This is a genomic window from Arthrobacter humicola (assembly GCF_039531445.1).
In the GTDB taxonomy this organism is placed as follows: domain Bacteria; phylum Actinomycetota; class Actinomycetes; order Actinomycetales; family Micrococcaceae; genus Arthrobacter; species Arthrobacter humicola.
Window position 1 is genome coordinate 419592 of sequence record NZ_BAAAQB010000041.1, and the last position, 115343, is coordinate 534934.

General features: G+C 66.4%; 96 protein-coding genes and 1 pseudogene (2 of these 97 cut by a window edge). 47 read left to right on the top strand and 50 right to left on the bottom strand.

The features are described 5' to 3' along the window. The 3 genes from hrpB to ABD243_RS18555 all read right to left on the bottom strand — a co-directional run. On the bottom strand, positions 1 to 865 hold the 5' end (the start) of the coding sequence (gene hrpB / locus ABD243_RS18545) for an ATP-dependent helicase HrpB (protein WP_425547246.1). Its footprint begins 1811 nt before the window's first position; the window shows 865 of its 2676 coding nt (coding positions 1-865); it begins with the start codon at positions 863 to 865; its stop codon lies beyond the left edge, outside the window. Positions 866 to 949: 84 nt separating this feature from the next. Continuing rightward, the gene (locus tag ABD243_RS18550; RefSeq protein ID WP_344367821.1) at positions 950 to 1675 is read right to left on the bottom strand and encodes an anti-sigma factor family protein; all 726 of its coding nucleotides are present in this window, start codon (positions 1673 to 1675) and stop codon (positions 950 to 952) included. Beyond that, entirely contained in the window at positions 1672 to 2178 is a 507-nt protein-coding gene (locus ABD243_RS18555) for a sigma-70 family RNA polymerase sigma factor (RefSeq protein WP_344367822.1), read from the bottom strand. Before ABD243_RS18555 ends, ABD243_RS18550 begins: the two co-directional genes overlap by 4 nt. A 778-nt stretch (positions 2179 to 2956) precedes the next feature. Between ABD243_RS18555 and ABD243_RS18560 the strand changes: the two genes are divergently transcribed. Beyond that, positions 2957 to 3394: a hypothetical protein gene (locus ABD243_RS18560; RefSeq protein ID WP_344367824.1), complete on the top strand. Its 438-nt coding sequence runs from the start codon at positions 2957 to 2959 to the stop codon at positions 3392 to 3394. Positions 3395 to 3523: 129 nt separating this feature from the next. After that, positions 3524 to 3790: a hypothetical protein gene (locus ABD243_RS18565; RefSeq protein WP_344367826.1), complete on the top strand. Its 267-nt coding sequence runs from the start codon at positions 3524 to 3526 to the stop codon at positions 3788 to 3790. A 59-nt stretch (positions 3791 to 3849) separates the two neighbouring features. Here the strand turns inward: ABD243_RS18565 and ABD243_RS18570 are convergent, their stop codons facing one another. Then, the gene (locus ABD243_RS18570) at positions 3850 to 4182 is read right to left on the bottom strand and encodes a YegP family protein (RefSeq protein WP_091248071.1); all 333 of its coding nucleotides are present in this window, start codon (positions 4180 to 4182) and stop codon (positions 3850 to 3852) included. A 747-nt stretch (positions 4183 to 4929) separates the two neighbouring features. On the opposite strand from ABD243_RS18570, the gene ABD243_RS18575 reads away from it, so the two are divergent. Beyond that, positions 4930 to 5997: a quercetin 2,3-dioxygenase gene (locus ABD243_RS18575; RefSeq protein WP_344367827.1), complete on the top strand. Its 1068-nt coding sequence runs from the start codon at positions 4930 to 4932 to the stop codon at positions 5995 to 5997. Between the two features lie 159 nt (positions 5998 to 6156). Here ABD243_RS18575 and ABD243_RS18580 read toward each other — a convergent pair whose 3' ends face one another. The 13 genes from ABD243_RS18580 to ABD243_RS18640 form a co-directional block, all read right to left on the bottom strand. After that, positions 6157 to 7434 carry a DUF3500 domain-containing protein gene (locus ABD243_RS18580; protein ID WP_344367828.1) on the bottom strand — a complete coding sequence of 426 codons (1278 nt, stop codon included), beginning with the start codon at positions 7432 to 7434 and terminating at the stop codon, positions 6157 to 6159. After that, positions 7412 to 9160, bottom strand: a complete 1749-nt coding sequence (locus tag ABD243_RS18585; RefSeq protein ID WP_344367829.1) for an FAD-dependent monooxygenase — start codon at positions 9158 to 9160, stop codon at positions 7412 to 7414. The genes ABD243_RS18580 and ABD243_RS18585 overlap by 23 nt, the downstream gene beginning before the upstream one ends. Next, positions 9160 to 10026 (bottom strand): fumarylacetoacetate hydrolase family protein, encoded by an 867-nt coding sequence (locus ABD243_RS18590; RefSeq protein ID WP_344367830.1) that lies wholly within the window; start codon positions 10024 to 10026, stop codon positions 9160 to 9162. Before ABD243_RS18590 ends, ABD243_RS18585 begins: the two co-directional genes overlap by 1 nt. A 131-nt stretch (positions 10027 to 10157) precedes the next feature. Beyond that, positions 10158 to 11024, bottom strand: a complete 867-nt coding sequence (locus tag ABD243_RS18595; RefSeq protein WP_344367831.1) for an alpha/beta hydrolase fold domain-containing protein — start codon at positions 11022 to 11024, stop codon at positions 10158 to 10160. Positions 11025 to 11121: 97 nt separating this feature from the next. Beyond that, positions 11122 to 12099 carry an alpha/beta hydrolase fold domain-containing protein gene (locus ABD243_RS18600; RefSeq protein WP_344367832.1) on the bottom strand — a complete coding sequence of 326 codons (978 nt, stop codon included), beginning with the start codon at positions 12097 to 12099 and terminating at the stop codon, positions 11122 to 11124. Continuing rightward, positions 12096 to 13928 (bottom strand): glycoside hydrolase family 3 protein, encoded by a 1833-nt coding sequence (locus ABD243_RS18605; RefSeq protein ID WP_344367833.1) that lies wholly within the window; start codon positions 13926 to 13928, stop codon positions 12096 to 12098. The genes ABD243_RS18600 and ABD243_RS18605 overlap by 4 nt, the downstream gene beginning before the upstream one ends. After that, complete coding sequence (locus ABD243_RS18610) at positions 13925 to 14956, bottom strand: alpha/beta hydrolase fold domain-containing protein (RefSeq protein WP_344367834.1); 1032 nt, start codon at positions 14954 to 14956, stop codon at positions 13925 to 13927. The genes ABD243_RS18605 and ABD243_RS18610 overlap by 4 nt, the downstream gene beginning before the upstream one ends. 51 nt (positions 14957 to 15007) lie before the next feature. Beyond that, on the bottom strand, positions 15008 to 17572 hold the full coding sequence (locus ABD243_RS18615; protein ID WP_344367835.1) for a beta-glucosidase family protein: 2565 nt from the start codon (positions 17570 to 17572) through the stop codon (positions 15008 to 15010). A gap of 94 nt (positions 17573 to 17666) precedes the next feature. After that, on the bottom strand, positions 17667 to 19964 hold the full coding sequence (locus tag ABD243_RS18620; protein WP_344367836.1) for an alpha-L-rhamnosidase: 2298 nt from the start codon (positions 19962 to 19964) through the stop codon (positions 17667 to 17669). Positions 19965 to 20049: 85 nt separating this feature from the next. Continuing rightward, entirely contained in the window at positions 20050 to 21057 is a 1008-nt protein-coding gene (locus tag ABD243_RS18625; protein WP_344367837.1) for an oligopeptide/dipeptide ABC transporter ATP-binding protein, read from the bottom strand. Next, complete coding sequence (locus tag ABD243_RS18630) at positions 21054 to 23195, bottom strand: dipeptide/oligopeptide/nickel ABC transporter permease/ATP-binding protein (protein WP_344367838.1); 2142 nt, start codon at positions 23193 to 23195, stop codon at positions 21054 to 21056. The genes ABD243_RS18625 and ABD243_RS18630 overlap by 4 nt, the downstream gene beginning before the upstream one ends. Then, positions 23192 to 24145 (bottom strand): ABC transporter permease, encoded by a 954-nt coding sequence (locus ABD243_RS18635; protein ID WP_344367839.1) that lies wholly within the window; start codon positions 24143 to 24145, stop codon positions 23192 to 23194. The genes ABD243_RS18630 and ABD243_RS18635 overlap by 4 nt, the downstream gene beginning before the upstream one ends. A gap of 61 nt (positions 24146 to 24206) precedes the next feature. Beyond that, positions 24207 to 25760: an ABC transporter substrate-binding protein gene (locus ABD243_RS18640; protein WP_344367840.1), complete on the bottom strand. Its 1554-nt coding sequence runs from the start codon at positions 25758 to 25760 to the stop codon at positions 24207 to 24209. Between the two features lie 250 nt (positions 25761 to 26010). Here ABD243_RS18640 and ABD243_RS18645 point away from each other — a divergent pair, with 250 nt between their 5' ends. Both ABD243_RS18645 and ABD243_RS18650 read left to right on the top strand, forming a co-directional pair. Beyond that, complete coding sequence (locus ABD243_RS18645) at positions 26011 to 26856, top strand: IclR family transcriptional regulator (protein WP_344367842.1); 846 nt, start codon at positions 26011 to 26013, stop codon at positions 26854 to 26856. Between the two features lie 95 nt (positions 26857 to 26951). Beyond that, on the top strand, positions 26952 to 28607 hold the full coding sequence (locus ABD243_RS18650) for a glycoside hydrolase family 43 protein (RefSeq protein ID WP_344367843.1): 1656 nt from the start codon (positions 26952 to 26954) through the stop codon (positions 28605 to 28607). A gap of 106 nt (positions 28608 to 28713) precedes the next feature. Here ABD243_RS18650 and ABD243_RS18655 read toward each other — a convergent pair whose 3' ends face one another. Both ABD243_RS18655 and ABD243_RS18660 read right to left on the bottom strand, forming a co-directional pair. Further along, positions 28714 to 29178 (bottom strand): universal stress protein, encoded by a 465-nt coding sequence (locus ABD243_RS18655; RefSeq protein ID WP_344367844.1) that lies wholly within the window; start codon positions 29176 to 29178, stop codon positions 28714 to 28716. A 281-nt stretch (positions 29179 to 29459) separates the two neighbouring features. Then, positions 29460 to 32096, bottom strand: coding sequence for a helix-turn-helix transcriptional regulator (locus ABD243_RS18660; RefSeq protein ID WP_344368090.1), 2637 nt, complete (start codon positions 32094 to 32096; stop codon positions 29460 to 29462). A gap of 153 nt (positions 32097 to 32249) precedes the next feature. Here ABD243_RS18660 and ABD243_RS18665 point away from each other — a divergent pair, with 153 nt between their 5' ends. Next, positions 32250 to 32810, top strand: a complete 561-nt coding sequence (locus tag ABD243_RS18665; protein ID WP_344367845.1) for a potassium channel family protein — start codon at positions 32250 to 32252, stop codon at positions 32808 to 32810. Positions 32811 to 33137: 327 nt separating this feature from the next. Beyond that, positions 33138 to 34691 (top strand): hypothetical protein, encoded by a 1554-nt coding sequence (locus tag ABD243_RS18670; RefSeq protein ID WP_344367846.1) that lies wholly within the window; start codon positions 33138 to 33140, stop codon positions 34689 to 34691. 100 nt (positions 34692 to 34791) lie between these two features. Here the strand turns inward: ABD243_RS18670 and ABD243_RS18675 are convergent, their stop codons facing one another. After that, complete coding sequence (locus ABD243_RS18675; protein WP_344367847.1) at positions 34792 to 35622, bottom strand: class II glutamine amidotransferase; 831 nt, start codon at positions 35620 to 35622, stop codon at positions 34792 to 34794. A 295-nt stretch (positions 35623 to 35917) separates the two neighbouring features. On the opposite strand from ABD243_RS18675, the gene ABD243_RS18680 reads away from it, so the two are divergent. From ABD243_RS18680 to ABD243_RS18695, 4 genes are all read left to right on the top strand, one after another. Next, entirely contained in the window at positions 35918 to 36349 is a 432-nt protein-coding gene (locus ABD243_RS18680; RefSeq protein ID WP_344367848.1) for a hypothetical protein, read from the top strand. 95 nt (positions 36350 to 36444) lie between these two features. Beyond that, entirely contained in the window at positions 36445 to 36831 is a 387-nt protein-coding gene (locus tag ABD243_RS18685) for an SHOCT domain-containing protein (RefSeq protein ID WP_116765836.1), read from the top strand. A gap of 105 nt (positions 36832 to 36936) precedes the next feature. Beyond that, positions 36937 to 38091, top strand: coding sequence for an AI-2E family transporter (locus ABD243_RS18690; RefSeq protein ID WP_116765837.1), 1155 nt, complete (start codon positions 36937 to 36939; stop codon positions 38089 to 38091). A gap of 39 nt (positions 38092 to 38130) precedes the next feature. Next, a complete protein-coding gene (locus ABD243_RS18695) occupies positions 38131 to 38796 on the top strand; it encodes a GAP family protein (protein WP_344367849.1) in 666 nt (221 codons plus the stop codon). A gap of 21 nt (positions 38797 to 38817) precedes the next feature. Here ABD243_RS18695 and ABD243_RS18700 read toward each other — a convergent pair whose 3' ends face one another. Continuing rightward, positions 38818 to 40413, bottom strand: a complete 1596-nt coding sequence (locus ABD243_RS18700; RefSeq protein ID WP_344367850.1) for an MFS transporter — start codon at positions 40411 to 40413, stop codon at positions 38818 to 38820. 386 nt (positions 40414 to 40799) lie between these two features. On the opposite strand from ABD243_RS18700, the gene ABD243_RS18705 reads away from it, so the two are divergent. Together ABD243_RS18705 and ABD243_RS18710 are read left to right on the top strand one after the other, a co-directional pair. Continuing rightward, on the top strand, positions 40800 to 41453 hold the full coding sequence (locus ABD243_RS18705; RefSeq protein WP_344367851.1) for a LysE family translocator: 654 nt from the start codon (positions 40800 to 40802) through the stop codon (positions 41451 to 41453). A 161-nt stretch (positions 41454 to 41614) separates the two neighbouring features. Continuing rightward, entirely contained in the window at positions 41615 to 43483 is a 1869-nt protein-coding gene (locus tag ABD243_RS18710) for an alkyl/aryl-sulfatase (RefSeq protein ID WP_344367852.1), read from the top strand. A 24-nt stretch (positions 43484 to 43507) separates the two neighbouring features. Here the strand turns inward: ABD243_RS18710 and ABD243_RS18715 are convergent, their stop codons facing one another. The 6 genes from ABD243_RS18715 to ribA all read right to left on the bottom strand — a co-directional run bounded on the left by ABD243_RS18715 (position 43508) and on the right by ribA (position 50842). Continuing rightward, positions 43508 to 44155 (bottom strand): PRC-barrel domain-containing protein, encoded by a 648-nt coding sequence (locus tag ABD243_RS18715; RefSeq protein WP_344367854.1) that lies wholly within the window; start codon positions 44153 to 44155, stop codon positions 43508 to 43510. Between the two features lie 132 nt (positions 44156 to 44287). Then, entirely contained in the window at positions 44288 to 45487 is a 1200-nt protein-coding gene (locus tag ABD243_RS18720; protein ID WP_344367855.1) for an SLC13 family permease, read from the bottom strand. 136 nt (positions 45488 to 45623) lie between these two features. Continuing rightward, positions 45624 to 46766, bottom strand: a complete 1143-nt coding sequence (locus tag ABD243_RS18725) for a DUF998 domain-containing protein (RefSeq protein WP_344367856.1) — start codon at positions 46764 to 46766, stop codon at positions 45624 to 45626. A gap of 234 nt (positions 46767 to 47000) precedes the next feature. Then, positions 47001 to 47858 (bottom strand): SDR family oxidoreductase, encoded by an 858-nt coding sequence (locus tag ABD243_RS18730; protein ID WP_116765846.1) that lies wholly within the window; start codon positions 47856 to 47858, stop codon positions 47001 to 47003. A 192-nt stretch (positions 47859 to 48050) separates the two neighbouring features. Next, positions 48051 to 48848 carry a dioxygenase family protein gene (locus tag ABD243_RS18735; RefSeq protein WP_344367857.1) on the bottom strand — a complete coding sequence of 266 codons (798 nt, stop codon included), beginning with the start codon at positions 48846 to 48848 and terminating at the stop codon, positions 48051 to 48053. 86 nt (positions 48849 to 48934) lie between these two features. Continuing rightward, entirely contained in the window at positions 48935 to 50842 is a 1908-nt protein-coding gene (gene ribA / locus ABD243_RS18740) for a GTP cyclohydrolase II RibA (protein ID WP_344367858.1), read from the bottom strand. Between the two features lie 229 nt (positions 50843 to 51071). Between ribA and ABD243_RS18745 the strand changes: the two genes are divergently transcribed. After that, entirely contained in the window at positions 51072 to 51410 is a 339-nt protein-coding gene (locus ABD243_RS18745; protein ID WP_344367859.1) for a YnfA family protein, read from the top strand. 30 nt (positions 51411 to 51440) lie between these two features. On the opposite strand, the gene ABD243_RS18750 is transcribed toward ABD243_RS18745, so the two are convergent. Further along, positions 51441 to 52856: an aminotransferase-like domain-containing protein gene (locus ABD243_RS18750; protein WP_344367860.1), complete on the bottom strand. Its 1416-nt coding sequence runs from the start codon at positions 52854 to 52856 to the stop codon at positions 51441 to 51443. Here ABD243_RS18750 and ABD243_RS18755 point away from each other — a divergent pair. Both ABD243_RS18755 and ABD243_RS18760 read left to right on the top strand, forming a co-directional pair. Next, positions 52855 to 53868 (top strand): DMT family transporter, encoded by a 1014-nt coding sequence (locus ABD243_RS18755; protein ID WP_344367861.1) that lies wholly within the window; start codon positions 52855 to 52857, stop codon positions 53866 to 53868. The genes ABD243_RS18750 and ABD243_RS18755 overlap by 2 nt on opposite strands. A 97-nt stretch (positions 53869 to 53965) precedes the next feature. Then, the gene (locus ABD243_RS18760; RefSeq protein WP_344367862.1) at positions 53966 to 54631 is read left to right on the top strand and encodes an FMN-binding negative transcriptional regulator; all 666 of its coding nucleotides are present in this window, start codon (positions 53966 to 53968) and stop codon (positions 54629 to 54631) included. 39 nt (positions 54632 to 54670) lie between these two features. Here the strand turns inward: ABD243_RS18760 and ABD243_RS18765 are convergent, their stop codons facing one another. Then, positions 54671 to 55042, bottom strand: a complete 372-nt coding sequence (locus ABD243_RS18765; protein WP_133247480.1) for a VOC family protein — start codon at positions 55040 to 55042, stop codon at positions 54671 to 54673. Between the two features lie 572 nt (positions 55043 to 55614). Between ABD243_RS18765 and ABD243_RS18770 the strand changes: the two genes are divergently transcribed. Beyond that, positions 55615 to 55899 (top strand): hypothetical protein, encoded by a 285-nt coding sequence (locus ABD243_RS18770; RefSeq protein WP_237563300.1) that lies wholly within the window; start codon positions 55615 to 55617, stop codon positions 55897 to 55899. A gap of 28 nt (positions 55900 to 55927) precedes the next feature. On the opposite strand, the gene ABD243_RS18775 is transcribed toward ABD243_RS18770, so the two are convergent. The 6 genes from ABD243_RS18775 to ABD243_RS18800 form a co-directional block, all read right to left on the bottom strand. Continuing rightward, positions 55928 to 56593: a GAP family protein gene (locus tag ABD243_RS18775; protein ID WP_344367864.1), complete on the bottom strand. Its 666-nt coding sequence runs from the start codon at positions 56591 to 56593 to the stop codon at positions 55928 to 55930. Positions 56594 to 56642: 49 nt separating this feature from the next. Further along, positions 56643 to 58199 (bottom strand): leucyl aminopeptidase, encoded by a 1557-nt coding sequence (locus ABD243_RS18780; protein WP_344367866.1) that lies wholly within the window; start codon positions 58197 to 58199, stop codon positions 56643 to 56645. A gap of 2 nt (positions 58200 to 58201) precedes the next feature. Beyond that, entirely contained in the window at positions 58202 to 59890 is a 1689-nt protein-coding gene (locus tag ABD243_RS18785) for an MFS transporter (protein ID WP_344367868.1), read from the bottom strand. A gap of 121 nt (positions 59891 to 60011) precedes the next feature. After that, positions 60012 to 61814, bottom strand: a complete 1803-nt coding sequence (locus ABD243_RS18790) for an SLC13 family permease (RefSeq protein ID WP_344367869.1) — start codon at positions 61812 to 61814, stop codon at positions 60012 to 60014. A 145-nt stretch (positions 61815 to 61959) separates the two neighbouring features. Further along, positions 61960 to 63162: an alanine racemase gene (locus ABD243_RS18795; RefSeq protein ID WP_344367871.1), complete on the bottom strand. Its 1203-nt coding sequence runs from the start codon at positions 63160 to 63162 to the stop codon at positions 61960 to 61962. A gap of 123 nt (positions 63163 to 63285) precedes the next feature. Next, positions 63286 to 64152 (bottom strand): MIP/aquaporin family protein, encoded by an 867-nt coding sequence (locus ABD243_RS18800; protein WP_344367872.1) that lies wholly within the window; start codon positions 64150 to 64152, stop codon positions 63286 to 63288. Between the two features lie 324 nt (positions 64153 to 64476). On the opposite strand from ABD243_RS18800, the gene ABD243_RS18805 reads away from it, so the two are divergent. Further along, complete coding sequence (locus tag ABD243_RS18805; RefSeq protein ID WP_344367873.1) at positions 64477 to 65247, top strand: potassium channel family protein; 771 nt, start codon at positions 64477 to 64479, stop codon at positions 65245 to 65247. Positions 65248 to 65337: 90 nt separating this feature from the next. Here the strand turns inward: ABD243_RS18805 and ABD243_RS18810 are convergent, their stop codons facing one another. After that, complete coding sequence (locus ABD243_RS18810; RefSeq protein WP_344367875.1) at positions 65338 to 66867, bottom strand: PucR family transcriptional regulator; 1530 nt, start codon at positions 66865 to 66867, stop codon at positions 65338 to 65340. A 206-nt stretch (positions 66868 to 67073) separates the two neighbouring features. Between ABD243_RS18810 and speB the strand changes: the two genes are divergently transcribed. From speB to ABD243_RS18830, 4 genes are all read left to right on the top strand, one after another. Continuing rightward, positions 67074 to 68078: an agmatinase gene (speB, locus tag ABD243_RS18815; RefSeq protein WP_344367876.1), complete on the top strand. Its 1005-nt coding sequence runs from the start codon at positions 67074 to 67076 to the stop codon at positions 68076 to 68078. 180 nt (positions 68079 to 68258) lie between these two features. Next, complete coding sequence (locus ABD243_RS18820) at positions 68259 to 69731, top strand: purine-cytosine permease family protein (RefSeq protein WP_344367877.1); 1473 nt, start codon at positions 68259 to 68261, stop codon at positions 69729 to 69731. 81 nt (positions 69732 to 69812) lie between these two features. Beyond that, positions 69813 to 71315 (top strand): aldehyde dehydrogenase family protein, encoded by a 1503-nt coding sequence (locus ABD243_RS18825; RefSeq protein ID WP_344367878.1) that lies wholly within the window; start codon positions 69813 to 69815, stop codon positions 71313 to 71315. Positions 71316 to 71343: 28 nt separating this feature from the next. Then, entirely contained in the window at positions 71344 to 72639 is a 1296-nt protein-coding gene (locus ABD243_RS18830; RefSeq protein ID WP_344367879.1) for a D-arabinono-1,4-lactone oxidase, read from the top strand. Positions 72640 to 72726: 87 nt separating this feature from the next. Here ABD243_RS18830 and ABD243_RS18835 read toward each other — a convergent pair whose 3' ends face one another. Next, entirely contained in the window at positions 72727 to 73983 is a 1257-nt protein-coding gene (locus tag ABD243_RS18835) for an FAD-dependent oxidoreductase (RefSeq protein ID WP_344367880.1), read from the bottom strand. Next, positions 73976 to 75328, bottom strand: a complete 1353-nt coding sequence (locus tag ABD243_RS18840; RefSeq protein ID WP_344367881.1) for an MFS transporter — start codon at positions 75326 to 75328, stop codon at positions 73976 to 73978. Before ABD243_RS18840 ends, ABD243_RS18835 begins: the two co-directional genes overlap by 8 nt. A gap of 48 nt (positions 75329 to 75376) precedes the next feature. Here ABD243_RS18840 and ABD243_RS18845 point away from each other — a divergent pair, with 48 nt between their 5' ends. The 4 genes from ABD243_RS18845 to ABD243_RS18860 all read left to right on the top strand — a co-directional run bounded on the left by ABD243_RS18845 (position 75377) and on the right by ABD243_RS18860 (position 79087). Then, complete coding sequence (locus tag ABD243_RS18845; protein ID WP_344367883.1) at positions 75377 to 76198, top strand: IclR family transcriptional regulator; 822 nt, start codon at positions 75377 to 75379, stop codon at positions 76196 to 76198. Positions 76199 to 76362: 164 nt separating this feature from the next. Beyond that, positions 76363 to 77505, top strand: coding sequence for a cupin domain-containing protein (locus tag ABD243_RS18850; protein ID WP_344367884.1), 1143 nt, complete (start codon positions 76363 to 76365; stop codon positions 77503 to 77505). Further along, positions 77505 to 78329: a fumarylacetoacetate hydrolase family protein gene (locus ABD243_RS18855; RefSeq protein WP_344367886.1), complete on the top strand. Its 825-nt coding sequence runs from the start codon at positions 77505 to 77507 to the stop codon at positions 78327 to 78329. Before ABD243_RS18850 ends, ABD243_RS18855 begins: the two co-directional genes overlap by 1 nt. After that, positions 78329 to 79087: a maleylpyruvate isomerase family mycothiol-dependent enzyme gene (locus ABD243_RS18860; RefSeq protein ID WP_344367887.1), complete on the top strand. Its 759-nt coding sequence runs from the start codon at positions 78329 to 78331 to the stop codon at positions 79085 to 79087. Before ABD243_RS18855 ends, ABD243_RS18860 begins: the two co-directional genes overlap by 1 nt. Before the next feature lie 242 nt (positions 79088 to 79329). Here the strand turns inward: ABD243_RS18860 and ABD243_RS18865 are convergent, their stop codons facing one another. The 3 genes from ABD243_RS18865 to ABD243_RS18875 all read right to left on the bottom strand — a co-directional run bounded on the left by ABD243_RS18865 (position 79330) and on the right by ABD243_RS18875 (position 81471). Beyond that, the gene (locus tag ABD243_RS18865; protein ID WP_344367888.1) at positions 79330 to 79944 is read right to left on the bottom strand and encodes a TetR/AcrR family transcriptional regulator; all 615 of its coding nucleotides are present in this window, start codon (positions 79942 to 79944) and stop codon (positions 79330 to 79332) included. Positions 79945 to 80107: 163 nt separating this feature from the next. Next, positions 80108 to 80302 (bottom strand): ferredoxin, encoded by a 195-nt coding sequence (locus ABD243_RS18870; RefSeq protein WP_116765869.1) that lies wholly within the window; start codon positions 80300 to 80302, stop codon positions 80108 to 80110. Continuing rightward, positions 80299 to 81471, bottom strand: coding sequence for a cytochrome P450 (locus ABD243_RS18875; protein WP_344367889.1), 1173 nt, complete (start codon positions 81469 to 81471; stop codon positions 80299 to 80301). The genes ABD243_RS18870 and ABD243_RS18875 overlap by 4 nt, the downstream gene beginning before the upstream one ends. A 338-nt stretch (positions 81472 to 81809) precedes the next feature. Here ABD243_RS18875 and ABD243_RS18880 point away from each other — a divergent pair, with 338 nt between their 5' ends. From ABD243_RS18880 to ABD243_RS18905, 6 genes are all read left to right on the top strand, one after another. Continuing rightward, a complete protein-coding gene (locus ABD243_RS18880; RefSeq protein ID WP_344367890.1) occupies positions 81810 to 82823 on the top strand; it encodes a phosphotriesterase family protein in 1014 nt (337 codons plus the stop codon). A 49-nt stretch (positions 82824 to 82872) separates the two neighbouring features. Continuing rightward, on the top strand, positions 82873 to 83826 hold the full coding sequence (locus ABD243_RS18885) for a phosphotriesterase family protein (RefSeq protein ID WP_344367891.1): 954 nt from the start codon (positions 82873 to 82875) through the stop codon (positions 83824 to 83826). Positions 83827 to 83905: 79 nt separating this feature from the next. Then, positions 83906 to 85018, top strand: a complete 1113-nt coding sequence (locus ABD243_RS18890) for an FAD-dependent oxidoreductase (protein WP_344367892.1) — start codon at positions 83906 to 83908, stop codon at positions 85016 to 85018. Between the two features lie 4 nt (positions 85019 to 85022). Further along, positions 85023 to 85955, top strand: a complete 933-nt coding sequence (locus tag ABD243_RS18895; RefSeq protein WP_344367893.1) for an alpha/beta hydrolase — start codon at positions 85023 to 85025, stop codon at positions 85953 to 85955. An 8-nt stretch (positions 85956 to 85963) separates the two neighbouring features. Beyond that, the gene (locus ABD243_RS18900) at positions 85964 to 86920 is read left to right on the top strand and encodes an MBL fold metallo-hydrolase (protein WP_344367895.1); all 957 of its coding nucleotides are present in this window, start codon (positions 85964 to 85966) and stop codon (positions 86918 to 86920) included. Further along, positions 86913 to 88652, top strand: a complete 1740-nt coding sequence (locus tag ABD243_RS18905; protein ID WP_344367896.1) for a CocE/NonD family hydrolase — start codon at positions 86913 to 86915, stop codon at positions 88650 to 88652. The genes ABD243_RS18900 and ABD243_RS18905 overlap by 8 nt, the downstream gene beginning before the upstream one ends. 27 nt (positions 88653 to 88679) lie before the next feature. On the opposite strand, the gene ABD243_RS18910 is transcribed toward ABD243_RS18905, so the two are convergent. Beyond that, on the bottom strand, positions 88680 to 89267 hold the full coding sequence (locus tag ABD243_RS18910) for a TetR/AcrR family transcriptional regulator (RefSeq protein WP_116765877.1): 588 nt from the start codon (positions 89265 to 89267) through the stop codon (positions 88680 to 88682). A gap of 267 nt (positions 89268 to 89534) precedes the next feature. On the opposite strand from ABD243_RS18910, the gene ABD243_RS18915 reads away from it, so the two are divergent. From ABD243_RS18915 to ABD243_RS18945, 7 genes are all read left to right on the top strand, one after another. Then, on the top strand, positions 89535 to 91205 hold the full coding sequence (locus ABD243_RS18915; protein ID WP_344367898.1) for an MFS transporter: 1671 nt from the start codon (positions 89535 to 89537) through the stop codon (positions 91203 to 91205). 163 nt (positions 91206 to 91368) lie between these two features. Continuing rightward, the gene (locus tag ABD243_RS18920; protein ID WP_344367899.1) at positions 91369 to 92088 is read left to right on the top strand and encodes a TetR/AcrR family transcriptional regulator; all 720 of its coding nucleotides are present in this window, start codon (positions 91369 to 91371) and stop codon (positions 92086 to 92088) included. Between the two features lie 128 nt (positions 92089 to 92216). Further along, positions 92217 to 93473, top strand: coding sequence for an acyl-CoA dehydrogenase family protein (locus ABD243_RS18925; RefSeq protein ID WP_344367900.1), 1257 nt, complete (start codon positions 92217 to 92219; stop codon positions 93471 to 93473). A 75-nt stretch (positions 93474 to 93548) separates the two neighbouring features. Continuing rightward, positions 93549 to 94745 (top strand): acetyl-CoA C-acetyltransferase, encoded by a 1197-nt coding sequence (locus ABD243_RS18930; protein ID WP_344367901.1) that lies wholly within the window; start codon positions 93549 to 93551, stop codon positions 94743 to 94745. Continuing rightward, complete coding sequence (locus tag ABD243_RS18935) at positions 94742 to 96331, top strand: long-chain-fatty-acid--CoA ligase (protein WP_344367902.1); 1590 nt, start codon at positions 94742 to 94744, stop codon at positions 96329 to 96331. The genes ABD243_RS18930 and ABD243_RS18935 overlap by 4 nt, the downstream gene beginning before the upstream one ends. An 84-nt stretch (positions 96332 to 96415) precedes the next feature. Further along, positions 96416 to 97354, top strand: a complete 939-nt coding sequence (locus tag ABD243_RS18940) for an alpha/beta hydrolase (protein WP_344367903.1) — start codon at positions 96416 to 96418, stop codon at positions 97352 to 97354. A gap of 9 nt (positions 97355 to 97363) precedes the next feature. Beyond that, complete coding sequence (locus ABD243_RS18945) at positions 97364 to 97549, top strand: DUF7800 domain-containing protein (RefSeq protein ID WP_344367904.1); 186 nt, start codon at positions 97364 to 97366, stop codon at positions 97547 to 97549. A 379-nt stretch (positions 97550 to 97928) separates the two neighbouring features. On the opposite strand, the gene ABD243_RS18950 is transcribed toward ABD243_RS18945, so the two are convergent. Further along, positions 97929 to 99203, bottom strand: a complete 1275-nt coding sequence (locus ABD243_RS18950; protein ID WP_344368091.1) for an MFS transporter — start codon at positions 99201 to 99203, stop codon at positions 97929 to 97931. A 110-nt stretch (positions 99204 to 99313) separates the two neighbouring features. On the opposite strand from ABD243_RS18950, the pseudogene ABD243_RS18955 reads away from it, so the two are divergent. After that, positions 99314 to 99400 (top strand): annotated as a pseudogene (locus ABD243_RS18955) (TetR family transcriptional regulator); the annotation flags it as partial. 21 nt (positions 99401 to 99421) lie between these two features. Next, a complete protein-coding gene (locus tag ABD243_RS18960; protein ID WP_344368092.1) occupies positions 99422 to 99820 on the top strand; it encodes a TetR-like C-terminal domain-containing protein in 399 nt (132 codons plus the stop codon). Positions 99821 to 100159: 339 nt separating this feature from the next. Here the strand turns inward: ABD243_RS18960 and ABD243_RS18965 are convergent, their stop codons facing one another. From ABD243_RS18965 to ABD243_RS18975, 3 genes are all read right to left on the bottom strand, one after another. Continuing rightward, entirely contained in the window at positions 100160 to 102094 is a 1935-nt protein-coding gene (locus ABD243_RS18965; RefSeq protein ID WP_344367906.1) for a primary-amine oxidase, read from the bottom strand. Then, positions 102087 to 103325, bottom strand: a complete 1239-nt coding sequence (locus ABD243_RS18970; protein ID WP_344367908.1) for a saccharopine dehydrogenase family protein — start codon at positions 103323 to 103325, stop codon at positions 102087 to 102089. The genes ABD243_RS18965 and ABD243_RS18970 overlap by 8 nt, the downstream gene beginning before the upstream one ends. A gap of 183 nt (positions 103326 to 103508) precedes the next feature. Then, positions 103509 to 105083 carry an APC family permease gene (locus ABD243_RS18975; protein ID WP_344367909.1) on the bottom strand — a complete coding sequence of 525 codons (1575 nt, stop codon included), beginning with the start codon at positions 105081 to 105083 and terminating at the stop codon, positions 103509 to 103511. 405 nt (positions 105084 to 105488) lie between these two features. On the opposite strand from ABD243_RS18975, the gene ABD243_RS18980 reads away from it, so the two are divergent. Together ABD243_RS18980 and ABD243_RS18985 are read left to right on the top strand one after the other, a co-directional pair. After that, positions 105489 to 106130: an NADPH-dependent F420 reductase gene (locus ABD243_RS18980; protein WP_344367911.1), complete on the top strand. Its 642-nt coding sequence runs from the start codon at positions 105489 to 105491 to the stop codon at positions 106128 to 106130. Positions 106131 to 106370: 240 nt separating this feature from the next. Further along, positions 106371 to 107063 carry a hypothetical protein gene (locus ABD243_RS18985; protein WP_344367912.1) on the top strand — a complete coding sequence of 231 codons (693 nt, stop codon included), beginning with the start codon at positions 106371 to 106373 and terminating at the stop codon, positions 107061 to 107063. Positions 107064 to 107142: 79 nt separating this feature from the next. Here ABD243_RS18985 and ABD243_RS18990 read toward each other — a convergent pair whose 3' ends face one another. Continuing rightward, positions 107143 to 107607 carry a phage tail protein gene (locus tag ABD243_RS18990; RefSeq protein WP_344367914.1) on the bottom strand — a complete coding sequence of 155 codons (465 nt, stop codon included), beginning with the start codon at positions 107605 to 107607 and terminating at the stop codon, positions 107143 to 107145. Positions 107608 to 107756: 149 nt separating this feature from the next. Between ABD243_RS18990 and ABD243_RS18995 the strand changes: the two genes are divergently transcribed. The 4 genes from ABD243_RS18995 to ABD243_RS19010 all read left to right on the top strand — a co-directional run bounded on the left by ABD243_RS18995 (position 107757) and on the right by ABD243_RS19010 (position 111777). Next, the gene (locus ABD243_RS18995) at positions 107757 to 108542 is read left to right on the top strand and encodes an isocitrate lyase/PEP mutase family protein (protein WP_344367915.1); all 786 of its coding nucleotides are present in this window, start codon (positions 107757 to 107759) and stop codon (positions 108540 to 108542) included. Positions 108543 to 108817: 275 nt separating this feature from the next. After that, a complete protein-coding gene (locus ABD243_RS19000; protein WP_344367916.1) occupies positions 108818 to 109360 on the top strand; it encodes a PadR family transcriptional regulator in 543 nt (180 codons plus the stop codon). A 5-nt stretch (positions 109361 to 109365) separates the two neighbouring features. After that, a complete protein-coding gene (locus tag ABD243_RS19005) occupies positions 109366 to 111078 on the top strand; it encodes an ABC1 kinase family protein (RefSeq protein ID WP_344367917.1) in 1713 nt (570 codons plus the stop codon). Between the two features lie 114 nt (positions 111079 to 111192). Then, positions 111193 to 111777 (top strand): HhH-GPD-type base excision DNA repair protein, encoded by a 585-nt coding sequence (locus ABD243_RS19010; RefSeq protein WP_344367918.1) that lies wholly within the window; start codon positions 111193 to 111195, stop codon positions 111775 to 111777. A 293-nt stretch (positions 111778 to 112070) separates the two neighbouring features. Here ABD243_RS19010 and gad read toward each other — a convergent pair whose 3' ends face one another. The 3 genes in view from gad to ABD243_RS19025 are tightly spaced (at most 31 nt apart) and all read right to left on the bottom strand, a layout consistent with a single transcriptional unit that may run on beyond the window. Beyond that, entirely contained in the window at positions 112071 to 113450 is a 1380-nt protein-coding gene (gad, locus tag ABD243_RS19015; protein ID WP_344367920.1) for a glutamate decarboxylase, read from the bottom strand. Between the two features lie 31 nt (positions 113451 to 113481). Next, positions 113482 to 114183, bottom strand: coding sequence for a hypothetical protein (locus ABD243_RS19020; RefSeq protein ID WP_344367921.1), 702 nt, complete (start codon positions 114181 to 114183; stop codon positions 113482 to 113484). Further along, positions 114176 to 115343 carry the 3' portion of a chloride channel protein gene (locus ABD243_RS19025; RefSeq protein WP_344367922.1) on the bottom strand. Its footprint extends 209 nt past the window's final position, so 1168 of the gene's 1377 nt are visible here — the last part of the coding sequence; its start codon lies beyond the right edge, outside the window; the stop codon is at positions 114176 to 114178. Before ABD243_RS19025 ends, ABD243_RS19020 begins: the two co-directional genes overlap by 8 nt.

Genomic DNA, 115343 nt, shown 5'->3' on the forward strand with positions numbered 1-115343 from the left:
AGGAGACCTCCCACGCTCCCGGGACGAACACCAAGGCATCAATGTCCCGTCCGGCAGCCAGCGCCGCGGCGTGCCCCGCCGCTGCCGTGTCGGCCACATGGTCCAGGAAAGCCCGGGTCACGCCCCGCTCGTCCAGCCGCGGCGCCGCCGCCGGGGCCCATTGGACGTCGAGGGGGAACAACGCGGAGGGGCAGTCCACCACGGGCGCCGGACCGCCGTCGTCGTTTCCCGTCGCGGCGTCACCGATCAGTTCCGCGAAACGGGGCGCGTCAAGGGTCGCCGACATGGCGACGAGCGTGAGGTCGCCGCGCAGCTGGCGGACTTCAGCGAGCATGCCGACGAGGAGGTCGGTCTCGAGCCCGCGTTCGTGGACCTCGTCGAGGATCACGGCATCGATGCCCTCAAGTCCGGCGTCAGCGAGGAGCCGGCGCAGCAGAATGCCCGGGGTGACGAACTCGATGACCGTGCCGGGACCGGTCTGGCGTTCGCCGCGGACGGTGTAACCCACACGGTCACCGAGCCGGGTGCCGTCGAGGGAGGCCAGGCGCCGTGCGGCCGAACGGACGGCGACGCGGCGCGGCTGGGTGACGACAATCCTCGGACGCCCGCCCCGGCCTCTTTTCCCGTCGGCCGCGATGTTGGCGAGCAGCGGCGGAACGAGCGTCGTCTTGCCCGTGCCTGGAGGGGCCTGCACAACGGCGGAGGCCCCGGCACCCCCGCCTTGGAGCGCCGAAGCGAGATCCCCCAGCGATTCGGCAAAGGTCAGTCCCGCCCCGATGAAGCCGAGGTCAAAGAGGCCGGTGGAGCGGGCCGGGTCCAGTGGCGGGGTCGCGGAAGTCACTCCTCCATTCTCGCCGCTATTCATCCCCGCCCGCGCCGGTTGATCCTCTCGCCGCCTGCATGCGCGTGCGGGAGTCCTTTCCGTCACCCGGCCGGGCCTGCCCCGAAGTCACAAGCTCGCGCTGAGGAGTGTCAGCCCGCTGGAGACGGCGCGGATTTCGACGCGGCGGATGTCGGCGACCCGGACAGCGGTGGTAGCCGTCGGCGTGGCCGGTGTCCCTGGCGTTGCCGTCCAGGTGGCCACCTGCGTGATAACACCCCTGGCGTCGACAACCACCAATCCGTACTCCTCCCGGGCGCGGGGACCGCCGGGTGCCGCTTGCGAGGCGACGTCCGCCGGGGAAGGCGTGTACGTGCACTCCCAGTCGATCCGCGTTCCCCACGGCTGTCCGGTGAGGGTTCCCTTCGCAACCAGCGTGCTCTCGGCTACGGGGGTGAAGTTGAGGGCTGTTGCCGATGCCGCCTGCGTCTGCACTGCCGGCGGCGCCGGGGCGGTGACCGCAACTGTGACCGCCCCCGACGCGGCAGCCGCGCCCAGCACTAGTCCGGCAACGGCAAGTCGCGCGCGCCGGCGCCCTTGCTGCGTCCTTTTCGCCAGCGCGGGGAGGAACCTCTGAGCCGGCTTTTCGCTGTCAGTCTGCCCGAGGGCTTGTGCCTCTTCGGGTGACAGAGCAGCCAGAAGCGACGGCAGTCCGGCGAGTTCGGCCACGGCGGCCCGGCATCCCGCGCAACCGGACAGGTGTTCCTCGAACTCATGACGCTCCGAGGGCACCAAGGATCCCAGCACATACGCGGCATCCCAGCTGCGGTACTCATCAATGCCACTGTGGTTCATCGAGTCACGCCTCCCTCCTGCAGCGCCAGCCGCAACGCCTTTAATGCGTAATGCAACCGCGACTTCACGGTTCCCTCCGCCAGTTGGAGGCTTTGCGCGATTTCGGCTGTTGTCTCGCGTCGATAGTAGGAGTGGATGATGACGGCCCGGTGCTCGGGGGACAGTCCGGCCAGGGCATCCGCCACGAGCCACCCATCCAGGATCCTGTCGACCTTGTCCGCTTCTGGAATGTCCGGAAGCTGGTCGGTTCGGGTTTCGTGGCGTCTGCGGGCGCTGCGCCGGTCATCGATGACAAGATTTCGGGCGACCGTGTAGAGCCACGCCCGCACCGCCGCCTCCGGGCGTTGCAGGATCGCCGGGTGTTGCCAGGCGCGGATCAGCGTCTCCTGCACGACGTCGTCGGCCAGCGTGCTGTCGCTGGTCATTCGCATGACGAATCGCCACAGCGCCGGGCCGTACGCCTCGTGCAGCGTACGCAGCAACTCGGCCTCCTGATCGGACATTTCGGCCTCCTGGCATGTACTACGACGCCGGCGCGCTAACGGTTCACCGGCCCCGATTTTGCCTGAAAATCCGGGCCGCGTTGAACCCCCGGGCTGCCGGGCCCGTTCTAGGGACAGCCCGGCTGAACACGGCCGGCCTTCCCCCAGGAGTGCACCATGAAGTTTTCCCGCCCGGCGTATGCCGCCGCCGCGCTGGGCTTGACCCTGTTGCTCGGCGCCTGCTTCGCCGGACACACGGCATCGCCGGCACCCGCCCCCGCCCCCGCCCCCGCTCCCGCCACGGTCACGGTCACACCAGTGCCTGCGACCGGGAGCGCATCACCACTGCCCAGGGACCCTGCAAGCCTTGATCCCGCTCCACCTCCGGCCGTTGCACCGGCCGCTCCGGCCCCGGTGGTCCCGCCGCCGGCTCCAGTACTCCCTCCACCGGCCCCGGCGGTCCGGCCGCCCGCACCGGCGCCGCGACGCGTCGTTCCGCCAGCTGCCCCGGCCCCGCCGCCCATGGTTCCGCCGCCCGCCCGGACACCCGGCGGGAACGACCATGATGCCGATAACAACGGAGGACCGGACGACGGTGACGGCAATCGGTAGCACCAATGATCCGCTTCGCCCGCGCCCAAGGACGCGGTTCCTTGCCGGGCTGCTGGGGGCGACGGCGGTGATGGTCGCCAGCGGTTGCAGTTCCGCGCCTGGCAACGGGATGCCGGCTGCATCTCCGTCCGGCACAACGCCGTTCGCCTGGTTCCGCGCCGGACCGGCACCGGAAGGGTGGCAGTCCATGGAACTCCCGGACGCAACCGCAGTCCTGTCCATCCCGCCCGATGCAACACCGACGGCGGGCGACCCCGGCAGCGTATCGGCAACGGTCACCGGGACTAACGGCGAGCTCAGGATCTATCTCAACGCCACGCCGCAACAGGGCGACGAGTCACAGTCCAACTGGCCCGATTTTCGCCTCGCCCATCTCACAGGCGAGAACGCCGCATCCGCAGACCGGGTATCGTACCGTTCCGGAATGCCGTTCCGGGGCGGCCTCGGGTCATGCGTCGAGGACACGTACGTCACACGCGTTGGTGCGCATAGGTACCGGGAAATAGCCTGCCTTGTTGCAGGATCCCGGGGCAGCAGTGTTGTGGTGGCTGCCGCACCTGCTGCTTCCTGGGACCTCTACCGCCCCGTGCTGGAGCAGGCTGTGAACGCCTATGTCTCCGAGTAGGCACGCGTCCGCCTGGGTGCGGCCCCTCTCACCGGATGGCCCCCTCAACGGACGATGGGGGCACTTGGTTGGATTAGGCAGCACGAACACGCGAGACTGGAACATCTCGAACGCGAAAGTGGGCACCACATGATCAATCTCAAGCAGGACGCTGAGGGCTTCATCCGCATGAACCGGCATTTCCCCGAAACGGCGCTCATCAGCATCACGTTCAATAACGGCTCAGAGCAGGTGTACTCCGGGCGCCGACTCAACGGCATCTATGACGAAGCCCTGGCCGCCTACCGCGCACAGAACCACCTGGACGCCAAGGGATACTCCCGCGCACCGAAGAAGACGGTGCACCCCGCGAACAAGATCGAGTTTGTTCCGGTCCATGCCGGAATGGCCCCGTAGCGGCAGACTCCCGCGTGCGGGCAGTCCCCCGGGGGCCCCGACTGCTCCGGCTGCCCGCGTCAGACGACGCCGATCGCGCCCCCGTGCGCCGGCCGTCGAAGGGCTCTGGCGCGGATACGGAGGTCGTTGTCGTGCACCCGCCGGTCCACACCCGGCACCGTGGTGGAGGCCGGCCTGGGCCGCGGTGCTGCCGGAACGTCGGGCGCGCCGGACGGGCACAAGTCACTGATCAGCCCCATGCCGGCGTACTCCCGCACTGCGGTGATGCCGGCGACGGCGGCGGGTTTGTCCACAAAGGCCGTGGAGACCGCAAGCACTGCGCCGTCCGGGCCTCTGAGCCGGAACCTGAAGCAGGCATCGACGTCAACAAATAGTTCAAATGTGCCTGCCATGATGATCCTCCCGATTGGCGGGCTCCCCTTCCGGACATCGTTGCCACAGAGCGGATGGGAAAGCTTCGCTGCTGCCCGCTGGTTTGGTCCTGATGGCTGAACAGGTAACGTCAGCCCGTTTTAAAAGTCTCGCTGCAGCCTTGGAACGCTCACAAGGTCGGGTACGTAAATCCTAGGTAAATAGGAGTCAACCGCGCCGCGCGGCCTCCGGCGCAGGGCCGGCGGAATGCCTCTAGAGTGGCGGCCAATGGTCACGGCAGTAGGCCACACGGGTGGCCACCGCCGACGCTGGCGGGATCACCCGGTCCCAGGACGGGACGACGTCGTCATTCCCTCCTGACGGCTCCGTTGCCGCTGCGCGGCTCGCGTCGCCGGAAAACCCGGCCATGGCTAGATCGTTGGACAACGTACCCCCCGGTTTCTTGGCTGGAGGCGCACCGGCTCGCATTACGGACCGCCATGCGCCTCACGTCACCCTATCGGCGGGGACAGACGCCGAAACAGGGACTTATGACCGTATCGGGGAACGCAATCGACGCCTAGGCCACAGGACCGGACAGCTTGAGCCGGACACAAAACCGCCTCAAATCCGGCGTCGAATCATCCCAAGTCCCTCCCCGGAGGTCCGGCCGTGCGGCCGACGACAATGGAAGTGTTTCATCCATTGGAATTGGATGTCGTTCCATCAGGGAATCCGAGGCAGTGTTGTGGACAGACCGCGGTCCACTGACAGGAAAGAAGGAAGCGATGTCCCTCAGCGTTGAGGAAATGAACAAGCAACTCCCGGCGGCCAATGTGCTGCCAGGGGAAGCCGTGCCGTATTACATGGCCTCGGGCGAGGGCGCGCGCTATGAGATCAACGGCCAGCTCGTCACAGTCATCGCCCGCGCGGCGGACACCGGCGGGATCTTCAGCGCCGCCTACATTTCCGGTGGCATGGGCGCCGAATCGCCCTTTGTGAGCCACTCGGTGGAGCACAAGACGCTGTATGTCTTTGACGGAATCCTGCACGTCTGGCTGCCCGGCGAAAGCCGCATCCTGACGCCCGGGGACTCCGTGGTGATCCCGCCGGGAACGCCGCACGCGTACCGGATGGCCAGCCACTACACCCGGTTCCTGAACTGGATGACCCCCGGCGGTGCAGAGGCATACTACGAACGCGTCGGCACGCCCATTGATTCGCACGTCCCGCCGGTCACGGCCGGCCGCAGGCTCAGCCTGCGCGAGTGTGCCGAGGTGGGCGCCGAATTCGGCATCACGTTCCCCGACGTCGAGCGGGTGGCACCGTCCTTCAGGCAGGACGCCGGACTCCCGGCCGCCCAGAGCCCCTACTTCCTCAGCGCCGGAGAAGGCGAGCGCATGGTGAGTTACCAGACCATGTTCACGTACCTGTCCCGGCCGGCGAATACAGGATCGAACTATTTTGCCGTCCACACCAAGGGCGCCAAGTCTCCGTATATTCCGCTGCATTTCCACGAACAGCACACGGAAAACTTCCTCTGCACCGAGGGCCGGATGTGGATCTACGCCAACGGTCGCGAGGTCCTGCTCACCAAGGGCGATTTCCTCCACGCTCCGGCGGGAACCATCCACTCCTTCGCGTTCGATTCCCACAACACCCAGATGGTCGGGTTCCTCACCCCGTCGGTCTTCAACGGCTTCTTCGAGTACTTCAACAAGCCCACCGAGGACTACATGTACACCGAGGGCGGCGAACCCTACATGGACATGGAGGGCTTCGGACGGGCCCAGGCCGAGATGGACCTGACCGTGGTGGGTCCCCCGCCCCAGCGCCGCGCAGCGCTGGATATCTGACCGCCGGAGATCACAACGTACGACGGCGGCGGCCTGCGGTTCACGCTGCGGACCGGAGACAGCTATGGCCCGGACTTCCTGAGGAAGTCCGGGCCATCGGCGTTCCCGCCCTCACGATAGTTTCCGATATCGCATGCTGGGGTTCGGGCGGGGGACAGATCAGCGAGCGCGCTGATGCTCCGGCACAGCCGCCCGGTCCGCGACCCGGAGCGCCTGGCGGACCAATGCGCGTCCGTAGTCGTTGCCGTTCGGCGTCCGCATGACGGTGTGCATGTGGAACGGAGCCGGGGTGTCGTTGCTGAGGAAGACTCCTGCGTGGTGGTCCAGTTCCATGATCAGCACGGGGCTTTGCAGCCGGAAGTAGAAGGCGTCCTCCGATTCCCAGCCACCGATCCAGCAGAACCATGTCTCGTCCCAGTGGGCCGCGATCTCCCGCCGGCGGGCCATCCGCGGCCCATCCGGGAGGAGCGCGATGAAGTCTTCCACGAGCTCGTCCAGGATCGTGCGGGCCGCGGCCGGCATCGCGCTGACCGGGATGCCCTCGTAGGGGATCACGCGGTTGTCCTGGAAGCACCCGGCCAGGTGCCGTTCGTCCCCGGGGTGCAGGCGGCCCTCGGGCATGGCCGGGTCCTGCATGTCGGCGAAGACCGTGGCTTTGTCCCGTAGGGGCCCGGGCAGGGACGCCATGAGCCGCCGCGCCAGGGCGATCCGCTCCTTGAAGACCTTCACGCCCTGGTGCGGGCCGGCGTCGATGCTGTCCGGTTCCGCGCCAAGGAACACTGGCGAGACCACGAGCTGGGTCCCTGCCACAAGAACGTTGAGCGCCACGTGGTGGCCGAAGAGCTGCCAGCCCCACGGCGCCGTCTCGGACGGTTCCCCGTACAGGGCGAAGTTGTAGCTGTACTCGTTCATGAGCGCCGGCAGCTCCACGAGCTCGCCGAGGAACCCGTTGATCCGCATGAGGTTCCGCACGAGCTCAAGCCCTGCCGGGCTGAGGCTCGCTTGCAGGACCGCCAGGATCAGCCCACGCACGTCCGGGTCCAGCTCGTCCAGCCGCAGTCCCGTGTCGTGCTGCATGAATTCCGGGTTGGCCCAGCTTTGCCATTCGTGGGCGTCCACGCCATAACAAAGCTGACCGGTCTGGTCCGGCGTGAGGATCTCCAGCAGCTTCCTCGCCGCCGCCACCATCGCGGCCACGGGCGCTTCCTCCCCCGCCGGCGCGGGCTTGAGCGGGTACAGCCCGGGACGGACGACGCCGTCGCTGGTCACCCCCTTAAACGGCTGCGGATAGAGGATCTCCCAGCCCCGGATCATGGGCCCGGCGAAGGAGTCGGTCTTCGCCGCCTCGGCATAGCCGCGGGCATCAAGGCCCCGGATCTGCGCCACCCGCGGGTGGTCGGGCGGGTAGAGATAGTCACGGAAGGACGGCTCGGACACGCGAACTCCTGTCTGGGTCTTGGGAAGGTGTTGCCAGCGGCCAGCCCGCGGCCACGCCAATGGCTGCGGCGGCCCCTGCCGGGTCGGTCCCCCGCCAGGCGATGTGCTGGTCCGGCCGGACCAGCACCGCGTCGGCCTGCCAGTGCGTGGACATGGCGGTCCCGAGCTGGTCGGGGCCGACGGCGACGACGGCCAGCGGAATGCCGCGCACCGCGGCGGCAGCCGGGACTGCTGCGTAGGCCTGCCCGGCCGTGCGGCCGCCCAGGCTTTCGCGGTCCACGAGGAGGGTGAAGCCCGGATCCAGCAGGTCATACAGCGATGTCGTCGCATCGAGCCAGGCATGCGGGAGCAGCGCTCCCGGACTCGCGGAGGGGACATAGGCGACGGGGTCCTCGGCCGGGACCGGCAGGCCGTCCGGAACCACCAACGGCGAGGAGCCGTAGCCGTAGCCGAGCACGAGTCCGAGCGAGTCGAACTCACTTTGCTTGACGGCCAGTGCGTCCCTGGCCACCTGCCGGGCCGCTGCACCGTCCGCACCGTCCAGGCCCAGGGCCGGGTCCGCGAAGTGGTACGCGAGCGCCTGCCCGTTGGCCGCGGCGTCCCGGATGGTCCGGGCCGCCACGGGACGCCGTTCCAGCTCGTAGCTGCCCGGCAGGGCGGGGCCGGCCCAACCGTCGAGGACGGCGGCGATCTTCCAGGCCAGGTTGGCGGCGTCGCCGATGCACGTGTTGAAGCCGTGGCCGCCCCACGGCGGGTTCAGGTGCGCCGCATCGCCGACCAGGAACACGCCGTCGTGCCCGTACCCCGGGGCGAGCAGCATGCGCGCGGTCCACGGATCGGTGGCGATGATCTCGACGTCGACGTCGGTTCCCACGAGGGAGCGGACCAGGCTTCCGGCGTCGGGGGATGCGCTGCCGTCAACGCCCTGGATGATCGCCCACCAGGTGCTCCCGAGGTCTAATCGTCCCACCATGCCCGACACGTCCGGGCCCAGGACCCAGTACTGGACCGCCGGATCGAGCGCGATCGCGGCGGCGAGGTTCTCGGAGCGGAATAGGACACTGATGTTGGAGAGCTCGGCGGAGCCGCCGTCCAGGCGGATGTTCAGGCGCCGGCGCACGGTGGAGGAACCGCCGTCTGCCGCGGCGACGAAGCTGCAGTCGATGGCCCTGCGCCGCCCCGTCGCGTCGGACACCGCCACGCGCGAGCCGAAGCGCCGCGGACCGAAATTCCGGGTTCCGTTGCCCTGGTTGATGTCGAGGTCCTCAACGCTCAGGCCGGTCAGCAGCGTGATGAGCGGGGATTCGGCGACCGCTTCCCGGAGCACGGCTTCCATCACGGGCTGCGGGACCTGCTGACCGCATTCCGGCTGGGGGCCGTAGCGGCCGGGGGCCAGCTGGAACGCCTGGCGGAACCGGGTAATTTCGTGACCGGTGAGGGCCGAGCAGAAGATGACGTCCTGGGCGTACCCGACGGGCAGCGGGGCGGCATTGCGGAGTTTGTCTGCCAGCCCGAGCCGGCGCAGGTGGGTCATGGTCCGTGCGTTGGTGGTCTTGGCCCGCGGCCTGTCGGGGTCGATGCCGATCCGCGGCTCGATCACGACACTCGCGATGCCACGGTGCGCCAGGTCCAAGGCGAGGAACAGCCCGCTGGGTCCCCCGCCGGCGATCAGCACAGGCGTCTGCTCCGGCAGGTCAGCCAGGGCCGCGTTGTCTACGGCGGTCATCAGGCCCGTGCCCGCAGTGAGGGGCCGCCCACGGGCGTAGTCAGCGTTCCCAGCGTGTCGATCTCGACCTCAACGGTGTCGCCGGGCTGCAGGAGCCACGGCGGGGTGCGTACGTAGCCCACGCCCTCCGGGGTCCCGGTGGCGATGACGTCTCCGGGATGCAGGGTGAACGTCTGGCTGATCAGCGCGATGATGGCCGGCACGGAAAAGATCATGTCCCGGGTGTTGCCGTTTTGGACTTCTGCGCCGTTCACCCGGGTCCGGACCTGGAGGCCCTCGCGGAGGTCTCCGGCCTCGTCATGGCTGACCAGCGGGCCGAGGGGCCCGCTGAAGTCGCCGTTCTTGCCCAGAGTCCACTGCGAAGTGAGCTTCTGGGCCCGGCGCGCGGTGAGGTCGTTGAACGTGGAGTAGCCGAAGACGGCCTCCGCGGCGGTGGCCTCGTCGGCGGATTCCACGCGCTGGCCGATGTAGGCGGCAACTTCGCCTTCCCAGTCCAGTCCGGCTTCGCCCGAGGGGACGGGGACCGGTACGTTTCCAACCGAAAGAGACGCCGTCCAGCGCCCGAACAGCGTGGGGTAGGGAGGAAGTTCCTGGTCTTTGTAGCTGCCTTCCGCGGCGTGGGCCTTGTAGTTCAGGCCGACACAGATCACCCTGGCTGAAGCCGGCACCAGCGGGACCTCGGTGACGCTGCCGCGCTCAAGCGAGCTGCCGGACCCCAGCGCGCCAGCAGCTAAGGAGAGCGCTTTTTCCTGCCAGCCGGCGGCATCCGCCCAGAAGTCCTGAACGGTAGCCAGCGGAAAGACCCGCGAATCCGCCAGGGCAGCGACCCATGCCGCGCCGTCGTGGGTTATGCCTATGTACTGCATGTGGAGGGCCTTTCGGGTTCCGCCCGGACGGGCGCGGTGATGGAAATGGTGATCTGTAAAAATCGGCACGGCAAAGCTGCGCGGGGTGCGGGCCGAAGCCTGCACAGCGCGGCGACGCGGGAACGGTGGTGTCAGGGAACGTGCGACTGGCGGAGGAAGAAGTCCACCGTGGCGTCCATGGCTTTCTCCGCGGCCGCCTGGCTGTGATCGGGCAGGATCCACATGTGGTCCGAGTCCTCGATCAGGAGGAGTTCGACGTCGGCGCCGGCGGCTTCCAGCGCCGCCGCGAGGGATGTGGACTGGGCCGCGGGCACGAAGCGGTCCGCGGTCCCGTGGACCAGGAGGAACGGCGGCGCCGCCGGTGACACGTAGATCACGGGGCTGGCGGCCGCGGCTTTGCCGGGAGCCTCGGCCAGGACCGCACCGATGAGCAGTTCCTCGCGGGACCCGGGGTCGTCGGCGCGGGCGACGGCGTTGGGCAGGCATTGTTCGCCCATCCGGGGCAGGTCCGCGGGAGCGTACCAGGCGGCCACGGCTGCGACCTCGCCGGGAGTGTCGCCGTCGGCGCCTGCTGGGGCGTCTCCGGGTGCGAGTCCCACGAGGCTGGCCAGATGTCCGCCCGCGGAGTCGCCCCATGCGTAGATCCGGTCCGGATCCACGCTGTAGTCCTGCGCATGGTCCCGGAGCCAGTGCACGGCGGCCTTTGCGTCTTCCAGCTGCGCCGGGAACTGTGCGGTCGTGCTGAGCCGGTAGTCGGCCGAGACCACGACGAACCCCGCGTCCGTGAGCCGCCGGAACGGGCTGAAGCCGAAGCCGTCCAGCACCGGGCCGAGCGAGGACCGCTCCCCCGCCCGCCAGCCGCCGCCGTGGAAGTGCACGATGGCCGGGAAGCCTTTCCCGGTGTGTTCTGCGGAGGGCAGATAGACGTCCAGCAGCAAAGGTGCGGAGGCTTCGGGGCAGGCGAACTCGATCCCCTTCAGGACCTGTTCTGCTGTCATCTTCGGCTCCTTCTGCTGCTTGCCGGCGTTTCTCGATGTTCCGGCGTCTTCATCAAGGGTGTCTGATGCCCGTCTGCCCCGGCACCAGGCATTTCAATCATTGGAACGGCTTTGCCTGTATGAGTGCCGTCGCCAGGAACGCGAGGCCGTCCTGCACGATCCGGAGCCCCGCGGAGTGGTTCAGGTACCCATGGATGGCTCCTGCCTCGAGGCGGAAATCGACGTCGGTTCCGGCCTGCCGGAGACCGGCCGCGAACGCTTCGGCCGAGTAGCGCAGGTCGTCGTATTCGCAGGCGATGATCGCCGCGGGTGGCAACCCGGAGGGGTCCGCGTTCCCGGGCATGGCATAGGACGACGCCATAGCGACGGGTCCGCCGATGTAGTTCTCCACCAACGCGCGGCAGTCATCCGGCGTGAACCGCAGGAGCCGCGGGAGCCCCTCGAGCACGTCCGCGGTGCCGTCGGCTCCGGCCATGCCACCGGGCGCGGGCAGTTCGGCGTGCAGGAACGGGTACGCGAGGAGCAGCCGGGCCGGCAGCGGCAGTCCGGCGTCTTTGAGGTAGAGCGCGGCGCCCACGGCGAGGTTGCCGCCGGCACTGGCGCCGCCCAGGCACACCCGGCCGGCGTCCGCGCCGAGCTCCGCGGCGTGCTCCACGGTCCAGAGCCAGGCGGTGAGGACGTCCTCGTGCGGTACGGGGAAGTGCACGCCGTCGCGGGCAAGCCGGTAGTCCACCGAGATCACCGCACCGCCGCTCCGGGCGGCGACTTCCCTGGCCAGCTGGTCGGCTTCGCGCATGTCGAGCCCGCCGCCGGCAAATCCGCCGCCGTGCATCCAGACGAGTGCTGGAGCGTCGGCATGGCCAGGGGCACCACCGTAGATCCTGAGCGGGACGGGCCCGTTTGGTCCGCGGGCCTCAACTTCCCGGACGCGGACGTCGGGCGCCTCATAGGGCAGGCTGCCGGCGCTGAAAGCCTCGAGCCGGTCCTGGCCGCCGGGTTGGGCCAGGAGCTCGGAGAACGACCCCGCGCCGGCCAGGTGATGGAGCGCGCCGGCGAGGTCCGGATCCAGGGTCATGGCCGGCGCCCCGCCATAGGCTCAGCGCCGGGCAGCGGAACCCGCGCGCCGGCGGCGTCTCCGAAGGCGGCGTCTCCCGCGGCCGGCAGGGACAGTCCGTGGCCGTAGCGGAAGACGGGGTCTTCGGTATCGAACGGCATGTCCTCCCGCGAGGCCTCCACGGCAGCCATGGACCGCGGGAGGTCAAAGGGCAGCCGGCCCTCCGGCACGGCACGCCCGGTGATGATGTCCGCGAGTGCGTCGGCGTCGGATCCGTAGTTGGCCAGCAGGGCCGCGGCGTGTTCGGCGAGTTCGGGCAGGACGGCGGGCCGTTCGAGGTTGATGTCGATCACCGTGGGTACGGCCTGGCAGATGGCGGTGACACGCTCGATCTCCTCCGGCGCGAAGGCCAGGTTGCCGCAGTGGAAGAAGGATTCGAAGCCCTCGCCACGCACTTCGAACGGGGTGCGCAGCCGGAGAATCGCGAGGTCCGCGGCCTCCGGCGTCGGGACGGCGATGAAGCCCGGCCCCAGGTCCCCGGCCGTGAGGCCTTCGAGGTAGACCCTCGCCCCTTCGGTCAGCGGCAGGGTCGGGACGCCGTCGACGTCCTTGTTGGTGAGGAGTGTGTAGGACCGGCGCTGCATGGCCCGCCCGGCCGCCCGGAATTGCGGGGTTCCCACCGAGGTGTCGGCGGCGGCCGCGTCCACCAGGGGATTCTCGAACAGCCCCAGGAGGAATTTCTCCTCCAGCAGCTTGCGGACGGAGACGTCCAGCCGGTGCTCGCTGAGCTTCCCTGCCCGGACAGCGCCGGTCATGAGTTCAACGCAGCTTTCGCCGCCGATCTGGTCCACACCGGCGTCCAGCGCCTTAAGCAGCCGCTCCTCGGGGGTCAAATGTTCCACGCCCCATGCCCGGGCCGGGAAGACCCTGCCGAAAATATCCCCGTCGGTGAGGATGCCCCAGTCCGAGCACACGATGCCGCCGAAGCCGAGCTCTTCCCGCAGGAGTTCCGTGAGGATGCGCTTGTTGAAGGCGAAGCCCACTTCCTCGTATTCGGTCCCGACCGGCATGCCGTAGTAGGGCATGACCTGGCGCGTGCCGGCGTCGACGGCTGCCCGGAAGGGCAGCAGGTGGTAGTCGAAATTGCCGCCGGGATAGACCTGTTCGCGGCCGTAGCTGAAGTGCGGGTCCTCCCCGTTGAGCTGGGGGCCGCCCCCGGGGAAGTGCTTGGTCATGGTGGACACGGACTCCGTCCCGAACGTCTCGCCTTGGAAGCCGCGGACGTAGGCGCCCACCAGGTCCGCGGCGAGCTCGGCGCTCTCGCCGAACGTGGCGGCACCGCGGGACCAGCGCGGTTCGGTGAAGACGTCAACCTGGGGGTGCAGCGCGGCCCGGATGCCCACCGCGCGGTACTCCTGCCGGGCGACATCGGCAAACTCCTCCACGGCGTCGGGGTCCCCGACGGCAGCGAAGCCGAGCGCTTCGGGCCACTGGGAGAACGGGCCGGCCAGGGCCCCGGTGCCCGGGTTGTCCGTGTAGGCGTGGCGCGGGTCGGTGGAGAGTGTGACCGGGATGCCCCAGCCGGTTTCCGCGGCGATCCGTTGGATGCTGTTGTGCCATTCGGCGAGTTCCCGGGCCTGGGTAGCGGCGCCAATGATGTTGAAGTGGTTGATCCGGCGCTCGCGGATCAACTCCTCGGCCGGGCCTGTGCCGAGCGCGAACGGGAGCGCGCCGTGGAACATCAGGCCCGCCTTGTCCTCGAGCGAGAGCCGGGACAGGAGGTCCTGGACGCGTTGCCCGACGGGCAGGGCGGCGTCCTGGTAGGGGTAGCGGGTGGTGGCGGGGGTCATGGCTGGCTCAATTCGTTGGAGAGGAAAGTGACGGCGGCGTCCAGGATGCTGTCGATCCGGTCTTCCGCGCCGAAGAAGCAGTGGTCTGCGCCGTCGACGACGACGACCTCGTTGCGGATGCCCGCGGCGTCAAGCGCCTGCGAGAGGATCATGCTCTGGGACAAGGGCACGAGAGCGTCGCTGTCGCCGTGGATCAGCAGGAACGGCGGCGCGTCTGCGCTGACGTGGCCCAGCGGGCTGGCGGCCTCCAGCAGCTCCGGGTCGCCGGAGCCGCCAACGAGCATGGGTCCCGGTTCCAGGCTCATCCCGGCCGGTACGGCGGCAACCATGGGGCCGGCAAGGAGGCCGTCCGGGAGCTGCATCGGGGGCATGAGGGGCAGCGAAGATACCCCATAGAAGTCCACGACGGCGGAGACCGCGCTGGAGGGCCCCTGCGCCCCGATCCCGCCTTCGAGGTCTTCCCGGCCGGCGGTCAGGCCCAGCAGTGCCGCCAGGTGGCCGCCCGCCGATTCGCCCCAGGCGCCGATCCGGTCCGGATCGATCCCCAACTCCCGGGCGTGTGCGCGGAGGTAGCGCACCGCCGCTTTCAGGTCATGCAACTGGGCCGGGAAGGCTGCTTCGAGGGCCAACCGGTAGTCGACGGTCGCACAGGCGATCCCTGCCGCGTTGAGCCGGGAGAAGACCGAATTCACGGGGAACGTGGGCGGCAGCTCACGCCGGTCGCCCAGCTGGAAGGCGCCCCCGTGAACCCAGAGCACCAGTGGCACCGGACTCTTAGCCTTGCCGCCGTGCCCGCCGGTCCGCGGAAGCCAGATGTCCATGGCCAGCGGACGGAACCCGATAGTCCTGACGTAGCTGACTTCCCGGTGCACGTCGGAGATCGCGGACACTTGGACGGCCGTGCCCGGGCCATCGAAGGCAGGGAAGGCGGGACCCGCGGCTCCGGCCAGGGGTGCCGCTCCGGCCGGGGGTGCCGGAGCGTCGGGGCTTCCTGCCATTTCGCTTGCTACGGTTTCAGTAGTGGTCATGCTGCGCTCCTGATGAGGTCGGGGTGGTTCACGGCTGCAAACCGTGTTCAGTTATGGGCGGGGACGGTCACTGGCGGGAACGGGCGCTGCCGGGCTAGTGGATGCTGCGAGGGTGACGGACACGGCGAGGGGTCCGGACAGCGCGGCCGGCGCGGCCCCGGCGTGTTCGGCCGGCGCGATCCTGAAGGTGGTCGCCTCGTCGCACCAGCCGCGTCCGGCGTTCCAGTGCTGGAAGGTCCGCCGGGGCAGCGTCACCGTGATCTCCCGGCGTTCCCCGGCCGGGATGGGGGCCGTCGCGAAGCCGGCCAGCCAGAAGTCAGGGCGTTCCACGGCCGATTCCGGGGCGTCGGCGTAGATCTGGGCCAGATATTTTCCGGCCCGGGACCCGGTGTTGCGGACGGTCAGCACGGCCTGGAGGTCGTCCCCGGGCGCCGGTGCCCCGAGCAGCCTGAACCCGTCCACCGCGAACGTGGTGTAGCCGAGGCCGTGGCCCAGCCAGTACGCCGGGGCGGCGGGCTGCCCGGTTTGACTGGCGTGCGTGGCTTGTCGGGCCCAGCCGCGGTATCCGACATGGAGCCCCTCCGTGTACTCGAGCCGACCGTGCCGCGGGCGGGTGTCCCGGACCGGAGCGTCAGCTAGCGCGGCCGGCCAGGTGGTCGGCAGGTGCCCGCCGGGTTCGGTGTCGCCGAACAGCACGTCGGCCAGGGCGTTGCCGAATTCCATGCCCGGGAACCAGACCAGCAGAACGGCGGCGGCGTCGTTGCGCCAGGGCATTTCGACGGGGGCACCGGCGTTGACCACCACCACCGTGCGCGGGTTGGCCGCGATGACGGCGCGGACCAGGTCATCCTGCCGGCCCGGCAGCGCAAGGGATGTCCGGTCGAAGCCCTCGCTTTCGACGCCGCCGGAAGTCCCCACCATGACGACGGCGACGTCCGCGGCACCTGCTGCGGCAGCGGCCTTGGCAATCTCGAGGTCGGCCGGCCCGCGGGGTTCGTCGACGGCCAGCCCCACGCGGAACAGGGCGGCATCCGGATGCCAGGTGTAACGCAGCGTGAGCCGCACCGGCTCCCCCGCCGCCAGTTCGACGTCGGCGGCTTCCTCCGGCGCGCCGATCAGCACGGCCTCGATGTCCGCATAGCGGTGGCGCGAATCCGCGGCCGCCACGCTCTCCCCGTTGACCTCCAGGGTGGCGTGCCCAATAGCTTTGAGACCCAGCTTCCAAAGGCCGGAAACCTGCGGGGTGAAAATTGTTTCGATGTCGACGGCGGTGGCGCCGTCAGGGATGGCCCCGGCGCCCCGGGTGAGGGTGGTGCGGGGACCGTATTCCTCCGCGAGGGTGCCGGCGGCTCCCCGCCAGGTTAGCCGGACGCGCCGTTGCCCCGAGCCCGGCGCGCGGCCCGGCGCCTGGCCCGGCGCGTGACATTCGGCGTCGCGGGGTTCGCGAAGGCCGTCGGAGAGCCAGGCACCCTGGACCGTGGTGAGCTGAGCGCCGTCGCCGAGCCGGGCACGCAGGCCGGCAGCGGGCGCTACCGTGTAGGACGGGAACACCGATGCGCTGCCGCCGCCCTGGGTCCGGGGGTCCATGGCCGCCGGGCCGATTACGGCGAGGGACGTGATGTCGCGGGGTGCGAGCGGGAGGATGCGGTCGTGGTTTTCCAGGAGCACGAATCCTGCCGCCGCGGCCTCGCGTGCGACGGCGGCTCCGGCTTCAGGTCCGGCCTTGGGTTCCGCCGGTTCCTGCCGGCGGCCCTCCTCCACGCGCCGGCCCAACGTGAGCAGCCGGCGCACCTTCCCGTCGATCACGGCCTCGGGGACCAGCCCGGACGCGTTGGCTTTCACCAGCGGGTCGCCCCACAGTTCTTCCGGTCCCGGCATGGCGAGGTCCGTGGCGGACAGGGCCGAGTCCACGGTGGAGTACACCGCATGCCAGTCGGACACCACGGCGCCGTCGAATCCCCACTCGGTCTTGAGCGGGTTCTCTGTGAGGGGATTTTCGGTCATGGGCTTGCCGTTGACGCCGTTGTAGGCCGCCATGATCATCCACGGCCGGGCCTGTTTGACCACCCGTTCAAACGGTGCGAGGTACACCTCATGCAGGGTCCGTTCGTCGATCAGGTTGTTGACGGTCATCCGTTCGGTCTCCGCCTCGTTGGCGACGAAGTGCTTGGGGCAGGCACCAATGCCCTGGCCCTGGATTCCGTCGACATAGGCGGCTGCCAGTTCACCGGTGAGGAGCGGGTCCTCGGACAGGCATTCGAAGTTACGGCCGGCCAAAGGGGATCGGTGCAGGTTCATGGTGGGTCCGAGCACCACGTCCACCTCCTGCCGCCGTGCCTCGGCGGCCAGCAGCCTGCCCACCCGGGCCATCAGCCGCCGGTCCCAGGAAGACGCCAGGCATGTGGCGGACGGCAGGTTCACCGAGCCGGCGGCCTCGTTGTCGCGGTGGCCCCGGACCCCCACGGGTCCGTCGGACACGGTGATCTTCGGCAGGCCGAGGCGCGGCTCGGCGTGGGTGAACCACAGGCCGGAGCCGCTCAGGAGCCGGATCTTCTCAGCCACCGGAAGGGTGCGGATCGCGTCGTCGACGTCGGCGTCAAAGCTCGTGGAGGTCATTCTTTAGTGCTCCTGATCGTGGGGTGTCTTCAATTGCCAGCCTGTTTTCCCGTCGGCGGGGTGGATAACGGACTTACGAAGCGACGGCCGCTGCCTACACCGCGGCGGACGTCAGTCGGTGCGCGCCGGCACCCACGGTGCGGGAGTCCTGTCCCGGCAGCCGGATCTCCGCCTCCACTCCGTCAGGGATCATCGCGTCGAGTTCCAGCGCGCCGTCCGCCGACGTCCGCCACTCGACAGCGATGGTGCCGTGCGGGCTGCGGAGGCTGGTCTTGGCCCAGTCGATGCCGCTTCCCGGCACGGGCGCGATAAGCACCTTGGAGTAGCCGGGGGCCAGGGGCCGGATACCGCCCACATACTTGTGCAGCCAATCGGCGATGGCACCGAGCGCGTAGTGGTTGAAGCTCGTCATCTCGCCGGGGTTGATGGTGCCGTCGGGCAGCATGGAATCCCACCGCTCCCAGACGGTGGTAGCTCCCATGGTTACCGGGTACAGCCACGACGGGCACTCCTGTTCCAGCAGGAGCCCGTAGGCCTCCTCGATGTGTCCGGTATCGGCCAGGGCGCCGGTGATAAACGGGGTTCCGGCGAAGCCCGTGGAGATGCGGTACTGGTTGTTCCGCACCAGTTCGGCGAGGCGGGTGCCGGCAAAGTCCCGCTGCTGGCTGGTCTGCAGGACGTCGAAGGCGATGGCCAGGGCGTAGACGGTGGTGCAGTCGCTACGGATCGTGCCGTCTGCGGCAACGTAGTGGGTGTTGAAGGCCGCTTTGACCCGTTCGGCGAGGCGGCCGAACGTGGCGGCGTCGGCGTCGTGCCCCAAGAGCGCAGCCGTAGCCGCCGTGATCGACGCCGTGCGGTAAAGGCATGCGGTGGCGACGACGCCGGTGTCCGCCTTCGCGGCCCACGGCTGGTCCGGCGCGGCGTCCGGGTCCAGCCAGTCGCCGAACTGGAAGCCTTCATCCCAGAGTCCGGCGGGCGATAGCAGGCCTTCCACCCGGCGTGTGTGAGAAGCCATCGAGCCATACTGGTCCTTGAGCACGGTGTCGTCGCCATAGGCCTCCCACAGCGCCCAGGGCACCCACACGGACGCATCGCTCCAGATGGCCGAGGATTCCGGTGCCGGGAATTCCGGTGGCTGGGGGCAGTACTTCAGCGCGTCCGGCACTGTGATGGGAACGAGCCCGCCGGCGGCTTTTTGTTCTGCGGCCAGGTCCAGCAGCCAGTCCTGAAGGAATCCCTTGACGTCGTAGAGGAAGGCGGCCGTCGGGGCGAATACGGCGATATCTCCGGTCCAGCCGAGCCGTTCGTCGCGCTGCGGGCAGTCGGTGGGGAGGTCCAGGAAGTTTCCCTTCAGGCCCCAGACGATGTTGTGGTGCAGCTGGTTCACCAGCGGGTTGGAGCACTCGAAACGGCCGGTGCGTTCAAGCGCGGAGTGCACCGCCACGGCCTCAAGGGATGCCGCGGTCAGCTCGCCGGGCCAGCCGGTGACCTCCGCGTAGCGGAACCCGTGGAAGGTCCTGCTCGGTTCGAAGAAGTCCTGGCCGCCGGAGAGGATGAAGGTGTCGGTGGCCGCGGCCGAGCGCAACGGCCGGGTCCCCAGCTCGCCGTCTTCCAGTACTTCGGCGTGGCGCACTGTGATGGTGGTGCCGGCCTCGCCCTGGACGGTGAAGCGCAGCCAGCCCACCAGGTTCTGGCCAAAGTCCACCAGTGTCTTGCCGCCCGGTGAGGTGAAGATCTCCACCGGTTTGAGGACCTCGTTGCGCACCACCGGCGGCCCGACGGGGTCTGCCAGGCGGTCGGCGTCGAACTCCAGCTCGTGGACCCCGACCCAGGTGCCTGACCGCGCGCCGGCCGGCGCAGCGGCGCCGGTGTCGAACCCCGGCCGGGCCCAGCCCTCCGGTTCCCGCCGAGCGTCAATGGCCTGTCCGTCGTAGAGGTCGTTGGCCGTGGTCGCGGACGGCCCCGACTGCCAGGACGGGTCCGAGGCAATCGTCTGGACGTGGCCGTCGGCGAATTCGATGTCCAACTGACCGAAGAAGCCCAGCTCATCGCCGTACAGACCCGATTTGCCGTGCCAGGCCAGGCGTCCGCGGTACCAGCCATTGCCAAGCGCAACGCCGATCACCGTGTCGGGTTCCACGAGCGCGGTCACGTCGTAGCTGCGGTAGCGCAGGCGCCATTCATAGGAGCTCCAGCCGGGGCTGAGAACGTCATCGCCGACCGGGACGCCATTGATCTGTGCCTCGTAGATTCCGAAGGCGGTGGCCCGCAGCTGCGCGGTCACCACGGGGCCGTGGCCCTCGTCGAGCCGGAATTCCTTGCGCAGGAGGGGTGCGCCGTCGAAGTCTTGATCGGCGGCGATCATCGTGGCGGACCAGGGTGCCGGGGTCATGTGGTGTCTTCCGTTCTTGTGCTGGTTTTCGTGGGAGGGGCTGAGGGGTGACGCGGGTGGCGCGGCCTCAGGATTCGCGGGCGGCTCAGGCGTAGTGGCAGGCGACGGCCGACATGCCCACCGTCCGCAGGACGGGGCGTTCGGTGCGGCACAGGTCCGTTGCCAGCGGGCACCGCTGGCTGAAGGGGCAGCCGCCGGGCGCGGCGGCCGCGGCTGCCGCGGTCCGGACACCGAGCGCTTCCCGTTTTTGCCGTCGTTCGGCCTGTTCTGCCGGGCGGGGCACGGGCGAGGCCGCCACCAGCGCCTGGGTGAAGGGGTGGTGGGGGGACTCCGTGACGGCGGCGGCGGGCCCGCTTTCCATGACCTGGCCGCGGTAGAGAACCACGACGCGCTGGGCGAGGAACTGGACCACGGAGATATCGTGCGCGATGAAGAGGTAGCTCAGTCCCCGTTCGTCCCGGAGGTCGGCAAGAAGGTTCAGCACTTGGGCCTGGGTCGAGAGGTCTAGCGCGCTGACCGCTTCGTCGCACACTACGAGCCTCGGTTCGCAGATCAGTGCCCGGGCGACGGCGATCCGCTGCCGCTGGCCGCCGGAAAACTGACCGGGATAGCGGTCCACGGCCTCGCGGGGAAGTCCCACCCGCACCAGCATGTCCTCGGCGCGCTGCCGCGCTTCCCCGGCGGCCATGCCACGGATCCGCAGCGGCTCGGCAAGCGACGCGCCGATGGTCTGCCGGGGGTTGAGCGAGGAGTTCGGGTCCTGGAACACGGCCCTCAGCTCCCCGCCAAGTTCGCGGCGCCGTGCCGCGCTGGCATGGGTGACGTCTGTTCCGTTGTACCGGATCGAACCCCCGCTGCACTTCTCCAGCCCCAGAATGGCCTTGCCGATCGTGGACTTGCCGGAGCCTGACTCCCCCACCAGGCCCACGGTTTCCCCGGGCCGGATGCTGAAGCTCACGCCGTCCACCGCCGCCGGCGCGGTGGCGGCCTTCCGGCCCCGGCCGTAACGGACCACCAGGTCCGCCACGTCCAAGAGCTGCTGACCGGGAGCCGGTACCGTTTCGTCCTGCCGTGCTGCCGTTTCGACGCTCATGCCTTATCCCTCTCAACATTGTCCCCCGAAGGAATGTCCCGCGAAGGAATGTCCCGCGAACGAACGTCCAGTACGCGGTGGCCCGGTACGTCGGTGGCCACCCATTCCAGGCCCTCGACGGCCAGTTCATCGGCCTTGACGCAGCGCACCACGCCGTCGTCGGAGCCGGAAGGCACCAGCGGAACCGGCGCCACGCAGGCTGATCCGGCAAACTGGCACCGCGCCATGAACCGGCAGCCGCCCGGCCAGTCCTTGGGCTGCGGGACCTGGCCGTTGATGGTGGCGAGGCGTTCGGGCATGTCCGCGGCGGTGTTGGCGTGCGGGTCGGCGGCCAGCAGCGCCAGGGTGTACGGGTGGCGCGGGTTGTCGAGGATGTTGGCGGTCCGGCCGCTTTCCACCACCTGGCCTGCGTACATGACCGCAACGGTGTCGCAGATGTCCGCGACCACGCCGAGGTCGTGGGTCACCATCACCACGGACATGCCGGTGTCTTTCACCAGGGTCCGCAGCACCGAGAGGATCTCCGCCTGTACCGTCACGTCAAGGGCGGTGGTGGGTTCGTCCGCCACGAGCAGCCTGGGCCGTCCGGACAGGGCCAGGGCAATGGCCACGCGCTGTGCCATGCCCCCGGAGATCTGGTGCGGGTAGGTCCTGAGGATGCGTGCGGCGTCCACGATGCCCACCTTTTCGAGCAGGCCCAGGGCTTCGGCCCGGGCTTCGGCTTTCCCGATGCCGCGCAGACGCCGGACGGTGGAGACGAGCTGGTAGCCCACTGTGAACATGGGGTCCAGTGCCCGCATGGGTTCCTGGGAGATCAGCGCGATGTCCCGCCCCCGGACACCCTCCATCACGCCTTCCGGGGCGCCGGCAAGGTTCCGGCCGTCCCACAGGATCTGGCCGCCGGTGACGGCTACGCCGGAGGGCAACAGGCCGAGCAGGGACAACGCCGTCATCGTCTTGCCGCAGCCCGATTCGCCCACGAGTCCCAGCACGGTCCCCTGCCCGACGTCGAAGGAGACGTCCGTGACCAGCGGCGTGCCGCCGTCGACCCCTACCGAGAGTCCGCGGACGCTCAGGCGGCCTGAAGGAGACGGAACAGCCGGGGCTTCCGGTGCCGCGACGGCGGACGCAGCGGCCCGGCGTCGGCGCTCCGCGGCCGACGGCAGGTGCGAGGCGGATGCATTCGGCGATTTGCCCAGGGCGTTGCCGATCGCGTTGGCCGCGACGACCGTCAGGGCCAGGACCGCGCCGGTGGGGACCATGAGCCACGGGGCGTCGTAGACGTGCTGGGATGCGCCCTGGATCATGCCGCCCCAGCTGGGCTGCGGGATGGGCGGACCAAACCCGATGAAGGCCAAGCCGGCCTGGATGAGCATGCCCACCGCGAAGATGAGGGCGGACTGGACCACGATCGTGTTGCTCAGGCCCGGCAGCACGTGGCGCATACTGATGCCGAGGGCGCTGACACCGTCCACTTTGGCGGCGTCGACATAGAGCTGGGACTGCAGGGCGGTGGCCTGTCCCAGCATCACGCGGTAGATGCCTGCCGAGATGAGGACGCCCAGGATCGCCATGATGACGGGAATGTTCGTACCCACAGCTCCGATGACCGCAAGGATGATGACCGTTCCGGGCAGAGACATCATGATTTCGGTGGCACGGCTGATCACTCCCTCCGTTCGCACTCCCGCGGCGGCCACCATCGCCAGGATGGTCCCGAGCCCGACGCCGACAATCACCGTGATGAGCGATGTCCCCAGGGTGCCGGCGGCCGCGGCGAAAATGCGGCTGAGCAGGTCCCGTCCGAGTTCGTCGGTGCCCAGCCAGTGGGCGGCCGTGGGACCGGACAGGACGGCGGTGAAATCCTGGTCTTCAGTCTTGTACGGCAGCCACCACGGTGCGGTGAGGGAGGCAACCACGAGGGCGACCAGCCAGGTGATGCCTGCCACGGCACCGGGCGAGGCAACCAACCGGCGGGCGGACAAGCGGCGTGAAAACAGGCCGGCGAACGCGGTCCTGGGACGGCGCCCGGGCCGAGCTCCGGCGGTGGTGTCGGTGACTGCGTTTGTAGCTGTATCTTCCGCGTCTGCGGCGACGGGAGCGGGGGCGACGGGAGCGGGGGCAACGGAAGGGATCATGAGGCACGCAACTTCGGATCGAGAAACTTGGTGGCGAGTTCCAGCACCAGGTTCACGGCCACCACCACAACGGTGGCGACCACCACCACACCCTGAACTGACGGGGCATCGTGGGTGCTGACGGAGGTCTGGACTGCCTGGCCGAGGCCCGGCATGGCGAACAACTGCTCGGCGATCACGGAACCGCCGAACAGTCCGATGAACTGCACGGCGATACCGGCCACAATCGGCAGGCTGGCGTAGCGCAGGGCGTGAACGTACAGGATTTTCCACGTGGGAGTGGCCGTTGCCCGGAGGGTCCGGATGTGTTCCTGCTGCAGGGCCTCCAGCATGGATGCCCTGGTCTGGCGGGCGATGAAGGCCGCACCGCCCACGGCGAGCGTGATCACCGGCAGGGCCAGGGACAGGGCCCAGTCCTGGGTTGAAACCTCGAAGGGGACGTAACCGGTGGCCGGAAAGACCGAGGACTGAACGGCGAAGAGGTACACAAAGATGATGCCGATCCAGAAGGCTGGCAGCGCCACGGCCAGGCCGCAGACGGCGCCGACGATCCGGTCGACCATCCCGCCGCGCACGGCGGCCGTCACGCCGAGGGCGATTCCGAGCACAGCGCTCAGGAGCGTGGCTCCGGCGGCCAGGACCGCCGTCACCGGCAGCCTGTTAGCGAGGTCGGCGCTCACTGACCGGCCGTCGATCAGGGACACTCCGAAGTCTCCCTGGGCTGCGCTGCCGAGCCACCGAAAGAACTGGGCCGGAAGCGGATCGGACCAGCCGAGCTTCTCGTTGACCCGATTAATGGCCTCCTGGGACGCGCCGGCGCCGAGGGACACGGCTCCCGGGCTGCCCGGCATTGCATGCACCAGCAGGAACGCCAGGACCGCAACCAGCAGCACGGTGGCCAGCGCCATCAGCAGGCGCTTTGCGACGTAAATCGCCATGATGACCTCCATCGGTCGGGGCCGCCGGACGGCCTTCGCCTGCAAGGTGAAGGCCGTCCGGCAGGGTGGGTGATCAGTTGGCCGGTGCGTAGGACGAGAGCAGCGGGTAGGCGTTCGTGCCGGCGAACTCGACCTGCTTGATCTTCTTGGTGTTGTAGCCCTGGTTGGTGAGGGCCTCATAGAGCGGGATCATCCAGCCGGATTCCACGAGCCGGGTGTTCAGCTTGGTCAGCGCAGCCTTTTGCGCGGCGTCGTCCTTCGCAGCGGCAGCCTCACCGGTGGCGGCGCTGAGCTGGTCGTCCGTGGCCTTCTGGACGTTGGTGAAACCGCTCAGGATCGCGCCGTACATCAGGCCCACCGGGTTGTCCCAGCTCAGCGGCGCGTAGCCCAGCGGAGTGGTGGCGACGGCGGCAAACGCCTCGTCGGTGGACGTCGCCATCTTGACCTGCATGGTGATGCCGACGGCGGCAAGATCCTTCTGGACGGCCTGGAGGTCGGTCTGCGTGGTGGCGCTCGCAACGATGGTGAATTCGAAGCCGTTGGCGTAGCCCGCCTCGGCCAGCAGGCTCTTGGCCTTGGCGGGGTCGTACGCGAACTGCGTGTTCAGCGCCGCCGTGAAGCCGGCCGAATCCTTGGGCAGCGCGTTCCACGCCGCGATGTCGCCCTTGTGCAGGGCATCGACGAGGGCCTGCCGGTTGATGGCGTACTGGAATGCCTGGCGGACTTTTTCGCTCGCGAAGGCCGGCGACGTCTTGCCGGTCTTATCGAAGGAGATCATGGTGTTCACCGTGCCGCCGATCTGGGAGACACCCACGCCCTTGGACTTGGCGAAGTCAACTGTCGGCGAAGTCAGCTGGGCGACGTCCACCTGACCGGAAACGAGGGCATTGGCGCGGGCCTGCGGATCCTGGATGACGCTGAAAACGATCTTGCTGTAGGGGTATTTCGCGGCGTCGGCGCTCTTGTCGTTCTTCTGCAGGACGTATTTGTTGCCCTTCACGGTGGAGGCGTCCAGGGTGTACGGGCCGGAGCCGTCCGGCTTGGCGGCGAGGCTTGCCGTGTCAGCGGCCCCGGACTTGCCGACGATCATGCCCAGGGTGGAGGCCAGGTTCTTCTCGAAGCCCGGCTGCGCCTTGGCAAATGTCAGGGACACCTGGGTGGGGCTGACGACGTCCACGGACGTGACTTCCTGGGCGCCGCCCTTGGCGATGGCCGAGTACGCCGAGAGCGCGGGATCCGTGCGGCGGTCGAAGTTGGCCTTCACCAGCGCGGCGTCCAGTGTGGACCCGTCCGTAAACGTCACGCCCTGCTTGAGCGTCAGGGTCAGTACGGTGTTGTCGGCGTTGTAGCTGAAGCCGGTTGCCAGCCCCGGACCAACAGAGCCGTCCGCCTGGAGGGTCATGAGGTTGTCGTAGAGGCCTTCAAAGAACTGCCGCTGGGCGTCGGAGACCCGCAACGGGTCGAAACCGAAGGACGCACTGTCACTCTCGACGCCGATCGTCAGGGTGCTCTTGTCCACGGCGGAGGCCGCCTGGCCGGAGCCGCCGCAGGCAGTCACGGAGCTGAGCAGCAGGACACCGGCCAGAACGGCCGCGCTCCGTCGGGCGGTGGGGTTCAGAAGTTTCATGTAGTGCGCCTTCGCATTCTCTCTAAAACAACGGGATAGTCGACATCTGGTGTGGGGGCCCGGCGTAGTGCGGACCCGCCCAACGTTGGCGGTCCGGCGGCTGTGCCTCCGGGCCGTTCCGTCAGATGTGCTCGGGTGGACCGGCTCCATCAAGAGTCGTCGGCAGACGCAAGGCCGTCACATGTGAATTTCATTGGTTGAAACACTATTGTGGTGAGCGTCACTGGCGACGAAGAAGGAACGATGACGAATGACGGCACCCGCGGACAGGTTAACGACCGCTGAAAAACCCGCCGCTGCGCGCGGCAAGCGCCCCAAGCAGGGCGAGCCGGTGATCGACCGGGCCCTCAGCCTGCTCGCTGTCTTCACGGACCGCCGTCGGGCGCTGACCTTGTCCGAGCTGGCGCGCTACGCCGACATGCCCGCCCCCACGGCGCTGCGCCTCATCGCCCGCCTGGTCGCCTGGGGCGCTTTGGAACGGCTCGATGACGGCCGCTACGTCGTGGGCGTCCGGCTGTGGGAAATAGCGTCCCTCTCCCCCAGGGGCCATGGCATCCGCGAAATCGCACTGCCCTACCTGGAGGACCTCTTTTCCGTGACCCGGCATCATGTGCTGCTGGCCGTGCGGGACAGGAACGAGGCCGTCCTGATCGAGCGGCTCTCCTCCAAGCAGGCCACGGAAGTGGCCTACCGGGTGGGCGGCCGGCTCCCCCTCCGCTCTACCGCCGTCGGTCTGGTGTTGATGGCCGGCGCGGACGCCGCATTCCAGGAAAAGATCCTGAAGGAGCCGGCAGAGACCGAACCGGGCGTCGCCGCCATGCCGGAAGGCCAGCTGCGCCGCACCCTCTCCGACGTCCACCGGACCGGCATTGCCATGATCCGCCGCTCCGCGCCGTCGCTGACCGTTTCCGTGGCCGCCCCCGTCTTTGATGCCCAGGGCGCCGTGGTGGCCGCACTGTCCATCGTGGTTCCGGACGGGACCACCCCGCCAAATGTCCTGGCTCCGGCCGTGATGGCCACCGCCCGGGCGGTATCTCGAAACCTTGGATTCCGGACGGCCCTGGCCGACGACGTCCGCACCTTGTCCGAGGGCTGAACCGACATCCCCGGCCTTCCAACCATTGGAAGTGCCGGTGCGGCGCACGCCAGGCGGTCCCTAGCGTAGGGACTCCCGGCGATAGGAATCCGGGTATGAGATATTCAGCGACGGACGGAGCAGCGGTGGTTGGCAGTGAAGTCGGGACGGGCCAGCCGAGGACCTCCTCGGGTGCCGCCGCCCCCGTCATTCCCGGATTCTTTCCGGATCCGACGATCTGCCGCGTGGGTGGGGACTACTTCCTGGCCACCTCAAGCTTCGAATATTTTCCAGGGGCACCCATCTTCCACAGCCGGGACCTCGTCACGTGGGACCAGATCGGCAATATCCTCACACGTCGGAGCCAGTTCGCCGCCGGCGACGGGCGCGCTTCCGGTGGAATCTTCGGATCCACCCTCCGGCATCACAACAACAAATTCTGGTTCGTGACCACCAACATGAGCGATTTCGGCGGCGGCCATCTTTTGATGCACGCCGAAAGTGCGGCCGGCCCGTGGAGCGACCCCGTGCAGATCACGGGGACGTTGGGCATCGACCCTGACATCGCGTGGGACAGCGCCGACAACTGCTACCTTACCTGGGTAGGCTTCGGTCCCGGCGAGAACGAGTCCGGCATTGTCCAGGCCCTGCTGGATCCGCAGACCGGCCGGCTCCTGGAACGCCCCAGAAAGCTCTGGCAGGGAACCGGCCTTGCCTATCCGGAAGGTCCCCACCTGTATCAGGCGGGCGGCTGGTGGTACCTGGTCCTGGCCGAAGGCGGCACGGAACGCGGTCATGCCGTCTCCGTCAGCCGGAGCAAGGCACCGGGCGGCCCCTTCGAACCTCATCCGGACAATCCGGTCTTCAGCCACCGCAGCACCGCAGCCACAGTCCAGAACGTGGGCCACGCCGACCTCGTCGAGACAGTCGACGGCGCCTGGGCGGCAGTCTATCTGGGCGTGCGCCCGCGCGGCAGCGTTCCGGGATACCACGTCCTGGGCCGCGAAACGTTCGTCTCCGGCATCGTGTGGGAACAAGGCTGGCCGCGTTTCGACGAGGACCGCTATCAGGTTCCCGCCAGCGACACCTCGTTCTCCGATGACTTCTCCGGCGACCTTCCCCACATGCGCTGGATTGCACCCGGAACAGACCTCGCCTCGTTCACCGCCAAACTTGCCGCCGGCATACACATCACAGGCGCCGGCACCGCCACAGCGACGGCGCCCCTCATGGCAACCAGGGTGCGCGACTTTGAGTGGAGCGGGCGGGCCACGGTGCACCCCTCTCCGGAGGCGGTGGTGAGGCTCGTGCTCAGGGTGGACGATTCCCACTGGTATGCCGTCGAGGCCGGTCAGCGCCATATACGGGCGGTGGCACGGATCGGAACACTTCATCAGGACATGGGAATCGCGGAGTGGGATCCGTCCGCGGGTCCCCTGCAGCTGGAGATTTCCTGCAACGACGCGCCGTGTGCCGGGCAGCCGGGTAAGAACACCGGCCCCGATGAAGTCTCCCTCGGTTTCCGGCAGGGTGGACGCTCGAGCACCGTTGCCCGGCTGGACGGCCGGTACTTGTCCAGCGAGGTCGCCGGAGGTTTCACCGGGCGTGTCATCGGACTGTCGGTCACTGGAGGCAGCGCCGTCATCGAACAGTTCGACTACAGGCCGCTCGTCCGCGGGCGGCTGGACGATCATGGCAGTCCATGCATCGAAGGAGAGCTGGGAGAAATTCCGGGACACGATCCTCATGCCCCGGATGCAGGCGGGCATTGAAGGCGGCTTCGCCTCGCCGCCCGAAGAGGCTGTCGTCGATCTCTACAAGGTCATGCCCTGGCATCAAACAGCACGGGGCACCCCCGGCGCGGGCTTTCCTCGCCGGTCAACGGGCCTGTGCAGCGGCTTTCGGGCGAACCACCAGCACCGGGCACGGGCAGTGGTTCGCCACCTGGGAGGAGACCGAACCGATGTGCAGGCCCGCGAAACCACCGTGGCCGCGGGCGCCAATCACCACCAGATCGGCTTCCTGCGCCGCCGCCAGTATCGCCGACGCGGCGGAGTCGTTCTGGACGGTCCGCGTCACCACGTTTACGGCGTCCGCGGCCTGCGCGGCCGCCGCGCTGATCTGCTCAGCCTGCTGCTGCGGAGATTCCTCGGCCACGATTTCCCCTGCCGCTGTTTCCAGCAGTGCCGGATACCACGACATCGGTGCTTTATCCCAGACTGTCACTATGCGCAGTTCCGCATCACGGAACTGGCACTCTTCAATGGCCCATTCCAGGGCGGCATGCGATTGTTTCGAGCCGTCAAACCCGACCACAATCACAAAGCGGTCTACATTTGTCATGATTCCAGACTTTCACCGCCGGTTAACGGCGCCTAGAGCCCTCTGGCCCGTCTCGTCAGAGAACTGCTTTCCTTTTGATCTGCTCGCCCCAGTGACGGCAGACTATTCAGTGACGTAGGCCCGAAAGGACTATTCAGTGACGTAACCCCGAAACGCGAACTGCGCTGCAGCGTCGGCCCGACATTCTCTGACAGCTACAACAAGTGTCAAAACCCTCACCCACTCGCAGCCTCATCCAGCCCGGGTGAAATTCCTGACGACCGGACCGCCGGCCCTGGGGTTCAGACGATGCCGCGCTTGGCGGCCGTCTTCAGCGCATCGCGCCGGCTTCCGGCCCCGAGTTTGCGGTAGATTGACCGTTCGTGGGTCTTGACCGTGTTGACCGAAATGTACAGCGCATCGGCAATTTCCGCGGCGGTCATGATAGAACGCATATAGGCAAGAACTTCGCGTTCGCGCTCGGTCAGGTTCCAGTAAGACTGTGTCCGAAGGCGCGTCTCACCCTGTGCGTCGCGTGCCATCAGCGCTGCAATGAAGGACTCATGAGCCGTACCCCAGACAGCGTGTTGCACGAGCAGATCGGCGAGTTCCTCCCGCCGCTCAGCGAATGGCCGCAGGACTGATTCGGGCTCTGCCCGGCGGACTGCATGTTCAAGCCGCTCGTGGGCGGCCGCGGTATCACCCGTCCTGTGGGCCAGGAGCGCCTCGGTCAGGCTTAGGCGCGTGTCGATGTATGAGTTCCCTCGACGATCAGCCAATGACTCTGCACAGTTTTGGGCTGCGGTGAACTCCGTTCCGCGACGCAGCAATTCCGCCAGCAAGGTGTCAGCCAATGCCCCGTGCCCTCCGGCGCCCAGGGGTTGAACCATCTCCAATGCACCGGCGAGGTCGCCCTGGGCTTCGGCAGCCTTCGCCACGGCGACGGAGTACAGGGCATTCCACGACACCGCGTACAGTCCACGTCCGTGAAAGGACTCCAGCGCCGCGCTGGAGTCGGCAAGTCGCGTCAGATCGCCGGTGGCACACTCAACCAGAACCCGATAGATGGCACTGAGCCGTCCGGACGGGTGGAGCTCGCTGCCCAATCGCTGGGCTTTCACAAGACACGTCCGCGCAGCTTTCAGCTCGTCATTCCAATAGCACGCGATGCCGCGTGCCAGCCACGCCGGCGCTATCCGTTCGTGCGAACTCCAGCCCAGCGCGTCTGCCCGCCCTAGCGCCGTTGTTGCCAGTTTCTCGGCGCTCATCAGGTCACCGGCTGCTGCGAACGCCAACGCGAGGTCCGCCTGGGCCCCGATTTCTATCGCGTCGAGCTGCTCCGCGCTGCTGGCACCTCCGGCCGTTTGGAGCAAGGCGATAGCGAATTCGCCGCTGCGGTGCAGCCGGAACTCGGCCTGGGCCAGTAAGAAGAGTCCCGTCGGGCCGGCGGCCGAACGTCCACCGTCCGGAATGTCTTTGGCCGGCCGGCCACCATCCGCCAGGGTGGCGCGCAGATCCGGTCGTCCGCCGTCGGGCAACGGCTCAAAAAGGGCACGGCAACTGTCCAGCCGCCGCCGGCGAATTGCATCCAGGACGTAGGTCCTGGACAGTGCCCGTTGGGCGAGTTCAGATGCGGCGGTGGCGTCGCCGGAGATGGCACGGCAGACCGATCTGATCATCAGGATTTCGGGATCCTCGCTCCACGGAGTCGGGAGTTCACGGCATAGCCGTTCGAGGGTTTGGGCGTCATTTCCCAGCACGAACTCGAGCCAGTGCGCGCCGAGCGACATGACCGCCTGCCGGGGAGCGCGCCCTTGCAGCGCCTGGGCCACGCACGCGACGACGTCGGCGTCCTGGTAGTGCCGCGCCGCCACGCGGTGCAGGCGCTCGGCAAGGAGGGGGTCGCGCCGCTCCAGTAGTCGGCGGCACTGCGCCGCGAAGAGGGCGTGCCAGCGGTACGCCGATTCGCCGCCGGGGTAATCATGCTCCTCGATGAAGAGACCGTTGCGGAGGCATTCTTCAAGCAGAACGCCGCCGTGGGGACGGCCGTAGAGTTCGACGGCGAGGCGTCGGTCCAACCAGTCGCACGTGGTGGCCCTCAGGATGAATTCGGCCAGGGGCGCTTCAAGCTGGTCGAGGATCTCTTCCGCGACATAATCGGCGAGGGGTATGTGCGTGGGCGTGGCGGCCGGCGGGCTGAGCGCCACGTTGCGGGACTGCGCCAAAGAGACAAGGCTGGCGTGGACGGCGACCGGCCAGCCGGCAGTCGCTTTCCAGAGCGATCCGGCGTCAAACGGCGCATCTTGTCCTAGGGAACGCGCAAACTGGGCAACTTCCTCCCGCGTGAAGGCAAGTTCGGCGGCGCGCAGTTCACCGAGGCCTTCTCCATATCGGAATCTTTCCAGCTGGATGGCGGTATGGCCCCGCCCCGAGAGGACCAGCCGCAATGAGGGGGGTGCCGACGCGGCAAGAACCCCGACAATTCCGTTCGCCAGGCCCGACCCGGCCAAGTGGACGTCGTCGATCACCAGGACGATCGGCTCGGTGAGGTGCTCGAGGGCTCCGAGGAGAAGATCGTAGGAGGCGGTCCGGTCATGGGCCTGGCCCAGGTCAAGAGCCAGCAGGGCGTCGTTGCCAGGCAATGGCATCTTGCTGGCCGCCGATTGGATCGCTCCAACGACGCCGTGAAACAGCCGTGCGGGCTCGGTATCGAACCGGTCGAGCGACAGCCAGGCGCACGGCAGATCGCAGTTGCGGACCCAGTCGCCCAGGAACGTCGATTTGCCATAGCCGGCTGGGGCTGCGACGAGAGTCAGGCGGTGAGAATCGGCGGCCGCGGACAACGCGTTTTCCAGACGTGGACGCTCCAACGCTCCGAGACCGCGCAGAGGCGGTCGGATTTTGAACTGCGGGCCAGGCACCCATCCCGCATTTTGCATGTCTCCCACGTTTCACATGCTAGGCGGGCCCAAATGGGCCCCAACAGGGCGCAAAGACCCCTTGTGGGTTTCCCCGGGGGCGCGGCTTTAGGCCGATCAGCACCGCCCAAGTGCGGCCCGGCACGTATTGTGCGGGCGGGGGTATCATCAGTCATGGCGTCGAAGCACGGCGGCCAGACGGACCCGGTTTTCCTCCACGACCTCGATAAGGCCAGTCGGAGGAAGGTGATTATTTCCGCGGTAGCGCGTCTGGTCGCATTTACGGTAGTGGTCCTCACGCTCTACTTTGTTTTTCCTGTCAGCGGCTTCAACGGCGATAATCCCGCGGCCGCGTGGATTCGGCTTGCTGCAATCGTGGTGGTCTTTTTGGCGACGCTGATCCTCCAATTGCGGATGATCCTCACCGCGCATATCCCCCAGGTCCGGGCGGCCGTGGCCGTTGTCGAATCCGTTCTGATGTTCCTGTGCCTCTTCGCGTTGCTCTACACGTCCATGTCGACAACTGACCCTTTGTCCTTTAGCGAACCCCTAAATAGAACTGACGCCCTGTACTTCACCACTTCCACGTTTGCCACCGTCGGGTTCGGCGACATAACTCCGACGACTGAACTGGCGCGGGCGGTGGTATCGGTGCAAATGATTGCTGATCTGGGCGCTCTGCTATTAATCGCGAAAGTCGCCTTCTTCGCGGCCGGCCGACGCTTGGGCCGCTGACTTATTTTCGCCGGCGTCATCACCCGGAAGGGATGATGCCGGGACGTTGGGCTGACATTCTGCAGGACATACGCGCGGGATCTGATGCAGCAGCCGGCGCCCTGCCGTTGCGGCTACGCCTGGTCCGGCTCGCCGGTCACCATGACGATCCACCGGCCGCCCGGCAACTAAAGGCGGCCAACCTCCGTACGGAGTGACAGATCACCCTGTGTGGGTGGGGATGGGCCAGCGCGCGGAGCGGACAATCAAAATTGTCACGAGTGCCCAACCGTGGCCGGCTGTGACAACGGGCCGGCGCGACGAGTTGCTATAGAGGCGGAGCCCGTCATGTCCCTCCACGATCAGTCCCCGAGCCCCAGCAGCCCGGAACAGGAAGAAATACTGCGGCTCCGGGCGGAGGTCGCCCGGTTGCAGCGCGAGCGGGACGACGCCAGGACGGCTCCCCCCAAGCCTTCCCGAACGCATCCTGGGCTGGCCCGACGGATCGTGGCCATAGTACTGGTGGTCCTTACTGCCGTGTTGGCCATCGGCGCGGTACCGGCCCTTTACCTGCGCAGCGAAGTCCTCGATACCGATCACTATGTGGCCACCGTGGCACCGTTAGCCTCGGACCCCGCGATCCAGGCAGAGATCGCCGACAAGGTGACCCAACAGATCACCGACGCGGTGGACATCCAGGCCATCACCCGGGATGCCCTGAACGAACTCAGCAAGACGGCGCCGCGTGTGGCCGCGGTGGTCACCGGGCTGGCTCCGGTGATTGCGGAGCAGACCAAGAACCTCATCCATACCGCCGTCTCCAAGTTCGTGGCCACTCCGCAGTTTCAGGATCTTTGGATACAGGTGAACCGGGTGGCGCATCAGAGTCTGGTGAACCTGGCCACGGGGAACACAGGCGGCACCGTCAGCATTGACCAGAACGGGACGGTGACGATTTCCACCAAGGAGATCATTGCCCGGGTCAAGACCCTCCTGGTCCAGCAGGGGGTCGGCATCGCCGAGCGGATACCGGAGGTTGACGCGCGGATCGCACTGTTCCAGTCGCCTGAACTGGTCCGGGCCACCACGGCGATCAGGACGCTGGATCAGACGGCCCCCATACTGGCGTGGCTGACGGTCATCAGCGCCGTGGGTGCAATCGCGGTGGCCCCGCGCGGCCGGAGGCGCAGCACTACCAGCGGCGTCGGTTTGGCCGTCGCCGTGGCCATGGCGTTGCTGGCGCTGGGACTTGTTATCGGGCGGAGCATCCTGCTGAACTCAATTCCGCCGGACACCGTCTCCCCGGCGGCGGCTCAAAGCCTGGTCGAAACACTTCTGGTGCCTCTGCGGACCAGTGTTCGTTTGGTCTTCGCCGTGGGGCTCCTGATTGCATTGGCAGCCTTCCTGACCGGCCACTCGCGGCCCGCGGAGTTTGTCCGGCACGGTCTGGCGACCGCGGGAGACTACATCAACGGGAAAGTCGGCGCCGACCAGGTCAGGCCTTGGCAGCTCTGGCTGGCTCGTTACCGGCGGATCCTGGACTCGGTCATCATCGGAATAGCGGTGCTGGTGCTGATCTTCTGGCAGGACCCGACGGCGGCTGTCGCCATCTGGACGGCGGTATTTGCCGTCCTGGCGGTTCTTCTGGTTGAGCTGCTGTGCCGCCCCGCAGTTGCTCCGGGCGCCGAAGCCGTCGTCGGAACGGGCGCCGCATCCGTCGGCTTCGGCGCCGGAGCCGCGCCCGCCCCTCAGCCCGTCAGTGGATCAGGTGCCGCAACCACTAGCTCCGGTGCCGAGCCAGCACCCGGCCCCGCCAGTGGATCGGTGACTGCGGGTGGTCCCCCTGAAAAGTTGAATCCCACCCTTCCGATCCCCAGGAAGACTGACTCACCCGAGGACTGACGTCTGGTGAGGAACGTACGCGTGACGGGTGCGCGGCCCTGCGTGGCCCGGCGGGGCCAACCGCTTGCTGATCCTGGCAGGGGGCAGGCAGGGAGCCGACTCAGGCGGCTGCGGGCGAGAACGGGAGCAGGTCTTCCCCGCCGCCATGGACCACGACGCACGTTGACTCAGGGACTTCCCGCCACGCTCCGACCAAATCCCCCAGCGGCTCGGAGACCACCAGGCGCGCGTCGTCGGCGAGTGCGTGGAGCATCGGGTTGTCCGGGTACTGAGTGCGGAGCGTCGAGACGTCGGTGCTGTGGAACAGCGACCGTGACCGGCCTTCGCTCGAGTAGCGGAAGGCCCACGTGGTGTCGCCGTCGGTGGTAGCCACCGTCATCTGAATCGGGTGCTCAATGCCGTGGCGCCGGCCGACGTCTTCAATGAGCCCCACCGCGGCAGCGACGGCCGAAGGCGGGTCCTTCTCCAGGCCGAAGGTGAGCGCCAGGAAGAAGAACAGCTCCGAGTCCGTGGCTCCCTCGATCTGCGGAAAGAGCGAGGGCTCGACGGCAATGGCGAGGTCTCGTTTCACGGCCGGAAAGTCCTTGAGGAGCCCGTTGTGCATCCACAGCCAGCGGCCGTGGCGGAACGGATGGCAGTTCGTCTGCTGGACCGCCGAGCCGGTGGAGGCCCGGATGTGCGCGAAGACCCGGCCTGCTGATGCCTGGGCGGACAGTTCGCGAAGGTTACGGTCGTGCCAGGCCGGCTCTGTACTGTGAAACAACCCGGGATACGGCTCTGAGCCGTACCAGCCGACGCCGAAGCCGTCCCCGTTGGTGGTTTCGACTCCCATGCGTGCGTGTTTGCTCTGCATCACGAGCGAGTTGGCGGGTTTGTACAGAAGCTCCTCAAGCCTCACTGGTGAACCCGAATACGCTAGCCAACGGCACATGGCATCCTCCCTCTGGTGTGGACAGCAGTCCATCACGGGACCACGGCCGGCACATCATCACCCTGGGGTGATTCGGCGTCGCAGGCGTCGCCGCCACAAGCGGAGGGCCCTGCGTAACACGCCAGCCGGGACCTCCGAACGTAGGGAAGTTGCGACGACGCAGGCGGCCTCAGGATCACCCCCGGCGGGTGAGGCGCCTACGCTGCCCGAAGCCAACACTGGTGATACCTGCCAGTGCTTGCGCTGCCAGGCGCGAGTCTATGGAGAGTGGAACCTACGGAGAGAGGGGCCTCCAATGTCGAGACCACCATCAGTCGCCGCGCGAATCATCGTCCTGGCGGCAGCCCTCGGCTTGCTCGCCGGCTGCAGCACCACCAGCCCCAGCACTACCCCGACGCCAACCGTTTCACCGGTGTGCGCCGCCTCCGCGGCCTACTCCACAGCCCTGACGAACTTCAAGGACACGCTCAAGAGAGGCTCCACGCTGGAGCAGATCCGGTCGGCGCGGGACGAGGTCGTAAAGACTTTCGACGATCTGGTCACGGCCGCCGGGGACGTCGCCAAGGACCGGGTGGATGCCGTCAAAGCTGCTGAAGACAAATTTACTTCCGCAGTGAAGGCCGTTCCCGATAGCGCCACCCTGAATCAGGCCGTGAACTCGCTCCGGGATGAAGCTGCCAACGTGCAGGCGGCCGTCAGCGACCTCACGAATGAGGTCAAATGCTAGGCCCGGCCGGCAGGGTTATCTGCGCTCACGTCTATATCCCCCACTCACGGCCGCGTTCCCGCCAACGCCGCACCAATTGAAAGCAAGGAAGCCAAATGAACTTCTTCGAGAACTTTTGGAGTATTTTCTGGTGGTTGTTCTGCGTCTATGCGATTTTCGCTTTCCTGTGGGCGCTGTTCATGGTGATCGGCGACCTCTTCCGTGACCACGAGCTCAGTGGCTGGTGGAAGGCCGTATGGATCGTCTTCCTTGCCTTCGTACCGTTCCTGTCCCTGCTGGTGTACATGATTGCGCGCGGCAAGGGAATGACGGAGCGGTCAATGGCACAGGCCCGCAAGAGCCAGGAGGCAACTGATGCGTACATACGCCAGGTCGCCGCAGCGAGCCCGAGTGAAGAGATCGCCAAAGCCAAGGCGCTCATGGACGCGGGAACCATCAGTGCGGCCGAGTTCGAGCGGATCAAGAGCAAAGTAGTCGCCTGACGCAGAGGGGGGATCCCTATCTGCCGGGGAGCAAGCCACAATGAACTCACTACTCATCACGCCCCCTCGCCTAAACTAGGCCCAGGCTGAACCAAGGAGGGCTCAATGGAGCCGGCATCATCGGAATCCGACCCACGTCCAGCCCTCCCCCGCACCGTCACCATATTGCTCGCCCTGGCTGGCGCGGCTGTGGTGGCGTTCGGCCTTGGCGCGATGAGGGGAATCGTCACCCCGGTATTCTTTGCGTTCGTGCTCACTTTGTGTGTTCATCCCATTCGCCGCTGGATGCAGGCTCGGGGAATTTCCCGGGGCATAGCCACGGGAACCACGATTGCCGCCGTCTTCGGGTTGCTGATCGCTTTCGCCGCAATCCTCATTGCCTCCCTCGCCCAGTTCTCCGCGCTGCTGCCGCAATACGCTCCCCAGGTGGCCCAGCTCGGCGCTTCCCTCGCCGCGACGCTGGAGTCTGTAGGTTTCGGACCGGAGCAAGTCCAGGAAGTCCTCAACGGTTTCACTCCGGGCCGCATCATCGGATTCCTCGGCGGCCTACTGGGGAACATAGCGAGCCTGGTGGGCAGCCTCGTGATCATCCTGACGATGCTCATTCTCATGGCGGTCGACGGCTCGCGCGTACCCGCCATCCTGACCCATTTGACCTACCACCGGCCGGCAGTGGTCTCCGCCTTCATCGGTTTCGGAACCGGCGTGCGCCGCTATATGGTCGCCACTACGGTCCTCGGGATCGCCCAGGGCCTGTTCAACTGGCTGGTCCTAGTCATCCTGCAGGTCCCCGGAGCCCTGCTCTGGGGTCTGCTGTCTTTCATCTGCAGCTTCATCCCCAACATTGGCTACTTCATCGCGATCGTCCCGCCGCTGTTCTTTGGATTCCTCACCGGTGGCTGGCCGACCGTTGTGGCCATCATCATCATCTATGGCGGGATCAACAGCGTGATCCAGTCCATCATTCAGCCGAAGTACGTGGGCAACGCAGTGTCGCTGAGCGAGACCCTGACGTTTGTCTCAGTCCTTTTCTGGGCCGTGGTCCTGGGCCCTGTCGGCGCCATCCTCGCCGTCCCTCTGACCCTCTTTGCTCGCGCCATCCTGCTCGATTCGGACCCGTCCATCTCATGGTGGCGGCCATTGACGGGCGACAAGAAAGACGTGGCACTGCTACTCAAACAAGAAGACGAGGCGATCCGTGCCCGGCGTGGACGGCCGCGGCCAGGCCGCCCTGACGCCGGCAACGCACCGAAGGCATGACGTGCCGTCAGGGTGTCTCCCGGGGCAGGTGACAGCCACATGTTGAGCACCCTCACCAGCCTGGTGCTCTTCGCCATCGCGGGAGCGATGAGCACTGTGCCCATAAGCGTCACGATCATGATTCTGCTATCCCCGGATCCCCGCCGAGGAGCCCTGCCGTTCCTGATCGGCAGCCTCTCAGGATCAATCGTGGTGGTGGGACTTTCAGCCGTCGGGCTGCAACTATGGCCCGGCAGGCCCCGCCTAAATCAGGACGAATGGCTGGCTCAGGTTGGCTTTGTGATCGGCGCCGTTCTGCTTGGCTACTCCGTGTACCTCTTCGCGAGCAAGAGCAACCGGGACAACGCCATGCTGGGCAAAATGAAGTCGAGGTTCCACTCCGCCCATCCCTGGGAATTCGTCGTCCTGGGCCTGGGCATGAACCTGCGGCCCAAGGCACTCCTGCTCGCCGTCACCGCCGGCGCCCTGATCGGCGTGCGCGAGCTGCCTACCCTGCAGGGAAGCGTGCTCATCATCGCCTACGCCGTTGTGACCCAGTCAGCCGTCGTCGTTCCAGTCGTGGTTTGGCTGCAGTCCCCGGAGCGTGCGCAAGTACCTCTCACCGCCCTCTACGACTGGCTCCAGCGCAACGGCCGCAGGATTGCAGCCATCGCAACGCTGGTGATTGGGCTGCTCATCTTCGGCTACAGCCTTTCGCTGCTCTGACTTCTGCTGCCGCCGAGACCCTCAATCCAGGATCGCGCCTTCGCCGGTGCCGGAGGGCTTGGGATCGGGAAGCCGCATCATGCGGAAGGAAATAACGAAGCCCGCGACACTGGCGAAGATCGGAATGAGCAGCCCGATCTGCAGGGCGATCGGTCTGGCCTCCGTGTTGATACGGATGATTTCGGCCTGGATCTCCGCCGGCTGGCCGACGAGGAGCCCCGCGAGCTGGGTGTTGCTGAGGACCTGAGCGTCCTCTTCCAGCGCCTGCGCAACCTGTTGCTGCTCCGCGGGCGGCAGTACCGTGCTCGAGGTCGCCAGGCCCGTGAAGACGGACGCGAGCGATGCCAGCATGATGGCGCCGGCAAACGCGAGTCCGAACGACAGCCCAAACGATCCGGCCGCTGAATTCACGCCCGCGGCCTCGCTGACGCGCTCGTCCGAGATTGGAGACAGGGTGTAATTGTTCAGCTGCGACACCAAAAGGCCAAGTCCGCAACCGGCAATGATGAGGGGAACCAGGAGCCACCAGCCGGAGTCCGCACGCGGCACGACTGGCAGGATTGCGAGCAGCCCAGCCAGGAGGAGAATGAAGCCCCACCGGATAATGCCTGCCGGGCGCCGCTTCCCTGACCGCTTTCCGGCGAGCATTGCTATGCCGAACATGCTGAGCGAGAGCGGTGCAATGGACAAACCGGCCTGCATCGCGTTGTATTCGAGCACCATCTGCAGGTAGATCGGCAGCACGATCATGGTGCCACCGAGGGCGATCTGCTGGAGCATTTGCTGCGTGGCGCCGAGCCGGAAGGCTTTCGACCGGAAGAGTCCCGGGTCCAGCAGCATCGGTTTGTTGCGCCGTTCGCGCCGCAGGAGCCAATAGAACAGCCCGACCAGTCCGGCCGCACCGACGATCAGGAGCGCACCAACAGCTTCGCCGCCCTCCTGCCAGACCAGGATGCCAAGGACAACGCCACCCATACCGACGACGGAAAGGAGCGATCCAACGACGTCGACCTCCCGGGGTCCCGTATACGGCACATCTCTAACGAGCCTAATTCCGGACAAGACGACGGCAATGATCACCGCTTCCAAGAGGAAGGCGACACGCCAGGAGAGAAATGTCGTGATAAACCCGCCGAGCAATGGTCCGACGGCGGCGGCGATCGCCGCCGAGGCGCCCACAAGAGCGTAGACCCGCTTCCGGGCCTCGCCGTCGAAGTTACCGTGGATGAGCGACTGCATGGCGGGGAGCAGGAGCGAAGCGCCAAGGCCGCCGACCACCGCCCAGAAAATGATGATTGCGGTGATGCTCTGGGCCAGCGTCATCGCCACCGCGCCGACGGCGTAACCGCACAGACCCAAGATGTAGGCGCGTTTGCGGCCGATGAGGTCGCCCACTTTGCCGCCGATCAGGATGAAGGCTGCGGACACCAGCGCTTCCAGGGCGATGGCCGCTTGCAGGTCGCTGACCGTGCTGTTGATGTCCTTGACCACTGCGGAGATCGAGACGTTCATGATCGACGTGTCGACGACGAGCACGAACATGGCCATCGCCAGCAACAAGGCGAGCCGCTGGTTGAACTGCACCGGCTGGGCCACGGCGTCGTGGGGAGAACTCATCGCGGGCCACACCCCCGGCTCGCCGCGTCCGGGGTCGTTTCACAACCGGACATGTTGCCTCCTTTAACGATGACGGTGCTGGCGCACCCGTCGTCATGGTCCTGCCGGAACGTGTCCTGCCAGCGGCCATCGTAGTGGGATGTCTATGCCAACCTAGCTTTTCGCCTGCGTGACGGAATCATGCCTTGGGGGTGAGGTGTCGGCTTCGCGGTCCGGGCTCGTCAGGGAAGCACGTCAGTCACACCGGGATGGCCTAAGGTGTAAGACTGCCCGGGCTTTGTTGCCGGACAGATCTTTCCGCCCCATTGAACTACCCGAGCACTGAACAGTCCGATTACTGAACCACCCGAATACTTGAACAACCCGACGCCAGGAGGCAACCCGCGATGGTCGAGCAGTTAACGGCCTTTGTCTTGACCTGTCTCGTCGTCGTACTGGTCCCCGGTCCCGACTTTGCGCTGGTGCTCCGGAATGCGGCCTGCGGCCCTCGCTCGGCAACAGCGGCCGCCGGCGGAATCATGGTTGGCAACACAATTCTTGCCTTGCTGGCAGTGCTCGGTATCACGGCGCTCCTGGGAGCCTCAGAGATTCTTGGGACCGGGATCAAGATCGCCGGGGCCGCGTACCTGCTCTATCTGGGAGCCCGGGCGCTCGCGGAGGCGTTTGCCAGCAACATAAGCCCACCCAGCCGGCCCGGCCGGCCGGCGGCACCGCGGGCCGGCCGCCGGTTTCGCGGGAGTTCGCCGTTCGTACAGGGCATGGTCAGCAACCTGCTCAACCCGAAAGTCGCCGTCTTCTATTTGTCGCTGTTCCCGCAATTCAATTTCGCCCCGCTGCCGTCCCTCGCCCAGCACACCGTGATGGCGGGTATTTTCCTGCTGATCGCCCTGGCCTGGTACGTACTTCTCCTCAGCGGGCTGAAGAAAGTGACTGCATTCCTGGCCCGGCCCCGGACCAAGCGGATCATCGTCGCGGGTTCGGGCGCGGTCCTGGTGGGGGTTGGCGGCACAATCCTGACAAAGACGCTGGCCTCCGCTTAGCCCTACCGCACACATGCACGGGCACGTCTACGCGCCCCGCACAGGCACAGGCACAGGCACAGGTCACGGTCACGGGGTCACCCGAAACGGGTGATGGCCGGCGCTTCGGTGGTATGCCACGATGAACGCCCATGGTCCTTCGGAGGGGATGGCGAAATCCTTTGACCCACAAACCAGCCGAGCGGGCCATCGTGGCCGCTCACCAGAAGCTTTCCGAGACGCTGCCGTTCGCGGACGCATCCGATACCGAGGACTCGGCACGCGGTTTCATCGCGGCCCTGAGTCCCGCAGTGGTCCACGCTGCCGACGGGAGGGTGGTGTGGGACAACGACAAATATTCGTTCCTTAGCGGGGCGGCCCCCACCACCGTGAATCCGAGCCTCTGGCGGCAGTCGGGGCTGGTTGCGAAGCAGGGCCTTTTTGAGGTGGTGGAGGGAATCTACCAGGTCCGCGGCCTCGACCTCTCGAATATCACCTTTGTGGAAGGTGACACCGGGGTCATTGTGATCGATCCACTTATCTCAACCGAGACAGCGGCGGCGGCGCTCAAGCTCTACCGGTCGAACCGGGGTGAGAGGGCTGTTGTCGCCGTCATCTACACGCACAGCCACGTCGACCACTTCGGCGGCGTCTTCGGCGTTGCCACCCAGGAAGATGCCGACGCCGGGGGCATCGCGGTGATCGCCCCGGAGGGCTTTGTGGAGCACGCTGTCTCGGAGAACGTTTACGCCGGCACGGCCATGGGACGCCGGGCCGGCTACATGTACGGCGCCGCGCTCGCGTGCGGCCCGCAGGGCCAGGTCGGAGCCGGCGTCGGCCAAACAACCTCGACGGGCGAAATCGGGCTGATCGTGCCGACGCTTGAGATCAGCGAGACCGGCGAGCGCCATACTGTGGACGGTGTCGAGATCGAATTCCAGATGGCCCCCGGGACGGAGGCCCCGGCGGAAATGCACTTCTACTTCCCCCGGTACCGCGCCCTGTGCATGGCCGAAAATGCGACGCACACGCTGCACAACCTGCTCACCCTCCGCGGGGCGCTGGTCCGCGACCCTCACGTTTGGTCCACATACCTGACGCAGGCGATCAGGATGTTTGGCATCCGGACCGACGTCGTCTTCGCCTCCCATCACTGGCCGACGTGGGGAACGGACAGGATCCTTTCCTACCTCTCAGTCCAGCGCGACCTTTATGCCTACCTCCACGATCAGACGCTGCGGTACATCAACCAGGGGTACACCGGGGCCGAAATCGCCGAGATCATCGAATTGCCGCCGGCCCTAGCGAACGCGTGGCATGCCCGGGGCTACTACGGTTCGGTCAGTCACAATGTGAAAGCCATCTACCAGCGCTACATGGGGTGGTTCGACGGAAACCCGGCCAGGCTCTGGCCGCACCCTCCCGCGGAGCTCGCCGCCCGCTACGTGGACGCGATGGGCGGCCTGGATCACGTCGTGAGCACCGCGCGGGCTGCCTTTGAGTCCGGTGACTTCCGTTGGGCAGCCACGTTGCTCGACCACGCGATTTTCGTCGACGCCGGCCACGCCGCGGCGCGGGAACTGTATGCGGACACGCTGGAACAGCTCGGTTACGGCGCCGAGAACGGAACGTGGCGGAACTTCTTCCTCTCCGGCGCAACGGAGCTCCGGGACGGCAACTTCGGGACACCCACCGCGACGGCGGCACCGGCGATCGTTGCCCAGCTCACCCCCGAGCAGCTCTTCGGTTCCCTCGCCATCTCGGTGAACGGCCCCAAAGCCTGGGACCTGGACCTCTCGCTCAATGTCACGTTCACTGAACTCGACGCCGCGTACCATGTCACCCTCCGCAACGGCGTACTGATCAGCGACCGGCTGGCCGGCGAATCTGCCGACGTCGAGATCCGGCTCACGAAGAACAGGCTGCTGGCCCTGCTCGGCGGGGACACCACTTCGGAGGGCATCAGCCTGAGTGGCAGCAGCGCCGTCCTGCCGGCACTGCTGGGGGCACTGGACTCCGGAGACCCGGCGTTCAACATCGTTACCCCATAGCTGGGCAGCTCCGCACAACCGCGCTTATCGCACCGGAGCCTGTTCCTGCGGGGGCGGGAGGCCGGGCGGGGGCGGTGGCGGTGGCCCGTGACGCGGCATGGGGTGCGGAGGCACATGCTTTCGCAGATGAGGCGGTGGTGGCTGGTGCGCCAGCCCACCATGAGGCGGTGGCGGGGCGCCTTGCGGCAAAGGCTGCGGGGGAAGCTGCCCCGCGTGCCTCGCCCCGGCGGCATCGGTCACTCCTTCGTCGGCCGCGGAGTCGGCCGTCGATTGTGCCGCCGCGGTCTCCCCGGTTGACGGCGGGGAAACGCCCGGGCTTGTTCCGACGGCGGATCCCTCGCCAGCGGTGTCGGCCACCAGCCCGTAGTAGCGGTAGAGCTCCTGCTCCTGGGTCTCCGTGATGATGCCGCGGTCGCTGTCGATGCGCGGGCCGTTCTTGATCGTGTCCTTGGCAAAGGCAACCCTGATCACGGATTCCTCGAGACTGGCCCCGGAAAGCGGGGCGAAGGACTCGGACATGCCGAACAAACCGGTCCGCACGGTGACGAACGCCGGATCACCGGAATCGCCGCTGGTGAAGATCTGTTCCACGGAGCCGATTTTCTCCCCGTTGGCGTCCACCACGATGCCTCCGTTGAGGACGATATTGTCAATGTCCTGCAGGCTGAGCATGGAGGCACCTCCGTTGTCGTTAGCGCAGGCCCGGGATACCGTGGCGGCCGCACTTCATTCTTGCCGGTTTGGTCCGATCCGGTAAGTGCAGATCCGGTACCTGACCGGTGCCTGGTCCAAGCACCGGCCGGTTCACGGCTGGACTGCGGCCAGTGCCAAGGCTGCGGCGACTACTGTCAGGGGTGCGACGATCAGACCGAAGATCGCGTAGCCCTTCCACGTGATGAGGACATTCATCCGCACCAGCCGCTCGTGCCAGAGCAGGGTGGCCAGCGACGCCCACGGGGTGATGAGCGGGCCGGCATTGACTCCGATCAGCAACGCCGCCATGCGCTGCGGCGTCTCCGCCAGTGGCTCGGCCAACAGGTAGGCAGGCAAATTGTTCAGCAGATTGGAACCGACCGCACCCGTCGCGGCCAGCCGAAGCAAGTCCGGCGTCCCTTGGCCTTGCCCGGCCAGTTGACTCAGCAACGCGGGAGCGCCCAGATGCCGGATGGTTTCCATCACCAGGAAGAGGCCGGAGGCGAACAGGAGCAGAGACCAGGGAACCAAAGAGACTTTGAGCACCCGCGGCCGCCGGAGCGCGAACACGACTGCCAGTACGACGGCGGCAGCCAGCGCCGGGATCCAGACCGGGACACCTGACACGAGCGCTGGCAGGAGCAGTGCCAGCACGAGTGCGCTGGCGCCGAGCAGAACCCGGTCGGTCGCTGCGGCCCCGGATCCTCCGCCGGCGGGCTGATCCGGCCTGATCCGCCCGACCCGTATCCTCGAATAGCGCTTGCGTAGGTCGCGGCGGAAGACGATGCCGACGAATACCAGCGGCACGACGATGGCGGCAACGGATGGGGCCCACATCAGGGCAGCGAAGGCCGCGGGACTGGTCCCGCCCAGGCTGTGCTGGGCTAAAAGGTTCGTCAGATTTGAAATAGGCAACAGCAGGCTGGCCGTGTTGGCCAGCCACACAGTCGTCAGCGCGAAAGGCAGCGCCGGCAGGCCTGCCTGCCGGGTCACGCTGACTACCACCGGCGTCAGAAGCACCGCTGTTGTGTCCAGGGACAGGAAGATGGTGCTCAGCGTCGCGAATGCGGCCAGGAACAGCCACAGGATAATGCTGCGCCCGCGGCCCCAGCGCCGGAGCCTGCGGGCGGTCCAGAGGAAGACGCCGGCCTCGCTGGCCAGCTCCGTCACGATAGTCATGGCGACGACGAAAAGCAGGACTGGAGCCACCCGGTCGATGAGGGCGGCCACGTCGGCCAAAGGCAGCGCCCCGGCGACAATCGCCACGGCACCGGCCACAAGCAATACGGCTCCAACGATCGCCAGGCGCATGAACGGAGTCTAATCCCCCTGACCGCCGGCCTTCAGGGAGTCTCTCCCCCGCCGTCTGCGACGGATGGGATGGCCGCGGCATCTTCTGGCGGTTGCCGCGTGAACAAGGGCCGGCCGCAGCACCGCCCGGCCGCACTCACGGTTCGGCCGCCGTCCCGTCCGTTGCGTTTGAAACAGGCTGGCCTGATCCGGCGCGTTGTATCTGCGGCCCGGCCGGCCGGTCGGCCTCGAACAGGTCCGCGCCGAGCCGGTCGGCGTCAACGGCGGCAAGGTTGCGGATCAGGACGATGAGCCACGAAAAGATCAACAATCCGGCGATGAGCTCCACCGCGGTCAGGTTGTAATAGCCGACCGGGAACCACAGCACCGCGGCGACAATGATGGCTGCCAGGAACACCCACCCGAGCGCCGCGAAGGCGGGCGAGATGGAGGGGATGAGGGCCCGGATGCGGACAATGAGCGACGCGAACACCACCACCATGCCGGAGGCAACCAGGGTGTGGATCCCGAAGCGCTCATCGACCGGGAACACTCCCACGCCGGCGAGGAACACGCCGATCAGGACGATGCCGCCTTCGAGCAGTCTTACCCGGTGAAGTGCGGCCGGGGTGTTGGCGCTCGCAGCGAGCGTCGCCGTCGAATATCCCGCCAGGGTGGTGACCACGACACCGCCGACGATCAACGTGAAGTTGAACGTCACCCCGGAGACGTCCGAGCTCATGCCGAGGGCGCTGAGGTGCTTCTGCCACCAGAGGGGGTCCGCTGCCGTCAGCATGCTCGTGAGGACACCAGTGACGAGGAAACCGGCGAGGAGTGCGGCGAGCCGGTAGGCGGTCATGCCGAGCGCGGACAGGTACGCGACGTAGGCGCTGATGGCCCCCGCACCCCCGACCAGGACGGCGGCCGCCACCGGGTAGAGGACCGCGCCGATAAACGCTTGCTGGAAGATCCAAAAGAGCGCCAGCCAGCCGAGCAGGAACATACACGCGTGGGCCAGCGCGAGGGCGCCGACGTCGATCGCACTACGCGTCCGGCCACCGCGGAACTGCGGTGACACCGGCGTCGGGCGTTGCAGACAACCGGCCACCACCGCCGCGGCACCAAGAACCGCCGTGCCGATCGCCGCAATGTCACCGGCCGATCCTCGTCCGGACAACGCCACAGGTTCCCGCCCGACGAGCAGAAGTGCGACGCCGCCGAGGACTACGAAGCCCACGCTGCCGACGAAGAGCGCGCGTGCCTCGGACGTGACGGCGGCATGCTTGTTCCGGACTAACATCGCTCACTTCGATTCGCTGGCGTTGCGGCTGGTACTGGCCCGCCGGCACAGGCCGCCCGTTCCGCTCCAGGAAAAGGCCTTGGGCCAAGTCCCAAATCCGAATCCGTTTCCGGAACTTTGGGTCCCGGGCGGTCCTCCGCCGGCGATAACCCAACGCTATGTCCGGCCCGGCCGCGGGCCGTCACCCGGAACGGATGAAACCGTCGATGATGGCGCCCGGCGTGACCGCAGCCCCTAGCTTGCGGTGGCGGACGTCAGCGCCTCCAGCAGCGGCGTCGTGGGCCGTCCGATCAGCCCGGAGAGCTCGCCCGTGACGGTGGCCAGAAGACCAGCTTTGGTGTCCGTGTCCAGGGCGGCGAGGAATCCTGCGGTCCCTTGGTCGAGCCCGGCAGCAGTCAGGACCTGGATCAGCTCGGGAGCGGACACGGGCTGGTACACGACGTCCCGTCCGGCGATCCCGGCGATCGCCGTCGCCAGTTCCTTGAAGTCCCACGCGTAATCGCCGGAGAGCTCGTAGGTGCGGCCCTCGTGCCCGGCGGAGGTGAGCACCGCCGCGGCGGCGGCCGCATAGTCCGCCCGTGCGGCGCTGGCCACCCTGCCGTCACCGGCAGCGGCGACGACGGCGCCCGTCTGCCGGGCCGTGGCCACGGTCTGGGCGTAGTTTTCCGAGTACCAGCCGTTGCGCAGGAGCGTGAACTCGAGTCCCGACGCGCGGATGAGTTCCTCGGTTGCCTTGTGCTCGGGCGCCAGGATCAGCTCTGTGGTGTCCGCGGCCAGGACGGACGTATAGGCGATGAAACGGACACCTGCCGCTTTGGCCGCGCTGACCACGTTGGCGTGCTGTGCCACCCGTGAGCCTACCTCGCTGCCGGAGACCAGCAGGAGCTTCTCAACGCCGGCGAGAGCGGCCTCGAGCGCGGCAGGATCGGAATAGTCCGCCACGCGCACCTGGACGCCCCGGGACGCCAGATCACCAGCTTTCGCGGCGTCGCGGACCACCGCAACGAGGGAACCCGGCTCCTGGGTGCTGAGCAGGTCCTCGAGGACCAATCGGCCCAGCTGTCCTGTGGCACCCGTTACTGCAATCGTCATGTTGCGCTCCTGGAATCTGAGGTGAAGTTCATGTCAAGTCATTGCCGTGCCGGCGAACCGGCACCGAGGATCACAACCGGTGCCCGGCGCCGGGCATTCCGGTGTTACGTTGTGCGACGCCCTCCATCGTTCGGCTGTCTGCGCGCCGGCGCAGGCGCCGGCCCGCGTCTCGTACCGTGTTGTACCAGACGCCTATGTCAGGGTCCACGAGCGCTTGGACAGCCCAAACCAGAACCCGTCGATCGCCGTCTGCGCCCGGATGTCTCCCGAGCCATATGCGGCCCCGAGGGCAACGTAGAGCGGAGCCCAGTGCTCGCTCCGGGGGTGCGCCTCGCGGGCGGCCGGCGCCTTGTTCAGGAAATCGAGGATGGAGTCGACGTCGCCGCGGGCCATGGCTTCCTCGGCCCAGTGGTCGAATTCGCTGGATGCTGCGGGCGGGGCGGTGTCCGGCCCGCCGGCGGGATTGAACCAGCGCAGGTTGTGTGTGGTGAAACCGGATCCGACGATCAGCGTGCCCCGGTCACGCAGAGGCCCAAGCGACATGCCGAGTTCGAACAGTCCCTGCGGATCCAGCGTCGGCATGGACATCTGCACCACCGGCACGTCTGCTGCGGGGTACATCTCCTTCAGCGGAACGTAGGCGCCGTGGTCCAGGCCGCGGCTTTCATCACGCTCCACGTGGTGGCCGTGGGCGGCGACGAGCTTCTCCACTTCGGCTGCCAACTCAGGTGCCTGCGGGGCGTCATACGCCACGTCGTAGTACTTCTGGGGGAAGCCCCAGAAGTCGTAGACCAGACCAGGATCGCGCCCGGTGGCGCTGAGCGTCACCGGGGCATTCTCCCAGTGGGCAGAGACCATGAGGATGTCCTTGGGCTTGCCGAAGGTGCCGGACCAGTCGTTGAGTTGGCGGGTCCATGTGGAGTCGTCGGCCAGAGGTGGCGCACCGTGGCTGAGGAAGAGAACCGGAGGGCGGTCAGTGGTCTGAGTCATGGCATCATCGTACCCTGTTTTTATTGAAGCTTCAAGCTTCTTGCGGTCCCCGGTCCGGCGCCCTGCGGGCTCCCGGCGGGCTCCGGTCAGAACGTGGGCGCGGTGAACCCGAGGCCCAGGAGGCCGCGGCCGGCCTGCTCGAGCACCGGATCCCTGGTGAGCGCCGCGTGGTTCAGCAGGACGTTGACGTCGCGCTGGATCCGCTGGAGCGGGTGCGATAGCCGGTGGACACTCCCGCCGGACCCCGTCATGACCAGGCGGACCGCTTCGGCCGAGGCCTCGCCGCTCAGCGCGAGGGACAGCCGGTAGTCAGCGCGCTCCCGGTCCGTCATTGTTGAGGGCCTGCGCGCATGGGAGGCCGAGACCACCCGGACAGCTTCCTGCCAATGCAGCCGTGCAGCGGCAACCAGTCCGTAAGCCTGCGCATAGCGGACCTGTGCGAGCGGCGAGTCGGCCTGCCGCGTCTCCACGGTGTGCTTGACCTTGCGCACCATCAAGAGCTCGCGGAACAGTTCGACCGCGTACTCGGCTGACCCCAAGGCGGCGGCAGGGGCCACCATATTCAGCAGCGCGCCCATGGGTGTGTGGACCAGCGGATCCTGATGGAGTTCGCTGCCCGGATTGGCCTCGGCTGCCAGGAGTTCCCAGTCCAGCGCCCGATGCTCCGGGACGAACAGGTCCCGGGCCAGGATGTCGTTGCTCCCGGTCCCCCTCAGCCCGGCGGTGTGCCACACATCGAGAACCTCGACGTCGGCCAGGGGCACCAGGCATTGCAGGCGCACCCCGCCGTGCTGCGCCGCGAGCAGCGCCCACGCGGAGTGCATCACCCCGGAGGCGAAGGTCCACCGGCCCGAGATGGAGTAGCCTCCCGGTACCTTCTCCGCCACCCCGGCCGGTGCGCCGGTGGCGGCTGCCAACGGTGCCGGACCGTTCGCGAAGACTTCGTCCTGCGCTTCCCGGGGCCAGCGTGCGAGCATCCAGACATGCTCGACCAGGTGGCCCACGCTCCATGCCGTGGAGGCGCACCCCCTCGCAAGCCGGCGCACGACCTCGACGTAGGTCTCCAGTCCCATGCCGAATCCCCCGGCAGCCTTGGGGGACAGCATGTGGAAGATTTCAGCTGACCGGAGTTCCGCCATGGTGGAGTCGGGTACACGGCGAAGCTGCTCGGTTTCCGCGGCCCGCTCGCGCAGGCCGGTAATGAGTCCCTGAGCGCGGGCCAGCATCTCATCGTGGGTGGGGACGACGACGGGCACCGCGGCAGCGGGCCGGGCGGCAGTCCCGGCGAGGATGCTGCTGCGCGGCTCATCACGGCCGGGGCCGGGCGGGAGCCGGAGCGTGTGGGAGGTGTGGTCGCGCTTGGCGGTCAGGTACCGGAGGTTGGCCGGGGACACGTGGACGCCCGTGGCGATCTGCGCGGAAACGTCGACGCCGAGGGCGCCCAGCTGGGCCGCCTTGTCCGGGTTGTTGCTGAGCAGGCGCACTGTCCCGGTGCCCAGGGCGCCGAGCATCTGCGCCGCAGCCGTGTAGTCCCGCTCGTCCTCGCCGTGCCCTAGGGCGAGGTTGGCCTCGTAGGTGTCCAGGCCGCCGTCCTGTAGGGCATAGGCATCGAGCTTGGAATACAGGCCGATGCCGCGGCCTTCCTGACGGAGGTAGAGCAGGAACCCGCCGGCGGCTGCGATCCGCTCCACAGCCTCCCGCAACTGCGGACCGCAGTCACACCGCTGGCTCCCGAACACATCCCCGGTGAGGCATTCACTGTGCAGCCGCACCAGGGGTCCCGGGCCCCCGCGCGCCGCTTCCAGCAGCGCCTGCTCCCAGTCGCCCAGGGCGAGGAGCAGGTGCTCCTTTCCGTCGGTGAGTCCGCTGAAGGTCAGCACCTCGGCGTCGGCGGTGAACCCGTCCGCGAACCGCAGCGGCACGGAAACCCGGCTGCGCACGGCGGCCACTGGAGCGGGTGCAGCGTGTTCGATGGTCTCTGACACAAGGGTCATCTCAGGTCCTCAGGCATTCGGCAGGAAGGTGCAGACGTTGCGCCGGAGCGGGACCGACCGGCCATAGGACATTGCGGTCCGCGGCATTCCCGGCAGAACTTTACTTGAAACTTAAAGTTATAGGGAGGCGCGGCCGGCGATGCAAGCCATGACCCCGTGTGACGGGTCCGGCGGAAGCCTCGGCGCGTGCCCGCACGGATGACGCGGCGGCGGGTGCCATCATGATGGCGTGACTATCGCAAGAACCATCGTGCTCTTCATCCTGGCCGCGGCAGCCGAAATCGGCGGGGCGTGGCTCGTCTGGCAGTCCGTCCGCGAAGGCCGGGACTGGTGGTGGGCCGGTCTGGGTGTCGTGGCGCTGGGCATCTACGGCTTCGTGGCCACGCTGCAGCCCGACGCGCACTTCGGGCGCATCCTCGCGGCGTACGGCGGCGTGTTCGTGGCAGGCTCTCTGGCCTGGGGCATGATCTTCGACGGGTTCCGGCCGGACCGGTGGGACATCCTGGGTTCGGCGGTCTGCCTGCTCGGGGTCGCCGTCATCATGTTCGCGCCCCGCGACGCGGGCTAACGCGGACCGCCGCTCCTCCGCCGGCCCGCCCTACCGGCCGGTTGTGTGCTCGAGTACATGGCCGAGGATGCGCGCGCCTTCCCGGAAGGCGCCCGGATTGGGGCCGGCGAAGTTGAGCCGGATGAACGGTCCGGCCGGTTCGGCCGGGAACCACTCGGTCCCGGCGGCGATGATGACCCCGGCGGCCTCGCAGTCACGGACGAGCTGATCGACGTCGGTCCCGTCGGGCAGGCGGGCCCACAGGTTCAGCCCGCCCTTGGGCACGTGCTCAACGTGGGCCAGCGGGGCATGCTCCCGCAGGCTGCCGAGCAGCAGATCCCGGCGGTCCTGGAGCTGGTGGCGCAGGCCGCGCAGGTGGGTCTGCCACGCCGGGTGCGTCACGACGTCGAGGGCGGCCGCCTGGAGCACGCCGCTGACGTACATCGATTCGGCACCCCGGTCGGCCAGAATGCGGTCGCGCGCGGGTCCGCGGGCGATCACCGCAGCGACGCGGATGCCCGGGGACACGCTCTTGGTCAGCGAGCGCAGGTAGACGACATGGCCGGAATCGTCCCGGGCGGCCAGGGGTGAGGCATCGGTGGTGATGCCGAAATCATGTGCCCAGTCGTCCTCGACGAGGAACGCGCCGTGGGCGCGCACTGCCTCCAGCACCTGCTCACCCACGCGCGTGGCCCATTGCGCACCGGTGGGATTGGCATAGTTCGGCTGCGCATAGAACAGCCGTGCACCGGTCTCGGTAAAGGCGCGGGCCAACTCCTCCGGGTCGGGGCCCTCGGGACCGCTCGGCACGGGAACAACCCGGACGCCGGCCTGCGTTGCGGCCAGGATGGCTCCCCAGTACGTCGGGGATTCCACCAGCAGCGGCTGTCCCCTGCCGACCAGCGCCCGGAACACGGAACTGAGCCCGCTCTGGCTGCCGGGGAGCACGATCACATCGCTGGGCGTTGGCGGCGTGACACCGGCCGGCGTTGAGGCCCGGAGTTCGTGTGCGAACCAGGACTGCAGTTCGGGCAGGCCCGCGGCGGGCGGGCGGGACAAGGCGGCGTCTCCCCGGGCTGCCCGGGTCAGGGCCGCCCGCACCAGTCGCTCGGGCAGGAGTTCACGGTCCGGGTAGCCGGAGTGGAAGGCGATGACATCGTTCGGCGCGCTGCGCATCGCCGTGGAGACGGGGCGGAGCGGAGCCTGGGGTGAGCCCAGTGCGGCTGTCTGCCAGCCGTAGTCCGCAGGCCGGGCCGTCCGGACGGCCCGCACGAAGGTTCCGACGCCCGGGCGGCTCTCGATCAGCCCCTGTGCGGCAAGCGTGCGGAGCACCTTCTGCACGGTGACCGGGCTGGCCTGGTACTCGGCGACCAGGGACCGCGTCGAGGGCAGCCTGGCGCCGGGCGCGGCACCGGCAATCCACTCCCGGAGGCGTGCCGTGATTTGTGAGGTGCTATCGTTGGACATGAGAGATAAGAGTAGCGCTACTGCACTTTTTGAACAACCGTTATCGTCCCGGCCGGCCACAGGACTGTGGTGGGGATTGCTCGGCGTCGCCGCCTTCTCCTTCACGGTTCCGTTCACCCGCGTGGCCGTTGCGGGGCTGTCGCCGTTGTTCATCGGATCGGGGCGGGCCGTGGTCGCGGCCGTTCTCGCCGGGTGCGCCCTCGCGTTGACCCGCCAGCGGGCGCCCCGCGGTTCCCAGTGGGCGCGCGTTGCCGTGGTCGCCGGCGGCGTGGTTGCGGGCTTCCCGCTGCTGACCTCTTTCGCCCTCACCTCGGTTCCCGCCAGCCACGGCGCGGTCGTTATCGCGCTACTCCCCGCGGCGACCGCAACGATGGCAGTGCTTCGCGGTCACGAACGCCCGCCCGTCATCTTCTGGGTCATCACCGGCGTCGGGGCGGTTGCGGCCATCGTCTTCGCCTCCGCTCAATCCGGCGGCATCGGGCAGCTGCATCTGGCGGACCTGCTTCTTTTTGGCGCCGTGGTGTGCGCGGCAATCGGCTACGCCGAAGGCGGCAAGCTGGCCCGCGAACTCGGGGCCTGGCAGACAGTGTCCTGGGCGCTCGTGCTCGCCTCTCCGCTCATGGTGTGCCTGGCGGCGCTCTCCATCGCCGGGCAACCACCCGCCGGCACCCCCGCGCAGTGGGCGGCCTTCGCCTACCTTGGGATCGTGAGCATGTTCCTTGGCTTCTTCGCCTGGTACCACGGCCTGGCCATCGGCCCCATGGCGCAGGTCAGCCAGATCCAATTGGTCCAGCCGGTGTTGAGCATTTGCTGGGCCTGGATCATACTGGGCGAGAACCTGAGCTGGACCACCATCATCGGCGGCGCCGCGGTGATACTTTGCGCCGGCCTGGCGGTCCGTTCCCGGCCCGGTAGCCCGAGGGTGAAAGGGAGTACCAGTATGCATGCGACAACAGGTGCGCCGGCTTCGACAACAGCAACCGCGACGGCGGCAGCGAAGACAGGCCCCTGACCGGCAGCCGTCTCCCCCGGCCCCTCGAGCGCACCCCGCATGCCCCGCCCCGCGTCCGATCCCCGACCCCAGGCCCCCGATCCGAAGGGAAACCACCGTGTACATCCCCGCACATTTTGCCGCCAGCTCCGATTCAGTCCAGCACCTGCTCACCCGGGCGGCCGCGGCCAACCTGATCACTTCCACGGCGAACGGCATGCTCGCCACGCTTTTGCCCTTTGTCTATGACCCGGCGGCCGGGGAACACGGTGCGCTGCACGGACACCTCGCCCGCAACAACACCCAATGGTCCGAACCCGCCCTCGGCGAATCGCTCGTCATCATCCAGGGGGCGGACGCCTACATCTCACCGTCGTGGTACGCGTCCAAGGCAGAGCACGGGCGCGTCGTTCCCACCTGGAACTACTCCACGGCCCACGTGTACGGCACCCTGGTCATCCACGATGATCCGGCCTGGCTTGCCCGCCACGTCAGGCGGCTGAGCGACCACAACGAAGCCCGCTCAGAGCGGCCCTGGACCGTGGACGACGCGCCCGAGCGCTACATTGCCGGGCAGCTGCGCGCGATCGTCGGCGTCGAGCTGCTCATCACCCGGATCGAGGCGAAGCACAAGCTCAGCCAGAACCGGCCCGACGCCGATATTGACGGCGTCATCGCGGGGCTGCAGGCGCGCGGTGGCATGCGAAGCGCCGCGGACGTCGCGGCGGCCCGCGAGGCCCGCGATCAGGCCCGGTGCCCGCATTCGGATAGCTCCCCGGCCTGATCCGGGACCGGGCGGGAGGTGCTGCCTGCCGCCCTGGTTCTACCCCTGGCGAAGCCCGAGGGTGTTGCCGTCAGGATCATGGAACCACGCAGCCCTCGCGGGGCCGAGCTGGGCGATGTGGCCCGTCGTCACCAGGGGGCCTTCGGTGTAGTCCAGGAATTCCACGCCCTTCGCGCTCAGGTCCTGGACCAAGGCCTCGATATCTTGCACCTCGAAATGGGCCAGGGTGTGCTCCGTCGTGACGGGCGGGCGCTTGAAGATCGAGATCTCGCTGGCCGCTCCGCAACGGAACCGGACTCCGGCCGGGGTTTCCCACAAGAATGTCAGGCCGAGGATATCGCCGTAGAACGACTTGGCCCTCTCCAGGTCCGTGACCGGAATCGTGGCTACTACCATCGTGGCAGTGATCATCAGAACCTCCTCGTCGGACCCGTCCAATCGGCGCGACCGGTCTGTCACGCCGCGCGCCTGAAGCGGCGAATGGGTCCTGGTGCTTATCTACGGATCGTCCCACCGTTCACGGGCGAAGGGACAGGGCCTTCGTACCCGCCGCACCCGGGCGGCGCCGTCGTGGATGCGTCTGCCTACCCTGCGAAACCGGCCCCGTGTCTTCCACGCACCGTTTTCGCCATGTTTTCGGACGGCCGCCAGGCAATATGTCCGGCGCTGCCCGGATCCGCGTAGCGACGGACCTTTTCGTCGTCATGTGTCCGTTTCCGTAGCGGATCCGCCAGCGACGGCGCGTGAGCGTCCCTGTCTACACAGCTCACGCCTTCCGTGTCGCCTGCCGGCGCCCTCCCCGGATCCTGCCTGCCGGGCGCCCGGCAAGTATTTCCCCCTTGTGCATCCAGGCCGCCTGGTCCTTACTGGTGGGAGGGGAACAGGCCAGCGCTCACCAGGACCGCCAATCATGAAGGTGCGTCTCCCTGTTAAAGGGCGTGAGCGGCAGGCACTCCGACTCTCACGTATCTAGGAGGATGGACATGTTCGCTCGCGTCAGCACCTATCAGCCAGGCCCTGACAGCTCGGGGGCACCCACAGAGGACACCGTCAACCGGGTGCTGGCATTGCCGGGGTGCCTTGGCATCTATTACCTGTTGGGGAAGGACAACAAGTCGCTGTCCATCACGCTGTGGGAGGACGAGGAAGCCCTCGCCGGCAGCGCGGAAGCTGCGGCTAGAATCCGTTCGGAGACCAGCGCCGAGCAACACATGCAGATCCTTGGCGTCGAGGAATTTGACGTGCTCACACGGCACCTCAAGGATTGACCGGCGGTGCGGGCAGCTGCGGGACCGCCTAAATGCCCGCGAGGCCTTTGCCGATCATCACGACGCCAATAATGGCGAGCACAGCCGCGATGATGATGTTGTAGTAGCGAACCAGCCATGTCCGGACCGGTTCCAGCACTCCGCGCACGCGGGCACCGAGGAAAAGATACGCCACCACCGGGACCACGACGGTGATCGTGGCGATCGCCGTGTAGATGAGCACGGCTGCGGCAAGCACGCCGGGCGGGAGCGTGGAGCTTCCGATCACGACACCTGCCGCGAGGCCGAAGATCAGTTCCTTCGGATTGATCACGGTCACCAGGAAGCCGGTCCTCAGAGCCTTCGCGGGCGGCATGTCGTCCAAGGCTTGCATCCACCCGGGGGTCTTCGGTTCGGCGGACCCCCGGGGCCGTGAGCGGACCTTGGTCAGGGCCAGGAAGACCAGCGCCACCCCGAACACGAGGCGGATGACGGCGCCGATTCGTGACCCGCCGGATCCTTGTGTGACGAGTTCGGACAGGGCGGCCACTGCAATCACCGTCGCGAGGACCCCGAGCACCCGGCCCACGGCAAAGCCGATGCTCCTGCCCCGACCGTTCGGGGACAGGACCATCAGGAGCACCGCGATCAGCGGGAGCGGACTGGCCGCAAGGCCGATGGCTTGCGGCATCAGCTCCGCGACCAGCTCAAGCACACTTCTCCGTCGGGCCATTGCGGGCGCGGAACACGGTAACCGTCTCCCGCTACTCGGCTGAAGGTTGAGCTGAAGCCGCAGCAGACGCGGCCCGAACCGGAGTAAAGCTGCGGGCGAGCTCGATCAGGGTGCGGGTGCCGAAGCCGGTGGCGCCTTTCGAACGCCACACGTCGTCGGTATCCGACTGCATAGTGCCCGCGATGTCCAAGTGGGCCCAGGGTGTGTCTCCCGCGAACTCGGCGAGGAAGAGCGCGGCGGTGGTGGCCCCTGCGTACTTTCCGCCGAGGTTGGAAATGTCCGCGATGTCCGAATCAAGCTGCTTGCGGTACTGGGGTTCCAGCGGCAGTTGCCAGACCTGCTCATCGGTGCGGGCGGCAGCATCCCGCAACCTGTCCACCAGCAGTTGATCGTTGCCGAAGAGCGCGGCAGTCAATTGCCCGAGCGCCATCAAGGAGGCTCCGGTGAGCGTGGCGATGTCGACGATAGCGTCCGCGCCCTCCTCCACGGCCAATGTCAGTGCGTCGCACATGACCAGTCTGCCCTCCGCGTCGGTGTTCTTGACCTCTATGGTGGTGCCGTTGCGGGCGGTGAGGACATCGCCGAGTTTGTAGGCCGAGCCGGACGGCATGTTGTCGGTGCACATCAGGAAGCCGGTGACCTTGGCGGAGGCCCCGAGCTCGCGCAGCGCGGTGAATGTTGCGAGCACGGCGGCGGCACCGCCCATGTCCATCTTCATGAGCAGGTGCATGGGGTCGCTGGGTTTCAGGCTCACCCCGCCGGAGTCATACATGATGCCCTTGCCGACCATTCCCAGGTGCCCGGTGGATTCGCCGTCGGGCATGAAGGTGAGCTTGAGCATGCGCGGCTCCTGGGCGCTGCCGGCATTGACACCAAGCAGTCCGCCGCAGCCGAGGTCGATCAGCTGCTGTTTGTCGAACTCCTCCACTACGAACCCGAACCGTGACCCCAGGTCCATGGCAATCGCGCCGAGATCCGCCGCCGTGAGGTGGCTGGGCGGGGCGTTGCACAGATCGCGGGCGATGTTGGCGGCCCGCGCGGTGACGCGCCCTGTCGCCAGACCCCCGGCGGCCGCGGCCATGGAGATCCCGGGGGCGCGCAGCTGCAGCAGCGCCAGCGGAACGTTCTTGGGCTTGCTCTGCAGCACATCGAAGCGGTAACGGCCCAGCAGCGCCCCCTCGGTCAATGCCTGGCCTAGGCTTGAAGCGTCCATCCCCGCGACGGCCGGAAGATCGAGGCCGATCCGGGCGTGGCGTGCGGTGGCGCGCAACAGTACGGCGACGGCGTTGCGCAGCCTCGCGGCATCCAGGCCCCCGGATGCGCCGCCGCCCACTGCCACCAAAAGGGTGGACCCCGAGGCAGCCGGCAGCAGGAGCGTGGTCCCGGCAGCGGCGGTGAAGCCGGCACGCGCCAGTGCCTCTCGGTCCAGTCCGAGAACGGCGGGAACCTCGCCGTCGGTGGTCACGACGACGCCCAGCGCGTCGAGTTCGCCGAACTCTGCCACCCATTCAATAGTGGCCTCGTCCCGTTCCAACGACGGGATGGCGGTGAAGCTCTCGGGGATCAGTTTGTACGGTTCGCGGGTCATGTTCATGCCCTTCCCTCGGTGGCGGTATCCGTGGATCCCAGCTCTAGGGCGTCGGGATCATCCGGTTCGAGCTGTTCGGGCAGGTCCCCGCGCATCCTGCCGGGCATGGCCCCGGCGGGGACGATTGCCAGCAGTGCGAGACCTGCGAGTCCCAGGAGCGAGTACTGCAGGGCACGAAGCCGTGCCTCGGCATTAACTTCGACGGCGGCGGCAAGTTCCGCTGGACCGCTTGCCCGGTCGCCGATGGCGGCTACGAGTTGTTCATTGGTCATGAAGTTGGCGTCGTTGATGTTCACTTTGGAGATCAACTCATCGGAGACCTGAGGGTGCGCCGCCGCTCCACTGGCGATCAGCGAGGCGAGCATGCCGACGGCAAACGCGCTGGCCACAGCAATGCCAACGCTGCCGGAGAGGTTGTGCACCAGGCCGCGCCAGGCGCCGACGTCGCCGGCCAATGGCTTGGGCACCGCGCTGAGCAGCGTGTTGAAGACCAGGGCCACGATCGCGCCCTGGCCAAGGCCCAGCAGGATCAGGCCGAGGACCACAATGACCTGTCCCCAGTCGTTGCGGATGGTGAAGGCAATCAGTGTCAGGGCGCCGGCGACGACGACGAAGCCCGCCTGCGCGATGGTCCGGGGCGGAAACTTGGCGTAGAGGAAGGCCACGAAAGTGCTGGCCAGGAAGATCGACAGGGTGTACGGAATGATCGAGAACGACGTTTCGATGCTTGAGAGGCCCTGGACCATCTGCATGTAGAGCGGAATCAGGAAGTTCGCCGCGGTGCCCACAAACAACATGAGGCCCATGCACGCGGTCACCGCCAACTCAGAGCTTGACGCGAGTACCCGCAGGTCGAAGATGCGCGAGCGCTTTGCGTCCTGGCGCTTGCGGATCCACCGGAAGAACAGCTCGCCAGCGATCAGGCCCAGCAGAATCAGTAGCGGCGCCGGGGAGAGGCCCGCGATCTGGAAGGGTGCCTGATCGGTGGCGAACCACACACCCCAACTCGACAACCCGCTGAAGCCGAAACTGAGCAGGATGATGGCAACCGCGGCCATGATGGCGCCGGTCCAGTCAATCTTCAGATTGGGCTGCGCGGGAACGCTCTTGAGCCTGAAACTCAACAGCAGGTTCACCGCGCCCAGGACCACCATCAGTCCAAACGAATAGCGCCAGCCGATGGTGGTGGCAAACCAGCCGGCGATCAACAGGGCCAGGACACCTGCGGCCGGGATGGCCGCGGCGAGCAGGCCGATGGCTTTCGCCTGCTGCTCGTCGTGATAGTTGGTGGCAATGAAGACGGTCAAGGCGGGGGCGATCAGTGCAATCACAGCACCGGAGGACGCCTGGGCGATGAACAGCATGGCGGGGCTCAGGCTGAGCGCGACACACGCCATCGCGGCGGCATGAATGCCGACCGCAATCTGGAAGACTTTGCGGGTGCCGAAACGGGCGCCCACCTTTGCCCCCAGGAGGATGAAGGCAGCCATCGAGAACGTACCGGCGGTAATTGCCGTCCCCACCGAGGTGGCCGGTGTATCGAGGTCGGTTGTGATGCCCTGCATCGAAACGGTCAACGCGTTCACTGCGAATGAGGCCTGGATTTGTGTCAGCACCACCACGATCAGTGGCAACCAGGAAGCCGTTCTTGCGGCAGCGGATGTCGACGCCGACGGGATAGTTTGGGACATTCCGTGCTCCTTAGTGGGGATCAGTCGTGAGGAACTGCCTCAGGATCATCTGGATGAAGCCGGGCCCGCAGTTCCGGGACCCCTCCGGTTCCTGCCACGTCGTGGGGGATGTTGCCGTGTGTTAGAGAACATGGGCGGGCCAGAACACGGGGACCAACAGAATCGCGACTGCTGCATAGAGCGCCATGACCGCCAAACCAAACTTCCAGTAGTCGCCGAACCGGTATCCGGCGGGCTGCATGATCATCATGTTGGCCGGTGTGGATACGGGGGTCAAGAGTGCGGCCGACGAGGCGACCGCGACGCACATGAGGACCGTGATGGGGTTGATCACAGCCTCGGCCGCAACTGACAACGAAATCGGAATGATGATCAACGCCGTGGCGGTATTGCTGATCAGCTGCCCGAGGACCGCCGTGACCACGAAAATTCCCGCCAGAAGCAACAGGGGGCCGGAACCTCCGATGACGGCGACCATGCCGTCGGCGATCATGCTCGCGGCACCTGTCGTGGTGATGGCTGAAGACAACGGGATCATGGCCCCCACAAGGATCAGGGTCTGCCACGCCATCGAACGGTGCGCCTGAGCGGGTGTGACCACTTTGAGCACCACCATGGCCATGGCGGCCAACAGCGCGGCAACGGGGGCCGGAACAATGCTCGTCGACAGCATGATGACCATCGCGGCCAAGACGATCAGGGCGGGAACGGCCCCCGGCCCCAACGGGACAGTCTGTCGCCGGATCGCATCAGGAGAATCCACCAGCATCACATCGTGGTCCACCGTATGTTTGTCCAGCGCGGACCAGGCTCCCTGGAGCAGCATCATGTCACCTGCAGCGACAGTGGCGCGTTCCCGGGACAGCTGGTCCCCCGGACGCTGATGAGCAAGGACCACCAATGCACCGCTGGCAGTGATCATGCCGGGGTACACGACGGTGCCAACCAGATTTGACCGGGGCGCGACCACCACTTCGGCCACGCCGTAAGATCGGCTGATCAGCCCGCACGTGGCGCCGTCGGTTTGTTCCAACGCATGCGCGGTGGCAAATTCGTTGATGAGCTGCTGATCACCGCGCACGATGATTTGGTCCCCGGCCGAAAGTTCGTCCGCGCGCACCGGTTTGCCGCTAGGGCGCTGCACGCTGATCAGGTGCAGCCCTGCGGGGTGCTCCGCGAGGGGGTCAACCGTGGGGAGGCCGATGAGGGCCGAATCCGGCGGGATCCGGAGCCTGGTTAACTGGTCATCGCCCAGATAGTGCTGCATGAGCGTGTCCCCGTGGGAACTCAGGTCCTTAGGCAGCGCATCAGGGCTGCGATCCGGCAGCAGTTTGGGCCCGAGCCAGACGGCCAGCCCCATGGTACCCACGAGCAGGGGAAAGCCCACGAGCCCGAACTCAAAGAACCCGATGCCGTGACCGGTTGATTCCATGGCGGCATTGAGGATCAGGATGTTGACCGGCGAACCGGTGAGCACCAGCAAGGACCCGGCATGGGCGGCGAAGGCCATCGGCATCAGTAGCTGCGCCGGGCGGCGGCCCAGCCGGACGGCAAGGACCACTACCATCGGCAGCAGCGCGGCGACCGCCCCGTTGACGCTAATGAACGCCGTCAACACGGCAGTGATGCCCATCATGAGCAGGACGAGCCGAACCCGACTCGTGCCTGCGAACCGGACGAGCAGACCCCCGAGCCATGTGGTGATCCCCGCGGCGTCAATGGCTTCAGCCACCACGAACAGCGCAGCGATCAGCACAACCGTTGCGCTGCCGAAGCCGGAGAATGCTTCCTCCATGCTGATCACACCGGTTCCCAGCAGGGCCAGGGCCACACCGAGGGCAACAATCTCGACCGGCAACCGGTTCCAAACGAACGCCGCTACAGCGACGACAAGGACAAGAACGGTGATCGCAATGTCCGTCATGAGGGACACGCTAAACCAAAACACCTATTCCAGATATACCCCCGCCTCGCGGCTCACCTCGGGCACAGGGGTTCCGCAACGGATCAACGCCCTCCCGTATCGAGGGCGCTTCCGTGCGTGAGCGCCGCAGCCAGGACCGCCGCAGTCAGGAGTGCGGCGCCAGCGAGGACCGGCGGAAGTCGGTGCTCCACACGTCGATGCCCTGCCCGTCCCCGTCCGTGACGACGTATTCGGGCCAGCGATCAAACGCCGAGCAGGGATGGGATATCCCGAAATCCACGGTATCCGTGACCTCCAGACCCGTCGCGCCGGTAAGGACTGCGTGGTGGTCGAAGAGATTTCGCACCGCTGCGGTTGCGCCGGTCTTCGTCGCACCGTCAGCCGTTCGGGCCGACAAAAAGCTCGGCAGTCCGGCGTCGTACGGAAGATCCCGTTTGCCCGCGCCGACGACGGCGATCCCCTCTTCCGGGGTGGACAGGACGACGGCGCGAACCGAAAGCGCGGGAATGAGACCAGGCACGGGGCTGACGGCGGCGTACGTGCCGTGATCGTGGGTCACATAGCACCCTGATCGGAGAATAGTCCTGGTTCCGGGCACCTCGCCGAGGTCAGGAAGGAACGCGATGACGCGGTCCGGGAACGCGGAACCGCCCATGGAGTAGATGGGCGTGGCGGTCTCAAAGTAGGTCGCGGCTTGCAGATAGGTGTCCCTTACCAGTTGGCAGTGCCGGTCAACCGCCGTGACCGTATCCTCGGCCCTGCTGTTGGGCACGACGCCTTCGTAGCCGGCGACGCCGACCAGCTTCAGGCCCGGCGTGGCACAGACCAGCCCGGCCAGGCGCAGGGCCTCGCCCACGCCGCGGACTCCGGTGCGTCCGCCGGGAGTTCCCACGTCGATCAGCACCTCAAGGGCGACCGTCGCGCCGTCGAACGCCGCCGCCGCTGCTTTGACCCCAGCCGCCGAGTCGACGAAACAACGGATTTCCCGGGCCGGATCCTCCTCCAGCCACGTTCGGACACGCAGTAGTCCGAAGGTGTCGACGATCTCGTTGGCGACGAGAACGCGGACATGTCCCCAATCCAGTGCCGAAGCGACCTGGTCCACGGTGGCGACGGTTACGCCGACCGCGCCGGCGGCCACCTGCCGTTCGATGATCGGTGCCGACATCGTTGTCTTGACATGCGGGGCCAGCTCCACACCCCTCTCGCGACACCACTCGGCCATGACCCGGATATTGCTGTCGAGGGCCTCGCTGTTGAGCCGCAGCTGCGGATACGCCGGGGTAGCGGCTAATTTGGCCGCGAAGTCTCCATCGGCTCCGGCCGGACTCTTGATCAGCTTGCTCACGCTACTCCCCTGTCGTTCGCTCCAAAAAGCGGCTTTTCCCTCCGACAATCTACTGGAGCATCACGGGCAGTGCGTCATGGCAGGGCAAAACCGGGAGCGGAGGGAAAATGCCCCCACCGACCGTTAAGGTTTCTCCTCTTTGGCGGTCTCGGTGAAGAGGGCTCCCTGCGCGGCCCCGGAACCCGACTTCCCGCCGCCCGCGCCACGCAAAATGAAGGCGATACCGACGGCGGCCGCTGCGCCGGCCAGTGGCCCGGCGACGTACACCCAATAGTCGGCGAAATTGCCGCTTGCGAGATCGGGCCCGAACGTTCGTGCCGGATTCATCGATGTGCCGGAAATGGGACTGCCCCACAGTCCGGCCACCGCGATGTACGCGCCCACTGCAAACGCCCCGAGCAATCCGATGTTCTGAGCCCCGGAGGCGGTTCCCAGAATGACGCTGACCAGCACCAACGTGAGCAGTGTCTCCATCCAGAACGCGGCGCCCGCCGAATACCCTCCCGCCGGATAGTTCGAACCGTAAGTGGCGGAGACACCGATCACGGCCTGCAGCAGCAGGCAGGCAAGCGTCGCGCCGATGAGCTGAACGACGATGTAGCCCGGCACCCGGCGCCACGGGAAGTCACCGCGGAGCGCGAACGCGAAGCTGACCGCAGGGTTCAGATGCGCGCCGGAGATTTTGCCCATGAACAGGATGATCCCCATCACCATCAGGCCGGGGGCCACCACGGCCGCCGTGCGGCTGATGACACCGGGGAAGGCCTGGCTCATCATTCCACCCCCGGCCGCGACAATGACGAGGAGAAATGTGCCGTAAAACTCCGAGAACAGCCGCCGCCATTCCTGGCGCGGATCATTAAAATCCTGGATTCGCAGCAGGATGTTCTGCTCGACAACTCCCAGCTCGCTGGCAAGGTTGTGATTGTGCGCCTCGTCTTGACGCGCGCCCGCGCGTCCGATTCCGTCTTTGCCCTGATTTTCCGCCATGGCGTGTCGCCTCCGCCGGTTATGGAATCGTGCCGTGCCAATCTGATTGCCAATCTGTTGGCACAGAGCGGAGCGGCACCTGAGAAGCCCAATGTACCGCTGCCGGAGCCGGTTGTCAGCGTTGCGCAGATGGCCCTCCAGGAGTTGTCGGCCGGCCAATGAAGCGAGATTCATCCGTCACGGGCCACGGCCGGTAAGGGTGCAGTCGGTTCGGGGAAAGGACGGGGCTGGCGCCCGCCACCACCCGAAAGGCGCGAACAGCCGAAAGAACAGGGGCGGCAATTTCGTAAGGACATCCGTTGAACAAAGTCCTACGATTCAGCCATGACGCTTCAGACGTGGCAGAAGTATTCCGAGTGGCCCCTCGTCGGTGCGGCCTTTCTTTTCCTGGCGGCCTACTCCATCCTGGTCATTGTCGAACCGCCGGCCCCCTACGCCACCCTTCTGACACTGGTCATCTGGTCAACGTGGGCTGCCTTCGGCGTCGATTACATTGTGAAATTGGTGCTGGCGCCCCACCGGGGCCGATGGTTCATCCGCCACCCTATGGACCTGCTCATGGTGGTGCTTCCGGTGGCGCGGCCATTGCGGCTGTTGCGGCCCTTCACCTTGCGTAAAGTCATGGACCGGGCCCCGGGCACCGCCATCCGAACGCGCGTCATGGCCTATGTCATTGCCTCGGCTGTCCTTCTGATCTACACCGTGGCCCTGAGCGTCCTCAGTTTCGAAAAGGGCGCTCCGAACGCGAATATCACCACGATGGGCGACTCCCTGTGGTGGGCGATGGTCACCATCACAACGATCGGTTATGGCGACTATTACCCCGTCACCGTTCCTGGCCGGTGGGCTGCGGCCGCACTGATGGTCGGCGGGTTTGCAGTCCTGAGCATGGTCACGGCAGCCGTGTCCTCCTGGCTGGTTGAAAGTGTGACCGCCGCAACCGCTTCACGGACGAAAGCCGACCAAGTCTCCGGCAACGACGAGCTTGCCCGCCTCACTGCCCAGGTCAATAGGCTCAATGACCAGCTGGCCCGGAGCCTGAATGAAACCAACAGTGACCAGGGCGACGGCAAACCACGCAGGGAACCAGGTTAATGGCCGCGAGCCAACGCCCCACCGGCCGTCCACATCACGACCGTCTCCCTGCCGTCTCCTGGCGCGGCATCCGGTCGGTGCCGTTGCGTTTCAGAAGCCGGCCGGCCTCTTCTGCCGCGGATTGCCTTGGAGATCCATGGCTTCGTGGATCTGCAGGGCAAACCACAATTGCGCCAGCGTGGAGGTTTCGGTCATATCAAGGCCTGTCAGCTCACTGATCTTCCGGATGCGATAAATGATGGTCTGGCGATGCGCGAACAGGGCAGCCGCGGTTTTCTGCCAGGACCGTTGCGTGTCAAGAAAGGTCTTCAGCGTGACGATGAGGTCCCCATTTTCTCCCTGTTCATACTGGAAAATGGGTCCGAGGAGCCGCTGTACCAGTGCGTTGCCTTCCTCAAAGCTGGTGAGTCCCAGCCAGGAGGGTCCCTCGGCATAGCGGACCAGCCGCTCGCCGGTGCTTGATGCGGTCCCAAGCGCCCACATCGATTCCTGAAGGGCCCTCTGCGCACCGGCGGCCGCGGAAGGCCGGCTGATCCCGATCTTCACATTCAAGGGAACGACGTGCCGCAGGAGATCGTCGGTGCAGTCGGAGGCGACAGCCAGATGCAACGTATTGAACCTGCGCTGGCAGGCCGTCGGATAGCCGTGTCGCCATAAATCGACGTGAATCCCCGCCAGGGCCTCACCGTCGTCGCTGGACATGGAGATGATGAGGAATTCCCGTGAAGTAATCCCGAATTCAGGCAGCCGGCTTTCAATCTCGGCTATGCCCAGGCGTCCGTCAAAGGCCTGCACAAGGAACTCGGCACCCAGCCGGCGCTGGTTCTCGAGCGACAGAACCGTCCGCGATAGCTCCAGCCCAAGGACTGTGGCGGCATGAAGCAGCACCACCGCATCCGGGAGCGGCTCGGATTTCGGCAGCACCACCAGAAGCGCGTTGGCGTGCGTCGGAATATCCATCATCAGAAGGTGACGGTCCCCCACGCGGTGCCACTGGAACTTCTTGCTGGCCACCGGTGACTTGCTCGTCAGGGGTTCAAGGTCACGCCTGAGTTCCGGCGGCAACGACCGGCCTCCGGGATGCCAGGCATGCAGGCACCGTCGATCAACCACGAAGAGGCTCGCGTCGAGTTCGGCTTCGATGCCGGCGATCAAGCTTAGCCAGTTGTCGTCAGAGGGCCCCGCCAGCCGAAGGAGGTCATAGATACGAGCCGTCTGACGCAGTTTTCGGGACTCCTCAAGCAACGAAGCCTCAGCGACCGAACGTGCGATGGCGATGAACGGAAGCGGGTAGGGGATGCTGATGACCGGCAACGGCAGGTGGTCGCAGACTTCGAAGAACTCGGGAAGCAGTTTAGGGGCATGCATCTGCTCGCCGATCGCCAGGGCACTCGCGCCGGCGTTGACCAGTGCCTCGGCAAGCTCAACCTGCCCCGCGGGATCCGCCGGGATGGAGAGCCCGTTGGTCATCATGAGCTCGCCGCCGGTGACCCATTCCCACAGCCGCGGGAGGTCGGATGTGTGGGCCCACGTGACCCTGTTGCCCAGACCGGCGGACCCCGCCAGAAGGCTCAGGCCCAACTGGGGTTCGGCCAGCAGTTCGGCCACGGTGATCGCCATGCGCGGTTCCTGTTCATGAGTGCGGAGGCCGCCCCCAAGCCGCTTATACACATGTATAAACCCCTCGGTTATTTGTAGTCAATCTGCGCATATACGCCGTGACGCAGATCACTAATAGTGGAGGTAGCAGCAACCGCGCAGATGCCCGGCACGGAGAAGAAATCTGCGGGGCTGCCGGAAACCAAAGCAACCGGAGGATCCCTGTCATGACCGCACACAAGCCAATCGGCCCCGTCGACGCAACGAAAGTCCCCCGCTACGCGGGCCTGGGCACCTTCGCCCGGCTTCCTCAGATCGACCGTGTCCCGGACTACGACATTGCGATTGTCGGTGTCCCGTTCGACGGCGGCACCTCCTACCGCCCGGGCGCCCGCTTCGGTCCGGCTGCCGTCCGCGAAGCGTCGCGGCTCCTGCGCCCCGGCTACCACCCGGAGCTCGACGTCGAGCCCGTGTACGAAGCCCAGGTTGTAGACGCCGGCGACATCGCCTGCACCCCGTATGACATCGCCCGCGCAGTCCGCGAGATCGAAGAGCAGGCCCTCCCGCTCCTCGGCGACGCCGGCTCCGGCAAGAGGCTCATCTCAATCGGCGGCGACCACACCATCGCGCTCCCGATGCTGCGGGCCTTGAACAAGGTCCACGGCCCGGTGGCCCTGCTCCACTTCGATGCACACCTGGACACGTGGGACACCTATTTCGACCAGCCGGTCACGCACGGAACCATCTTCCGCCGGGCCTTCGAAGAAGGCCTGCTCGTCGAGGACAAGTCGATGCACGTGGGCATCCGCGGCCCGGTTTACGACCGCAACGATTTTCTTCGGGATCACGAGTTCGGCTTCCAGATCATCCGCTGCTCGGACCTGGACGTCATCGGGGTTCCGGCCGCGATCCAGCGCGTCAAGGAGCGGCTGGGCGACACCCCGGTCTACGTCTCCATCGACATCGATGTTCTGGACCCGGCCTACGCCCCGGGCACCGGCACCCCGGAAATGGGCGGGCTCCACTCCCGCGAGCTGCTGGCGCTGCTCCGCGGATTGAACGGCATCAACATCGTGGGCGCCGACGTCGTCGAGGTCGCTCCGGCCTATGACCACGCAGACATCACCACAGTCGCCGCGGCGACCCTCGTCTTCGACCTCCTGGCGTTGATGGTGAACCGCAGCAAGGCCACCGCCAACGTCGCCCAACAGCTGGAATCGGCCACCGTTTGAGCCGCAACTGCCGGTCAGTCGCGGCTGATTTGTACATATGTATGAAGAGGTTTACGGCAACTGTTCAATCGCCGGATTCTCACTGTGACAAAAGTCACGAATGATTGATACAACAGATCCCGTGCTCGACGAAGTGCCGGGACAGAACAAAGAGGTTCCCATGTACTCCTGGAATGCATCATGAACGCTCGACCCACTCACGCAGTCGCGGCCGAAGTGCCCCGGCTCGAGGACAAGACCATTCAACCCATCCCCGCCCACGAACGTCACGGAAAAGCCCGGGACCTTTTCACCATCTGGTTCGGTTCCAACATCATGATCATGACCATCGTGACCGGGGGCCTCGCGACGACGGTGTTCGGGCTCAGCTTTGTACCCGCCATCGTCGGAATTATCATCGGGAACCTCGTTGGTGGCATCTTCATGGCCCTGCATTCGGCCCAAGGCCCGCAACTGGGCGTGGCGCAGATGATTCAGACCCGCGGCCAGTTCGGTTCGTACGGGGCGCTGCTCATCGTGGTCATCGTGGTGATCATGTACGTAGGGTTTTTTGCGGCGAACCTCGTCTTTGGCGGCGAAGCACTGGCCGCAGTCAGCCCGGGCATCAGTGTTGACGGAGGCATCATTGTCATTGGCGTCGTGAGCGTCGTCGCCACCATCTTTGGCTACCGGCTCATCCACGCCTATGCACGCTTCTTGAGCATCGTGGCGGGTCTGGCGCTGGTGCTGGCCTTCGTCTGGATCCTGGCCGTCCATGGATTGCCGTCCAGCTTCCTGAACCAGGGAAACTTCAACTGGGTGGGCTTCATGGCCACCATCTCCGTCTCCGCCCTGTGGCAGCTCGCCTACGCTCCCTACGTCTCGGACTACTCCCGCTACATGCCTCAGGGCACCGGCTCGGCCCCGGCGTTCTGGGCCTCCTACTCGGGCTGCGTCCTGGGAACACTCTTCCCGATGGTCTTGGGTGCCTTGGTGGGAACGCTCGCTCTGGCACTGGTCAACGATGGCAGCAGCGTCGAAATAGTGGGCAGCCTGGGAGCCCTGCTCGGGCCATGGACCATGGTGGTCATCGGAATCTTCTGCCTCGGCGTTGCGGCGTCGAACGCCATGAATCTCTACTGCGGGGTCCTGTGCACCCTCACCATTGGCCAGACGTTCAGGCCAACCTGGTTGCCCCACGCCAAGACCCGGACCATTGCGGCGATCCTCATCTTCACCTTCGCCCTCCTGATCTCGCTGTTCGCACGCGACAATTTCATCTTCTTCTACACGAACTTCCTCTCCTTCCTGATGTACGTCCTGGTTCCGTGGACGGCCATCAACCTGGTCGACTATTACCTTCTGCGGCACGGCGACTACAGGGTTGAGGACTTCTTCAAGCGTGACGGTGGAGTGTACGGAAGGTTCAACTGGATTGCGATCGGAGCCTATCTTGCCGGCGCGTTGATCCAGGTTCCGTTCTCGGCAACAGCGATGTTCACGGGGCCGGTCGCCGCAGCGATGAACGGCGTGGACCTCTCCTGGATTGTTGGCCTGGTGGTCGTTGCACCCCTGTACTACTTTGCGGCACGCGTGTTCCGGAAGACGCCGGATGCCGTCCCCTTTCAGTCGCCCGCATTCGCAACAGACCTGGTTGAGGCGCCGCAGACGTAACGTCCACCCCGGGCATCTGCGGCCCGCACTCACACAAACTCCCGGCGCCGAGATCGGCGCAGAAAACAAAGGCCAATTATCATGACACTCACAGACATCAAGCAGTTCACAGTCCGACGCTCTTCCTCGGAGCAAAGCTGCGCCGGCGTTTTGCCGCCCGCGGGACACTTTATCGGTGGAACGTTTGTCCCCGGTTCCTCGACTCAGCTCATCGACGTCGTAGACCCCACCACGGAGCAGGTCATCACGTCAGTACAGGCCGGCACGGCTGCGGATGTGGACGTTGCGGTCGAGGCGGCCGTGGCGGCCCAGAAGTCCTGGGGCGCCACGACGCCGAAGGAACGGTCCGAGGTGCTCTCGCTGATCGCCAACATCATTGAAGACAACCGTGAAGCATTCGAACTCATCGAATCCGCCAATACCGGTAAACCGCGAACCGTCGCGGAGGACGATGTCTCCAGCACCATCGACACCTTCCGATTCATGGCCGGAGCTTCCCGCACGCTGACGTCTATGGCGGGCGGCGATTACGCCACCGGACACACCTCAGTCATCCTCAGGGAACCCGTCGGCGTCGTCGGCGTCATCACCCCTTGGAACTACCCGCTGCTGATGGCTGCGTGGAAGATCGCGCCCATCCTGGCCGCCGGAAACAGCATCGTCCTCAAGCCCTCCGAACAGACTCCCCTCTCGACACTGAAGCTGGCGGAACTTGTGGCTGGACGCATCCCCGATGGAATCCTCAACGTCGTGACGGGACAAGGCCGGACTGTTGGGCAGCGACTTGCCGAACACCCTGATATCGCCCTCATTGCGTTGACGGGGAGCGTCGTCAGCGGACAGGCGGTGGCGGAGACCGCGGGCAAGTCCGTTAGGCGCGTCCACCTCGAACTCGGCGGCAAGGCCCCTGTTGTGGTCTTCCCCGACGCCGACCTCCGCGCCGCCGCCGCCGGCGTGCGAAACGCCGGCTTCTGGAATGCCGGCCAGGACTGTGGTGCCGCCTGCCGCGTGCTGGTCCACGAATCGGTGGCTGAGGAGTTCACCGAGCACCTGGTGCGCGAAGTCGGCACGCTCGTCGTCGGCGCCCCGGGCGCCGGGGACGACGTGGAAATCGGTCCCATGATTTCGCGCCCGCACTTCGAACGCGTGAAGGAATCACTTGCTGAGGCAAAGGACGCGGGTCTTCAGGTGGCCATCGGCGGCTCGGCACTGGAAGGTCCCGGCTACTTCATTGAACCCACAGTGATCAGCAACGTGCCGGCCGGGGCCCATATTGCTACCCACGAAATCTTTGGCCCCGTCGTCACCGTCGAGTCCTTCAGCACCACTGACGAGGCCATTACTCGGGCCAACGAGAGCCCCTACGGCCTTTCTGCCTCGGTGTGGACGCGGGATTCGAGCCTGTCGCTGAGCATTCCGAAGCAACTCGATTTCGGCACCGTCTGGGTCAATTCACACCTGGTGTTGGCCTGCGAGGTTCCGTGGGGCGGATTCAAAGGATCCGGCTACGGCCGCGACCTCTCACTCTATGCCCTGGACGATTACTCCCGGACCAAGCACGTCATGATCAACCACAGCGCGTGAGCGTTGATACCAGCATCGGAGCTCAGCAATGACCACCACGAATCATTCCCAGGCCGCGTCGTCGGCACGCGCGGCGACCCCGTCCGCTCCCTTCGGGACGGACGTCACGTGGACCAACTGGGGCGGAAACCAGAGCGCCACACCGGCCTTCACCGTCCGGCCCCGGAATGAACAAGAAGCGCTCGACGCCGTCCGGTTCGCCATCCGCGAGGGCCTGCCCGTCCGCGCGGTCGGCTCAGGACATTCATCCTCTCCACTGGTTCAGACCGGCGGCGTCCTGATGGACATGTCCGCACTCTCGGCCATCACCGGAACCGACCGCGGGCGGCGCCGCGCCAGGGCCCTGGCCGGCACCACCATCAACGCCTTTGGCGATCCGCTGTGGGAACAGGGGCTGGCACTGGGCAACCAGGGCGACATCGACAAGCAGCAGATCGCCGGCGCACTCGCGACCAGCACCCACGGCTCCGGAAAGAACCTGGGCAGTTTCTCCTCCGCCTTGCGCTGGGTCAGGCTGATCAACGGCTACGGCGAAATCGTCGAAATCGGTGAAGGGCAACTCCGCGAACTCAGGGCCGCCCAGGTCGCTTTGGGCACGCTCGGAGTCTTCCTGGAGGTCGAACTGGCGGTCGAGGACCGCTATTACCTGCAGGAGGAGATTACGTATCCCACGTGGGCGGAGACCGCGGCAACCTGGCAGGCCGACATCGACGCGAACAGGCACTACTCGTTCCTGTGGTGTCCGGACGACGATTCATGTGAGCTCCTGGACCTCCCCGGTTCGCCGGACCAGAACATGGCGAACCGCAGCTACACGAAGCGGTACAACATCGCGCAGATCCAGGACGAGCGTGAAATTTCCCGCATGGAGGGTGCCCGGCTGGACCGGTCGTACCGCATCTACCCGGGCGGGTTCACCACACAGTTCCATGAACTCGAGTACTTCGTTCCCAGCCGGCACGGCCTGGAGGCCGTCGAGGCTGTCCAGGACCTGATCCGCACCAAGCATCCGGACCAGAAGTACCCCGTTGAGGTCCGCTGGGTGAAGGCCGACCAAGGGTACATGTCCCAGTTCCAAGGACGCGACACCACCGTCATTACCCTGACCACTCAACCTGGAACTGACTACTGGCCTTTCTTCCGGGATGCAGATGCGCTGCTGCAGGAATTCGAGCCGCGTGCCCACTGGGGCAAGATCCATTTCATGACGAGGAGCCGCTTGGAGCGTCTCTACCCGGAGCTCGATACCTTCATCCAGATACGCCGGGAGTTCGACCCCCGCGGAATGTTCCTCAACGATCACACCCGCGCCCTCGTAGGCTAAATCCACAAGCAGTTCACGCGCGCGCACAGCCAAAAGCACGAGGTGCGGACAAAGTCCGCACCTCGTGCTCTTGACCTGGCTTAGGCGTCAGGCGGAAATCCGCTCCGCCAGGCTGGAGCTGGCCGGGCGGACGGCCGGTACGCCGTCGCCGTCCTGGCCGTACAGCCAGTCGTTGTACTGGAAGTCGTTGTCCTTCCGGCTCTTGAAGAGCAGGTTGCGCAGTGTCCGGGCCAGTCCGGACACGTGCCAGGATTCGCCCCAGACGCGGGCGGTGCGCTGGACCCGGGCCGTGCGGCCGGCGCGGATGTCATTGAACTCCTTGATCGCGCCGTCCCAGGCGTCCGGGTTGACGCCTTCCTGGGTGAAGACGGTGCCATTGGTGGCGTCCTGCAGCACAGCGGCGTCCTCGAGCGCCTGGCAGGCGCCCTGGGCGAGGTACTGGAGCATCGGGTGCGCGGCGTCGCCCATCAGCACCATTCGGCCGGCGACCCAGTTTTCGATCGGATCGCGGTCGTACATGGGCCAGCGGATGCCGGTGGCCAGGTTCTTGAGCGCTTCCTGAACGCCCGGGACACAATCCTTGTACGCGGCCTCCAGCTCGTCCACACCGCCGTACTGCTCTTCGCCGCGTTCGAACGAGGCGGACTTGAAGACGGCCACGGTGTTCAGCAGCTCGCCCTTGCGCAGCGGGTACTGCACAAGGTGGCAGTCCGGTCCGAGGTAGACGATCACGTCTTCGAGATCGGCCTTGGGCGTGTTTTCGGTGATCGGGACGGTGCCGCGGTACGCGACGTAGGCCGAGGGGACGGGCTCATCGCTGGCCACGAGCGGACGCAGGGTGGACTTGAGTCCGTCGGCGCCGATTACGACGTCGGCCTCGTAGTCAACGCCGGCGGCGGTGTGGGCCACGCCGCGGCCGTTGACGGTTTCAACGCTCTCGACCATGACGTCGTTGACGAGCTTGACGCCCGCCGCCTCGCAGCCTTCGAGCAGGACCCGGTGCAGGTCGCTGCGGTGGATCACGACGTACGGCGCGCCGTAGCGTTCCTCGAATTCCCCGCCGAGGGTCTGGCGGGTGAGCTCCTCGCCGGTGACGGCGTCGCGGAAGACCAGGTGCTTGGGCTGGACGCCGATTTCCAGCGCCTTTTCCAGCAGGCCCCAGCGGCGCAGGACGCGGGAGGCGTTCGGGGCCATCTGCAGGCCCGCGCCGACCTCGCCGAATTCGGGGGCCCGCTCCACGAGAGTGACGTTGGCGCCGTTTTCACGCAGCGCGAGGGCTCCGGCCAGTCCGGCCATTCCCCCTCCGATGACGAGGACATCGGTGGACGTGGCGTGCTCAGACATTGCTTGCTCCTGTTGATGTGAGTGAGGGTGAGGTTGGGAGTTTGGACTTGAGTTTGAGGCCGACGGCGGCCAGCAGTACCGCGGCGATGGCGGCTGCACCGGCGAAGGCGAGGAAATTGGAATTGACGCCCAGTCCGGCGGCCAGCAGGAGGCCACCGATCTGGGGTGCGGCGACGGCGCCGATACGGCCCGTCCCCAGCGCCCAGCCCAGCGCGGTTCCGCGCAGGTGTCCGGGATAGTGGCTCGCGACGGCGGCGATGATGAGGCACTGCGTGCCGTGGGTGCCGACGCCGGCGAGGACCAGCATGAAGTAGACGACGCCGACGGGCGGCCCGCTCACAAGAACCACGAGGGCTCCGGCAGCGACGGCGGCCGCGGCGATCGCCGTCGGGATCGGACCGAAGCGGGTGCCCGCCCAGGCCGTGAGGACCGAGCCGGCCACCGCACCCAGGTTGAGGGCCAGTGCGAAGGTCAGGGCGGAGCCCAGGTTGTAGCCGGCCAGCTGCATGAGGTTCGGCAGCCAGGTGCCGAGGCCGTACCAGGCGAACAGGGTGGCGATCGTTGCCAGGGCGAACAGCACACTCACCCCCAGGTACGGGGCGCGGAGCAGGGAGGAGAAGCCGGACGGCTCGTTGACCGCATGCCCCTTCCCGGCGGCCTTGCGGGCGGCCCTGCCTGCGGCACCGGCCGGTGTCAGGGTCTCCGGAAGGTATTTCACTCCGAGCGGCACCACGACCATCAGGGCGACCACGGCGACCAGGAACATGGACTCCCAGCCGAACGCGGGGATCAGCTGGATGCCGACGAGGGCGGCGATGGATCCGCCGATCGGGACACCGGACATCATCAGGGTGGCGACGGTGGAGCGCCATTTGGGCGTGACGAGTTCGGCCACGAGCGCATTGGCCGAGGGCACCAGCCCGCCGAGTCCGATGCCGGCGAGGAGCCGCAGGACGCCGAAGACCGGGGCACTAGGCGCGAACGCGCAGAGGATCGTGAAGATCGAAAAAACGATGGCACAGCCCAGGATGGTCCGGCGGCGGCCCCACGAGTCGGCCATGCGTCCGGCGAAGATCGCCCCGATCATCATGCCGACGAAGGCCATGGAGCCGATCGTTCCGGCGGTGGCCTTATTCAGGCCCCAGCCGGTCTCAGAAATCAGTGAGGACTGGACGGTGCCGTAGACGATGAGGTCGTAGCCGTCGAAGACCACCAGGAGCCAGCAGACGAGGACGGCCGCTGCCGAGCCTTTGGAGAACCGTGATGCAGGCCCATCAGCGGTAGTCGGGCCGGGGAGACCCGGTGTCGGCCGCTCCGGCGCTGCAGCGAAAGGTGTGTGATTCATCCCACTACTGTCATGGAGATTGCAGACGAACAACAATACAATTCTGATGTGCAGAACAACCCGCCAGCCAAGTCCGCCCGGAAGCCCGTCCAAAAGCGGCCGACCTACTCCATCGAGGCGGTGGACAATGCGCTGCAACTCCTGCAGCTGCTCCGCGACGGCGGCGCGCTGCGGCTCAAGGACGCCGCCGCCGAGCTCGGCGTAGCCCCCTCCACCGCCCACCGGCTCCTGGCGATGCTGGTCTACCGGGGCTTTGCCGTGCAGGATGAAAACCGCCGCTATGTTCCCGGGGCGGCCATGGGGGTCGGGCCGGCGGGCCTGAGCTGGACCAGGCTCCTGCGCTCGCTCGCCCAGCCGCACATGGAGCTGCTCTCGGCGCAACTGAACGAGACCGTCAACCTCATGGTGCGGGTGGGCACTAAAGTGCGCTTCCTGGCCACGATGGAAGGGAACAACGTGTTGCGGGTTGGTGACCGGCAGGGGACGGTCATGCCCGCCAACAAGACGTCGGGCGGCAAGGCCATGCTCGCCGAACTGGAACCCCACATGATCGACCAACTCTTTCGCAGCAACAATGCCGAGATTGGCGGGGACACCATTCCCGCCGCGGAGTACCCGGCGTTCCTGCGCGAGCTTGAGTCCATCCGCGGCAACGGCTTTGCGGCCAATTTTGAGGGGACGGAGGAAGGGGTGAGTGCCCTCGGGATGGCCCTGCACAACCGGCACGGGCACGTCGTCGGCGCACTCAGCGTCGCCACTCCCTCGACCCGCTTCCGCCGGGTCTTCGACGCCGGACTCGTCCCCGCGCTGCGGGAAACCTGCCGGCAGCTGGAAATCGACATCGCGGCTAATCCGGCCGAGCCGGACTGAGTGCGCGCCGAGTGCGCGGCAGGGCACACAGCGGGGTACCCCGCCGGGCACCCGGGGGAACAATCCATAAATTCTGACTGGCAGAATATGTTGGGGGTCACACCTCCACATCCGTAGAGTCGAACTACGCCAAAGAACTGTTCTGACCTACCGAGGAGGCCCACGTGTCCATCAGCGCCGAGAACACGACTCATGAATCAGTGGCCGCGGGGCATACTGCTCCGGAGCCGACGCCCGAAGAAGCCGCCCAGCTCAAGGAGCTCTACCGGGATTTTGACCGGGAGAACCTGATCCCGCTGTGGACCGAGATCGCGGACCTGATGCCGATGGTGCCGACCCCCAAGGCGGTGGCCCACGTCTGGCGGTGGAGCGATCTGTACCCGCTGGCCGCCCGCGCCGGCGATCTGGTCCCGGTGGGCCGCGGCGGGGAACGCCGGGCGATCGCCCTGGCGAACCCCGGCCTGGCCGGTACGCCGTACGCGACCCCCACGCTGTGGGCGGCCATCCAGTACCTCGGTGCCCGCGAGACCGCCCCCGAACACCGCCACTCACAGAACGCGTTCCGCTTCGTCGTCGAGGGCGAGGGCGTGTGGACGGTCGTGAACGGGGACCCGGTGCGGATGTCCCGCGGGGACTTCCTGTTGACCCCGGGCTGGAACTTCCACGGCCACCACAACGACACCGATGAGCCGATGGCCTGGATCGACGGCCTGGACATCCCGTTCGTGCACTACGCCGATGCCGGGTTCTTCGAGTTCGGCACCGAGCGTGTCACCGACGAGGCCACGCCGGACATCTCCCGCTCCGAACGACTCTGGGCCCACCCTGGCCTGCGCCCGCTCTCCGGACTGGATGACACCACGAGCTCCCCCATCGCGGCGTACCGCTGGGAATACACGGACCGGGCCCTGACCGAGCAGCTGCTGCTCGAGGACGAGGGCCACCCGGCCACCGTGTCCCAGGGCCACGCCGCCGTCCGCTACACCAACCCCACCACCGGCGGGGACGTCATGCCGACCATCCGGGCCGAATTCCACCGGCTCCGCGCCGGCGCCACCACCGAAACCGTCCGCGAGGTCGGCTCCAGCGTCTGGCAGGTCTTCGAAGGGACCGGCTCCGTGGTCCTCAACGGCGAAACCAGGACCCTGGCCAAGGGCGACCTCTTCGTCGTCCCGTCCTGGGCGCAATGGTCCCTTCGGGCGGACCTGCAGGCCGAAACAAGTTTCGACCTCTTCCGTTTCAGCGACGCCCCCATTTTCGAACGGCTGAACTTCCACCGCACCTACATCGAAGGACGCACCAAGTAATGAGACTCCTCACCCTCCGCACTGAAAACGGTACCAAGGCTGTACGCCAGGACGGCGACACCCTGACCGAGATCGACGGCTTCGCCGACGTCGGAGAACTCCTCCGCACCCCGGACTGGGAAGCCACCGCGAAGGCAGCGGCCGGCGCCACGCACCCGCTCGAGGGAGCGGACCTCGACGCCGTCGTCCCCTCCCCCGGCAAGATCATCTGCGTGGGCCACAACTACCGCAACCACATCAAGGAAATGGGCCGGGAAGTCCCCGAATTCCCCACCCTGTTCGCCAAGTACCAGGAATCCCTGATCGGCCCCAACGATGACCTGGCCCTCCCGCAGGAATCCGACGCCGTCGACTGGGAGGCCGAACTCGCCGTCGTGATCGGCAAAAAGGGCCGCCGGATCAGCGAAGCCGACGCCCCGGCCCACATCGCCGGCTACGCCGTCCTGAACGACGTGTCCATGCGCGACTACCAGTTCCGCACCATCCAGTGGCTGCAGGGCAAGACCTGGGAAAAGTCCACCCCGTTCGGACCGGCCCTGGTCACCAAGGACGAGTTCACCGCCGGCCCGCTGATGACCTCCGAGGTCGACGGCGACATCCAGCAGCAGACCCCGACGGGCGACCTCGTCTTCACCCCCGAATACCTGGTGTCCTACATCTCCACGATCATCACGCTGAACCCGGGCGACGTCATCGCCACCGGCACCCCCGGCGGCGTCGGCCACGCCCAGGACCCCAAGCGCTACCTGCAGGAGGGCCAGCTCCTGGTCACCACCATCGAGGGACTGGGACAGCTGAAGAACCGCGTCATCAAGGAAGCCTGATGGTTGCCCGCCACGACCAGACGACGGACCCGGAGCTGCTCGCTGCCCTGCTGCAGGCACGCCGCGGGACGGCGTTCTTCGCCCGCAAGCTCAACGAGCTCTCCGACGCGGAGCTCGACGGCGATTCGCTGCTGCCGGGCTGGACCCGCCGCCACATCACCGCGCACATCGGCTACAACGCCCGGGCCATCGCCCGGCTGGTGGAGTGGGCGGCCACCGGCGTCGAGACCCCGATGTATGCCTCCACGGACGTCCGGGACCACGAGATCGACTTCGGCTCCACGCTGTCCCCGATCGCGCTGCGGCACCTGTTCGACCACTCGGCCGTGCACCTGAACGTCGAATGGCGGGACCTGCCCGAGGACGCCTGGCACCACAAAGTCCGAACCATCCAGGGCCGCGAAGTTCCCGCCACGGAAACGGTCTGGATGCGCAGCCGCGAAGTCTGGATGCACGCCGTGGACCTGGACAACGGCGCCAACTTCCACGACATCCCGGCGCCCGTCCTGGAACGGCTCCTGAAGGACATCACCGGCGCTTGGAAGACCCGCGGCACCGACAAGGACCTCGTCGTCAAGGTCACGGACCGCGACCTCACCTTCGGGGACACCACATCCGCGTCCCCGACGGTCGTCTCCGGGCCCCTCGCCGCCGTCGTCGAATGGGCCGCCGGCCGCGGCAACAGCGGCGTCACCGCCGCCGGGCCGGGCGCTGCAGCCACCACCGGGACGGTTCCCCCCGCCCCGAAGTGGATCTGAGAGCCGGCTAAACAATCCTAAAGCGGGAGGCCCCTCGGCGAGGGGCCTCCCGCTTTCGTGCGCGCTTGCCTCCGTCCGGGGGCACTTTGAGGGCAATGTTAGACGCCGTCGCCCTGGTTGACGGCGTGTCCGCGCCAAAGTGCCCCCGGACCGCCGCCGCAGCGACGCCGCCCCGGGTTAGCCCAGCTGGACGATCGACCCGCAGCGGCAGCAGCGGGTGCCAGGAACACCAGCGCCCAGGGTCAGCCTTCGTCGCAGAGCAGGTGGTACCAGTTATCGGCAAGCACCTCGAGCGCGTGTTCGCGGTTTGGTTCAAACTTGCGTCGGGTCCAGAGCGTGGCGACGTAGTCGAGTGAGGTGAAGGCCAGAGTGCCGCGAATGTGGTGCGTCTCCTCCGAGAAGCGCCCTGCGAGCTTCATTCCGCGGACGAGGTCGGAGATGACCTCCTCATGCCATCCCTCGACCAAGGCGCGCACCTCGCGATCGACGGCGGCGGCCTCCTCGAGCACGTCGAGGTATGGGCGGAAGACCGGCCAGAGCGCTGCCCGCGACTCCAGCCACGCCAGGATGCCCGGCAGCTCGCCTGCCCGCACCACGTCGACGAGGTCGGCCGCGGTAGAGCCGCTCCCCGGGCCGTCCGCACGGTCGAGCACCGCGTTGACGCGCACCATGAAGTCCCTCATCAGATCGCTGCGTGAAGGGTAGTGCGCGTAGAAAGTCACCCGGGTGGTGCCGGCCGCCGCGGCGATCTCATCGATGGTGGTCGCGGCGTACCCCTTGTCGGTGAAAAGCTCGAGAGCCCGCTCCACGATCACGTCGCGGGTGAGCTTTTTCTGGGCTTCTCGCAACGTCGACATGGATCAATCCTAACTTTGTTGTGCGGCGTCAGGCCCGGGCGGGCGACGCCGGTCCCGGGCCGGCAGGACCGGCGTCAGCCCGCCGTCGAAGCCGGCAGAGCGCAGTGACTCGCCGCCGTGGGCCCGGCGATGCCGTTGCCGACGACGCCGGGCCCGCGCCCCGTTATGCAGCCTCCAGCCGGAGCGCGGCGACCGGGCAGACCCTCACGGCCGCCTTCGCGGCGTCGAGGTCGGCCCCGTCAACCTCCGGGGCATCGATGACCAGCTGGCCGTCATCGTCGAGGTGCATCAGCCGGGGCGCGGCTTCCTCGCAGAGACCGTGCCCCTCGCAGCGTGGCCGGTCGAGTTCGATCCTCACGATGCCACCACCTTGACGACCTGAAGCTTCTCGAAACTCCGCGTGATGTTGCTCGGCACCCGGATCCCGTCCGCGATGGACAGTGACTTCACCTGACGGGCAAGCGCGTCAATGATCGCGTGGGCCTCGAGCTTGGCCAGGCCTTGGCCGGCACAGCCGTGCGGTCCGTAGCCGAAGGAGAGGTGGTCCACCGGGTTGCGCCTGATGTCGAAGGTGTCGGGGTTTTCGTAGTGCCGCGGGTCCCGGTTGCCGGCGCCGAAGAGGATGCCCAGTTGAGCGCCCGCAGGAACGGTGGCTCCGTCGATCTCAACCTCGCGGGTGGTTGTGCGGCCCCAGATGTGCACGGGGGCCCAATAGCGCAGCACTTCCGCGAAGGCTGCAGGCACCCGGTCCAGGTTCTCGCGGACAAGCTCAAGCTGTTCCGGGTGGCGGCCGAACAGGGCGATGATGTTTCCGATCGAGGCGATCGTTGTATCGACGCCTGCCCCGAGGTACTGGTGGATGATGTGACCGGCGGAGCCTTCGGGGATGTCGCCACGCGTTTCAGCGTCGAAGATCCCGCGGCCGATCGAGCCGGGGGCGAGGTCGCCGGCGGTAACTGACGAGCACCAGCCGTAAAGCTCGCCGGCGATCGGGAAGCTCTCCTGGGTGCGCTGGTTCATCGGCCCGATGACCTGCATCGCGGCCTGCCCCCAGCGCATCATGTTGTCCTTGACGTGTCCGCTGAAGCCGATGAGGTCGGCGACGATCTCAAGCGGGAAAGCTCGCGCAAGGGAGTCGATGGCTTCAAAGCTTCCGCCGGCGACGAGGTCGGCGACGAGCTTGTCCGCCTTCTCGTCGATGATGATCTTCAGGCCGCGCAGTGCGCGGGGCGTGAGGTTCTCAGAGAGCGTCGCGCGCAGCTGGGTGTGCAACGGCGGGTCTGAGGCAAGCGAGGTGCCTTGCAGCGCCTCGTTGACCATCGGGTTGAAGCCAAGGGTGGTGGACGAGAACGTCGCCGGATCGCCGAGTACGTCGCGGATGATGTCGTAGCGCGTCAGAGCGTAGAGGTCGTTCTTGGGCAGGTGGACGACGCCGGCCTGCTCGCGCAGCGCGGCGTACGTGGGGTAGGGGTCGACCAGGACGTCGTCGTCCCAGATATCGATGCCGGATTCTGCGGGTGCAGTCACAGTATTCTCCTTGCGGATGGGGGGTGGACCGAGGGTGTGAGGCCCGTCAGCCTGGACGATAGCTGCGGCGCATTCCCCGGTGCTCTACCGGGCTCCTGCCAAGGCCGGAGGCGGATGTGGCGCTCCACACATCTTGACGCCAAGGTTTACATGATGTCAATACAATTTACGAGTCGTTGATTTCACGAACGCCCCGCAGCTCCGGATATACGTTGTGTTTATTTACTTGACATACTGTAAAGAAAGATGTGACGCTAGATACACCGCATCGGAGCGATGGTCTGGCCAGGCCCGGCGGCACCCCTGCATTCAGCACCCGAACTTCAAGGGAGAAGCAAGTGATTCACCCCACCCCCGTCGACACCGGCGACGCGTTCGCCGGCACCGTCGATCGAGCCACCGTCCATACGGTCCTTGGCCCCGTCCCCGCTCATGAACTGGGTGTGGTCGCGGTCCACGAGGCCCTGCTGTCGGTGCTCCCGGGTGCGCAGTACGCCCCGGACATCACGATGGACCGGGCGGAGATCTTCGAGGCACTGGCCGCGAAGCTCAAGGACTTCCGCGAGCACGGCGGGCAGACGATCGTCGACAGCACCGGCATGTTCCACGGCCGCGACCTGAAGCTTTACGAGGCCCTGTCCCGCTCCACCGGCGTCCACATCGTCGCCTCCACGGGCCTGGGCCCGGAGGAAGAACTCGGCGGATACTTCCTGACCCCGCAGACCAACCCGCCCACCCCCTGGCCGGCCGAAAAGTTCGGCGACCTCTTCGGCAGGGAGGTCACTGAGGGGATGGTGGTACCCCGGGTCGAGCGCCGCGCCGCCGCCGGCATTGTGGCCACCATCGCCGACCGCGCCGGCATGACCCCGACCGAGGAGAGCCTGTTCCGCGGCTCCGCCCGCGCCGCCAGGAACACCGGCATCCCGGTCTCGATTCGGTTCGGCGCCGATGCCCTGCACGATCTGGACATCGTGCTGGACGAGCAGATCGGGGCCGACCGGGTGCTCGTCGGCGACCTGGACCGCAAGGACGCCGCCGGCTCCGCCATCAAGGTGGCCGGCCGCGGAGCCTTCGTCGGCATCGACCACGTGGGCCTGAACGACCACGCGGACTACCTCACCGACCACGATCGCGCCGAGCTGGTGTTCGAGCTCGTCAAGGCCGGCCATGCCGACAAGATCATCCTGTCGGGCAACTCGATCGGCGTGGCCAAGGGGCTGCCGGAGTACAACCTGCCGTACAGCCACGTCCTGTCCACGTTCGTGCCCTACCTCAAGACCCACGGCCTGAGCGACGAAGACGCCCGGCGCATCCTCGTGGACAACCCGCGCAACCTGCTGACCGTGCGCTAAGCACGCGTCGGCCCTCCCACAACAAGCTTTCGACCCCTGAGGTGAACGAATGACCAAGGTCAACACCGTGCTGGGAACCATCCCGGCCGAAGAACTGGAAATCGTGGCGGTCCACGAACACATCGGCTACGGCATGCCCGGGTCCGAGCTGGACACCATGTGGTGGAAGTCGCCCGAGCAGGCCTACGAGGAAACCGTGCCGAAACTGCGGAAATTCCGCGAATACGGCGGCGGTACCTTTGTCGACGCCACCGGTATCTGCAACGGGCGCGACGTCGACTACTACAAATCCCTGTCCCGGAAGACGGGCGTGCATATCGTGGCCTGCACCGGCTTCGTCGGCGGCGACACCGCCCTGCCTCACTTCTCCCGCGCCACCGTGGACTACCTGGCGAAAGTGTTCACCCACGAGATCACCGTCGGCATCGGCAACACGGGCGCCAAGGCCGGCGTCATCAAGGTCGGTGTGAGCCGCGGCGGACGAATGACCGACCTCGACAAGCGCATCTACCGGGCCGCGGCCCGTGCCGCCGTCGTGACCGGCGCGCCGATCCTGACCCATCTGGCCATCGACCTCGAGCCGGCGGTGACCATCTTCAACGAAGAGGGCCTGTCCCTCGACCGCGTGCTCTTCGGCCACGCCGACGACGGCCTGAACGCTCCGATCACCCCGCACGACTGGATCTACGAGCAGGGCGGCCGGATCGGCTTCGATACGTTCGGGTACGACCTCGAGCTGCCGGATCCGCCGTTTTGGGGCCGCAAGCGCGACGAACGCATGGAGCACTTCGTCAAGCTCGTCAACAAGGGCTATGCGGACAAGCTCCTCGTCTCGGCAGACGCCAACTGCAGCCCCCTGGGCTGGCCTGGCGTGAAGGGCCACACCATCAACTACATCTTCGAGGACATGATCCCGGACATGCGGGCGGCCGGCATCGACGACGCCACCCTCAAACTCCTGCTCGAGGACAACCCGGCCGACTTCCTGTCGCTGCACGCCTGACCCCGGACAGACCACCACAACTTACCCGTTCCACCAGACACGGCCCGGGCCAAGAAAGAGCCAAGAAAGAGATGAAACCATGAAGGCTGAAGACATCAAGAACCTCAAGATCGCCATCGTCGGCGCGGGCTACGGCGGCGCTGCGGCGGCCAAGGCCCTGAGCCTGCTCGGTGCAGACGTCAAGGTCTACGAGCAGGCTCCCCAGATGGGAGAGGTCGGCGCCGGCATTGGCCTGCGTCCGGCCACCATGGCCCGGTTCCGCCAGTGGGGAATCTTTGACGCGATCGCCAAGGTGAGCTCGGCGAGCGACTACTTTGAGATCCTCACGGCCACCGGTGAGCCGATCATGAAGGACACCTGGCCCGAGTTCGGCGATGAGAAGCAGACGTACCTCATCCACCGCCGCGACTTCATCGAAGCCCTTCTCGGCGTGCTTCCCGAGGGCATGGTGCAGCTCGGCCACCGACTGGAGACCATCGAGGACAAGGGCGACCGCTCTGTCCTGACCTTTGCCAACGGGGAGACCGTGGAGGCCGACCTGGTGGTCGGTGCCGACGGCATTAAGTCCGCGGTGCGCGAGCAGCTCTTCAGCGACAAGGGCCCCGTGTTCTCCGGCGAACACGCCTACCGCGTGGTCATCTCCGCCGACAACGCCCACGGGATGGCCGTCGACGACAACCTGCGGATGTACATGGGCAGGGGCACCAAGGTTTACCTCCTGCCGCTGCGCCACCGCAACCAGATGTCCTTCGACATCACCGCCCTGAATCCGGACGGCACCTGGGCACCCACGATCACGAAGGAAGAACTCCTGAAAACTGTGGAAGGTTTCGACGAGCGGATCGTGGGCATCGCCCGCGACCTCGACATTGACACCGTCAACATCCGCGCCGTCTACGACATCGACCCCGTCGACTCCTGGCACACCGACTCCGTCGTCCTCATGGGCGATGCGGCACACTCCATGCTGCACCACCAGGGCCAGGGTGCGAACTCGGCGATCGAGGATGCCGGAGCACTGGCCGACGCCCTCGCGCAGGCCGACTCCGTCAAGGAGGCGCTGGCCCTGTTCCAGGCGACCCGCAAGCCGGTGACGGACGAGCTGCAGCGCATCTCGCGTCAGGGGTGGTCCGAGGAAGAAGTCAACGACGTCTTCCCTGGTCAGAAGCCCGCGGCTCAGGCACAGGTCTGATGCCATGACGATTCATCCCAAAATTGCCAAGATCCTCAGCACCCTGCCGGCGCCCGATGGTTCGCCGCTGAATCCGCAGGCCATGCGGGCCGGCGAGGCCGCGCAGGTTCCCGCACTCGAGGACCGCCTGCCGCTGTACTCCGTCGAGGACGCCACGGCCGTAACGTCCTCGGCCGAGGTGCCCGTGCGGATCTACACACCGGTGGAGGCTGACGCCTACGGACTGCTGGTGTACTTCCACGGCGGAGCGTTCTTCCTGGGCAGCCTGGACACCCATGACCACGTGGCGCGGGCACTCGCCAAGGAAACCGGCCACAAGGTCATCTCGGTCGGCTACCGGCTGGCCCCCGAAGCATCTTTCCCGGCCGGCCTCGACGACTGCTACGGCGTGGTCCGCTGGGCCGCCGCGCGGGGCCACAGCCTGGGCTGGGACGGGATGAACCTCGCCATCGCGGGCGACAGCTCGGGCGGCAACTTCGTGGCCGCCGTCGCCGCGCGGGCCCACGACGACGAGTTCCCGGCGATCACGCACCAGGTCCTGTTCTACCCCTCCCTGGACCTGGACTTCGACGTCGACCGCTACGCGTCGCTGCGGGAGAACGCCGAGGGGTACGGACTGGAGACGGCGGGCCTGCTGCCGTTCAACTCGTTCTACCTCGAGAACGGGGCGGATCCGGCGGATCCCCTGGTCTCCCCCATCAAACGCGAGGACCTCGCCGGCCTGCCTGCTGCCCTCGTCATCACGGCAGAGCACGATCCCCTGCGGGACGAGGGCGAACTCTACGGGCGGCGCCTGAAAGAGGACGGCGTCGACGCAACAGTCAGCCGCTACGCGGGGGCCAACCACGGTTTCGTCCAGAACTTCTCCTGGATCCCGGAGTTCTACCGGGCATTCGAGGAGACAGGTGAATTCCTGAACGCGAGGGCCGCGAGATGACGAAGTCAGTGGCTGTCCATCCTATGGTCTCCCCATGGGGCCGGTTCGGTCTCTACAGCTTCTACGTCGACGCCCCGGAGCCCGCCATCATCGACACAGGGATCGCGTCCTCGCCCGCCGAGGGCATGGTGCCGGCCTTGGCGGCAATCGGCCGCCGGATCGAGGACGTCCGCTGGATTCTGCTGACCCACGGACACATCGACCACATCGGCGGCGCGTACGCTCTGTGGGAGCTCACCGGCCGGCGCGCGCAGGTGGTGATCCACGAGGCCGATGCACCGTTGTTGCGCTCGCGCCGGGCCCACGTGGACGAATACCTTTCCGGACGGGCGCAGTATCTGAACGACCCCGACGGCGAGGCGAAACTGACCGAGGCCACGAACGCGGTCATCTCCGGCGAGATGGAGCCGACGATGGTGGTGCGCGGCGGTGAGACCATCTCCCTTGGCGGTGACGTCACCGTCTCGGTCCACTCGATTCCAGGCCACACTCCCGGGTCGGTGGCCTATGTCATCGACGGACAAAACGACGTGTTCGTCGGCGACGCCGTACAGGTCCACGGTGCGGCCAACGGATTCCCCGGATTCGTGGACCCGGCCGGCTACCGCTCAAGCCTGCAGTACCTCAGCGATGAGATCCGTCCGCGCCACCTCTACCTCGGGCACCCGTATCGCCGCGCGGATGGCACACCCTTCGGCGTGGAGCTCGACGCCGGGCAGGCCCGGGAGGCGCTTCAAGGGAGCCTGGAGATCGAGGCCCGCGTCAATAATGCGGCCTGCGGCTGCCTGGCTGCCGGACTGCAGGATACGGACTCGCCGTACTCACCCTTCGCCCGCGTAGCCGAGGACCTTGGTTACGCCGGGGACCCCACCCTGGAGCCGTCCCCGTTCTTCACGACGCTCCACGGCTACCGCACGGCGTCGGACCATTTGACCGAAGATGAGGAGACAAGCACTCATGGATGACTTCCAGTTACTGAACGCCGGCGGGGGGAAGATTGCCGTTCGCAAAGACCTCCGGGTCCCGATGCGCGACGGCGTCGAGCTCGCCGCGGACGCATACCAGGGCACCGACGACAAGCCTCGTCCGGCGCTGGTGGCACTGAGCCCGTACGGCAAGGAACTGCAGGCGCTGGCACTCACCACGCCCCCACAGCGGCGCCCCAGCCCGATGTGGGACGGCTGCATCGAGGCCGGCGACATTGCCCGCATCGTCAAGGAGGACTACGTCCACGTCATCGGTGACCTGCGCGGCTCCGGCCACTCCGGCGGTGAGCACATCGGCAACTACAACGCCGGCGGCGTCTCGCTCGGCCAGGACGCGTACGACTTCATCGAGTGGGTCGCGGAGCAGCCGTGGTGCGACGGCAACGTCGGCATGGTGGGCATCTCCTACTTCGGCTCCATGCAGGTGCTCGCCGCCGCCGAGCGCCCGCCGCACCTCAAGGCGATCTTCGTCTCCGGCGGCCACTACGACTTCTACGAGACCACCTACCACGGTGGCATCATGTGGTTCATGCCCCGTGCTGCCCGCGAGGGCCGCGGCGGCGATTCCGGCTGGGCGTTCACCGACAACGTCAAGTCCCGCATGATCGAGAAGTACTCCCCCGAGGAGCTGAAGAAGCTTGTCCAGAAGCGCCTGCAGGACCCGGACGTCGCCGCCTGGCCGAACCTGGTCCACGTCCTGAACTACCCGAAGAACCACGAAGCCTGGTTCGACATCGTCATGAACGAGCTGGACGGGGACTGGTATGAGGAGCGCAACCCGATCACGCTGGCCCCGAACATCGACATCCCGGTGTGGCTGCAGCTGGACCAGGGCCGCGGCTGGACCCTGGACGGCACCATCGAGCTTTTCAACGAGCTGAAGGGCCCGAAGAAGCTCGAGATCGGTCCCTACCCGCCGATGCAGTCGCGCCCGTTCATCGAGGAACACGACAAGATGTTCCGCTGGTACGACTACTGGATCAAGGGCATCGACAACGGCGTCATGGACGAGCCCGCCGTGAGTGTCTTCGTGGAGGGCTCCCGCGAGGTGGTGACCGCGGACCAGTGGCCGCCGAAGGACATCGAGTACACGTCCCTGTATTTGCGCGCGCGCCACAAGCTGTCCAGGGAGCCGGAGTCGATGGGTACGGAGTACGCGGCCCCGGACGGTTTCTACCAGGCGCCGCTGACGGTGACGGACAAGGTGGAGATCCTGAGCTGGAGCACGGAGCCGTTCGAGGCGGACACGGAGCTGATCGGCACCGGTGCCGCGCACATCTTCGCGGAGATCGACCAGCCGGACACCAACTTCATCCTGCGCCTGTGGGACTACGCCCCCAACGGCAAACGCCAGCTGATCACCAGCGGCTTCCTCAAGGCCTCGCACCGCGAGCTCGACGGGCGGACCACCGAGGGCAACCCGTACCACCCGCACACCCGCTCCGTTCCCGTGGAACCGGGAACGGTCGAGGAGTATGTGCTGCGCCTCTACCCGTTCGCGAACACGTTCAAACCCGGTCACAAGCTGACGGTGGAGCTCTCGAACGGCGAACCCCTGGCCGACGAGCACAATTCGCTGCTGCCGCCGGATGCCTTCCACCTGCCGGTGGGCCGGCCCGTGACCCATAAGATCTACCGGGACGCCGCCCACCAATCCAGGCTGGTGCTGCCGTTCACCACGGGCAAGGCGGCGGAGGACCGGGCGAGCTGACCCTACCGGTGATCTGGTGCTTCCTGCTCACTCAGCCAGCAGGAAGCACCAGTTCTGGACCATCAGCTCCAGCGAAGTATCGCGGTCCACCGTCCAGCCGAGCCGCATCCAGCGCCGGGAAAAGAACTCCAGTTCCCCGAAGGCCAGCGCACACCGCACCCGGCGGCTGATCGGGTCAAACCGCCCGGCCCGGTCAAGACCCGCCTGCATGTCATCGATCGCCGAGTCGAACCACTGATCAAGGGCCGTCTGGATATCCGGTTCGCTGGCCGCCGCCTGATGCGCCGCCACCACGTAAGGGCGGATCTCGGCCCACTGATCGAATTTCCGCGCAAGCCAGGTCCGGATCAGCTCACGGTCCCCGGATTCCACCACTGAATGCAGTGGCGGGACATCCGCCTCGGTCAGCATCTGATTGGAGCGCTCGACCAGCGACCGCATGAGCTGGCCCTTGGACGGAAAATGCGAGTAAAAAGTGGCCCTGGTGGTGCCTACGGCAGCGGCGATGTCATCCACCGTGGTGGCGGCATACCCCTTCTCCTCAAAAAGCTCCAGCCCCTTCTCGAGCAAGAGCCGGCGGGTCATCTGCTTCTGAGCTTCTCGAATGCTTGCCACTCCCCCAGAGTAATGCAAGAATCACCATGTAATTTTACTTGATACTTTGTATAGTCAATGCCTATGTTGTTACCGACATCACATCCGGGTGCCATCGCGACGACGCGAAAAGAGGACAACGTGCCTCGCTTCAGGGGGCCTTGATTCCGGCGGCACCACCCCCGCCATCGTGACCCCGCGCCGTCTCCCCGACCACTGACCGCCGTCGGACGCCTCGTTCTTCACCCCGCTCCACCCGATTGCTCGTATCAGACAAAGGAGTTTTCCATGAGCACTGATCCCAGAACCGTTCCACCCCAGACCTACCCGCCGCAGCAGGCACCGCCTGCGGCGCAGTCCCCTGCCGAAGCTGCCACCGATGCCGCCCAGTTGGCGCTTCCGCGGCTGCGGGTAAAAGGCACGCTGGCAACGGCCGCCGTCGCCGTGATGGTCGCGCAAATCGCCAACGCGCTTCCCGGCTCGCTCAACGGCGAGTTCCAGACGACCTTCAACGCCGCTGGGTCCCAGTTGACCCTGATCGCGGCAGCGTTCATGATTCCCGTCGTCGTATTCGAGCTGACCTTTGGCCTGTTGGGCGACAAGCTCGGCCACAAGAAGCTTGTCATGGGCGGCTCCCTGCTCATGGCGATCGGCTCACTGGTCTGCACCCTGGCTCCGACCGTTGAGGCGATGTGGATCGGTTCGGCCCTGAACGGCCTCGGCGCGGGAGCCATCTTCCCCGCCTCCCTCGCCCTCGTTGCCGCCGTCACTCACGATGCGCGGGCGCGAGCCAGGGGAATTGCCATGTGGGCGGGGTTCCTGTCCGTCGGTGCGGCGCTGTCACCGCTGCTCGGCGGCACCTTGGCCAGCTTCGGCTCCTGGCGGGGCGCCTACGGCACGGTTGCCGTCCTTAGCGTACTGACCGTGATCCTGGCGCTGCTGGTCGCGGCAGAGCACAAGGCGGCCCAGGGCCGCAAGCCGGACTGGTGGGGCCAGATCACCTTTGCCCTCGGCCTGATCCTTGTCCTCTTCGGCCTCGTCAAGGGCCCCGAAGACGGCTGGGGCGCCCCTCACGTCATCTTCTCGTTCGTCGCCGGCATCGCTCTGCTGCTCGCGTTCGTCCTCATTGAGACGCGCGTCGAATCGCCGCTGCTGGATCTGCGGCTGTTCCGCAACCGCGGCTTCACCATTTCCTCGATCGTCGCCGTCGTCGGGATGTTCGCGTTCCTCGGAAGCCTCTTCTCGCTGAGTATGTGGCTCGGCCCGGTCCAGCACCAGAACCCCATGAACATCGGCCTGCTGTTCATCCTGCTGCAGGGCCCGACGTTCGTGCTGGTTCCGCTGATCTCCCGCCTGCTCACCCGCGTCGCGGGCCGCTGGATGCTCACCGCGGGCTTCCTCCTGATGGCCGCCGGCGCGCTGATGGCCTCCGGCCTGGACGTCACGAACATGTCCATGACCCCGTTCATCGCCCCGGCCCTGCTGCTCGGCGTCGGCTTCGCCCTGACCCTAAGCCCGATGACCGCGATCGCCCTGAACACTGTCCCCCTGCACCTGGCCGGCATGGCCAGCGCCACCACCAACCTGCTCCGCGACCTCGGCTTCGCCCTCGGCCCGGTGCTGGCCGGCGCCGTGGCCCTGAGCACCGCCGGCGCCAGCCTGGGCGCCTCGCTGCAGACCTCCACGCTCCCCGCCGACCAGGCCGGTCCGGCCAACGCGATCTTCCAGGCCGGGGGCCCGATCGCGCTCAACAGCCTGCCGCCGGGAGCACCCGGCTCCGCAGCCCACGAGCTCGCCCTGCAGTCCCTGGGCAACGGCTTCTCCGATGCCTTCATCGTCTGCGCCATCGCGGCGGCCGCCGCGGCCCTGCTCACCCTCATCGGCCTGCACGGCGTCCGCGACACCCACCCCGCCGCCGAGGCCTTCGTGGACCCCCTGGTGGAATCCACCCAGCCCTGAACCGTTTGAGCCTTTGCAGTCCCCCCGGGCCCGCCTGCCATCGAAGCCCTCGATGACAGGCGGGCCCGCGGCGCGGGCCGAACCCTCACCGGCCGACCGGTCGGGTGGCCGCGCTGACGTCGCCCGTCGGGACGGGCCCCGTAGTTGTGCTAAATTTCGGCGCATGATCTCGCACCCGCCAAGCCACGATACCGACGGACCTACAGCCGCCGCCATCGGGCTGTTGGCGTCGAAAGGCTATGACGCAACGTCCGTTGACGAACTTGCGGACGCCGCGGGCATGAGCCGCAGCACCTTCTTCCGGAAGTTCGGATCAAAGGAGGACGTTGTTTTTGCGGACCACGAGCGGATCCTGGGGCAGGTGACCGAACGACTGGCGGAATCGATGCAGGAACCGCTCGCAGCAATCGAGGACGCGGCGCTGCTGGTCTTCAACCACCACGTACGGAACCCGGAAACGTCACGAGCCCGGTATGAGCTGATGCAGACCGTGCCGGCCCTACGGGACCGGGAGCTGGTCACCTCCCACCGGTACGAGAGGGCGTTCCTGCTGCACCTGCTGGATAAGATCCCCGACGGCGAGCACCGTGAATACAAAGCTGTTGCCTTCGCCGCAGCCGCGGTCGCCGTGCACAACGCCTTCCTCCGGCGATGGCTCCGCACAACAGCAACTGCCCCGGAAACCGCAGCGGCAGACGGGGAGAGATCAACTGCGCTTGCGAACGAACTCCGGGCTCTCTCCGGGATCTTCCGGCCGGCGTTGTACGGCCCGCCAGCGCCGGTTCCGGCATCCCAGGCGTCCCCCGCCGTTGTAGTCACCGTGCTGACGGCGGGCGCAGACAACGACGCGATCGTGCAGGCGGTCCGCGACGCCCTGTCCTGACGTTGACACGCATCGTCTGAAACTGAGTTCCTTGACGTGGAACTGCGTTTCAATGCATCCTTAGTCGACGTGGTGTGAGCCACGGCACGTGGGCGCCCAGGCCCCGACGCGAGACAGAGGACGAACAGATGACGACGACGTCACCCGCTACCGGGTTCACCGCCGCAGAGCCGGCGGGCCAATTTCCCGTCGGCACCATAGAACCGGACTATGTCCTGACCCAAGCACTGGGCACCGACCCAGCGGCCGTATTTGCCGATATCAGCGGCGCCGATCGCGGCTACTGGGAACGCGCCCGTCACTTCGTCCAGGACGAGGTCCTTCCCGCCATTGACGGCTACTGGGAGCGTGCCGATTACCCGATGCACCTGGTCAGCCGCCTCGGCGAACTGGACCTGCTGCGCGACGGAGTTCAGGTGGACGGTTTCGCGCCGATGAGCCGGATGGCGGCCGGGCTGGTGACCATGGAAATCAGCCGCGGCGACGGCTCCGTGGCAACCATGATCGCGGTGCAGGGCGGTCTTGCCCTGCGGTCCATCGCGGAGTGCGGGTCGGCCGAGCAGAAGAAGCGATGGCTTCCGGGGATCGCCGGCGGCAGGGAATTCGCCGCGTTCGCGCTGACGGAACCCACCCACGGCTCGGACGCCGTGGGCCTGGAATCCACGGCCACCAGGACGGCGGGCGGGTTCCTTCTCAACGGCGAGAAGAAATGGATCGGCAACGGCTCCGTCGGCGGAGTGAGCGTCGTTTGGGCCCGCGGCGACGACGGCCAGGTTCACGGCTATCTGGTCCCGCAGGACTCCCCCGGATACACCGCCACAACAATCGAAGGCAAGCTCGCCTTGCGGGCCATCTGGCAGGCCCACATCCGGCTGGAAAACGTCTTTGTCCCCCACGAGAACGTGCTGCCGGGGGCACGGTCCTTCAAAGACACGGCACGGGTCCTGCTGGCCACACGGCTGGGCGTCGCGTGGTCCGCCGTCGGGCATGCCACCGCATGCTACGAAACCGCGGTCCAATATGCCAAGCAGCGTCAGCAGTTCGGCCGGCCACTGGCCGCCTCGCAGATCGTGCAGGAACGGCTGGCCCGGATGCTCAGCGAACTGGCCACGATGCAGCTGATGGTGGTTCAGATGAGCCGCCTCGACGAAGAAGGGGCACTCACCCCCGAACAGGCATCACTTGCCAAATACACGTGCACGCGCACCGCCCGGTCCATAGCCTCCAATGCCCGGGATCTCCTCGGCGGCAACGGCATCCTGCTGGCAAACCGCGTCGCCCGGCACCTCGCCGACATCGAGGCCATCCACACCTACGAAGGCACCGAAACGATGCAGGCCCTCATCATCGCGCGCGGGATCACCGGCATCTCCGCCTTCGCCTGACCCACCGGCCTTGAGCCGCCTGCCTTAGCCACTTGCCTGGCCCACACTGTGCCTGCCACCCCGAAAGGACTCTTCTTGAACCAAAACGCCCACATCCCTGTCATCCTCGGCGGCGCCCGGACCCCCTTCGGCCGCTTCCGCGGCGGCCTCACGGCTTTCTCCTCAAGCGAGCTGGGCGCCCACGCCATCCGCGCCGCGCTGGACCGCACCGGCGTCGCCCCCGAGCAGATCGACGCCGTCATCGTCGGCCAGGTGATCCAGGCCGGAGCAGGCCAAGGCCCCGCACGCCAGGCCAGCCTGGCCGCAGGGATCGGCTGGGATGTGCCCACCGTGACGGTGAACAAGCTGTGCCTCTCCGGGCTGACAGCCGTGATCGACGCGGCTCGAATGATCCGCGCCGGTGAGGCAGACTTCATCGTTGCTGCCGGTCAGGAATCCATGACGAACGCACCCCACCTGGTGCCCGGTCTCCGGGCCGGCGTCGTCATCGGGGACGCTCCTATGCTCGACTCGCTAAACCGCGACGGGCTGCAGGATCCGGTGAGCGGCTTGCTGATGGGCGAGGCCACCGACGCGGGAAACGCCGAGCGCGGCATCACCCGGGCCGAGCAGGACGCTGTCGCAGCCCGGTCCCATCAGCGGGCCGAAGCGGCGCGCGCCGCCGGCCTATACGCCGACGAGATCGCCCCGATCGACGTCCCCCAGCGCAAAGGGCCAGCACTGACGCTCCGGCACGATGAGGGTATCCGCCCCGAGACCACCGCCGAATCCCTGGCGCAACTCCGTCCGGCCTTTTCGAAAGCCGCAACGGCAACCATCACCGCAGGATCCTCGTCGCCGCTCTCCGACGGCGCCGCGGCCCTGGTGATCGCGAGCAAGGCGGCAGCCGAAGCTGCAGGGCTCGAGTGGATCGCCGAAATCGGTGCCCACGGCCAGACAGCGGGACCGGACGGATCCCTGCACTCCCAGCCCGCCCGCGCAATAGAACGCGCCCTCAAGAGCGAGGGCCTGACGGCACAGGAACTTGATCTGGTCGAGATCAACGAGGCCTTCGCGTCCGTGCTCCTCCAATCCGCCAAGGACCTCGGCATCGAGCCGGACGCTGTCAACGCCGAGGGAGGCGCCATCGCTCTCGGGCACCCGGTGGGGGCCTCGGGCGCGCGCCTGGTCCTGCATCAGGCGCTGGCCCTGAAGCGCCGCGGCGGAGGCATCGGCGTCGTCGCCCTCTGCGGCGGCGGCGGCCAGGGCGACGCCCTGATCCTCAAGGCATGACCATCACAACGAAGAAGCAGGCCATGAAAACCACCAACCACGACGACGGCTTTGGAACCATCTCCGTCGCAGCCATCCTGGCCGAATCCGCACGCAGGACGCCGGACAGCATCGCCCTGATCGTCGGCGAGGACGAGACCAGCTACGCCAGCCTCTGGCGTGAGACCCGCGCCTACGCCGGGGCGCTGCGCGCCCGGGGCATCGGCCCCGGAGACGCCGTCGCCGTCTTGATCCCCAACGTCCCGGACTTCGCCCGGGTGTATTACGCAATCCTGGCCCTCGGCGCCGTCGTCGTTCCGGTGCACGCGCTGCTCAAAGCACGCGAAATCGAATACGTGCTCCAGGACAGCGGCGCCAGGATGTTGATCTGCGCCGCATCCCTGCTGAAGGAAGGCGCTGCGGGCGCCGCCACCACCGGAACCGACCTCCTGACCGTGATGGCGCCCGACGACGACGGCCTGCCGCGGCTCGAGGACGAGGCCGCCGCGTCCCGGCCAATCGACAGCTACGTCCCGTGCCGGCCCTCCGACACCGCCACGATCCTCTACACCTCCGGCACCACCGGCAAGCCAAAGGGCGCCCTCGGCACGCATTTCGCCCTGGTGGAACAGACCAGTGTCCTGCTGACCAGTGTCATGGACTTCAAGCCCGGCGACGTCCTCTTCGGCGGACTGCCGCTGTTCCACACGTTCGGCCAGACCGTCGTTCTCAACACGGGACTGCGCGCGGGCGCCACTGTGGTCATGATGCCCCGCTTCAGCGGCGATGGCGCCCTGAACCTGATGGCACGGCACAAGGTGAACATTTTCGTCGGTGTGCCGACCATGTATGTGGCGCTCCTTGAAGCGGCCAAGACGGTCGACGTCCGTCCGGCCGCCCTGCGCTACGGCATCTCCGGCGGTGCATCCCTCCCGCTGGCAGTCATGGACAAGTTCCGCGACGTCTTCGGCGTGGAGATCCACGAAGGCTACGGACTGACCGAGACGTCTCCCGTCGCCGCATTCAACCACGTCGGCACAGCGCCCCGGCCCGGCACCATCGGCGTCCCGATTTGGGGCGTCGACATCGAAATTGCCCGCGCCGAAACGGTCGAAAGCATCGAACTGCTGCCCTGCGGCGAACTTGGCGAGCTCGTCATCCGCGGACACCTCCTGATGAAGGGCTACCTCAACCGGCCGGAGGCCACCGCCGAGGCGATCGTCGACGGCTGGTTCCGCACCGGGGACCTTGGCACGAAGGACGACGACGGCTACCTGAGAATCGTTGACCGCAAGAAGGACATGATTATCCGCAACGGCTACAACGTGTACCCCCGCGAGGTGGAGGAAATCCTCCTCACCCACCCGGAAGTCGTCAGCGCCGCCGTCTACGGCATTCCGCACGACGTCCACGGCCAGGAAATTGCCGCCGCGATCGTGCTCGACGCCGGAGCCACGGCCACCGAGGCAGACCTGATGGAATTCGCGAGCGCCCAACTCGCCGCGTACAAGTATCCCCGCGTCGTCAGGCTGCTCGAGGAGCTCCCCCTCGGGCCCAGCGGAAAGATCCTCAAGCGCAACCTGGCGGCCGAGTCCGTCGGGCCCTAAAGGTCATCCCCCGTCGGCGGCGGCCATGTCTATGAGATCCGCCGACTCCACCGGCATTCCGCTCCTCAGATAAGGAACCGACTCATGGCTGAGACCAGCCGCAAGGACTACAGCACCATCGACGTTCCCGTGCGCGGCGGCCTTCTCCACGCCGCCGTCTGGGGAGAAGAGAATCCCGCGGCGCCGACCATCCTCGCCGTGCACGGAGTGACATCCTCGCACATGCAGTGGACGGTCCTGGCGGATGCCCTCCCCGGCGTCCGGATCATCGCGCCGGACCTGCGGGGCCGAGGGCGCAGCAACGCGCTGCCCGGACCGTTCGGCATGGCGGCCCACGCCCAGGATCTGGCGGCTCTCCTAGATGCCGTCTCCGCCGGCCCCATTGTGGTCCTCGGGCACTCCATGGGCGCCTTCGCCGCGCAAGTCTTTGCCCACGCCTATCCGCAATGGGTGAGCTCGCTCGTGCTGGTGGACGGCGGACTTCCGCTTCCGCTGCCGCCCGGAGTCAGTGTGGACCAGGCGATTGATGAGATTCTCGGACCTGCGGCGGCCCGTCTGTCGATGAGCTTCCCGGACCACGAAACGTACCTGGAATTCTGGCGCCGTCACCCAGCCTTTGCCGACGACTGGAACGACGCCGTCGAAGCCTACGCGCGGTACGACTTGCTCGGCGAGGCTCCGTACTTTCGTCCCGCGACCACCGTCGATGCAATGACCGAGGACTCGAGGGATCTCCTGGCCGGCGACTCAGTCCGGCATGCCCTTCAGGATCTGAACCACCCCGCCGTGCTACTGTGGGCGCCTCGCGGGCTCCTCGACGAATCCCCCGGCCTTTACACCCACGAATCCGTTGACGCCTGGGCCGGCAGCCACCGGTCACTGCGGACCGAAGTGGTACCCGGGGTCAACCACTACACAATCGTTATGGGAAGCTCAGGCGCGGCCCGGGTGGCCGCCGCGGTCAAGGAGGCGCTGGACGCCGGCCGGACCGGCACGGCAGGCCGGTACCCGCCAGGTGACTAACCCGCCGCGTTGACGACGCAGGGTCTGGTGTTTCCGCCGGGCCATGGCCGCACCCGGGCCAAGACCCGAACTGCTGCCCGCATCTCCCTCTGCGCGGGCGGCAGGGAGTGGTTTGCCAAGACGTTCGCAGTGCACGGCCACCACTACGCCTTGGCGGAGGTGGACGGACTCGAGCCCGGAACGGTCACGTCCTAAGCCCTGGACGTCAACGGAACGCGGGTCCGGCCCGATCCCTCATCCGGGTTCCCGCCCTCGAGGATCGCGACCAGATGCAGGAGTTCATCCGCGGCCGACGCGACATCAAAGCACCCCGGGCGAGGAGATCAGGGACTACGAGGAATACGCTCACCTGTAGTTTCTGGCCTGGTCGGACCCCGCGACTCGGTGGCTCTTGTCCACCCTTTCTCAGCGCCATGATGTTCGATGACCACGACATCCGCGACGACTGGAATACCTCGCTGAGCTGGAAGACGAAAATGGAGGCCACATCCTGGTGGCACCTAGGATTGCCGGGCCGGCCGAGCGGCGCGGACAGCGGCATGCAGCGTGAACCCCCTGTGGAGACGATGAGCATCTACGCCGGCTGCGGTCCGGCGTTCGACGTGCCGGTCGGGGCGTTGGCCGCATCGGCGTGGTGGCGCTGCCGGCGGCTCGCCAGCAGGAAGGGCACCGCGATCAACTCGATCGCGCCGCCGATCGCGAGCGAGGCCGGGTAGCCGTACACATCAGCCGCACGGCCGAGCAGCGGCTGCACCACCACGCCACCGCTGGAGCCCATGAGCGAGTCGAAGCTGAGCACTGTTGCCCGTTGCCTTGAGGCGATCATGTCGTTAAGGTACGCCTGCCGCACCGGGATGCCCGCCGAGGAAATCAGGGCCCAAATCGCCAAGAGCACCAAAGCCACCCAGAATACGCGGGTGAACCCGAGCGCGGCCAGGATCATTGCGTCCAGGATGCTGCTCAGAATCAACACCGTTGTGCGCTTTCCCACGAGACGGCGGACGCGGGGCGCCAACCAGCCGCCGAGCACCTGTGCTCCGGCCACGATTGCTGCCGCAAGGCCCGCCACCGAATACGCGTGAGGGTCCCCGAACAGCTCAAGCAGGTACGGCTGCAGGGCGTAAAACACGTAGATTCCGACGCCGGCGCTGAAGGGTGCGGCCAGCATCACGTAGCGTACGGGCGGATTTTTCAGGCCGTTCTCGATCGAGGCCGACAGTACGGCACGGGTCGCCTTAACCGGATGGGTGGAGCGTTCGGGGGTGAATCCGACGTCGCGCATGAGCCCAAAGGCGACGACGAACATGGCCAACAGTACGCCGACGCGCAGCAGAAACGGTACTCCCAGATTGGTGGCCTGTGCGATCACGCCGCCGGCCACCGAGCCGACGAGCATCGCGACGCCGGAGACCATCTGCCCCCGCCCGAGCACCGACTCCATCCCGCCTTCATACCCGGAGAATCGCAAGGCGTCGACGAGCCAGGCTTCGACCGCACCGGAGAAGAAGGTGAAGCCCAGGCCGAGCAGGACCGACACCACGGCCCACGACCAGAACGGGGCGGACAACTGCCATAGCAGGTAGTAAAGGTACGTGGATCCGGCCAGGGTCACGGTGCCCAGCAGAAACGACACGCGGCGCCCCCAACCGTCGGCAACCACCCCGGTGGGCACCTCGAACAGCACCATGCCGGCGGTGAAGAAGGCGTTCGCGGCAAACGCCTCGAAATTGCTGAGCCCGGCATCCAACAGGAAGAGGGTGTTGATCCCCCAAATGAACGAGGCCGCAAGGGTATTACCCAGCGTCAACGTGAGAAAGATGCGCTGGATCTTTCGGGCGGCGGCGGTCATCCCGTCGCCGCCCGCGCCAGGGCGAACGGGAAGCACGAGGCCATTCTCGTCCCCCACGCCGGTGCGCGCCAGATGGCCCGTCACGCCAGGGATACCGGGAGGTCGGATTCGGCAACCTGACGGTCGAAGGCGTGGCGGCCCGGACGGGAGTAGCGAAGACAACGATCTACCGCCGTTACCGGTCCAAGACCGATCTTGCCCTGGCGGTCCTGCTGGACATGGTGGGTGACGTGAGCACCCAGTCGTATGTCGAGGATACGGGCACCGAACTGACGCAGCTGGTCGACCGGACCGTCATGCTCATGTGCACCTCCGTGATGGGGCGGATCATGAAAGGCCTGGTTTCGGAAGTCGCCGCCGATCCCGAGCTCGCTCAGGTCTACCGGGAACGTGTGGTCAGACACCGGCTGACGGACGTGAGCGCCCTTGTGGAACGCAGGATCGCCCGAGGAGAACTCAGGGCCGATCTCGACCCCGAAATAGTCACCGACCTACTGCTCGGCATCTACTACCGGTTCTTCCTCAGCGGCTCCCCCATGGACAAGGGTTTCGGAAAGCGGCTCGTCACCACTCTGCTTCCCGCTTTCGCGGCCCAACCGGGAAGTTACCCCGAGTAGCCTCAGCGCCCGCGCGTCGCGCGTTTGGCACGTGAGCGTAAAAGCGCGCAGAAACGGAGGCCACGCCGGCCAACACGCTCATCCCCAGTGCGGCCAGCGGCCCTCCGCTCAGCGAACAAGGTGACCGAGATCCGGGATGCCCTCCCGGCATTGAGCGAGGCGGCGGCGGAAGACCTGCTGCTGACAATCGTCACGCTATGCCACGCCTGGGTCTCGAGCCCCAACGTGGCCCTCGTGATCACCGGAACACCGGAACACCGTACGAGGAACGCAGGCGCGCGGCCATCATGCGCACCTGCGAACTGCTCGCCCAACACGCTGCCGGCGCAGGATAGCGCCCTAAACGTCCAGCGACGGGTTCCGGTCGAAGAAGCCCACCGGCTTGAGCCAGAACGCCACAGTGTCGACGGGCATTACTGGCCATTCTTCGGGTCGGGTGATGTGGTGGATGCCGAAGACGTACCACAGGACGACGTCCGTGTCTTCCACCGAGCGGCCCTGTCGCACCCATTCGGGCATCCCCAGCCCGGCTCCTCCTTGGTTCACGAACTCGCCGGCCGGCCACCGTTCCTTGGCATCGTTCGGTGTCACCCATACCGTGTGCCCCACGACCTCCGCGCGCTGGAAGACCGGGGATGCCGGGTCGAAGAATGAGGGGAACGCTGCGCCGGGCACGAGCTTGTAGGACACCGGAGTCCCAAGGCCGTTAAGCGAATTGTCGTTCGTGACCGTCCAGGAGCGCTGGGTCTCCCAGCAATAGTCGTCGTGTCCCTCGGTCGTGATGGGAGTTTTTTTCTGATGCAGGGCGAGCCCGTATGGATTATCCGGACCCATGGGGATCATCTCGGTTTCCGAGCGGTAAACAGTATTGGCCCTACCGTCGATGTCGAGGTCGAGCCGGGCCACCAGGAAGTGCTGGTGGAACGGGGCGTAGGTCCGGTTGTCCACGAGCGTTCCGCACGGACGGTCTTCGCCCTCGCTGAAATAGGAGACCACCATGATTCCAGTGGCTCTCACCTCGCACTCGATGTTCCCGTCCTGATAGAAGCGCCAGTAGACCAGATACTCGTAGTTGGCCACGGTGACATGGAAAGAAACCACGAGTCGACGCATGCGGCGCACCTCCATGCCGCCATCGTGGTCGATGTGCTTCCACAACACCGCCGCGTCCTCTTCGTGGATGCAAATCGCGTTCTTGATGGTGTAGGGCTCCCCAGCCGAATTGTGCATGACCGCATCCAAATACCGGATTTCCCCGAGGCAGTCGCAGCCCAGTTCCAGCGATGTCGTCATAAACCCCAAACCCCATTCGCCGACGTCGAACGCCGTCCGACGGTAATGGTCCTCACCGGGGTCGCGGTAGGGAACCGCCATTTCGGCGAAGGACAGGCGGTTCGCGATCGGCCGCTCGCGGCCATAGTCGCGGTAGCTGACACGATGAATGGTTAGGCCTTCGCGATAGTTGAAGCCGATTCGCATGGACCAGTTCTGCCACCTGATCCTGTTGCCGTCGAGACTGAAAGAGGCGCCCTCGGGCTGCATGATTTCCAGCGGTTTCAGCGGTTCGCGGGTGCTTGCGTTGCGGAGCCGCTCCGGGATCAGCGCGGGGACATATTCACCCATGATCTCCGGCGGGTCGACCACGAAAGTGTCCTCGATGTCGAGAAGCTCCATCGAGGCCAAGTCAATGACGCAGTGGAAGCCGTTGACAGGTCCTGCGTACGGGTTGGCTCCGGGACGCGCCCGGACCCAGGTGTCGGACCAGCCAATCCGGCGTCCTTGGTACTTTTCCGGGATCATTGTTTGGCCGTAGGTCCATACGTCCATGAAGACCAGCGACAGATCGGTGATGCCGCGTTTGGCAAGCGCAGCGATCACCCGCGGGTGGCGGCGGAGTGCCTCGTCAGCTTCTTCCCACTCGTCGACGGTCATGTTCGCCTGTACGCCGGGAATATGGGTGAAGGAGATCACGTCCCCGCGAGTTAGCGAGAGGCGCGCCTGATAGGTCATGTTTGACGACCGTTCGAAGCAGTTCACGCCGACGATCCGATCGGGAGTGGCCCCGGCGGCATCGGCTTCGAAGGCGTCGATGGCGGTCTTGTCCGGTTCGATCAGCTCTATGGCTGCCAGCCGCCAGGCCGGGAATGTCACACCCTGTGTGCTGGCGAGCAACTCTGCCGCAGCACGGAACTCCTCCGCGCTGAGCGGATCCAGTGGATGAAACGGGGCTGCAGTCGTCACGACGATCTCCTTCGGCAGTTGTTGTTCAGGCACGATCTTCCTCCCGGATGCGCCACGGCGAACCGTATCCTTCCGGCTCGGGGGCGGCCATCAAATCCAGGAATGGTTTGGAGGGGAAAGCTTCGGGTCCAAGTACGCCTGCCCCGGTCCAGGTCCCGCCCGCAAGTAGCTCGAGTGCAATGATCGGATTTATGGCCGTTTGCCAAACAACGCATTGGCTGCCGTAGTTTTCCATCGTCCACGCATTGTCAACCACGTGGTAAAGGTAGGTACTGCGTGGGCGGCCCTCCTTATCGTTGCCTCGCACGAGGACTCCGGCACAGGTCTTGCCCTTGATTTTGGGTCCAAGAGTGGCCGGGTCGGGCAGGCACGCGGCGACAACGTCCCTAGGGCTGACCAACGAACCTTTAACGTTCACCGGTTCGGTGGAGTCGAGACCCAGTTTGTGAAGAACCCGGAGAACGTCGATAAACTCGTTTCCGAGGCCATATTTGAAATTCACGGCTTTGGCTTCGATCCATCGTGGCATGAGAACGACTTCTTCGTGCTCCACATTGACGCATTCGACTTGCCCAATGCCCTCAGGAAAGTCGAACAATTCGGGATCGCTAAAGGGTTCCGTGGTAGTCCAGCCATGCTCGGATGAGTAGACAACCGGCGGATTAAGGCACTCCTCAATCGTAGTCCAAATCGAGAATGACGGGGCAAAGTCATAGCCTTCAACCACCAGGTTGGCCCCGTCCCGGACTGCCAATTCATCAATCCGGGAGAACAGGAATTCTTGGGCGTAGGCGGCGAAAACATCCGATAGTCCAGGTTCGACACCCATGCCGACCAAAGCGAGACGGCCAGCGGCTTCCCATTCGCCAGACCGTTCAAATTGGAGATCACCGAGTTTCACGCCGGGGAGCTGATATGGCATCTCGGGGTGGGGAGCAGACAGCGACATAGCCATATCGAGGTATGTGGCACCGGCCTCCGCGGTGCCTTCAAAGATCGGCATCACAAAGCGGGGATCAACGGCATTGAGGACGTGCGTGATGCGGTGCCGGCGGATGGCATCAGCAACGGCCCCTTTGTTGGACGCATCCAAGGCAACCGCCTCAAAGCGTTGCCGTAGTTCAGGAGGAACGGACTTTACTGCGGACTCCGCCCGCGCAAGATCGTAGTCCGCGACAACAAATACTTCGAAAAAGCTCCGGCGCGCCACGATGCCGGCCGCGGCTCCGCCCACACCGCCGGCGCCTATGCATAGAATCCTCATTGATGTCCTTCCGGTTGTTGGGCTCCGGACTTCCGAATCTTCGGCGTTACCGCAGACGGGATCGCCAGGTGCGAATCCAAGGCGCCGAGATGCGCGGGAATGCGGTGGCCACGAGTGGTGTCATGCGCTCAGTCCTGCGGACAGCCCGCCCCGGCAGCGGGAGCCACGACGCCGGCCTGGGATTCATTGACGGCGCGCCTCAGGCTTGTCCGAGCGCCGGGGCAGTGTATAACCGCGGAAAAAGCCCGGCTTCCGGATCCACCAGATCCCCATGAGCACGGCCCCGATCAGCAGGCCGCCAATGCCGACGACTGCCTCGGCCCCGATACCGAAAATCGTCACGTTGTTGCCGTCTGCGTCTTTCAGCCAATCAGGCTGGGCGAAGTTGGACAGGCCATAGACGAAGACGGCCGCGAGAATGAGGCTGCCAACCGCCGGGAACAGTCCGCGCATGACGAAGTTCCGGAACGACGACGTAAGTGTCTTGCGATAGAACCACGTGCACGCCAAGCCGGTCAGTCCGTAATAGAACGCGATCATCAGCCCGATCGACCCGATCAAGGCGAGCAGAAGGGACGGGCTGATGAACGTGAAGACGATGAAGAAGAACGCGGAAACGATACCCATGCCGATGGTGGACCAGGTCGGCGTGAGGTAGTTTTCGTGGATTCGCATGAACTTTTCCGGGATCGCCTTATGGACCGCCATCGAGAGCGCTGTGCGTGCCGTCGGAAGGATGGTCGTTTGCGTCGATGCCGACGCCGACGTCAGAATGGAGAATCCGAGGAGCGTCATGAGGATCGATCCAACGGGGCCCTCGCCGAACAACGTGGGTCCAATGGCCGAAAAGACGTCGGCCGAGTTAGCGGGGTTCGCCAGTCCGATTCCCGAGTCGCCGACGCCGGCAAAGGCCACGGCGGCGACGGTCACGATCGCGTAGGTGGCCAGCAGGAGGACCGTGCTGATGATGGCCGCCCGCCCCGGGGTCTTCGCTGGGTCCTTCGTCTCCTCATTCACCGAGACCGCACTGTCCCAGCCCCAGTAGATGAAGATCGCAGTCAGCATTGCCGGGGCAACAGTCTGGCCAAAGTCGAGCGTGAACGGATTGAACCAGTCCCACGACGGGATGAGGGAGTACGGCTCGGCAGTTCCCGAATACACCTTGACCAGTGCGAACACCGCGAAAAAAATCAGGATTAGGACTTCGAACGAGAGCAGCACGTACTGCACGATGGCAGTGATCTCGATGCCCCGGTAACAGATCCACGTCATCAGGGCGATCCACACCAGACCTGCGATGGTCGTCGCAACGACATTGCTGGCCAAGTCCGCGACGCCCGGGAACCCGAATCCTCCCACAAAGGTGAACGAATACGCGCCTGCGATCTGGGCCAGATTGGACATGACGACCACGTCGGCGATGATGATGCCCCAGCCACCCATCCAACCGGGGACCGGGCCAAACGCCCGCGTCGCCCACGTAAAAGTTGTGCCGCAGTCAGGCTCCGCCTTATTCAGCTCCTGGTAAGCAACCGCGATGAGGTACATCGGGATGAAGGCGAGAAGGACTATTCCGGGTGCCTTGACTCCCGCGAAGACGGTGCCGCCCACGACGATGAATCCCAAACTGGCCGCGAGGCTGTAGGCCGGGGCCGTCGAAGCGACACCCACAACGACACTCGATAGGAGGCCGAGGGCACCGCCCTTCAGGCCCTTGCTGTCGACTTCCTTGGCTCCGGAATGAACGGTGCTTGCCATCTTGTCTCCCTACCAAGGAACCGGCAGTGCCGGTAACGCCGGAGCCTAATGTCCACTTAGATCAACCGCGGGATACACACATGCCTATCAATGCAAATAATCCAGCCTCCGTAGAAATCGCGCAAGGGGGTGAGTTAAGCGCTCCCAGGGAATTCTGCGCGTACCAACCCGCCCGCTGTTTTCGGCCAGCAGCTTGCGGCTGGTGTACCGACCCAGGGGAACTCACCCGACCACACCCGCCCGCCGCGTGGCCATCAAACGCAAGCACCTCGTTCCGCTCGCAAAATTACTTGACGCCTCAACTTTCACGGCGTAGATTTAGTTGTAGCTTCAATGATCACTCCTCCAAGAGAACAGAACCTGATGAAGACCCTCCTGGCCCGCATATTCGGAAAGAAGACTCCAATGACGAACCTCACCATCATCGGCAACGGCAACATGGCCCGTGGCATCGCAACCCGTGCCCTCGCTGGCGGCCTGACCGTCGAAATCCTCGGACAGGACGCCACCAAGGCCAAGGAACTGGCCGCCGAGCTTGGCACCGGGGTGACCTTCGGGACCACCGCCGAGGCCCCGCAGGGCGGCATCGTGGTCCTGGCTGTCCCGTTCGACGCCGCCAAGTCCGTGGTCAGCACCTACGGCGAGGCCCTGACCGGCAAGACCATCGTGGACATCACCAACCCGGTGAACTTCCAGACCTTCGATTCCCTGGTCGTTGAACCCGGCACCTCCGCCGCCGAAGAAGTCGCACAACTTGCCCCCGCCGGCGCCCACGTCGTAAAGGCATTCAACACCACCTTCGCCGGCACCCTCGTCGCCGGCGAATCCGGCGGACAGCCGCTGGACGTCTTCATCGCCGGCGACAACGCGGACGCCAACGCAGCGGTCAGCAGCTTCATCAGCGCCGGCGGCATGCGCCCCCTGGTCGTCGGCCCGCTCAAGCGCTCCCGCGAACTCGAAGGCTTCCAGTTCGTCCTCATGACCATGCAGGCCAACCCGGAGTTCGCCGACTTCAACTGGGACACCGGACTTCAAGTCACCAAGTAACCCGGACAGCGATAGACGTCAAAAACCAAAAGCAAGAGGACGACGGCGGGCAGCTTCCGCCGTCGTCCTCTTGCGTATGACGTGATGACGGCTGCGCCCGGGACTGAGCGGGCTCGGTGATCGTTCGATGAACATTGGGCGTCCGCCCGCTTCAGGCCCTCGGGCGCGACATAAGCTGATGCGGAAGCCTTCGCGCCGCGAGGTGACCGGAGGGCGAAGCACCAACAGTGGAGAGCTGTGATGTCGTTCGAACATGCGGGGCGTAGACCGAAAGCGGAGATAACCCACGCTCTCGTCGCCGGAGGCGCCGCCAATGAGACCGTCCCCGGGATCTATGAGTCGGCACGCCGCGCCGCCGCGGACCGTATGGAACGTATTCTGGGACGGGCCAGCAAGCGACTACTAAAGCGCTCCGTGCCGACCAGCCTCGCCGCCGTCACGAGCGGCACCGACTGGACCACGTGGCATTTCGTCGCCCTGTCCCTCGGCTGGCCCCTTGAAAACGAAGACGACGGCACTGCCTTCCTCAGCGTCGACGGCCGCATCTGCTTCTACCGCCGGTCCACAACCTTCGGCGGCGACGAATTCCTCACCTCTGACACCGTCCTGAGCACGTTCGAAGGCGGCAGCGCCATCAAGAAACTGGTCAACCCCAAAGCTCTGGTCCCGGAGTCCGGCCGCGTGATCTCCCTGCCGGCCCGCAAACCGGGCAAAGAGCCGGCCTGGATGACCGCTCCGCAGCGCCTCGTCGAGTTCACCGGCAACCGTGCAGTAGCGCGCTGGCCCCGGACCGCGCTCGACAACCTGGTGAATGTCGACTTTGACCGCAAAGGCAAGGTCTGGCTCACCTACCCCCGCTGGGACAGCCACCAGAGCATCTCCCTAAAGGAATGGATCACTTTGAGTACGGCCAAACTCATTAGCCTTGAGTGACCCTGACCGTCATCCCTGGCACCGCGAACGAGCAGTGCGATTCCGGCCGAAGCCCCACCGGGCGCGCAACGTCAACCGGTCAGTACTCGCCCTTGATCACGAAGAAGGAGCCGCGGATAACGCCTGCCAGCTTCGACTTCTGGCGAGCGAACTTGAACCGTGTCGCCAGTTCCTCCGGAATCTCCATGCCTTCGGCAAGCTTGAATCCGACCGCTCGCTTCCCGCCGTCCTCGATGCTGTACATGACGTTGATGGACAGCCCCGACTCGTAGAACACGTAAGCCATCCGCAAACCGTCCACTTCGAAGGCGGCCGCTTCGAGCGGGCGTGAGCCGATGACGATGTCGCGCTCCTCCTTGAGGATGCGGCTCACCCGCTCGACCACCTCCGGAAGCTCGGTCGCAGGGCTAACAGTGAAGACGTGATCGTACTTGTTCCGGTAGTAGCGGACCTCGTTGGCGCGCAACCCGGCGAGCGCCTCGGCAACGGGAGACGATTCCAGGCCGACAGTGGAAACGTTCTCAAAGTCAACGACGTACGGCATGCGGCCTCCTGGTCAGATGTGATGGGACCAACGATAACGTGACGACGTGCTGCGCGGGCGTCCGAAACGTCGATCCCTTGCGGCGCCCGGCCGCGTTTGTACACTGAGCAGGGATTCACCTATTCGGTTGGCAGGGGATGGGAATGAAAATGGCCACTTTTCGGGAACTCCACCACACGACGGCACCGCTCCTGCTGCCCAATGCGTGGGACGTCGGATCAGCCTTGGCATTTGCGACAGCGGGATTCACCGCCGTCGGCACCACCAGTTTTGGCATTGCGGCAAGTGCCGGCCTGCCGGACGGAGGCCGGTCCAGCAAAGCGGCAACCACCGCACTGGTGGCGCAGCTGTGCCGCCTGCCTGTACACGTCACGGCGGACATCGAGGACGGCTACTCCGATGACCCCGCCGAGGTTGCGGAACTTGTGGCCCAACTGGCTACCCTTGGCGTGGCCGGGGTCAACCTGGAGGACAGCACGGGCGGGCATCTTGTCGATCCAGCAGCCTTTGCCAACAAGGTTGCCGCCGTCAAGCGGCGCAGCCCGGCTGTGTTCGTCAACGCGCGGGTGGACAACATATGGTTCGGCGAACAGGCCACTGTGGATGCCGTCCTGCTCCGGGCGGGTGTCTATGCCGACGCCGGGGCGGACGGGATCTTTGTCCCGGGACTTGTGGTGCCGGAGGACATCCAGATAGTCACCGCCGGCATCGGGCTGCCGGTCAACGTGCTGGCCCATCCCTCGCTGACTGTTGCCGAGCTGGGTGATCTGGGGGTTCGGCGGGTGAGTTCCGGTTCCCTGCCGTACCGCGCGGCAGTTGACGCGGCGGTAAACGTGGTCAGCGCCCTGCGCGACGGCAAGCAGGCGCCGGCCGCCACTCCATACTGGGAGATGCAATCGCGTCTCGTGTCCTTCAGCCAGCGCCTCACGGGCTGACCGCCGCCATCGGGCACCGGCCACCCACCTAGCCGCAGCCCGAACCCGCACCGGAGGTCATCACGGAAAAAGTCCGACGGCCAGGGTGGGCACATTTTGCGCACGCCCTCTGTGCCACCGCGGCCAGGGTCGAGCTCCGGCACAGGCGCCGTCCAACTACCGCGCTCGATGTTGGGGCAATCCGGCCTCCCTCCCCCGGCTTCTCGCGCTGCTGGTTATCGCGTATATCGGAATGTATCGTTGAGTATCGTTCGGGATTCACTAAGGAGAGCAGTATGCGTAATTCATACTCGGCTGGCGGATTTGGCGGTCCCAACATCGACGGCATGTGGCAGGCCGTCGAAGAGCTGCGTTCAAGATTTGAGAAGCGCTCGGGCACCCGCGCGGGGCGAGGCGAGGTGCGGTCCGCGGTGCTGGCCCTGCTCGCGGAGCGGCCGATGCACGGCTATCAGATCATCCGTGAAATCGAGGAGCGGAGCAATGGCAGCTGGAAGCCGAGCGCCGGCTCCGTCTACCCCACGCTGCAACTGCTGGCCGATGAGGGGTTGATCCGTGCCGAAGAGTCCAACGGTCGCAAGATTTACTCGTTGACCGAAGCAGGCCGGGAGGATGTAGCCCATGCCGATGCGTCAGCACCATGGGAGTCAACGGGCCCGGCATCTGGCACCGGATTCGCGGCCCTGCCGAAGGCCGGCGTCGAGCTCGCCCAGGCCGCGTCTCAGGTGGGTCGCACCGGCTCTCCGGAGCAGGTGCAGCAGGCCGTGGCGGTGCTGCACGAGGCACGTCGTCGCCTGTATTCGATCCTCGCCCAGGACTGACGGGGGTGACGTCGGTTCGTCGGGAACGAGCAGATCCGGTCCCCGGCGCCGGAGACACCCGTGCCCGTTACCGTCGCATCCTGCGCTTCGCAGCGTGGCATCTCGCCCTGACCTGGTGGTTTGAGCTGTTCCTCCCCCGCATCGGGCTAGGCCGAGTTGCCGAGCGCACCCGGGCGAAGAGGATGCGGAGCTTCGCGCAGCACTTCCACGTGCTCGCGGTAAATCTGGGCGGCCTGATGATCAAGGTCGGTCAGTTCCTGTCGTCCAGGCTCGACGTACTTCCGCCCGAGATCACCAAGGAGCTTGAGGGACTGCAGGACGAGGTGCCCCCTGTCCCGTTCCCCGCGATCCGTGCACTTGCCGAGGCCGAGCTGGGTGTGGCCCTGAACCAGGTTTTCGCCTCGGTCGAGGAGACCCCAATCGCCGCCGCATCGCTCGGGCAGGCGCACCTGGCACGGCTCCTTCCCGCCAATGCCGCCGACGCGGGGCTCGACAGGGTGGTGTTGAAGGTGCAGCGCCCGGGCATCGACGCGATTGTCGACGTCGACCTGGCGGCACTGCGCAAAGTGGGCGGCTGGCTCAGCCACGTGCGACTGGTGTCCGATCGGGCCGACATGGCCGCCCTGGTCGAGGAGTTTGCGCAAACCAGTCTTGAGGAGATCGACTACCTGCATGAGGCAGCGAATGCAGAGCGCTTCGCGGCTGATTTCGCCGACGACGACCGCGTGGATGTACCCGACGTGGCATGGGAGTGGAGCACCCGCCGCGTGCTCATCCTCGAAGATGTCACGGCGATCAAGATCACGGACTCGGAGGCACTTCTTGCGGCGGGCATCGATCCGGCGCAGGTTGCCCCGGTCTTCGCGTCGGTCATGTTCGACCAGATGTTCACCAACGGCTTCTTCCATGCAGATCCGCACCCCGGAAACATCTTTGTCACTCCGGTTACCGGTTCATCCGCGGGGCGCCCCTGGAAGCTGACGTTCATCGACTTCGGCATGATGGGCGAGGTTCCACCCAGCACTCGCAGCGGCCTGCGGAAACTTCTGATCGCGGCTGCCTCGCGTGACGGCAAGGGCCTGGTGAGCGCAATCAGCGACGTGGGTGTGCTGGTGCCATCGGCCGACAAAGCCGAGCTTGAGCGGGCGATGACGCACCTGTTCGCCCGGTTTGGTGGGATGGGCTTCGCCGAGCTTCGCGAGGTGGACCAGCGGGAGTTCCTTGAATTTGCGGTGGAGTTCGGCGACCTGGTTCGCTCGCTGCCGTTCCAGTTGCCGGAGAATTTCCTGCTCATCATCCGGGCCATGTCACTGACCTCGGGTGTGTGCAGCTCGCTGGACGCCCGGTTCAATCTGTGGGACGCGGTGGAACCCTATGCGGCGCAGTTGCTGCGCGACGAGCGTGGCAACATCGTGCAGGACGTGGCTCAGCAGGCGCTCGACGCCGCCGGGGTCGCCCTGCGTCTGCCGAAACGCCTGGATGGGCTTGTCAGCCGCATCGAAGACGGCGCAGTATCCGTGGCTAATCCGCGTCTCGAGCGGCAAATGGCACGGCTGGACCGCACGGCGCAGCGAGCGGCATCGGCGCTGATATTCGCCGCCCTGCTCATCGCCGGTTCCGTGGTCCGGGCGGACGACACGGTGCTCGGCAGCGTGCTAATGATCGTGTCAGTGGTTCCGCTGCTGCACGGGCTATGGCTAGGGCGCCGCGGCCTCTGAGTGAACTGGCGAGCCGGGACCGGGCAATTCGTCGTCGGCCACCGGCGGTTCCCGGTCCTCATCAATCCCTGTAGGTGCCATGACGCAGCTCGGAGCAGGTGGGAGGATGGGCGCATGGAACTGCACATCACTGGCGACCCCGCCGCCGACCAACTGCTCAGCAATGACCCGTTCGCACTCCTCATCGGCATGCTGCTTGACCAGCAGGTGACCATGGAGTCTGCGTTTGCCGGACCCGAAAAGATCCGGACGCGCATCGGGTCCATGGCCCCGGCCGCAATCGCCGAATATGACCCCGCAGGCTTCGTTGAGATCTTCAAGGAGCGTCCGTCCATCCACCGCTTCCCTAGCTCCATGGCCAGCCGCGTCCAGGACCTCGCCGCGACCGTGCAGCACGATTGGAATGGGGACGCAACTGCCATCTGGAACCAGGACAGCCCTGATGGCCAGGAAGTGCTTCGCAGGTTGAAGGGATTGCCCGGCTTCGGAGAGCAAAAGGCAAAGATCTTCCTCGCACTACTCGGCAAGCAGTGCGGACTCCAGGCACAAGGCTGGCGTGAGGCTGCGGACCCCTATGGCCAGGAGAGCACATATCTTTCTGTCGCAGACATCGTGGACCCCGAGTCGCTGATAAAGGTGCGCGCCAGCAAGCAGGCTGCCAAGGCCGCTATTAAAGCCGCGAAGGCATCCGAGCGCTGATCAGCCTCCGCCTCCGTTGACCCGAAGGCCGCGCCGCACGCGATCGGCCGGGACGTCAGGCGTGCTAGTAGACTCAGACCGGCTCTCCAGTTCCCCCCAGCTTGGAGAGCCGGGAGCCTCCGCGCTTGAGTCCTGGATTCGCGCGGAGGCTTCCTCATACGTCCGGCAACACCGCGGCGCAGCCAAGAGGGACTTCGTCGATCAGGCCGTGCCGCATGAAGGTGGAAGCCAAAGCAAAGCCGCTGAGGACCTCTCCCCGCCGGTCAGGCCCGGGGTGTCACCGTTGCCTTGGGTCAATGACCGGGTCCGATGATGATCTTGTTTCGTTCGGATTCGTGCGCGCCGCCCTTCTTCGCCAGCGTGGAGCACGCCTCTTCGATGTCGCGGGCGAGCGTGTCTACGTGCTCGCGGCTCAACGTTTCCTTGACCAGGGCGCGCATGATCGTCACGTCTTGGGCGTTCGGCGGCAGTGTGTAGGCCGGCACCATCCAGCCGCGCTCGGCCGAGAGTTGCCAGGCAATGTCGAACTCGTCGTACCCGGGGTCGGAGGCGAGCCGGAACGCCACCAGGGGAAGTTGCTCCTCGGCGGCGCCGATGATCTCGAACCGGCCCATGGCGTCCAGCTTCTCAGCCAGGACGCGGGCGTTGGTCTGCATGTTCTGCATGATGTACGTGTAACCGGCGCGGCCATAGCGCACGAAGTTGTAGTACTGGGCGAGAACCATCGACGAGCCGGTGGAGAAGTTCAGGGTGAAGGTCGAGTCGGTCTTGCCGAGGTAGTTCTCCTCGAAGACGAGATCCTTGGCGAGGTCCGCTTTCTCCCGGAAGATCAGCCAGCCGATGCCGGGATAGACCAGGCCGAACTTGTGCCCGGAGACATTGATCGAACGGACCTGCTCGAGCCGGAAGTCCCACTCGGAGTCCGGGTAGAGGAAGGGCCAGACGAACCCCCCGCTGGCCGCGTCCACGTGCAACGGCACATCAAGGCCCCGCTCATTCTTGATCTGCACCAGCAGGTCGTTGATGCCGACGATGTCGTCTTTGTGCCCGGTGAACGTCGTCCCCAGCACGGCCGCGACGCCGATGGTGTTCTCATCGACATGGGCCTGCACGTCGTCCGGGCCGATCGTGTACTTCCCCGGCTGCAGTGGCACGATCCGCGGCTCGACGTCGAAGTAGCGGCAGAACTTCTCCCACACGACATGCACGTCGCCGCCGAACACCAGGTTCGGGCTCGACGTCGACGCGCCGGCAGCCTCGCGACGCTTGCGCCAGTTCCACTTCAGGGACAGACCGCCGAGCATGATCGCCTCGGACGATCCCTGGGTTCGGGCTCCCGTCGTCTCGCCGGGTGCGTGGAAGAGGTCTGCGAGCATCCGGATGCAGCGCTGCTCGATCTCGGCCGTGCGGGGATATTCGGCGTGGTCGATGAAATTGCGGTGCAGGTTCGCTGCAATGATCTCCTGGGCCTGTGGCTCCATCCATGTCGTCACGAAGGTCGCCAGATTCCGGGCGGGATCACCCTCCAGCGCCAAGTCCTCCGACACCAACCGCAAAGCGTCCTGAGCAGGAATGCCGGTCTCCGGGAAGTCCCGGCTCGGAACCTCCTGGGTGATAAATCGGTTGCCGAACAGCGCCACGTCGGCATCCGCCGGCTGGGAATTTACTGACATCACTTCTCCTTCAGAAACTGTTGAAAGGGGGCTACGGATGAGTTCCCCGGTCCGTTTGAACCGAGACGTCGGTGGATTCCGGACCCAGCATGAGAATCGCACCGGTGAGGAAGCACAGGGCTCCCACGAGTGTGCCGAGATTGGACAGTTCGGCGTTCCAGACGTCGCCGCTCGAGGGGATGACAAAGGCCGCGACCGCCGAGATGCCGAACGCAACCGAACCGGCCACGTTGATGACGGCGATCTTCCATGTCCGGGGCCTGGGCCGGCCGGGGATGGCGCCGCGGCCCGCATCGCGCAGCGCCACACCGCTGGCACCGAGGAAGGCGACTGATCCCAGAGCGTCGGGTCGCCACACCCGCTGGTCGGTCAGCGCCGCGCTGAGATTATCCCGCACCGCGTTTCCCGTACTCCAGTTGAACCACAGTGTGCCGGCAAGTTGAACCGCGGCAGCGAGCCAAACGAGATTCCGCGGCGCCCAGACCCAAGGCGAGTGGCGCGCAGTGGCACGCACGGCCGGAAGCGCGTCAGCGGCTTCGCGGTACTGCAGGAATGCCGCAGAGGTGAAGAACAGCGAACCGACGAAGAATGTGGCGGCACACCAGCGCAATCCCACGGCCTCGGAGTATGACGGCACCGCCCCCAAAGCGAACAGACTCGAGCCAATGATGAACAACCATGCGATCCACCGGTCCCGTATGGTCGAACGGCGCGCGCTCGAGATCTCAGTCATGGTCGACCCCAGAGGAAGCCCGATGTTGGACGCTGCCTGGATCGTCAGGCGCCGCGGGCGCCCTGGGGCCCGGGACCGGGAGCACATTGATCATCACGAAGGACACCGCCACAGCCACCACCACCTGGGGTGTTACGGCCACACCGTCCACTCCCAGCAGCAGTGTGGCCAGCAGCGTCGACGTCAACGGCAGCCGCAGCATGGCCGCGCACATGGCTCCTATGCCCATGCCGATCGCTGCCGCGAGATTCATTCCGGGCAACCCACTCGCAGCAATACCGAGCGCCGCACCGATGAACATCGACGGGAACACCGGCCCACCACGAAATGCGCTCAGCGAGAGCCCATAGACCAGGGTCTTACAGGAGATCAGCAGGACCAGCACAGCAAGCGGGTAGTCCGCGGCGTCTGCGACCAGCTCCGGAAGTGCGTCCTGCCCCGAGAACAACACCTGCGTGAAGCTGTGCGCGGAGATCAGCTGGTACGCCATCGCGGTAAGACCGATCAGCAAGCCCAGCGCAGACGTCACCAACACCCGGTTCAGATGCACGACCGGACGAAGCGACAACGCGACCCAGCGAATCAACCATCCCAACAGCGCGCCGGCCGCGCCCATGATCACCGCCCAGCCCATCGTCGCCAACGTCGGCGGCACCGCAGGCGGCACCGCGGGCAGCGCCAGCGAGAAGCTGCCCAACCCGGTCCACCCGTCCAAGCCGACGAACACCAGCGCCCCCACACCAGATGCGATCAGTCCGGGCAGGGCCACCAGACTCAGCGTCATTCCCCCGATCCCGGCAGCCTCCATGATCAGGAATGCACCGAGCACGGGCGAGCCGAGCAGGGTACTGATCGCTGCGAAGCTGCCAGCCGACGCCATGATCGTCAGGGCCATCGGCGGAGCGTCCTTCTTCACGAGGTGCACCGCCAACGCCCCGAGGCCGCCACCGATCGCGATCAGCGGCCCCTCGGGCCCGAGCACGGCACCCAGGCTGAGCGTAGTCAGTGCCGCGAGAACGATGCCCACGAGTTCCCGACTGCTGGGCGGACCGCCGCCTGTCTTGAATCCGAACGCGGGTGAGTGGCCCCCGGTTCCGGGCAGATACCGGATGGTCAACGCCGTCAACAGCCCACACAGCACCAACCACGGAACCGGCCAC

Coding starts and splice junctions, on each gene's coding strand:
- ABD243_RS18625 (WP_344367837.1), bottom strand. CDS start 21,057: ATGAGCGTCGAAACGGCAGCACGGCAGGACGAAACGGTACCGGCTCCC.
- ABD243_RS18715 (WP_344367854.1), bottom strand. CDS start 44,155: ATGCTCAGCCTGCAGGACATTGACAATATCGTCCTCAACGGAGGCATC.
- ABD243_RS18935 (WP_344367902.1), top strand. CDS start 94,742: ATGACCATCACAACGAAGAAGCAGGCCATGAAAACCACCAACCACGAC.
- ABD243_RS18565 (WP_344367826.1), top strand. CDS start 3,524: ATGATCAATCTCAAGCAGGACGCTGAGGGCTTCATCCGCATGAACCGG.
- ABD243_RS18770 (WP_237563300.1), top strand. CDS start 55,615: ATGTTCGCTCGCGTCAGCACCTATCAGCCAGGCCCTGACAGCTCGGGG.
- ABD243_RS18790 (WP_344367869.1), bottom strand. CDS start 61,814: ATGACGGACATTGCGATCACCGTTCTTGTCCTTGTCGTCGCTGTAGCG.
- ABD243_RS18670 (WP_344367846.1), top strand. CDS start 33,138: ATGTCCCTCCACGATCAGTCCCCGAGCCCCAGCAGCCCGGAACAGGAA.
- ABD243_RS18865 (WP_344367888.1), bottom strand. CDS start 79,944: ATGTCGACGTTGCGAGAAGCCCAGAAAAAGCTCACCCGCGACGTGATC.
- ABD243_RS18885 (WP_344367891.1), top strand. CDS start 82,873: ATGACCAAGGTCAACACCGTGCTGGGAACCATCCCGGCCGAAGAACTG.
- ABD243_RS18620 (WP_344367836.1), bottom strand. CDS start 19,964: ATGACCCCGGCACCCTGGTCCGCCACGATGATCGCCGCCGATCAAGAC.
- ABD243_RS18640 (WP_344367840.1), bottom strand. CDS start 25,760: ATGAAACTTCTGAACCCCACCGCCCGACGGAGCGCGGCCGTTCTGGCC.
- ABD243_RS19010 (WP_344367918.1), top strand. CDS start 111,193: ATGGAACTGCACATCACTGGCGACCCCGCCGCCGACCAACTGCTCAGC.
- ABD243_RS18895 (WP_344367893.1), top strand. CDS start 85,023: ATGACGATTCATCCCAAAATTGCCAAGATCCTCAGCACCCTGCCGGCG.
- ABD243_RS18585 (WP_344367829.1), bottom strand. CDS start 9,160: ATGACCGCCGTAGACAACGCGGCCCTGGCTGACCTGCCGGAGCAGACG.
- ABD243_RS18860 (WP_344367887.1), top strand. CDS start 78,329: ATGGTTGCCCGCCACGACCAGACGACGGACCCGGAGCTGCTCGCTGCC.
- ABD243_RS18720 (WP_344367855.1), bottom strand. CDS start 45,487: ATGCGCCTGGCGATCGTTGGAGCCGTATTGCTTGTGGCCGGTGCCGTG.
- ABD243_RS18970 (WP_344367908.1), bottom strand. CDS start 103,325: ATGAGGATTCTATGCATAGGCGCCGGCGGTGTGGGCGGAGCCGCGGCC.
- ABD243_RS18985 (WP_344367912.1), top strand. CDS start 106,371: ATGTCGTTCGAACATGCGGGGCGTAGACCGAAAGCGGAGATAACCCAC.
- ABD243_RS18975 (WP_344367909.1), bottom strand. CDS start 105,083: ATGGCAAGCACCGTTCATTCCGGAGCCAAGGAAGTCGACAGCAAGGGC.
- ABD243_RS18690 (WP_116765837.1), top strand. CDS start 36,937: ATGGAGCCGGCATCATCGGAATCCGACCCACGTCCAGCCCTCCCCCGC.
- ABD243_RS18705 (WP_344367851.1), top strand. CDS start 40,800: ATGGTCGAGCAGTTAACGGCCTTTGTCTTGACCTGTCTCGTCGTCGTA.
- ABD243_RS18650 (WP_344367843.1), top strand. CDS start 26,952: ATGAGATATTCAGCGACGGACGGAGCAGCGGTGGTTGGCAGTGAAGTC.
- ABD243_RS18560 (WP_344367824.1), top strand. CDS start 2,957: ATGGAACTCCCGGACGCAACCGCAGTCCTGTCCATCCCGCCCGATGCA.
- ABD243_RS18665 (WP_344367845.1), top strand. CDS start 32,250: ATGGCGTCGAAGCACGGCGGCCAGACGGACCCGGTTTTCCTCCACGAC.
- ABD243_RS19020 (WP_344367921.1), bottom strand. CDS start 114,183: ATGACTGAGATCTCGAGCGCGCGCCGTTCGACCATACGGGACCGGTGG.
- ABD243_RS18605 (WP_344367833.1), bottom strand. CDS start 13,928: ATGACCCCCGCCACCACCCGCTACCCCTACCAGGACGCCGCCCTGCCC.
- gad (WP_344367920.1), bottom strand. CDS start 113,450: ATGTCAGTAAATTCCCAGCCGGCGGATGCCGACGTGGCGCTGTTCGGC.
- ABD243_RS18810 (WP_344367875.1), bottom strand. CDS start 66,867: ATGGCGATCACCGTGGCCGAACTGCTGGCCGAACCCCAGTTGGGCCTG.
- ABD243_RS18700 (WP_344367850.1), bottom strand. CDS start 40,413: ATGAGTTCTCCCCACGACGCCGTGGCCCAGCCGGTGCAGTTCAACCAG.
- speB (WP_344367876.1), top strand. CDS start 67,074: ATGACCGCACACAAGCCAATCGGCCCCGTCGACGCAACGAAAGTCCCC.
- ABD243_RS18550 (WP_344367821.1), bottom strand. CDS start 1,675: ATGAACCACAGTGGCATTGATGAGTACCGCAGCTGGGATGCCGCGTAT.
- ABD243_RS18595 (WP_344367831.1), bottom strand. CDS start 11,024: ATGACAGCAGAACAGGTCCTGAAGGGGATCGAGTTCGCCTGCCCCGAA.
- ABD243_RS18570 (WP_091248071.1), bottom strand. CDS start 4,182: ATGGCAGGCACATTTGAACTATTTGTTGACGTCGATGCCTGCTTCAGG.
- ABD243_RS18750 (WP_344367860.1), bottom strand. CDS start 52,856: ATGTCCAACGATAGCACCTCACAAATCACGGCACGCCTCCGGGAGTGG.
- ribA (WP_344367858.1), bottom strand. CDS start 50,842: ATGACCCTTGTGTCAGAGACCATCGAACACGCTGCACCCGCTCCAGTG.
- ABD243_RS18615 (WP_344367835.1), bottom strand. CDS start 17,572: ATGACCTCCACGAGCTTTGACGCCGACGTCGACGACGCGATCCGCACC.
- ABD243_RS18825 (WP_344367878.1), top strand. CDS start 69,813: ATGACACTCACAGACATCAAGCAGTTCACAGTCCGACGCTCTTCCTCG.
- ABD243_RS18655 (WP_344367844.1), bottom strand. CDS start 29,178: ATGACAAATGTAGACCGCTTTGTGATTGTGGTCGGGTTTGACGGCTCG.
- ABD243_RS18660 (WP_344368090.1), bottom strand. CDS start 32,096: ATGCAAAATGCGGGATGGGTGCCTGGCCCGCAGTTCAAAATCCGACCG.
- ABD243_RS19000 (WP_344367916.1), top strand. CDS start 108,818: ATGCGTAATTCATACTCGGCTGGCGGATTTGGCGGTCCCAACATCGAC.
- ABD243_RS18920 (WP_344367899.1), top strand. CDS start 91,369: ATGATCTCGCACCCGCCAAGCCACGATACCGACGGACCTACAGCCGCC.
- ABD243_RS18925 (WP_344367900.1), top strand. CDS start 92,217: ATGACGACGACGTCACCCGCTACCGGGTTCACCGCCGCAGAGCCGGCG.
- ABD243_RS18785 (WP_344367868.1), bottom strand. CDS start 59,890: ATGTCCCAAACTATCCCGTCGGCGTCGACATCCGCTGCCGCAAGAACG.
- ABD243_RS18915 (WP_344367898.1), top strand. CDS start 89,535: ATGAGCACTGATCCCAGAACCGTTCCACCCCAGACCTACCCGCCGCAG.
- ABD243_RS18890 (WP_344367892.1), top strand. CDS start 83,906: ATGAAGGCTGAAGACATCAAGAACCTCAAGATCGCCATCGTCGGCGCG.
- ABD243_RS18780 (WP_344367866.1), bottom strand. CDS start 58,199: ATGACCCGCGAACCGTACAAACTGATCCCCGAGAGCTTCACCGCCATC.
- ABD243_RS18990 (WP_344367914.1), bottom strand. CDS start 107,607: ATGCCGTACGTCGTTGACTTTGAGAACGTTTCCACTGTCGGCCTGGAA.
- ABD243_RS18805 (WP_344367873.1), top strand. CDS start 64,477: ATGACGCTTCAGACGTGGCAGAAGTATTCCGAGTGGCCCCTCGTCGGT.
- ABD243_RS18685 (WP_116765836.1), top strand. CDS start 36,445: ATGAACTTCTTCGAGAACTTTTGGAGTATTTTCTGGTGGTTGTTCTGC.
- ABD243_RS18820 (WP_344367877.1), top strand. CDS start 68,259: ATGAACGCTCGACCCACTCACGCAGTCGCGGCCGAAGTGCCCCGGCTC.
- ABD243_RS18680 (WP_344367848.1), top strand. CDS start 35,918: ATGTCGAGACCACCATCAGTCGCCGCGCGAATCATCGTCCTGGCGGCA.
- ABD243_RS18755 (WP_344367861.1), top strand. CDS start 52,855: ATGAGAGATAAGAGTAGCGCTACTGCACTTTTTGAACAACCGTTATCG.
- ABD243_RS18645 (WP_344367842.1), top strand. CDS start 26,011: ATGACGGCACCCGCGGACAGGTTAACGACCGCTGAAAAACCCGCCGCT.
- ABD243_RS18730 (WP_116765846.1), bottom strand. CDS start 47,858: ATGACGATTGCAGTAACGGGTGCCACAGGACAGCTGGGCCGATTGGTC.
- ABD243_RS18630 (WP_344367838.1), bottom strand. CDS start 23,195: ATGATCCCTTCCGTTGCCCCCGCTCCCGTCGCCCCCGCTCCCGTCGCC.
- ABD243_RS18995 (WP_344367915.1), top strand. CDS start 107,757: ATGGCCACTTTTCGGGAACTCCACCACACGACGGCACCGCTCCTGCTG.
- ABD243_RS18800 (WP_344367872.1), bottom strand. CDS start 64,152: ATGGCGGAAAATCAGGGCAAAGACGGAATCGGACGCGCGGGCGCGCGT.
- ABD243_RS18765 (WP_133247480.1), bottom strand. CDS start 55,042: ATGATCACTGCCACGATGGTAGTAGCCACGATTCCGGTCACGGACCTG.
- ABD243_RS18600 (WP_344367832.1), bottom strand. CDS start 12,099: ATGACCCTGGATCCGGACCTCGCCGGCGCGCTCCATCACCTGGCCGGC.
- ABD243_RS18840 (WP_344367881.1), bottom strand. CDS start 75,328: ATGAATCACACACCTTTCGCTGCAGCGCCGGAGCGGCCGACACCGGGT.
- ABD243_RS18940 (WP_344367903.1), top strand. CDS start 96,416: ATGGCTGAGACCAGCCGCAAGGACTACAGCACCATCGACGTTCCCGTG.
- ABD243_RS18980 (WP_344367911.1), top strand. CDS start 105,489: ATGACGAACCTCACCATCATCGGCAACGGCAACATGGCCCGTGGCATC.
- ABD243_RS18835 (WP_344367880.1), bottom strand. CDS start 73,983: ATGTCTGAGCACGCCACGTCCACCGATGTCCTCGTCATCGGAGGGGGA.
- ABD243_RS18735 (WP_344367857.1), bottom strand. CDS start 48,848: ATGACTCAGACCACTGACCGCCCTCCGGTTCTCTTCCTCAGCCACGGT.
- ABD243_RS18575 (WP_344367827.1), top strand. CDS start 4,930: ATGTCCCTCAGCGTTGAGGAAATGAACAAGCAACTCCCGGCGGCCAAT.
- ABD243_RS18905 (WP_344367896.1), top strand. CDS start 86,913: ATGGATGACTTCCAGTTACTGAACGCCGGCGGGGGGAAGATTGCCGTT.
- ABD243_RS18855 (WP_344367886.1), top strand. CDS start 77,505: ATGAGACTCCTCACCCTCCGCACTGAAAACGGTACCAAGGCTGTACGC.
- ABD243_RS18725 (WP_344367856.1), bottom strand. CDS start 46,766: ATGTTAGTCCGGAACAAGCATGCCGCCGTCACGTCCGAGGCACGCGCG.
- ABD243_RS18695 (WP_344367849.1), top strand. CDS start 38,131: ATGTTGAGCACCCTCACCAGCCTGGTGCTCTTCGCCATCGCGGGAGCG.
- ABD243_RS18960 (WP_344368092.1), top strand. CDS start 99,422: ATGGTGGGTGACGTGAGCACCCAGTCGTATGTCGAGGATACGGGCACC.
- ABD243_RS18635 (WP_344367839.1), bottom strand. CDS start 24,145: ATGGAGGTCATCATGGCGATTTACGTCGCAAAGCGCCTGCTGATGGCG.
- ABD243_RS18950 (WP_344368091.1), bottom strand. CDS start 99,203: ATGACCGCCGCCGCCCGAAAGATCCAGCGCATCTTTCTCACGTTGACG.
- ABD243_RS18675 (WP_344367847.1), bottom strand. CDS start 35,622: ATGTGCCGTTGGCTAGCGTATTCGGGTTCACCAGTGAGGCTTGAGGAG.
- ABD243_RS18555 (WP_344367822.1), bottom strand. CDS start 2,178: ATGTCCGATCAGGAGGCCGAGTTGCTGCGTACGCTGCACGAGGCGTAC.
- ABD243_RS18830 (WP_344367879.1), top strand. CDS start 71,344: ATGACCACCACGAATCATTCCCAGGCCGCGTCGTCGGCACGCGCGGCG.
- ABD243_RS18590 (WP_344367830.1), bottom strand. CDS start 10,026: ATGCAGTACATAGGCATAACCCACGACGGCGCGGCATGGGTCGCTGCC.
- ABD243_RS18610 (WP_344367834.1), bottom strand. CDS start 14,956: ATGACCACTACTGAAACCGTAGCAAGCGAAATGGCAGGAAGCCCCGAC.